Here is a 110,121-nt window from a genome sequence, read left to right on the forward strand (position 1 = left end):
GTGGTCCTTCAGCTCTCCGGCGACGGGTTCACCGCCATCGGCATGATGAACCGGATGAACGGCTCCACCGAGGAGATCCTCGAAGTCTCCGGCCAGGACAGCAAGCGCCAGGTCCTCAACCTCGCCGAGATCGTGGACCACAAGGGCCAGCCGACCGTGCGCCGGCGCGGTGACTGGGTGCCGGTCGCCCGGCAGCGCGGCATCGAACAGGCCGTCCTGTCGTTCCTCGACGCCGTACGCGCAGGGAAGACGCTCAGCGCGCGGGACGCGCTGGAGACTCATGAGCTGTGCGAGCTGGTGGTGCGGCAGGCCCTGGTCCAGGGCGCCTGAGGGACCGCACGCCCTCGGCGGCGCAGAGCGCGGCGAGTACGGCCAGGGCGGCGTACACCGGCCAGTCGCCGAGCCGGACGTACGCGGTCGTGCCGGAGGAGAGCGGAACCGTGTACACGGCCGAGGCGCTGCGGTCGGTGCCGAGCGGGGCGCCGACCCGGGCGCCGTCCGGCCCGTACACCGCGCTCACGCCCGTGAGCGTGGCGTGGACCATGGGCCGGCCGGACTCCGCCGCCCGCAGCGCCGCCAGCGAGGCGTGCTGCGCCGGCGCCCAGCTGTCCTGGAAGGTGGAGGTCGCCGACTGGGCGATCAGGAGGTGGGCGCCGTCACGGGTGAGCCTTCGGCTCATGTCGGGGAAGGCGGACTCGAAGCAGACCAACGGCCCCAGCCGCAGGCCGGCTTCGCCGGGAAGCCGCATCACCACCGGGCCGGAACCGCGCCTGCGGTCCTCGCCCGCCGCCTTGCCCACCGACGTCACCCAGCCGAGCAGCGAACGGGCCGGGACGTACTCACCGAACGGCACCAGACGCATTTTGTCGTAGCGGTCGCCGGTCGGGCCGTCCGAGTCGACGAGCACACTGCTCTTGAAGATCCCCGGTCGGTCCGCCCGCCGCGCGTCCACATTGACCAGCACCGGCGCCTCGACGGTCCGGGACAGCGCGGCCAGCCGGGCCGCCAGGTCGGGCCGCCCGGTCAGGTCCGCGCCCACGCTGCTCTCGCCCCAGACGACGAGATCCACATCCTGACCGGCGAGCCCACGGGTGAGTTCCTCGCCGCGGGTGAAGCGCCGTTCGGCGCCACCGGGACCCTCGATCACTCCGGGCTGCACGACGGCGACCCGCACTTCGCCCGTCTCCCGTGGGGGCTGCGCCCACATCCAGACGGAACCAGTGGCGAGGACGCACAGGGTCAGACCTGTGGCGGCGGTGACCCGAACGGCCGCGACCGCCACCATCAGGGTCACCGCCGTGTTGACCGCCACCACCAGCAGGCTCACCAGCCATACACCGCCGACCGATACGAGCCGCAGAGCCGGGGACACCTGCCACTGGCTGGCCCCCAGGAGTCCCCAGGGGCCGCCCAACCCCTCCCAGGACCGCATGAGTTCGACCATCAGCCAGCCGGAGGGGACGACGACGAGCGCGGCCGCCGCGCGAGCGGGGGAGGGTAGGCCGCCGGTCATGGAACGCACCAGCCAGCCCCACGGCGCCCACAGCAGCCCGAGCAGGGCGGCCAGGACCAACAGGAACACATGAAGGCTCGGCAGCAGCCAGTGGTGGACGGCCACCATGAACCCGAGGCCGCCGAGCCAGCCCTCGAGGGCCGCCCGCCGACCGGTCGGAGCCGCACGGACGAGCAGCAACCAGGGGACGAGGGCGATGTACGCGAACCACCAGAGGCCCGGCGCGGGGAAGGCCAGAGCGGGCAGGGCCCCGGCCGGGACCGCGAGCAGGGCCCGCCACCGGGGTGACGTGGGCGGCCGGCTCGCCGCCTCCTGCCGTCGGCCGACCGGTATCCGCATACCCCGCCTCCTCGGTCCGCCTCTGGGAACGTGCCGCCTCCAGTGTGCGCGCGTGGGGCGGAGGGGGACAGAGGGCACTCCGGTGACGGAGCGCGGCGCGGGGCGCGCGCTCGCCTTGCGAGTGGGGCGGCTGGCGTGCGGCGAGACTCACGCGCGGCTGCCGCCATCCGGCGGGAGGCCGGGCACGCGCGCTCGCCGTGAGGCGGGGCCGGTCCCAGGGGGCGCGCTGGTCGTGTGTCCGGGGCGGCGCCGTGCTGTGAGGCTCACCGGGGGTGGGGGGTCCCGCCATCCGGCGGGGGCCGGCCGGGGGTGCGGGCGCTGCGCCGTGCGACGGGGCCCCTCCCAGGGGGCGCGCGGATCTCAGCCGCGCGGGTCTCAGCTGGGGCGCGCGCGACCGCGTGGCGGGGCGCGGCCGGGGCTCAGCCGGTGGTGAGGGCTTCCGCCATGCGGCGCCACTTCTCGTGAACGGTCACCGTACGCAGCCGCCACCCCGCGTCGGTGCGCAGCAGCGCGAAGGTGTAGCGGCCGCCGGAGAGGAAGTCGTCGCCCGACGCGAGCCGCATCGGGTTCACGTAGTCGGCCAGCACCTCGGCGCTGTCGCCCGGGTAGCCGCCCATGTCCTGGATCCGCACCCGCCGGTTCACAATGAGGTGCTGGCGCACGGGGAAGAGCCGCATCGTCTCCGCCAGCCAGTCGGCGACGTCGCCGGCTCCGCCCTCGATCCCGCCGGAACCGCGGTAGTCGGCCCGGCCGTCGCGGGTGAACAGGGCGCGGTAGGCGCCCCAGTCGGCGTCGTCCACGGCCACCGCGTAACCGGTGATCACCTCGTCGATGGACAGCCGGTCCATCACGGTCGCGAGATCCACGCGCTGTGTCATCGGTTCAGTGTCGGGCAGGGAACGTCAGCGGCCAAGGGCCCTGCACGGCTCACGCGCGGGGACGGCACCCGTTCTAGGCGGCCTCCCAGCGATGCGGCCTGCCGCCGCGCCACTCCACCAGGTGCGGGTCGTCCAGCACCATGTCCGCGTCCTCGAGGCCGGCGCGCCGCAGGAACTCGACGAGGTCCTTGTCGTTGTGCGCGAGCCCCACGATCTGTCCCCGCACGGTGACACGCCGCCCGCCGTCGGCGGACGGGCGGTGGACGACGATCGGTGGTTGCCACGCCATGGCTCCAGGGTGCCCCGGACCCGGGAAGAGCGCAGTCCGGCTTCGCCCTTGTTCTCTCGGGCGGGCACGCACTCCGTTCACACGGGGTGTGAACGGAGTGCGTAGATATATGCGACGCACACCCTCGCGGCGGAGTGCCGGGAGCGAGACGCTCATCAGGTCCGTTCAGGCGGAAGTCGCTGAATGAGAGGTCGCCGGAAACACCCCCGAGTCCGGCGGCCCGCCCTGGTCCGGCGTGCAGCCCACCCATCCGCCTGCGCAGATGAGAGCCCGTCCGTCCGACCGCCGTGCTCCGCCGGCGGCGGCGGGGGGACGGGCTCCGCCCGTCGCCCGGGCGTCCCTAGGGGGCGCCGACCGGCACGGTCCCGGATTCGCCCGCGTGGGGGCTCAGCACGTCCGCACCGACCAGGACGAAGAGCACGACGCCCAGCAGGACCCGGTAGACGACGAACGGCATGAAGCTCTTGGTCGTGATGAACTTCATGAACCAGGCGATGACGGCATAACCCACGCCGAACGCGATGATCGTGGCGAAAACCGTGGGGCCCCAGGAGACATGCCCCTCGCCCGCGTCCTTCAGCTCGAACACACCCGAGGCGAGGACGGCCGGGATGGCCAGCAGGAAGGAGTAGCGGGCCGCCGCCTCACGCGTGTAGCCCATCAGCAGACCGCCGCTGATCGTGGCGCCCGACCGGGACACGCCCGGGATGAGGGCCATGGCCTGGCACACGCCGAATATCAGGCCGTCCCTGACACCGAGTTCCTTGAGCGTCTTGCGCTCCCGGATCGCCCGGTGCCGTCCGCCCACCTCGTCGCGCGCCGCCAGCCGGTCGGCCACGCCCAGGACGATGCCCATGACGATCAGGGTCGTGGCGATGAGTCGCAGATCACGGAACGGACCCTCGATCTGGTCCTTGAACGTGACGCCCAGGACGCCGATCGGGATCGAGCCGACGATGACAAGCCAGCCCATCTGCGCGTCGTGTTCCGCACGCAGTTCCTTGCGGGTCAGTGACCGGAACCAGGCCGAGACGATGCGCGCGATGTCCTTGCGGAAGTAGATCAGTACAGCCGCTTCGGTGCCGATCTGGGTGATCGCGGTGAAGGCCGCGCCCGGGTCGTGCCACCCCGCGAAGGCCGCGGTCAGCCGCAGATGCGCGCTGGACGAGATGGGCAGGAACTCCGTCAGCCCCTGGACGAGTCCGAGGATGAATGATTCGAACCAACTCATGGGGCTAGGGCCGTCCCGGATGTACTTGTGTGCGGTCAGCGGTCGGAAAACGGCGGTCGTCGAACGGCCGCCGGTCGCTGCGCAGCGTACTCCCCCTGGGTGAATGGACGGTGGCCCGGCCGGGGTCGGCGGACCCCTCAGTCCTCCTCGGGCCCCGTGGTCGTCCACCCGGGCGCCCGCACATGGGCGCTGATGCTGGGCGCGTCCGCCCGCTCGCCGCACGCCTCGCAGACGACCCGCGGCGCCAGGGTGGCTCCGCACCCGTGCTCGAGGACCATGGGCGGCTCCGTGCCCAGATGGCGGTCCCCCCAGGCCATGAGCGTCAGCAGGACCGGCTGCAGCTCCTCGCCCGCGTCCGTCGCGCGGTACTCGTACCGCTTGGGGCGGTCGCTGTACTGGACCTTCTCCAGGATTCCGGCCTCCACCAGACGCCGCAGCCGGGCGGTCAGCACATCGCGCGGAGCGCCGGTGTTGCGGGCGATCCGGTCGAACCGGCGCACGCCGAGGGAGATCTCCCGCAGGACGAGCAGGGAGTACTTCTCGCCGACCAGAGCGAGGGCGTCGGCGATGTTGCAGGGGCGCGGAGCCTTGCGGGTGGCGGTCATGGCCCCAGCCTAAGGCAGATTCCTCAATGAGTTTGACTTCCAAACGAACTGCGCTATGTTACTGGCACGTATTGGTCCAGATTTCCAACTCACTCGGTGAACGAGGAGCCTCCGCCATGCGCGACGCCGTCATCGTCGAAGCCGTCCGTACTCCCATCGGAAAGGGGAAGCCGACCGGGGCACTGGCCCAGGTCCATCCCGTCGAACTGCTCTCCCACACCCTGAAGTCCTTGATCGAGCGGACCGGGATCGACCCGGCACTCGTCGACGACGTCATCGGCGGATGTGTCGACCAGGTCGGCGAGCAGGCCATGAACACCACCCGGTACGCCTGGCTCGGTGCGGGATTCCCCGAGTCCGTGCCCGCCACCACCGTCGACCGGCAGTGCGGCTCCTCCCAGCAGGCCGTGCACTTCGCGGCGCAGGGGGTGCTGTCCGGGGCGTACGACATCGTCGTCGCCTGCGGAGTCGAGTCGATGAGCCGGGTGCCGATGTGGTCCAACGTGCCGGCCGGCGCCGACCCCTTCGGCCCGGGCGTCGCCGAGCGCTACCCGGAGGGCCTGGTCCCCCAGGGGATCAGCGCCGAACTGATCGCCGCCAAGTGGTCCATCGGGCGCGACGCCATGGACGCGTTCGCGGTCACCTCGCACCAGAGGGCCGCCCGTGCCTGGGAGAACGGGCTCTTCGACCAGGAGGTCGTTCCGTTCGGCGAAGTCCGCCGCGACGAGTCCGTACGCCCCGGGACCACCACCGAGATCCTCGCCGGTCTCAGGCCGGCCTTCCAGGACCCGGCGTTCGCCGAGCGCTACCCGCAGATCGACTGGTCGGTGACCCCCGGCAACAGCAGCCCCACCAACGACGGCGCCTCCGCCGTACTGATCATGGGGGCCGACACCGCCGAACGGCTCGGCCTGCGGCCCCTCGCCCGGCTGCACAGCTTCGCCGTCACCGGATCCGACCCGGTGCTCATGCTGACCGGGGTCATCCCGGCCACCGAGAGGGTGCTCCGGAGCGCCGGGCTCTCCCTCGAGGAGATCGACCTCTTCGAGATCAACGAAGCCTTCGCGAGCGTCGTCCTCGCCTGGCAGCAGGAGACCGGGGCCGACCTGGCCAAGGTCAACGTGCACGGGGGAGCGATCGCGCTCGGGCACCCGCTGGGGGCCAGCGGCACGCGACTGACCACGACGCTGGTCCACTCGCTGCGGGCGCGGGGCGGCCGCTATGGCCTCCAGGCGATGTGCGAGGCGGGGGGCCTGGCCAACGCGATGATCGTCGAAGCGCTCTGAGCCGACGGCGCTCGGGGGCGGCACTGGCTTGAGTCGACGGGGCTCCGGAGCGGCAGCGGTCCTGGTCGACGGTGTTTCCGGCCGGCAGCGCGAGCCGACGGTGTTGCGGGGCCGCGGCGGTCCGAGCCGAGGGCGCCTCGGGCGGCAGTGGTCCGAGGCGACGGTGTCGCGGGGAGACAGTGCCCCGAGATGACAGCGCTCCGAGCCGAAGGTCCCGAGTCGAAAGTCCCGAGTCGAAGCGCGGTGAGGAGACGGCCGGGGCAGGGCTCTGGGGGAGGCCGCGCGGGGGAGCGGCTCGCGTTCCCGCTTCACGTGTCGGCGCCTGGACCATCCGGGGGACGCGGGCGCGGGGTGCCGGGGACGGGCGGCCTGGGACAGGACCCGCGCGGCGTGGTCGGCGAGCAGCTGTCCGGCGTCGGTGAGCCGGACTCCCCGGCCGTTCTTGGCCAGCAGCTGCTGGCCGACCTCGCGCCGGGAAGCCGCTGGTGCTTCGCCTACCGGCGGGCGGACGCGCCCACGACCGTCGGGTGCTCGCGTGCCTCCGTCGTCTCTCCGGTCTCGGCGGCGGTCACCATGAGCGTGGCGGCCGGGTCGGCGGGCCGCAGGCGATGGCGCTTGAGCCAGGCGACGACCGCTCCGCCCGCCCCGGTCACCACGATGAACCCCATGGCGATGAGGAAGGCCGGCGAGGTCGGCGACGCGGCCTCGCTGCCCGCGATCACATAGGCCGCGGTGTTGGGGATCGATCCGAGCCCCGTCGCGGCGAGGAACGGCGCGTACCCCATACGGGAGACGGCGGCGCAGTAGTTGGCCGCGGCGAACGGCACTCCGGGGAAGAGTCGGATCGCCAGCATCGACCGGAAGCCGTGCCGGCTCAGCTGCCCGTCCGCCGCCGTCAGCCACTGCCCGCGCAGCAGCGGCCGCAGCGCGTCCTGCCCGAGCACCCGGCCCAGGGCGAACGCGATGCCCGCCCCCAGGACGGTACCGACGAGGGCCGCCACCAGCCCGGCCTGCGAACCGAAGAGCGCGCCCGCCGCGAGGTTGAGGATCGGGCGCGGTACGAAGGCCGCCGTGCAGAGCCCGTACGCGAGCGCGAACAGGGCCACCGCGCCCGGGCCGCCCGTCCTGGGCGGCCAGCCCGCAGCCAGCAGCCGCTGTGGCTCGTACAGCACCACCGCCGTCGCGGCGCAGGCGAGGATCACCACGAGCAGCGCCAACCGCGACCACGGAGACAGCGCGGCCCGGGTGCGGCGGAGGGCGAGACCGTCCTGCGGCCTGGTGACGGGGTCGGGCATCCGGGGAGACTAACCGACAAAGGTGCGTGATCGCCGTAATGTTCACCGCCTGAGCACGCCTGGCCCGTCAGTCCCTGCCCCGAGCCCAGGCGGGGCCCGTACGGGCTCGCGTCGGAGTGCGTCGCAGCCCCGTTTCCTCAACTCCCCTGAGTGGAAAACCATTCGACGGCGCCGCCCCGCTCGGCGATGATCGTCGACATGTTCCGGTACGCCTTCCTCGCAGCGCCGTCCGCAGTCGCGGACGCGCCGAAGGCTGCCGCGCTCCAGGCGTTCCGGGCGTTCCCTGCGCTCTCCGCGTTCCACGCGCACGACGTGCTCACCGCGCTCGAGGCGCTCACCCTGCCCGGCGCGCTCGACGCGCTCGATGCTCCCGTCGACGTCGCCACCGCGGCGGCGACGTTCGACGGCGCCCGAAGCTGACCCTTCCCGGACAATCCGGCGGACCCCGCAGGGGGAGGGTCGGAAGGGCTCCGGGGTCCCCAACTCAGCTTCGAGCTCAAGGAATGAGCCATGCCCAAGACGGCATACGTGCGCACCAAGCCGCACCTCAACATCGGCACCATGGGTCATGTCGACCACGGCAAGACCACCCTCACCGCCGCGATCACCAAGGTCCTCAGCGAGCGCGGGACCGGCACGTTCGTCCCCTTCGACCGGATCGACCGGGCGCCGGAGGAGGCCCAGCGCGGGATCACCATCAACATCGCGCACGTCGAGTACGAGACCGACACCCGGCACTACGCGCATGTCGACATGCCCGGGCACGCCGACTACGTCAAGAACATGGTCACCGGCGCCGCGCAGCTCGACGGGGCGATCCTCGTCGTCTCCGCGCTGGACGGGATCATGCCGCAGACGGCGGAGCACGTCCTGCTCGCCCGGCAGGTCGGCGTCGACCACATCGTCGTCGCCCTCAACAAGGCCGACGCCGGCGACGACGAGCTCACCGACCTGGTGGAGCTGGAGGTCCGCGAGCTGCTGACCGCGCACGGCTATGGCGGCGACTCCGTCCCCGTCGTCCGGGTCTCGGGGCTCAAGGCGCTGGAGGGCGACCCGCGTTGGACCGCCGCGATCGAGGCGCTCCTCGACGCCGTGGACACCTATGTGCCCATGCCCGTGCGGTACGTGGACGCGCCGTTCCTGATGCCCGTCGAGAACGTCCTGACGATCACCGGGCGCGGGACCGTCGTCACCGGCGCCGTCGAGCGCGGCACGGTACGTCTCGGCGACCGCGTCGAGATCCTCGGCGCGGCCACCGAGACGGTCGTGACCGGGCTGGAGACCTTCGGCAAGCCGATGGAGTCCGCCGAGGCGGGGGACAACGTCGCACTGCTCCTGCGCGGTGTGCCACGTGACGCCGTGCGCCGCGGCCATGTGGTGGCGGCGCCGGGCAGTGTCGTACCCAGCCGGCGCTTCACCGCGCAGGTGTACGTCCTGTCCGGACGGGAGGGAGGCCGTACGACACCGGTGGCGACCGGCTACCGGCCGCAGTTCTACATCAGGACCGCGGACGTCGTCGGTGACGTCGACCTCGGCGAGGCCGCCGTGGCCCGCCCCGGAGACACGGTCGCCATGACCGTCGAGCTGGGGCGTGACATCCCGCTCGAGCCCGGACTCGGCTTCGCGATCCGCGAGGGCGGTCGCACGGTCGGCGCCGGAACGGTCACCGGGCTGGTCTGACGCCGGCCCGGCCCCGTGCCCGCCTGAGCCCGTCTCCGAAGGGAACCCCCCGATGGAGGCGGGCACTTGGCGGTTCGGCACACTGCTCATATGACGGACACCATCGCACTGGTGCTGGGAGCGGGTGGACTCACCGGCAACGCCTGGGAGGTCGGCGTCCTGCATGGACTGGCCGAGGCGGGAACGGACCTGTCCGCCGCCGACGTGGTGATCGGCTCGTCGGCCGGGGCGGTCGTCGGCGCGCAGCTCACCTCCGGCAAGGTGGGCACCGCCGAGCTGTACGAGCGCCAGTTCGCGCCGTACCAGGGCCCGGCCGCCCGCCGGCTCGGCGTCGGGACCCTTCTGCGCTACGCGACGGCCGTGCTCTCCTCCCGTACCCCCGAGGCGTACGGACAGAAGCTCGGGCGGCTGGCGCTCGGCGCGCGGACGGGTGTCGACGAGGCCGAGCGGCGCGACATGATCGCCGCGCTGCTGCCCTCCCGCGAGTGGCCCGACAGCGCCGCCCTGCGCGTCACCGCCGTCGATGCCCGCACCGGCGAACTGACGGCGTACGACAAGGCCGCCGGGGTGCCGCTCGTGGACGCCGTCACCGCCAGCTGCGCGATTCCCGGTGTGTGGCCCGCCGCCACTGTCGACGGGCGGAAGCGGATCGACGGCGGCGTGCACTCCACGGCCAACGCGCACCTCGCGGCCGGCTATGACCGGGTCGTCGTCATCGCGCCCAACGCGTCCGGAAACAAGGTCATCCTCTCCCCACGCGACCAGGCCGCCCGGCTGGTGGCCTCCGGTGCCCGGGTGGAGGTCATCACCCCCGACGCCGCCGCGAAGCGGGCGTTCGGCCGCAACTCCCTCGACCCGTCCCGCCGAGCGCCGGCCGCACACGCCGGCTTCACCCAGGCCGCGGCGCACGCCGCCGCGGTCGCCGCGCTCCGGGCCGCCTGAGGGCGGGACGGGCTCAACGCGGCCCGCCCCGGCCGAACCCCCGAGCACCCCGGCTTGGTCCGGTCCCCGGCGCCGGGCCGCCCAAGCTCCCGATCCCCCCGTCCCCGAGCCCGGGCTCCGGCCCGCCTGAGCGCCGGCGGACACGGGGCGCGGTGCCCGGCATCGCCCCGCCCGAGCGCCGACATGGCCGCCCCCCCCGGGCCGGCCCGGCCCGGGTCCCGCCCACCCCGTACGGGCGAGCCCTTGCGGCGGCGCACAATAGGACCGTGAACGAGCAGATACCCGTCATCCGGGACGTCGACTGGGGCACCGCCAAGCTCATGCCGGACGTGGACCGGGAGCGGGCCTGGCTTCTCACCGTCGACGGTGCTCCCCAGTCCTATGTCGACCTCGACGACCCGACGCACCTCGAGTTCGAGTACGCCCAGAGGCTCGCGCACGTCGTCGACTGCGCCGCCGACCAGGGCGAGCCGCTCGACGTACTGCACCTCGGTGGTGGGGCGCTCACCCTGCCCCGCTATGTCGCGGCCACCCGGCCGCGCTCCCGCCAGGACGTCGTCGACGCCGACCGGGGACTGCTCGCCCTGGTCGCCGAACACCTGCCGCTCCCGGCAGACGTCCATGTCACCGTGCACTGCGCGGACGCCCGCGCCTGGCTGGACACCGCGCCCGCGCGTTCCGCGGACATACTGATCGCCGATGTGTTCGGCGGATCCCGGGTGCCCGCGCATCTGACCTCGGTGGAGTACGCGCGCGCCGCCGAGCGGGTCCTGCGCCCGGAGGGCGTCTACGCCGCCAACCTCGCGGACGGCGCGCCCTTCGACTTCCTCCGCTCCCAACTGGCCACCTTCGGCGCGGTCTTCCCCGAGCTGGCGCTGATCGCGGAACCCGCCGTGCTCCGCGGCCGGCGCTTCGGCAACGCCGTCCTCCTCGCTTCGCACAGCGCGATCGACACCGGGCTCCTGGCCCGCCGAACCGCGTCCGACGCCTTCCCCGCCCGGGTCGAGTACGGCGCGTCGCTCGCCCGTCTCATCGGAACCGCGAGCGCGGTACGGGACGAGGACGCGGTGCCCTCACCCGAGCCGCCCCACGGCTCCTTCAGCATCGGCTGAGTCCGCCGGCGAGCCCGCCGCCGCGAACTCCTTCGAACGGCTCCGGTGCGTCAGATTCCGTACGTCGGGGACCAGCAGCACGAGCGCGGTCACGAGCACGATCAGCCCGGCACAGCCCCACAGCGCCTCGCGCCGCCCGAAGAGGCTCTCCGCCGGCCCGGCCAGGGCGGTGGAGAGCGGCAGCATCGCCGTCGACCCGAACCAGTCGTAGGCAGAGACCCGGGACAGCTTCTCCTCGGGGATCTCCTGGTGCAGCGCGATCATCCAGGCCACGCCGAACACCTCGATCGAGACGCCGCTCACGAACATCGCCACCGACAGACCCACCACGTCCAGGGGCACGGCCAGCGCGGCCGAGGGCAGGGCCAGCGGAAAGACGCACAGGGTGCCGACGAGCAGGATGCGGCGCGGCTTCCAGCGCATCATGAGCAGGGCGCCGCAGAGCGTGCCCACGCCGAACGCGGCCAGCGCCAGACCCCAGGGTCGCGCGCCGCCCAAGTGGTCCTTGGCGACGAGAGGCCCGTACACCGAGTCGGCCGCGCCGACCACGGCCACGACGACCGAGAACTGCGCCACGATCGACCACAACCAGGGGCGGCCGACGAACTCCCGCCAGCCGTCGCGCAGATCCGAGAGGAGGCCACCGCCGGCCTGGCGCGCGGCGATGTGGCTGACGTCGAGGAAGGCGCGCAGCGCGCCCGCGACGGCGAAGGCGGCCGCGTCGATGGCCAGCACCCAGCCGGGACCGACCACAGCGATCAGCGCGCCGCCGAGCGCGGCGCCGCCGATGCCCGCGCCGTGCATCGACATCCGGAAGAGGGCGAAGGCCCTGCCTGCCTGTTCCCCGCCGACGCTGCTCATCAGCATGCCCTCGGCCGCCGGGCCGAAGAAGGCCTGGCCGGTGCCGCAGAGCGCGGTGAGCAGCATCATCTGCCACAGCTGTGGATCGCCGGCGAGCACGAGGGCGGCGAAGGCGGCCTGGGAGACGCAGTTGAGGGCGTTGGCGGCGACCATCACCCGGTGACGGGGTATCCGGTCCGCCAGGGCGCCGCCTATCAGCAGGAAGAGAACCAGCGGCAGCGTGCGCGCGGCTGCCACCATGCCGACGTCCCCCCCGTCCCCGCCGGACTCCAGAACCGCGAACGCCGCCGCGATGAGGGCGCCGTGGGTGCCCAGATTGGTGACGAACGCGGCGGCGGTCAGAAGGGTGTAGTTGCGGTTCGCCCACTCCGGGCGAAGGCGGCGGGGGGCGGCGGCGGGTGAAGTCACCAAGGGACTATCCCTGCCGCCGCCGCAGAAGCCAAACCGTTTCCGCGGGACCGGTTCCACCCGGTCCCGCGCGTCCTACGGGGTCGAGGCCGGAGCGAGCCGGACCGTCGACAGGATCTGGCGGATCACCGTGTCCGAGAGCTCGTCCTTGACTCCCTTGTTGGCGAAGAGGATCCAGGACGAGAAGTCACCCTTGGCGTTCTTGAAGCTGAACGCGATGGACTTGCCGTCGGTGTCGCACCGGTCCTTCTTGGCCAGACCGGTGGCCGTGGCCGTGGCCACATGGCCGGTGAGCCCGGACTTGCTGGTGTACGCCTCGGCGGGGCTGATCTTGATCAGCTGCTTCAGCTTCTTCTCGGGTTCGTCCTGGGCGTACGCGGCGAAGACCCAGGCACCCGCTTCGTTGCGCGCGTTCTCCGCGGTGTCGGTGGCGCCCTGAGCGCCCCGGGTGCCCGTGTCGGCGAGGCTGCTGTCCTCCTTGCGGCCGTCCATGTCGCTGTCGACGCTGCACCACTTGGACTTGTAGGTGGCCGGCGCCGACATCATGATGTACGCCGATCCGTCGTTCTTCTTCTTGTCGTCGAACCCGGAGGCCACGCCGGTACCGGCCACCTCCCAGGTCGCCGGAACGTCGAACTGGGTGCCGTACTTGGGGTTGTAGACGACCTTCCAGCCCGGGATCGTCGGCTTGGCCTCGGTGTCGCCGCGCGGGTTGTCGATCGTCGACGGAGAAGGACTCGCGGACTTCGACGCGCTCGCGGACGGCTTGGCGTCGTCACCGCCCGCCTGCGTGCTCTTGCCGTCGTCCTTCAGCACCAGGAAGCCGGTGACTCCTGCGGCCACGACCACGGCGGTCGCCGCCGCGATGGCCACGATCGTCGTCTTCTTCTTGTCCTGGTTCGGGCCGCCGGGCTGCGGGGGGCCCGGCATGCCGTACTGCGGCACCGTCGGATGCTGGTACGCGCCGGGCTGCTGCCCCGGAGCGGGGTACGGCGGCGGCGTGCCGGGCTGACCCGGTGCGGCGTACGGCGGCGGTGTGCCGGGCTGCTGGTAGCCGGGCTGCTGATACGGATTCGGCTGCTGATACCCCGGCTGCTGGTACGGGTTCTGGTCCTGCGGGTTCTGCTCGCCCCCGGGCGGCTGCTGTCCTGGCCACATGGCCAGTAACCATAGAGGTGCGGCGTGATCGTTGCCACGCCCGGTCCCCCCGTTGCGCTGGCGGAGGGATGGCCAAGCCCTCCTACTCACGGGTAACATCGCCGCCATGAGCGCAGACCAGATGTCCGTCGGCGAGATGCTCGCCGCCACCGTCCCGATGGCCAGGACCCTCAACCTGGAGTTCCTGGAGACGACCGCCGAGCGCGCCGTGGTGCGCATGCCGGACCAGGCCGACTACCACAACCACGTCGGCGGCCCGCACGCCGGAGCGATGTTCACCCTGGCCGAGTCGGCCAGTGGCGCGATCGTCCTCGCCGCCTTCGGTGCGCAGCTCGGCCGCGCCGTGCCGCTCGCCGTGAAGGCCGAGATCGGCTACAAGAAGCTCGCCATGGGTGTCGTCACGGCGACCGCCACGCTGGGGCGCCCGGTCGCCGACGTGGTCGCGGAGCTCGACGCGGGGGAGCGCCCCGAGTTCCCCGTGGCCATCGCCATCACCCGTGAGGACGGCGCGGTGACGGGCGAGATGACCGTCGTCTGGACGCTGCGCCCGAACGCCTGACGCCTCGGGGCGTACCGGCCCCCGTCCCTCCCCCCCCGGGAGGAGGGACGGGGGCGGCGCCGTTTCCGGGGCCGTGGTCCGTTCCCCGTCACCAGGTAGGCTTCATCGGCACGCGCGATACCGCGGCGCCCATGGGTCCGACACGGGGAGGAACTGCCTTGCACGTCCAGGAGTGGCTCGAGACCGTGCCCGCGGTCAGCATCTACATCCTGGTTGCGGTGGTGATCGGGCTGGAGAGCCTCGGGATCCCGCTGCCGGGCGAGATCGTCCTCGTCAGCTCGGCCCTGCTCGCCTCACAGCACGGAGACATCAATCCGTACGTGCTGGGCGCGTGCGCGACGGCCGGCGCCATCATCGGCGACTCGATCGGCTACGCCATCGGCCGCAAGGGGGGCCGGCCCCTGCTGGCGTGGCTCGGGGGCAAGTTCCCCAAGCACTTCAGTGAGGCGAACATCGCCATGGCGGAGCGGTCGTTCGAGAAGTGGGGCATGTGGGCCGTCTTCTTCGGCCGGTTCGTGGCGCTGCTGCGGATCTTCGCCGGGCCCCTCGCGGGCGTTCTGCGGATGCCGTACTGGAAGTTCCTCATCGCCAATGTCTTCGGCGGCATCCTCTGGGCGGGCGGCACGACGGCCGTCATTTACTCCGTGGGCGTCGTCGCGGAGGCCTGGCTGAAGCGTTTCTCCTGGCTCGGGCTCGTGGTCGCCGTGCTCATTGGTCTCACCTCCATGCTGATCCTGAAGAACCGCGCCAAGAAGGCCGCCGCGCGGCAGGAAGCCGCCGCGGCGGCCGAGCCGGCGCCCGTCCCGGCCGCCGACTGACCGCACGCGGCGCGCGCGACCTCCCGAACCGCCTCAGTCCTGGTGCGCGGCCCTGTGGTCGCGGACCAGCCCGAGGTACATCGCGGCGTTGAGCTTGATCCCCTCGCGTTCCTCGTCGGTCAGCTCCCGCCGCACCTTGGCCGGGACGCCGGCGACCAGCGAGCCGGGCGGTACGACCATCCCCTGCGGGACGAGCGCCTGCGCGGCGACCAGCGAACCGGCGCCGATCCGGGCCCCGTTGAGGACCGTGGCGCCCATGCCGATCAGGCAGTCGTCCTCCACCGTGCAGCCGTGCAGGACGGCGTTGTGGCCGACCGAGACGCGCTCACCGACGGTCACCGGGAAGCCGGGGTCGACATGGACGGTGCAGTTGTCCTGGATGTTGGAGTCGGCGCCGAGGACGATCGGGCCGCAGTCGGCGCGCAGCACCGTGTGGTACCAGACGCTCGCACCCGCGGCCATGGTGACCTCGCCGACGACGACGGAGGTCGGCGCGGTGAACGCCTCCGGGTCGATCTTCGGCTCCTTGCCGCCCACGCCGCTGACCAACGCCCGCTCTGCCATCGCTCTGCTCCCTCGGCTCTTCATCTCGTCCGTACGACTGTCGCTGTCCGGTCGCGCCGTACGAACGGTAAGCGACGGGCCGAAACGCCCGGACGTGGGGTGGGGTGAACATCACAGCACGCGGCGCCGATCATCAGCGGCCCCGGCGACTACCGTGTGCGGGTGCCCAAGAACAGGAACGCGTTCTCATCTCTCACCGCCTGGCGGCGCCGGGCTCTCGCCCGTGCCGTGCAGGGCGGCTGGCGATGGGTGCAGGACATGGGCGCCGTCACCGCCGAGCACCCGGGCAAGCTGCGCTTCCGCCGCCTGGGAGCGGGCACGAGGCTGGCGTTCCCACAGGGCACCGTCTTCGGGGAGGCCTGGATCGAGCTCGGCGACCACTGCATCATCGCCGAGCAGGTGACGCTGACGGCGGGGATGATGCCGGACCTCGACCTCGGGCCTGATCCGATCCTGACGCTGGGTCATGGAGTCGTGCTCGGCCGGGGCAGTCATGTCATCGCCGACAGCAAGGTGTCCATCGGCTCGGACACGTACTGCGGGCCGTATGTGTACATCACGTCGACCAACCACAGTTACGACGACCCGCACGAGCCCATCGGTCGCCAGTGGCCGCGCGCGGAGCCGGTGGAGATCGGCCCCGGCTGCTGGCTCGGCACCGGAGCGGTGATCCTTCCCGGAGCCCGGCTGGGCCGCAATGTCGTGGTCGCCGCGGGCGCGGTCGTACGGGGAGAAGTGCCCGACCACTGTGTGGTGGCCGGGGCGCCCGCCCGGGTGGTCCGCAGCTGGGACCCGGAGAAGGGCTGGCAGCCGCCGCTGCGCACCCCGGCCCCGGTGCCGATACCGGACGGTGTCACGCCCGAGCAGCTGGTCGCGCTGGCGGAGCTGGAGTCCCTGGAGTCGATGGAGTCCCAGGAGAGCTGATCAGCCGGTGGCCAGCAGGACGGTCCCCACCAGCGCCAGACCGGCGCCGGCCGCCTGCACGCCCTTCAGTCGCTCCTTGAGCACTCCGCGCGCGGCGAGGGCCGTGACCACCGGATAGAGGTTCGCGAGGACGGCGGCGACCGTGACCGGCCCGTGCTGGGCGGCGACGGAGTACGTGCCGTTCGCGGCGACGTCCGCGAGGCCGACGAAGGCAAGCGCCGGCAGCGCCGACCACATGACCCGAGGGCCGCCCTCGGGCAGTGCCTCGGCGCCGCGCCGCACGGAGACGAACAGCGCGCCACCGCCCACCACGACATTGGTGACGCGCTGGACGAACAGGGCCAGGAAGAGCCCGGTGAGGGTGGTCGAGGCCTCGGAGATCAGCGCCATCACCGAGCCGAAGCCGAAGGCCGCGACGAGCGTCAGCAGCACCGCCCTGCGCCGCACCGGCGCGCCGCGCAGCTCGGGGCCGCCCGCGAGCACCACACCGGCGACGGCCACCCCGATGCCGGCGACCTGGAGCAGCCCGGGCCGGTCACCGATCAGCAGACCGACCGAGACCGGTACGGCCACGCCGATCGAGCCGAGCGGGGAGACCACACCCATCGGGCCGAGCGCCAGCGCCTTGTAGAAGCACAGCATGGCGACCGGGCCGACCGCGCCGGCCGCCACCGCGTACCAGAGCCGCGGCCCGGCCTCGGCCCAGCCGCCGGTGGCGATCACGATGGCACCGAGCACGGCCACGGCGATCAGCTGCGAGGCGACGACGACCGTCAGGGCGGGGATCCGCCGGCTGAGCAGCCCGCCGCCGAAGTCGGCCAGGCCCCACATCAGGCTGGTAACCAGGGCGAACAGTGCTGTCATGGGTGGCCTCGCAGTACAGTGCGGTGAACGGTGGGGTGCACCACACCGTAGTTCAGTTTATTGAACCCTGTCATTTAAAATATTGGACGGAATGTGTCGGACCTGGACCAGCTCACCCAGTCGCTCGCCCGCAATCTGAAGCGATGGCGCCATGAGCGCGGCTTCACCCTGGACGCGCTCGCCGCCAGGGCCGGAGTGAGCCGAGGCATGATCATCCAGATCGAGCAGGCCCGCACCAACCCGAGCGTCGGCACCACCGTGAAGCTCGCCGACGCCCTCGGCGTCTCCATCACGACCCTTCTCGACTACGAACAGGGTCCTCAGGTCCGTCTCGTCCCCGCCGAACAGGCCGTGAGGATGTGGTCGACGCCCGCCGGCAGCCACACCACCCTGCTCGCCGGCACCGAGGCCCGAGGCCCCCTCGAACTCTGGTCCTGGACCCTGATGCCGGGCGAGGGTAGCGCCTCCGACCCCCACCCGGACGGCACGACGGAACTCCTGAACGTCACGTCGGGAGTGCTGAGCCTCGTCGTCGAGGGGGAGACGTACACCGTCCCGACCGGGACGTCCGTGGTCTTCGAGTCCAATGTGCCGCATGCCTACCGCAACGACGGCACGGAGACGGTCGAGATGACGATGGCGGTGTCCATCCCGCCCGTACGCTGAGACGGCAACCCGCCCCCGGCGCACCGCTGTTGGCGGGCAAGGCCTTCGCCGGTCTGCCCGGCGCGGTGGTCCTCGGCGGGCTCGGCGTGGGCTGACTCCCGGCTCCCGGCCGGTGTGATCAGGATCCTGATCCGGTGCGCTCAGGGACGTCGCTCTCCGGCCTGGCCGCCGGCCCCCGGACCGCGGCGACAACGGGTGAATGACGCAAGGCCATCGCCATCCGGACCAGATCCCGCGGCCCCTCCGACGGCTCGAATCCCGGAGGAGACGGATCGGCCGCGCTCATGAGCCTGCCCTCCGGATCGGCGGCCCGGGCACGTACCGCCACCGTCACCATCGCCGCGTCCGCCTCCGCCTGCGCACGGACCGGGTCCGAACCGGCCGCCAGGGCCGCCTCGAAGGCGTCCTGCCGGACCCGGGAGCTGAAGTACGGATACAGCGTCAGCAGGCCGTCGTGGATGTCGGACTCCCGCTGGGTGACCCGCAGTTCACCGGAGGACCACCAGAAGAGGCGTACCCCCCGCGCGTGGTGGGGGCAGGCCGGTGCCAACTCCTGCCACAGCGGCTCGAGCCGGCGGTAGGTGAGCCGCGCGGACCACGCGTCCGCGACCCGCTGGCAGGCCAGCGGCAGACAGAAGCCGACGGCGCTGATCTGGGCACCCGCGGACGCCAGCACCGGCGCGGCGTACGTACTGAGTCCGTCCCAGTCGTGACCGGCCCAGCGGGCGAACACGGCCGAGAACTTGGCCGTCAGATAGGCGATGTTGAAGAGATAGCCGACGACGATGATCACCAGGCCGGTGCGCAGCCAACCGCCGACCCGCCGCGACCACCGCCAGCACAGGATGGTCATCCCGAAGCCGGCGAACGTGAGCGCCACGAGATAGAGCACGATCATCTCGCGGATGTACGGCGTGCGGGCGTAGTACGTGTCCAGGTCCCGCAGCCGTTCCACGGGCGCGTCCCCGAGGAGGAACAGCACCCACAGCACGAGGATCACGACGCTGTAACCGGCGATCCAGCGGCGGGAGACGCGTCGTGTCACCTCCGGCGGGCCGCCGCGCCAGTTGACGATCAGCACCAGGCAGGAGGCGCTGAAGGCGCTCAGCAGCGCGTAGACGAGCGGGGCCGACACATTGGTGATGCCGGTGAGCCTGTTGACCTCCGCGATCGTCGGGGGCGCGGCGAAGAAGAAGACCATCCCGGCCAGCGCGAGCAGCGCGCAGACGGACCGCAGCAGCGGATCACGCCAGGCGCGCGTCAGCGCGGGCAGCTTGAAGGCGAGCGCGATACCCATCACGGCGGCCGGTATGTAGTAGTCCGAACCGTCCATCGCTCAGCCCCGGGGCCCTCTGTACCCCAAGGAGGCCTCGATCCGGCCGGCCAGACCGTCCTGGCGCGCCGGGCCGCGCAGTGTCGAACCGGTCAGCCAGGCACGGCACTTGCTCGCCAGCATCAGCCCGAAGCTCTCCGCGTCATTCTCCTCGTCCTGATCGAAGCGGGTGCGCGCCGCGACCTGCCGTACGGCCACCGAGACGTCGGCGTCGTGCGACAGCAGCCTGGACGCGACCGCCGCGCCCTCCACATGGTGGCTGCAGTGTCCGGCATTCATGTGCCACAACTCATGGCCCAGAATGACCAGTTGGTGGTCGGGAGCCGTGCGCTCCTCGATCACCACGAGATCCTGATCGGCCATGTCCAGCCAGAGCCCACTGGCCGTCGCCGGCGGGAAGGCGGCCATCCGGTACTGGACCGGGCGGCCCCGGCGCCTGCTCATGCCGTCGCACAACGCCCCGTACAGATCGCCCGGCGCGGCCGGCGCCGCAAGAGTGAGTCCCGCGACGAGTTCGTCGCGCAGCCGCCGCATTTCCTTGCCCCTGCTCACTGCTCTCCCCAGGCTCACGACTCGGGCCGTTTGACGCTCTCCAGAAGCATGTCCAGCCACTCCGTCACCTTGTCCCGGTGCTGGTCGGTGGGCAGTTGCGCGGCCCGCCAGGCGATACCGCGCACGCCGTGGTCCTGCAACAGCCGCTCCAGCCGGTCCGCGTCGCGCTCGGCGGCCGGGGGCGCCGCGCGGTCGGAGTCGGCGAGCCGCTGGAGAAGCTCCTGTTCGGTGCGTTGCAGGGCGCCGGCCAGCGCCTCGGGATCCTCGGCGGTCAGGAAACCGGCGTGGACCGTGAAGAACCTCTGGATCGCGTCGCAGTGCTCCATCGTCGGGCGCCGGTCGCCGTTGATGAGCGCGCCCGCCTGCTGGCGGGACATGCCCGCTCCGTCCGCGATCTCCTGCTGGGTGTAGCGGCGGCCGTTGGGCTTGAGCCGGGTGCGGCGCAGAAGGTCGAAACGTTGCAGAAAGCGGGTCTGCAAATCCGGCTCGCCCGCCGACTGGCCGGCGAGGAGCGCCTTGACGACATCAGCGGGCACGCCCGACGCCTCGGAGAGGCGGGTGATGTCGAAGACCTCCGCCGTGGGCAGGGAAAGTTTGCCGGCGAGTTCGGTGACGCGACTGACGGTCGCCGCGAGACGGTCCGTCGCCGTCGACACCGGGAAGCTGTCCGTCACCACTAGCTCTCCTTGTGTCCTGCGCAGCGGGCTTCACGGAGGCTAACGCGACTCTGCCGCAACCGGCCAGACCTTGCCACAGCTGTGGCATTTTCCGCCGTTCATTGAGAGATGAACGGCTGGAAATGCCACGATAGTTGACGTCGTTGTGTCGGCCGTAGCACCATCGCGACGCGGCGTGAGCGTGGTTGCGAGCCCTGGTTCCGATCGTGGCCCGGCCGCCGAAGCGCCTGTGAGTGAGGGCGAGAAGGGTGACGACTGCATGATGCGAGACGCGGTGGCGGGACGCCCGGCCCGTGCCCGGCCGGCCCATCTGGCACTGGCCGCCGACCCCGACGCGGGGGAGTGGCACGACAGCCGACCGAGAGACGCGGAGTACCTGCGGGACTACGCCGCCCTGATGAGCTCCGTCGCCCATCCGTCCGTCCTCTTCGACCACCGCTGGGACGTCGTCCTCACCAACCCGGCCTACGACACCCTCTTCACGGACATCAGTTCGCACCCGACGGCGATGCCGCACGACAACATTTTTCGGTTCGTCCTCTTCCACCCCGACGCCGACACCGTGCTCGCCGAGCGGGAGACCAGCTGGTGCCTGCCGCTGATGGCCCGTCTTGCCTCCAGGCTCGAGACGCACGGGCAGGACCGGGGCCTGCAGGCCATTCGCCGCGACATCGCCGACGACCCGATCATGGACGCGGCCTACCGGCTCGGCCTGCCGCACTGGATCCGGGCGGTCGGCCCCGAGGGCGTGTCCTTCGACGGCTCCGTACGGCCGCTGCAGCACCGGGACCCCGGGTGGGGGCCGACCTGGTGCAGACTCCTCGACGAGACGTCCCGGAGTCTGCGGGACATGGGGTACACGCGGATCACCTTCGTCCCGCGTCCCCCCGGCGCCGACGCCACGGGCGACGCCGGTCCCCGGCACGAGTCGCGGCCCCGCGGCGCCGCGGTCACCCCGCTTCGGGTCGTTCCGGGCCGGTAGGGCCCAGGCGTGCCCGCGGCGGGAGCGGGGGCCGAACCCGGCCCGGCGCCGCCCCCCGCGGCTCCGAGCCCGGTGCCCAGACGCCAGGCTGGACGCCGGACCCGGTGGCGTGAGCTGGTGGCGCGTTGCGGACCCGGCGGGCTCCACGCCCGTCCCCGGCGGCTCCACGCGCCTGACGGGCTCTCAGCCGAGCTGCGGAATCTCGATCGCCGGGCAGACGTCCATGACCATGTCGAGGCCGGCCGCGCGGGTCCTCTCGTACGCCTCGTCGTCGATCACGCCGAGCTGGAACCAGACCGCCTTGGCGCCGACGGCCACCGCCTCGTCGGCCACCGCGCCCGCCAGGTCGCTGTTGACGAACACATCGACGACGTCCACGGGGAAGGGGATCTCGTCGAGCGAGGCGTACCCCCGCTCGCCGTGCACCGTCTCGGCCTTCGGGTGGACCGGCACGATCCGCTTCCCGAAGCGCTGCAGCACGGCCGCGACTCCGTACGCCGCCCGTCGCTGGTTGGACGACAGTCCCACGACGGCCCAGGTCTCCCCTGACTCCGTGAGGATCCTGCGGACGGTGTCCCTCTCCGCGATCCGTGTCTCGCCGCTCACGCTCTGCCTCCCGCTGCTCGCCCGTGTCTCCGACCTCACCAACGTGCGGTGGCCCTGTGGGATTCCCGGCGAGGCCGCGCCTCTCGCCGCCGACGTAGGGTGGCGGGATGCAGGAGCAGTACCGGACGATCGCCCGCGAGGGCGTGCACGAGACCGAGATCAACCGGTCGCGCTTCATCTGCTCGCTCGCGCCCGTGGCGAGCGAGCAGGAGGCGCAGGACTTCGTCGCACGCGTCCGCAAGGAGCACCCGACCGCGTCCCACAACTGCTTCGCGTATGTCGTCGGCGCCGACGCCTCCGTGCAGAAGGCGAGCGACGACGGCGAACCCGGCGGCACCGCCGGCGTACCCATGCTCCAGATGCTGATGCGACGAGAAGTCCGTTATGTCGCAGCTGTCGTGACCCGTTACTACGGCGGCGTGAAGCTCGGAGCAGGGGGACTGATCAGGGCGTACGGCGGCGTCGTCGGCGAGGCCCTCGACGCGCTCGGCACCCTCACACGGCGCCGCTTCCGGCTCGCCACGGTCACGGTCGACCACCAGCGGGCCGGCAAGCTGGAGAACGATCTCCGGGCGACCGGACGCTCCGTGCGTGAGGTGCGTTACGCCGAGGCCGTGACGATCGAGATCGGACTGCCCGACGCCGACGTGGACGTCTTCCGGGCCTGGCTGGCCGATGTCACCGCCGGCACCGCCGGGTTCGAGCTCGGCGGCGAGGCGTACGGCGACGGCTGAGGCGGCCGTCGCGACGGGGGGCCGCAGCGGCGGGATCACCGAAGCCGCACGGGATGTCCGACCCCACCGTTACCCTCAGGGATCATGAGATTCCTGCATACGTCGGACTGGCACCTGGGGCGGTCGTTCCACCGGGTGAGCCTGCTCGACGCCCAGAGCGCGTTCCTCGACCACCTGGTGGCGACGGTCCGCGACCGCGAGGTCGACGCGGTGCTGGTGGCAGGCGATGTCTATGACCGGGCGGTGCCTCCGCTCACCGCCGTGGAGCTGTTCGACACGGCCCTGCACCGACTGGCCGACGTCGGCGTCCCGACCGTCATGATCTCCGGCAACCACGACTCCGCGCGCCGCCTCGGCGTCGGCGCCGGACTGATCGGCCGGGCGGGGATCCACCTGCGGACCGACCCGGCCGGTGTCGGCACCCCGGTCGTCCTCTCCGACGGCCACGGCGACGTGGCCTGCTACGGCCTGCCGTATCTCGAACCCTCCCTCGTACGGGACGAGTTGGGTGCCGCCAAGGCCGGACACGAAGCGGTCCTCGGGGCCGCCATGGACCGGGTCCGCGCCGACCTCGCCGACCGGCCCCCCGGCACGCGTTCCGTCGTCCTCGCCCACGCCTTCGTCGCCGGCGGAGAACCGAGCGACAGCGAGCGCGACATCACCGTCGGCGGCGTCGCGGCCGTCCCCGCGGGCGTCTTCGACGGCGTCGATTACGTGGCCCTCGGCCACCTCCACGGCAGCCAGACCGTCACCGAGCGCGTCCGCTACTCCGGCTCGCCCCTCGCCTACTCCTTCTCCGAGACCACCCACCGCAAGACCATGTGGCTCATCGACCTGGACGCCTCGGGCAGGATCGCCGCCGAGCGTGTCGACTGCCCCGTCCCACGCCCCCTCGCCCGGATCAGCGGCCGCCTCGACGACCTGCTCGCCGACCCCGCGCTCGCGCGCCACGAGGAGTCCTGGATCGAGGCGACCCTCACCGACCCGGTGCGCCCCGCCGAACCCATGGCCCGGCTCACCGAACGCTTCCCCCACACCCTGAACCTCCTCTTCGCCCCCGAACGCACCGACGACGACCCCCTCGCCTCCTACGCGCAGCGCCTGAGGGACCGCAGCGACCGGCAGATCGCCGAGGACTTCGTCGCCCATGTGCGCGGGGGCGCGGGACCCGACAGCGCCGAGCGGGCCGTCCTGTACGGCGCCCTGGACGACGTGCGCGTCGACGCGGCCGAGCGGGAGGTGGCCAGGTGAGACTGCACCGGCTCACCCTGACGGGCTTCGGACCCTTCGGCGGCACCCAGAAGATCGACTTCGACCAGCTGGCATCGGCCGGGCTCTTCCTGCTCCACGGACCCACCGGCGCCGGCAAGACCTCCGTGCTCGACGCCGTTTGCTACGCCCTGTACGGGGCGGTGCCCGGCGCGCGGCAGAGCCCGGGGGCGTCCCTGCGCAGCGACCACGCGCCGGTCGGTACCCCCACCGAGGTCGTCCTCGAACTGACCGTGGGCGAGCGGCGCCTGGAGGTCACTCGCAGCCCCGCTCAGCAGCGCCCGAAGAAGAAGGGCACCGGCTTCACCACCGAGAAGGCACAGAGCCGGCTGCGCGAGTACGACACGGAGAAAGCGGCCTGGCAGGGCCTGAGCCGCTCCCACCAGGAGATCGGCGAGGAGATCACCCAGCTCATCGGGATGAGCCGGGAGCAGTTCTGCCAGGTCGTCCTCCTGCCGCAGGGGGATTTCGCGCGGTTCCTGCGCGCCGACGCCGAGGCGCGGGGCAAGCTCCTCGGGCGGCTCTTCGACACCCGGCGCTTCGCTGCCGTCGAGGAGCGCCTCGCCGATCTCCGGCGCGCGGCGGAGCAGCAGGTCCGGGAGGGGGACGAGCGGCTGCTCGCCCTCGCGCACCGCATGGCCCAGGCGGCCGGGCCGCTGTTCGGCGGCGCCGTCGAACAGCGTCCCGGCGAGCCCGGGCTCGCCGGGTCCGTACTCCAGTGGGCGGCCGTCGCCCGCACGGACGCCCGCGAGGCCCTGGACATCGCCGATTCGGCGCTCACCGCGGCGGAGGGCCGGCAGGGCGCGGCCCGTCGTCGGCTGGACGACGAACGAGAGCTCGCCGGCCTTCAGCAGCGGCACGCCGAGGCCCGCCACCGGCGCGGCGAGCTGGACGCCCGAAAGGCCGAGCGCGACGCCTGGCAGGCCCGCCTCGACCGGTCCCTCAAGGCCGAACGGGTCGTGCCCGCGCTCGATCTGCGTGACGAGGCCGAGCGCGAGCACCGGGAGGCGAGCGAGGCCCACGCCAGGGCCCGGGCCTGCCTGCCGCCCGACCTCGCCGACGCGGGAGTGGAGCGGCTCGCCGCGCTGGAACGCCGGCACCGGCAGGACCTCGGCGGCCTCGAAGCCGCCCGCCGCGCGGAACAGCGCAGCGAGCGCATCACCGAGGAGCGGGCCGACCTGGAGCGCCAGGCCCGCGCCGACGAGGACCTCCTCCAGGACGCGGCCGGGTGGCTGGCGGACTGGGAGACCACCCGCGGTGGCCTCCAGCAGCGCGTCCTCGAAGCCCAGGAGGCGGCCACCCGCGCCGAACACCTCGCCGGCCGCCTCGAACCCGCCCGCCGTCGGCTCACGGCGGCCCGCCGCCGGGACGCCCTCGCCGCGGACGTCGCCACGGCCGAGTCCCGCCTGGCCGACGCCCGCGAACAGGCCAACGCCGCGCACGAGACGTGGCTCGACCTCAAGTCCCGCCGCCTGCGGGGCATCGCCGCCGAACTGGCGGCGGGCCTCGTCGACGGCACCGCCTGCGCGGTCTGCGGATCCCCGGACCACCCGGCACCCGCCCGCACGGAGGCCGGCCACGTGGACCGCGCGGCGGAGGAGGCGGCGTACGAGACCCACACCCGCGCGGCGACGGCGAAGGCCACGGTGGAACGCGAACTCGCGGTGGTGAGGGAGGCGTTGACGACGGCGCGGGCGGAGGTGACGCACGCGGCCCGACCGGACGCCGCGGACGCGACGGCCGGAGGGCGCCCCGGCGCCGAGGCGGTCGCGCGGGAGGCGGGCTCACCGGAGTCCGGGGCGCCGACGGCGGGCGACCCCGACGGGGCTGCGGTCGCGGGCGTGCGGGGCGGCGACGCGGTCGCGCTCGCCGACGCCTCGCGCGGTGAGGCGGACGGCGGTGGGAGGCGCGTACCGGCTCCTCGTCCGGCGGAGGCCGGCGGCGCCGTCGCGAACGCCGAGCCCACCGTCGACGAGCTCGCCGCCGAGGTCGCGCGACTGGAGGAGGCGTATGCCGAGGCGCACGCCATGGCCGCCGGGACGCATGGCGCGCGGGAGGCGCTCGCGCGGGCGGAGCGGGAGTACGAGCGGCGGGTGGCGGCGCAGCGGGAGGCGGAGCGGCGCGTCGCCGCTCGGACCTCGCAGCGGGAGGCCCTCGACCGCGAACAGGCTTCTCTCCGGGAAGAGTTGACGCGAGCCAGAGGACAGGCGAGCAGCGTTGCGGAGCATGCCGCCCTGCTGGAGCGCCGGATCGCGATCCTGGCCGGCGCCGCCGAAGCCGTACGGTCCGTGGAGGTCACCGCCCAGCGCCTCAAGGAGGCGGACGACCGGCTCGCCGACGCGGCCTTCAAAGCCGGTTTCGACACCCCGCGGGCCGCGGCGGACGCCGTCCTCGACGACGCCGTTCGGCGCGATCTCCAGCACCGGCTGGACGCGTGGCAGGCGGAGGCCGCGGCGGTCGCCGACCGGCTCGCCGAACCGGGCACGCGGGCCGCCGCCGAGCGTCCCCCTGCCGACCCCGACGCCGCCCAGGCGGTCCTGGCCTCGGCCGAACGGGCCCTGAGGGACGCCGACTCGGTGCTCGGCTCGGCGCGTGAGCGGTGTGCCGAACTGGCCCGGCTGTCCCGGCAGGCCGAGGCGGAAGCGCGCCGTCTCGGGCCGCTGCGGGCGGAGTACGAGCGGGTGGCCCGGCTGGCGGGCCTCACGGCGGGCACCTCCGCCGAGAACGAACGCAGGATGCGTCTCGAGTCGTACGTCCTCGCGGCCCGCCTCGAACAGGTCGCGGCCGCCGCCACCGCCCGCCTCCAGCGCATGTCCTCGGGCCGCTACACGCTCGTCCACTCCGACGCCCGCGCCGGGGGCAGACGCGCCGGGCTGGGGCTGCACGTGGTGGACGCCTGGACGGGCGTCGAGCGGGACACGGCGACCCTGTCGGGCGGCGAGACGTTCTTCGCCTCGCTCGCGCTGGCGCTGGGCCTCGCCGATGTGGTCACCGACGAGGCGGGCGGGGTCCGGCTGGACACCCTCTTCATCGACGAGGGCTTCGGCAGCCTGGACGACCAGACGCTGGACGAGGTGCTCGACGTGCTCGACTCCCTGCGAGAACGCGACCGCAGCGTCGGCATCGTCAGCCACGTCCCCGACCTGCGACGACGTATCCCCGCGCAGCTGGAGGTGGTCAAGGAGCGGCACGGTTCGTCCGTGCGGCTGCGCACGTCGGCGATCAGCGGCTGATCGACCGGCGCGGCAGCGGGGACGAGTACACGACGCTCGTCGTCACCGAACCCAGCGCCCCGATCTTCCCCGAGATCTCCTCCAGATGACTCATGGAGCGGGCGGCGACCTTGATCACGAAGCAGTCGTCGCCCGTCACATGGTGCGCCTCCAGGATCTCGTGCGTGGTCTCGAGGAGGTCGTGGAACGGCTTGTAGTTGCCGTTCGGATACCGCAGGCGTACGAAGGCCAGGATCGGCAGGCCCAGCCGCTCGTGCTCCACGACGGCGGTGTACCCGGAGATCACCCCGGTCTCCTCCAGCCGCCGCACCCGCTCGGTGACGGCGCTCGCGGACATGGAGACCGTCCGGGCGAGTTCGGCGAAGCTGGCGCGGCCCTGTTCCTGCAGGGCCTCGAGAATGCGCCAGTCGGTGGCGTCCGGTGTATATCCGCTCATGCGTGACAGATAACAGGCGAATCGCCGGTCGATCAAGGGATGTCCCGGGGATCGGACCCGCCGTGGAGGCAGGTCGGGGTCAGCGCACCACGACCGGCACCGGCCGCACGAACGCCGTGTCCGCGGCGCTCACCTCGCTCACGGCGCGCGCCGCCCGCAGCACCACATCGAGCGCCGCGTCGTCGTCACACGCGTAATGTCCGCTCGCCCAGGCGGCGTTGGCCTCGACGACCGCCCACGCGCCGTCCACCCGGCCGACGTCGACCACGACGGCCGACGGCAGCCGCGCCGGGCCGGTGAGCGTCCGCAGACGCCCCGCGAAGTCCAGTACCTCTGCGCGCCGGGGATCACTGCCGAGCGGGGCCACGTCCAGCGCTCCGCTCACCGCGTAACGACTGCCGGTGACGACCTCTCCGTCCAGGAGGAACAGCCGGTACTCCTCCGTGAACGTCACGATGTCGCTCACCAGCACCGGCGCGTCGTCGTCGACCGCGTCGGGGCCCGGCAGGCCGCTGCCGTCCGGGTACACCCTCGCCGGGAAGCTCTTGTCGTTGGGCGGCTTCACGAACGCCGGCCGGCGCAGCGCCCGCGCCTCGGCGAGCGTGGTGAACTCGACGCGGCGGCACGTCAGTTCGCAGGGGAGGGACGCCAGCCAGGACTCGGGCGCCTCCAGCAGTCCGAGCCCGAGGTCACCGGCGACCGCGTCGGCGAACAGCGGCCCGGCGTACAGGGCGGCCCCCGGCGCGCCCTTCGACTCCTCGGGGACACGCCAGTCGCGCAGCGTCCGCACCGGCATCGAACGGCGGACGGCGGCGGCCGCGAGGGCCTGGCCGGTCGCGGTGGTCCTGGGGGAGAGGAAGAGAGTGCGCATGACAGGCAGCGTGCCGTGCCCGGAAGCCCCTGACCACCGGTTTTCCCGTGACCCGGCACCATGGACGGCGCGGCGCCACCCCGGCCCGGCCGTCAACCGGCCGTGATCCGGCGCCATGTGCGGCGCGGGGGTCGGCCGCCGCCCGGCCGTGACCCGGCACCATGTGCGGCGCTGCCCGCCCGGCGTGACCTGGCACCTTGTCCGGCGCTGCCCGGCCATCACCCGGCACTTGTCCGCGCGGCGCCGCTCCCCGGGTACGGCCGTCAGCCGTCCTGCTGTGCCCGGACCAGCATGTGGCCCGCCTCCGTCCGGTAGTACAGCACCGACCGCCCGGCCCGCCGGCGCCGCACCAGACGGGCATTGAGGAGGATCTTCAGATGGCGGCCCACGGACCCCAGGCCCTGCCCGGTCAGCGCCACCAGCTGCGTGGTGCTCTTCGGGGTGTCGAGAAGGACGAGCACACCCGCCCGCGCCGGTCCCAGGAGGGCCCGCAGCCCCTCGGGCGGGGAACCCGCCGAAGACCCCCCGGTCAGCGCGCCCGAGCACGGGTACACCACCGCGTACCTCCGCGACGCCTCCCATGACACCCAGCCGAGATCCGGCGTCACCGGAACGAACAGCAGTCGCGCACCGGTGAGTTCGCGGGGTGGATAGTCCTGCGCACTGACCTGGAGCCTGCTCCCGCCGAGCCAGCGGACCTTCCCGGGACGCATGTCCTCGAGGGCCGCGGCCCAGCCGCCCTGGCTCAACCGGCCCATCCGGGCAACGACATCGGCCTCCATGATGCCCCGGCGGCGGGTCCAGGAGGGCAGTACCGTCTGCGTCCAGACCCACTCCAGGAGGTCCGCCGCACGCTCCGCCAGATCGGACCGGTCCAGCAGCGAGGGCAGGGGCCCGCCCAGCGACACCGCCAGGTCCGCGCGTGCCGTCTCCGCGGGCGTCCGGCGCACCCGGGCCAGCTCCTCGTCGAAGGGCCGCTCGCCCTCGCCGAACGGCGTCGGTGTGAGGAAGTCCGCGTTCCACGCACGGCAGAGCCCGATCCGTACGAGCAGCGCGGCGACGGGATCGGCGGCCAGCCGGTGCCGGTACGTGGGCAGATGGGCGTCGAGCCACGCCCGCTCTCCCGGGTGCGCGGCCGTACCCCGCTCCAGGGTCTTCAGCGCCGCGGCGGCCTCGGCGAGCGGCGAGACGACGAACCGGCTGCCCGCGAGGGTGTCGGCGTTGATCAGCCACAAGCTCATGGTTTCGCCTCCCCGCGAAACAGTAACGCCCCGGCCGGGGGTGCCCCGAGCGTGGAGCGATGCGCACCTATCAAGAGCTTTTCCATACGCGGGAGTTCACACCCTTCTTCGTGACCTCGTCCCTGCAGGTGGCGGCCCAGACGGTGAGCGGTCTGGCGCTCGGCACGCTGATCTTCGCCGAGACCGGCTCGCCGTTGCTGTCCGCCCTGGCCCTCTTCGGCCCCGCCCTCGCCCAGCTGGTCGGCGCGAGCACCCTGCTCTCGGCGGCCGACCGCCTGCCGCCGCGCGCGGCCCTGACCGGCACGGCGGTCCTGTTCGGCCTCGGCACCGCCGCCCAGGCCGTCCCCGGGCTCCCTCTTCCCGCCGTCTTCGCCCTGTTGCTGGTCCTCGGCACGGCGGGTTCGCTGGGCGGGGGAGTGCGCTACGGGCTGCTCGGTGAGATCGTCACCCGCGACGCCTACCTGCTCGGCCGCTCGCTGCTCAACATGTCCGCCGGCGCCTTCCAGATCGGCGGGTTCGCCGCCGGAGGCGTACTCGTGGCCACGCTGTCCCCGCGCGGCACCCTCCTCACCGGCGCCGCGCTCCACCTCGCCGCGGCCGCCGTCGCCCGGTCGGGCCTGTCCAGACGCCCGCCGAGGGCCGGGGGCCTGCCGTCCGTCGCCGAGACCTGGCGAAACAACGCACGGCTCTGGTCCGCCACGCCCCGCCGGTACGTCTACCTCGCCCTCTGGCTGCCCAACGGCCTGATCGTCGGCTGCGAGTCACTCTTCATCCCCTACGCGCCCCGGTACTCCGGCCTGCTCTTCGCCTTCGGCGCGCTCGGCATGCTGGCCGGGGACGTCCTGGCCGGCCGGCTGCTCCCGAAACGATGGCGCCGCCGCCTGGGCACCCCCCTGCATCTGCTCCTGGCCGCCCCGTACCTGACCCTCGCGTTCAGGCCCTCGCCGCCCGTGGCAGTCGCCGTGGTCACGCTCGCCTCGGTCGGGTTCGGCGCGACCCTTCTGCTCCAGGAGCGTCTGATGGCCCTGACTCCCGACGAGTTGAGCGGCCAGGCGCTCGGCCTGCACAGCTCGGGGATGCTCGCGACGCAGGGTGTGAGCGCGGCCGTCGCGGGCGCCGTCGCCCAGCTCACCTCGCCCCCGGCGGCGATGGCCGTCATGGCGACCGCTTCCCTGGCGGTCACCCTGGCACTCGTGCCGGTGCTGAGGACGGGCCCCGCCAGGGAAGGTGCCGCCAGGGAGCCGATGGGCTCACCGGCCCCGCGGGCGCGGTGAGCCGCCGGTCAGGTCATCGACCCGGAGGGCGGCTTCCGGCCCCGAGCAGCGCGGTGAACAGCGCGGCCGCGTCGCTCCCCGCCGGAAGGCCGCTCACCTGACCGTCCCCCACCTCGACGACCCGCCACCGCCCGTCCTGACGCAGGGCCAGGTCCGTGGTCACGAAGCGGCAGCCGAGGCGGCGGACCGCCGGGCGGACCGGGTCGAGCGGCGGGTCGGGACGGCGGTCCGGGGTGTCCGGATGGGCGGTGGTCAGCACCGGTTCGCCGTCCACCCACCACACGCGCGCCTCGCCACCGGCGACGAACGGCTCGTACTCCCGGAGCACCAGGCCACCGGCGAGGGAGTCCTCCTGGAGTTCGAGGAAACGCCGCGCGACCGCGCGGAACCGCTCCTGATCCGCCGTGCGCGGGACGTAACAGGCCTCGTCCCACTCGTGCTTACGGGACTTGACGTAGTCCTTGACGATCGCCGCCCGCGCCGCCAGCCCCTCGGCCAGCGCCGTGAGCGCGGAGTCCTCCACCGGTGCTCCGGCGCGCAATGGCAGCCACACACTGCGGGGCGTCAACGGCTCGAACACCCCGTACCAGCCCGGCAGTTCGTGAGCCCGGCCATATGGCTCCGCCTCGGTGAGCAGGCCGCTGCCGCGTGCCGCGAGGGCCCGCTCGAACTCCCCGTACCGCGCGGCGGGAATCATCCAGCCCCGGTACCAGTACGGCCCCGACCCCCTCGGGACCCGGGCCAGCGCCGTCGCCATGTCCCCGCCGACCAGCGCGTCATGGTCCACCAGCGCGACCGGGGCGCCCGCGGCGCGGACGGCCGCGACCTCCTCCGCGAAGAGGGGGTCGGGCCGTCCGCCGCGCAACGGGTCGGCGCAGAACAGCACCCCGCACGTCACAGCCGCGACAGCTCGTCCACGAGGTCGTCCAGGCCCAGCGGGCCCTGCGAGAGGGCCGCCATGTGCCAGGCCTTCGCGTCGAAGGAGTCGCCGTGCGCCGCGCGCGCCTTCTCCCGGCCCAACAGCCAGGCACGCTCGCCCAGCTTGTAGCCGATCGCCTGCGCCGGCATCGACAGATAGCGGGTCATCTCGCTCTCCACGAAGGCCGGCGGCCGGCTGCTGTGCCGCTGGAAGAACTCCTGCGCCAGCTCCGGTGTCCAGCGCTCGCCCGGATGGAACGGCGAGTCCGCCGGGATCTCCAGCCCCAGATGCATACCGATGTCCACGATCACCCGGCACGCGCGCATCATCTGGCCGTCGAGGTAGCCCAGCCTGCGCTCGGCGTCCGGCAGGAAACCCAGCTCGTCCATGAGCCGCTCCGCGTACAGCGCCCAGCCCTCCGCGTTGGCCGAGACACCGCCGATGGTCGCCTGGTAGCGGGACAGCTGGTCGGCGACGTGCACCCACTGCGCGATCTGGAGGTGATGACCGGGCACACCCTCGTGGTACCAGGTCGACACCAGGTCGTACACCGGGAAGCGGGTCTCGCCGTCGACCGGCAGCCAGGTGCGCCCCGGCCGCGAGAAGTCCTCGGACGGGCCGGTGTAGTACGGGGCGGCGGCCCCGCCGGGAGGGGCGATACGGGACTCCACCACCCGTACCCGCTCGGCGAGTTCGAAGTGGGTGCCGTCCAGTGCCTCGATGGCCTCGTCCATGATGCTCTGCAGCCAGACGCGGACCTCCTCGACGCCCTCGATGTGCGTGCCGTGGACATCGAGGTGCGCGAGGGCCTCCCACGGCCCCGAGCCCGGCAGGATCTTCTCGGCCTCGGTCCTCATCTCGGCCAGGAGGCGGTGGTACTCGGCCCAGCCGTACGCGTACGCCTCGTCGAGTTCCAGGTCGGTGCCGTTGAAGTAGCGCGACCAGCGCTTGTAGCGCTCGCGGCCCACGGTGTCCGGCGCGTCCTTGACGGCCGGGGCGTACACCTCACGCATCCAGTCCCGCAGGGCGGTGACCGCCGCCGTCGCGCCGCGCGCCGCGGTGTCCAGTTCCGCGCGCAGCGACGCCGGGCCGGCCGCCGCGAACTCCTCGAACCAGCCCGGAGCCGTCCCGTCGGAGCCCGCCCACTCGGTGAGCTGCTCGATGAAGGTGGCCGTGGCCCGCGGGCCACCGCGCATCCCGCGCTCCAGGCCCAGGTCGAGCGAGACGCGATAGCCCTCCAGCGCGGCGGGAACCGCGCGCAGCCGCTCGGCGACCGCCGCCCAGTCCTCGTCCGTCTCCGTCGGCATCACCGTGAACACGATCCGGACACTGTGCGCGGGAGACCGCATATTGCTGACCCCGCACAGGCCCTCGTCGGCCTCGTGGATCGCCAGCTCCGCCGTGAGCCGCTCACGCAGCAGCCGACCGCAGCGCCGCTCGGCGTCGCTGTCGGCTCCGGGCTGCCGCTCGGCCTCGTCGAGCCGGGCGAGCGTACGGCGGGCGAGCTCGGCCAGGGCTTCCTGGCCGGCCGGGGTGAAGTCGGGAAGCAGGCCGGCGCTCTTTTGCACTCCCAGGTACGTACCGGTGATCGGGTCGAGCTCGATGAGTGCGTCGACATAGGCGTCGGCGACCTGGCGGGGGAGGAGCAGCGGGCTGCTGGAAAGCTCTGACATGGGGCTCATCCTCGTACGTCGGGCGCCTCCGCGTCATCCTCATGGAGCTCTCATTCGATCTCAGTCGGCTGACATATGAGCGCCCGACGTGGGTGGGAGAAGCGGGCCGCAGTCCCACTGCTGGAAGATCAGACGGGTCTCCACGCGGGCCACCTCGCGCTGCGAGGTGAACTCGTCCAGGACGAGTCGTTGCAGGTCGGCCGGGTCCGCCACGGCCACGTGCACCAGATAGTCGTCCGGGCCGGTGAGATGGAACAGCGCCCGGGACTCCGGGAGGGCGCGGACGCGTTCGACGAACGGACCGATCAGTTCGCGCCGGTGCGGACGCACCTGCACCAGGAGCAGCGCTTCGAGGCCCCGGCCGAGTTTGGCCGGATCCAGTCGTAGCTGGTGTCCGAGGATCACGCCCGTGCGCCGCAGCCGGGCCACCCGGTCCAGGCACGTGGAGGCGGCCACCCCGACCTCCGCGGCCAGCTCCCGGTAGGTGCTCCGGGCGTCGTTCTGCAGAAGGCGAAGAATGTGCAGATCGACCGCGTCCAGTACGACAGAATCAGCCATCCGGCGAACGTAGCACGGGGTTCCACCACTACCTTCCGGTATCCGTTCAGAGTGCCGCCATGGACACGGACATGGAGTACGGCGCCCCGACCACCCCCAGGGCTCTGGCCACCGAGGCAGTGCACGCCGGACGCGAGGACCTCGCGGCGCTCGGCCTGCACGCCGCGCCGCTCGACCTCTCGACGACCTACCCGTCGTACGACACCCGCGGCGAGGCCGCGCGGATCGACGGCTTCGCCGCCACCGGCGCCAGGCTGGAGGGGCCGCCCGTCTACGCGCGCCTCGACAACCCCACCACCGCGCGCTTCGAGGACGCCCTCGCCCGGCTGGAGGGCACGGAGAGCGCCGTGGCCTTCGCCAGCGGCATGGCGGCACTCACCGCTGTTCTCCTGGCCCGGGCGAGCCTCGGACTGCGGCACGTGGTCGCGGTCCGGCCCCTCTACGGATGCAGTGACCATCTCCTGAACGCCGGCCTGCTCGGCACCGAGGTGACCTGGACCGACGCCGCCGGGATCGCGGAGGCGATCCGCCCGGACACCGGACTGGTCATGGTCGAGACCCCCGCCAACCCGACCCTGGCCGAGGTCGACATCCGGGCGATCGCCCACTCCTGCGGCTCGGTCCCGCTGCTCGTCGACAACACCTTCGCCACGCCCGTGCTCCAGCGGCCCGTGGAGGAGGGGGCCCGGATCGTGCTGCACAGCGCCACCAAGTACCTGGGCGGGCACGGCGACGTGCTCGGCGGGGTCGTGGCCTGCGACGAGGAATTCGCCCGGACGCTCCGCCTGGTCCGCTTCGCCACCGGGGGCGTCCTCCACCCGATGGCCGGCTATCTGCTGCTGCGGGGGCTCTCCACCCTGCCGGTGCGGGTCCGGGCGGCGTCCACCACCGCCGCGGAACTGGTCCGCAGGCTGGCCGCCGACCCGCGCGTCGCCCGTGTCCACTACCCGAGGATCGGCGGCGCGATGGTCTCCTTCGAGGTGTACGGGGATCCGCACGCGGTCATCGCCGGCGTGCGGCTCATCACGCCCGCGGTCAGCCTCGGCAGCGTGGACACCCTCATCCAGCACCCCGCCTCCATCAGCCACCGCATCGTGGCCGAGGGAGACCGGCGCTCGTCGGGCGTCAGCGACCGGTTGCTGCGTATGTCGGTCGGGCTCGAGGACGTCGAGGACCTGTGGCGCGATCTGACCGCGGCGCTCAGCGCCTCGCCCGCCGGCCGGGATGTCCGGGCCGGTCGGTCGCACGCTGGGGAGCGTCCTGTTCGCGTGGTGCGTACTGATCACGCTGTGGGGTCGGATGAGGGGTTCGCGACGGAGTCGAGTCCAGTCGGGCGGTGATCACCAGGGTGCCCTCCTCGATCTGGTAGTCGAGGGGGAGCGACAGGCCGCGCATCGCCGCGACCATGCCGGTGTTGGACGCCTGGGTCACGGCGTAGACGCTCTCGCAGCGGGCCTCGACGGCCAGCGCCACCAGGCGGCCCAGCAGCTCCGAGCCGATCCCGCGCCGCTGCCAGTCGTCCTCGACGAGCAGCGCGACCTCGGTCTCGTCCCCGTCCCAGAGGAGATGGCCGAGGGCGACGAGCCTGCCGGAAGCGGTCTGGACGGCGAGGGTGCGGCCGAAGCGCGGGCTCAGCAGGTGGCTCAGATAGCGGTCGGCGTCGGCCACCGGGCCGTGGTAGCGCAGGCCGAGGGTCCGGTCGGAGCAGCGGTCGTGCATGGCGCGGGCGGCGGCCAGGTCGGACTGGTCGGCGCGGCGCACCGTGATCTCGTTGCCCTCGGGCAGCGTGAGCACGTCCTGACTGCGGGGGATGCGCGGGCCCAGGCGGGCGTCGAGTTCGACGAGCGCCCGGGCCCGCGCGAACTCGGTCGGCGTGAACGGCAGATAGGGCCGCTCGACCGTGATGGCCCCGCCGTTCGGGTCGCGCAGCCGCATGACCGTCTCCTCCAGTACGCCCTCGACCGGGGCGGTCTCTCCGGTGGGCCGTCCGGTGAGCGAGAGTGCGGGGAGCGAGTGGATGGTGCAGCGGCCCAGCAACTGCCGTAGAGCCAGAGGCAGTTCGGCCGCGTCCAGCGCCGTGCGGGTGGCGAGTCCCAGCAGCCGGGTCGGGGTGTCCACCAGATCGTGGGCATCGGCACGCTCGATCCACGTGGAGCTGCCGCCGGCCGCCGAGATCTCCCGGGTGAGATGAGTGGCCTGCAGGGCGGCGGGTGCGCGCAGCAGGAACTCGTCGACCGTGCCGTCCCCCAGCGGATGCGTCTGGAGGGTGAGGATGTCGACGCGGTGCCCGGCCATGGCGACGCACAGCGCGGCCAGGGTGCCGGGCTCGTCCCGCACGGTGGTCCGCATCCGCCACAGCACGGTCTCTTCCTGTGGCTTCTCTCCGTTGCCGAGGGAGGGTGCCGGCAGCGGGACCGTACCGCCGCCGCCGGTATGACCGGCCCCGGCGGCGGCCGGGGGCGCGTGGCTGTGGCGGCGTGCCCACCAGGTGTGGAACGCGGCCGTGGCGATCAGGGCGATGGCCGAGATCGCCAGCAGATAGGGGCCCTTCGGGCCGTGGGCGATGGTGTTGGCGATCGCGTCGGCGACCGCCACGGCGGTGAAGAGCGCGGCCAGTTCGACGAGGTCCCGCCGCCAGTGGTGGTGGCGGCGAGCGCGCTTCGCGGACGTCAGATCAGTCATGGATTCACTGTGACCCAGCGGTGTTGCGTGATCACGAACGCTTTGTGACTGACGGGTTAAGTGTCCTTCTAGAGGACTAATGACTGATTTCAGTCGGTTGTGTCGTGGAGTGATCGGCCTGCTGTCGCAATGCGGCCAGAAGCCGCTTCGCCTGGACGACCAGCTGTGACGACCCCCGCCGACCCGCCGCCTCGGTGAGACCGGGAACCGCGGCGCTCGCTCCGCACCGCTCGACGCAGTCGGCGGCGATGGCGAGTATCTCCCCCAGACCGCGCGGCAGGGTGTCCCCGCACAACAGCCCGGACAGCGCCGCCCCAAGGACGGACCACACCGTGGCGTACGCCCCGGTCGCGGCGGCCGTCCGGGCCGCATCGGCCAGCCGATTGGGCTTCACCATGCCGTCAGCGACCAGCTCGGCGAGGTCGCGGCCGAGACGGCCCGCGTCCAACTGCCCGCGCGCGGCCAGCACCAGCAGCGCGTCGACGGCGACGAGCCGGGCCTCGGAGTTCCGGGCCCCCAGTCCGTGGGCCAGAGCCCGGTGGAGTGCGGGCCCGGCCTCGCCGCCCGCCTCCGCGAGAGCGGAGAGCCACCAGGTGCCGTCCGACGTGTCGTACTCGGCGTGCTGCCGGACGCCGGGCAGCAGCCAGGAGGCCAGGATGTCCCGATCGTGGGGCAGCACCGCCGGCCAGTACTGCTGGTCGCCGACCCAGTGGTAGCAGGCATGCCCGGCCGTGTCGGGCTCCCTGCCCAGCCACCGCAGGGCCGGCGGGAACTCCCGCCGGACCGCACGCCTCTCCCGCGCCCGGGCCAGCAGACGCCGCATGGTCGGGGCCCCGCTTCGGCCGTGTGTCGGGTCGGCAGCGTCCGCCCGCTCCGGGTCCGGAGCGTCCGCCCGGTCCGGGTCCGCAGCGCCCGGGACCTGCTGCCCGGCACCCGCGCCGGCCGTGCCGGCACCCGCACCCGCACCCGCGCCCGCGCCCGCCGTGCCGGCACCGGTGCCTGCCGTGCTCGCGCCCGCCGCGCCGCCGTCCGCCGGCGCCGGCGTGCTCCGCAGCGCCGGAAGCAGCGGCTCCGCCGCGCTCAGCCATGCCGCGAGACGCTCGCCCTCCACGGTTCCGAGCTCCGCGGCGATCGGTGCCACCGCCGGGTTCCGCTCCACCCTCAGCAGCGCCTGCCCGAAGTCCGCGGGCCCCGGTGTGACTCCGAGCCGCTGGTACGCCCGCAGGCGCTCGACGAGTTCCTCCGGGTCCAGGGCGCCCGTGTGCCACGTGGGGGTGGCGAGCAGGAAGGGCAGCGGCTGGGTCCGCACGTAGTAGGCGGCCTCCCAGAGACGGGCGTTGACGGCGAGGGCGAGCCCCGCGTGGGCGCAGCTGTGGGGAGGACTCAGACGTGTGCGGGCATGGTGAAGCGTCGTGACCGAGACCTCTCCCAGCACGGCGGCTGCCACGACCTCCAGCCCTCCCGGATCACGGGAGAAGCGCTCGTCGGGGCTCCAGTGCGCCGAGTGGCCGAGCCACCAGCGGTCGGAGAGGGCGCCGCGCAGCGCATCGGCCAGCGCCTCCACGTCCTGATACGCGTGCCGGACGAGTCCGTCCAGGGTCCTCTCGAACGCGCTCACATCGGCGGACCGCAGCACCACCACCAGCTGTTCCACGAGCTCCGCCACCGACGCGGCGGCGGGCTCCACGCGCCGGAGCTCCGGAGCCGGCGGCACATGCTCCTCGTAGGGAACCGACTCCCCGAGGGGGACGAGCGCCTCACCGAACACCTCGACGGCGCCGGCCCGGTGAGCCGGGCTCAACAGTGCCGTCGCGTCGGCCAGTTCGCCGCGCAGCACGCCGTCCACGGCGGACAGATGGCGGCCGACCAGCTTCAGCGCCCGCTCCTGCACGCTCGTGTCCTCGTGCCCGAACGCCTCCGCGAGCACCGGAAGCAGTTCTGCCGCGTCCGCCGGGTCCCTCCGCAGCGCCTTTCCGAGCAGCACCAGCTGCGCCCGCACCAGCTTCTTCTCCGTACGGAACAGCACCGGCCCGGACACCTCCGCCAGTGCCCGCGCCGGCAGGTCACCGGACTCGGAGAGCCGCGCGAGCGCGGCCTGGGCGTGGGCCGCCACTGTCGACGGGGCGTCGGAGGCCATGCCGATCCAGTCGGCGATCCGCTCCCGCTCCTCCTGCGGGGTGAGCGCCAGCCGTTGCAGCAGTGCCAGGAAGAACTTCAGATCACCGGCCCTTCCGCCACGGAGCAGCCGCGCCACGGTCCTGTCCACGAGCAGGGACCGCTCGACGAGCCCCTCTTCTGACAGGGTCACCAGTACCGAGGGCCACTGGTCGGGCGAGACGGTGTTCAGTGACCAGGCGAGCGGGCGGGGGAGCTCCGCCGTCTCGAAGAGACGGGGGACGAGGTCCGCGAGATGCGGGTCCTTCCGCAGCTCCCTGAGCAGTCCCGCCCTGCGGGTGTCCCCCGCCCAGCCGTGCACGAAGGCGTCCGTGGTCGGGACCGGGCAGCCCGCGATCCGTACCAGCTCACGGATGAACGGGTAGTCCTCCTGGCCCGTGGACGCCCGGGCCGCGAGCCGGTGGGCCACATCGCCCAGCCACTCGGGGTCCCGGCCGGAGAGGACCTCGACCAGAATCCCGGTCGGCAGGCGGTCCCACTGGCGCAGATCCCGGGCGCCCAGCCAGGCCGCGGCGGCCGCGGCGCCGGTGTGACACCCGGCTCCTGCGATGATCAGGCCCCGGCCCGCTTTGAGGCGCTCCTGCCAGCGGCCCCACTCCCAGCCCCGGAGCTCGGTCCGCAACTCCTTCAACCGGGCCAGGGCCGCCTTGCGTTCGGCGGGATCGAGGGGCGCGAGAAGCGCCGGAAGCGCCTGGTGACGGCCCTCCCGAACGGCGGTGAGCAGCTTCTCCACCGGGCCGGCGACCGTCATCGCGCACCTCCCGCGACGAGCGCGCCGCGCCGCACCATCCGTACCGCCAGCGCGTGTTTGCACGGACCGCGTCGGCCCTGGTAGTCCGCCCACCACTGGCATGTGCAGGAGAGGGCTCCGTTCGACTCCCGCACCTGGTACCTCCGTTCGCCCGAGGCGACGGTGGCGAGGCTGCCGTCGAGCGTCACGGCGTCCGAGGAGGCCAGCGCGCGGGCGGCCACCAGCCGGGGGTTGTGCCGCTCCGCGCGGTCGGCGTCGTACGGCAGCTCACGGTGGAAGTACGCCGCCTCCGCCACGTCGTACCCCACGCGGCCCGCCGTCCCCAGCCGGGTGAGCGCGGCGCGGACCCGGTCGACCGGCAGGCCGGCCCGCTCGCCCAGCTCGGCGAGGTCGATGCGCGGCTCCCAGGCCAGCAGTACGGACACCAGCTCCGCGTCCTGCGCGGCCTCTTCGGTGGCGAGAGCCTCAAGCACTCCGCCCTCGCCCGAGAAGCCCCGCGAGGCGTCCGGCGACAGCGTGAGCGTGAGCCGCATGCCCGGCAGCGTCACCTCCCAGGCGCTCGCGGTCGCCACACCGTCCGGCACCGGCCCGTACACCTTCAGCGCGGTCGCGTGCCGCAGCACCCGCTGCAGGGCGGCGAGCCGCTCGGGGCCCGGCAGACACACCGCTCCGGGGACCGGCCGTGTGGTCGGCCGCAACGTCCTCCCGGACGGCACGACCCACAACGGGCCCCGAGATCCGCCCGGGGTACGGGGCAGGGAGCGCAGGGAGCGGACCGCCTCGGACGCGGACAGTTCGGCCCGCAGGTCGAAGGCGGCGGAGGCGACCTGCGCCTCGGCGAACCCTCGGAGCCAGCGGTCGGGCAGGGGCACCTTCTTCTCCACCACTGCTCCGCCGGTCGTCGTGACGGCCAACTCGTCCGGACCGACGCGAAGATGCAGCGGATTGTCACCCGTCATCCGCGAGAGCGCCTCCCGCAGAGGGTTGTTCACGTCCACATTGGTCGTGCCGTGTCCCGTCTCCGCCCCGTCGAGCCCCTCCCGCAGGACGTCCAGGCGGGCGTAGACCCCGCCACAGCCCGAGAAGGACTCGAAGCGCAGCCGGTCGCCGTTGCCGGTCACGACCGGGTCGAGGGACGAGGGCCGCAGTCGCTGGTAGTAACGGGCGGCCGCTACGTCCGCGACCGCCAGCAACCCGCGTGCCGTCGTCTGCGGGGAGGTCAGAAAGCCCGCGAAGAAGCGCGGGTGGGCCTCGGCGCCGGTGGGTGTGAGCCCGCCCGATGTCTCGAGCCCCAACAGCCGTCCGGCCTGCGAGGATTCGAGCGCGGACATGCGGGAATAGGCGAGTGCCTGTACGGATCGCGTCATGGGAATGACGTTAGGGGGCACCACTGACAATCGCCGGACGGCTGTGGTCTCAGCTCCCGGCGATCGCCCGCAGCGCCGCCAGATGCCGGGCGTAGACGTCACGCCCTGTCGCCGTCAACGCCAGCCAGGTCCGCGGCCGGCGCCCCACCCGGCCCTTGTCCACCGAGACCAGACCCGCCTCCTCCAGCGCGGCGACCTGCTTGGAGAGCGCAGAGTCGGACACCTCCACCAGATCCCGTACGAACGCGAACTCCGCCCGGTCCAGCGGTGCGAGGGCCGCCACCACCGACAGGCGCACGGGCGAGGTCAGCAGCGGCTCCAGCGCGTGACGCGGGTGACTGCCCTGCTTCGCGTCCGTCATGCGCCCAGGCGCCCTTCGATCCAACCGGCCACCGCCAGCGGCAGCGTGCACACCAGCGCCGCCCCGACGGCGAAGGTGACGTTGTCGGGGAAGACGGTGGAGCCCAGGACGATCGTGAGCGCGTACAGCACCCCCCAGATGCCGATGGTGAGGCCGTGCCGCAGGCCGAAGGCGCGCCGCACCGCCCGCCTGCGCGTCACGTAGAGACTCAGCCCGGACACGACGACGACGTACGCGATCAACGCGAGGGGCATGGCCACCGTGCCGTGCAGCAGCAGCACCGTGGGCACCAGGCCCAGCTGTGCGACGGCGAAGATCATCAGATAGCGGCTGTACCAGCCGCTGTCCCGCCGCGCGGCCTTCTCCATGCGCAGGCTTCGCCCCAACGCCTCCACGGCGTCGACGTGTTCGGTCATCACTGATCCCCCGGTCTCTTGGCGGCAACTACTTTCCACTATGGCAAGTAATTGCCGCCGAGGCAACAGGAGGTGACGAAGGGGCCTTCCAGGAGGGTTTTCTGGAAGGGACTTCCTGGAGTGGGATCGAGAAGTGGGATCGAGGCGTGCGATCGAGGCGTGGGATCAGGGACGGGGTGTCACTGGCCGACGCGCCCCGGCTGGAGCACCTTGCTGAACAGGACGGTTCCTCCCTCCGCCCGCAACCGCACGGTCAACTCCCCGCTCCCGCCGTCGATGTCGACCTCACCGAAGTACTGCGGCGTCTCCATCGGTGAAAGATTCGCCCGCTCCGGCGCCCGTACGAACACCCGCTCCGGCCCGAACGTGGAGTCCAGCGCGTTGGCCGGGAACCCACCTGCCGCCAGCGGACCGGAGACGAACTCCCAGAACGGCGCGAAGTCCTTGAACGCGGCCCGTTCCGGGGCGTAATGCTGAGCCGAGGTGTAGTGCACGTCCGCCGTCAGCCACAGCGTCCCGGTGACACGGCGGTGCTTGACGAACCGCAGCAGCTCCGCGATCTGCAGCTCCCGGCCGAGCGGCGCACCGGGGTAGCCCTGCGCCACGGCCTCGAAGTCGGTCGAGCCGTCCGGGACCACCAGACCCAGCGGCATGTCGGAGGCGATCACCTTCCACACCGCTCGCGAGCGTGCCAGCTCGCCCTTCAGCCAGGCCAGCTGCTCCGCACCCAGGATGCCGGTGGTGTCGTCGGCCTGACGGCCCGGCGAGTTGGCGTCGCGGTGGGAGCGCATGTCGAGGACGAACACATCGAGCAGCGGACCGTACCGCACCACCCGGTGCATCCGGCCCTCCTCACCGCGCGCGCGGAGCGTGGAGACGGGGAAGTACTCGCCGAACGCGCGCAGGGAACGCGCCGCCAGGACGTCCACGTCCTTCTCGGTGTAGCGCGGGTCGTCGAGGATCTGCCCCGGGTACCAGTTGTTGCGCACCTCGTGGTCGTCCCACTGCACGATCGTCGGCACCTGGGCGTTGAACGCGCGGACGTTGTGGTCCAGCAGGTTGTAGCGGAAGTTGCCCCGGTACTCGTCGAGGGTCTCCGCGACCTTCGACTTCTCCTCGGTGGTGATGTTGCGCCAGACCCTGCCGTCGGGCAGCGCCACGCTCGGCTGGATCACCCCGTCGGCGTAGATCGTGTCCCCGCTGCACAGGAAGAAGTCCGGGTCGAGCCGGCGCATCTCCTCGTACGCGCGGAACCCGCCGATGTCGGGGTTGATGCCCCAGCCCTGCCCGGCGATGTCGCCCGACCAGAGGAAGCGCACGCCCGCCCGACGCCGCGCGGGAGCGGTACGGAACGTTCCGGCCACCGGCTCACCGGTGCGCCGCGGGTCGTCCGGGTCGGCGAGCGTCACGCGGTAGTGGATCTGCTCACCGGGCGGCAGCCCGCGCAGCGCCGTCGTCCCCGTGAAGTCGCTGTCCGCGCCGAGCAGCGGGCCGTGCCACCGGCGGGCGCCCCGGAAGGACTCGCTCGCCGCGGTCTCCACGACCATCCGCGCCGGCCGGTCGGACCGCACCCACACCAGCCCGGACGACGAGGTCACATCACCCGTCTGCACACCCCACGCGGCACGCGGCCGTCCCGACAGGGCGAGAGCGGGCGCCGCCCCGCCAAGGGCGGCGGCTCCCCCGAGGGAGAGCCCCGCCGAGGCGGCCAGGGAGCCGCGCAGGACGCTGCGGCGGGCGGGCGACGGGCTCGGCGGGCTGTACGACATCGGTGCGCCTCCAGGGGGAATCGGGTCACGCTGCCGGGACGTGTGGTTCGGGCGGCTGTGCCATGCCTAACGGCCGGTGACGGCGCGCACACCAACCCCACATGAACAACGGGCCCCGGCCCCGCAGGAACACGCCGGGTACGCCTCCGACGCGCGATCGACGTCGCAGGACGGAGGACCAGCGACCGATCGACCCGCCCGGCGCCGCGGGATACGGTCGGTTCGGTCCAACACACCGACCAGGGGGAACTCGTGCCCATAGGCGGCCAGTCGCACATCCGTATCGCCCGCCCCTCACGAGACCTGGGGGCGGCCGAGCGCTTCTGGAAGGACGGCCTCGGCCTGAACGTCGTCTACCGCGACGAGGGCACCGCCGAACCCGGCGACCACGCCCTGCTCATGCTCGGCTGGCCCGACGCCGGCTGGCACCTCGAACTCGTCGACGCCGCGCCCGTCGTGCCGCGCCCCACCGAGGAGGACCTTCTCGTCGTCTATCTCGAGGAAGAGGTCCCGGACGAGCTCGTGGCCCGGCTCGAGGAGCACGGCGGCAAGCGCGTGACGTCCCCCAATCCGTACTGGAACGAATGGGGCGTCACCGTCGAGGACCCCGACGGCTACCGGCTCGTCCTCTCCGTACGCGGCTGGTCCAACACCGGCTGACCGCCGGCGCGTGGGGCGTCCGCGCGCTCACGGTGACCGCGCAGTGCGCCCGCCAGCAGGCGCACGCCCCGTGCGATGTCCGACGGCGTCAGGTGCGCGTAGCCCAGTACGAGCCTCAGGTGCCCGTCCGCGAAGGTCCGCGTCCCGTAGTCCTCCAGTGGTCGCACGGCCACCCCGGCCGCGGCCGCCCGCCGCACCAGGAGTGACGCCGGGCCGCCGTCGACCGGCACGCACGCGATGATGTGCAGCCCGGCGGCGATCCCGCTGACCTCCGTGCCGGGCAGGTGCTCCTCCAGCGCCGCCACCAGCGCGTCCCGGCGCTCTCGATAGGCGCGCTGACACCGCCGCAGCTGACGGTCGTAGCCGCCCCGGGTGACGAAGTCGCACAGAACCGCCTGATCGAGGGCCGGATTCCCCAGGTCCATGGTCCGCTTGCGCTCCACGACCTCCTCGACCATTTCCTCCGGGGCGAGCAGCCAGCCGAGCCGCAGCCCCGGCGCCAGGGACTTGCTCACCGAACCGGTGTACGCGACCCGTTCCGGATCGAGGCCCTGCAGCGCGCCGACCGGAGCCCGGTCGTAGCGGAAGTCCCCGTCGTAGTCGTCCTCCACGACGAAGCCGTCCACCGAGCGTGCCCACTCCAGGAGTTCGGCGCGCCGCCGGGCCGAGTACCCGATCCCGGACGGGAACTGGTGCGAGGGGGTGGTCACGACAGCCCGTACGCCGGCCTCGGCCAGTGGCCCCGGAAGCATCCCGTCGGCGTCCACCGGCAGCCACACCGTCTCCACACCGGTCGAGGCGAACAGCCTGCCGTGCTCCGGGCTTCCGGGGTCCTCCACCCCCACCGCCCGGATCCCGCGCGCGTGCAGCACGAATCCGAGCAGGGTCATCGCCTGGGCCACGCCCGAACACACCACCAGCCGCCCGGGATCCGCCACCACCCCGCGGCGCCTTGCCAGCAACCCGGCCAGCGCCTCGCGCAGCTCCGCCAGCCCGCGGGGATCCGGATAGCCCAGTGCCCGGTGCGGCAGCCGGGACAGGACGGCCTTGTGCGCGGCGGCCCAGGCCGCGCGTGGGAAGAGCGAGAGGTCGGGGGTCCCCGGAACGAAGTCCACCAGCGGGCGCGAAGCGGGCGGAGCCGGGTCGGACGTCCCTTCGGCAGCCGCCCGCACCGCGTCGCCCACCCAGGTGCCCGCGCCGCGACCGCTGCGCAAATATCCCTCGGCGACGAGCTGTTCGTACGTCTCGGTGATCAGTCCGCGCGACACCCCGAGGTCCGCCGCCAGCTCCCTGCTGGCCGGCAGGCGGGTCCCCGCCACCAGAAGGCCCGAGCGCACCGCCTCACGCAGCGCCGACTGGAGCGCCCGGCCACGCCGTCGGGCCGGAGCGCCGGCCGCCGGCAGCAGCAGCTCCCACGCGGGGCTTCCGCCGCCCTCGCCCGCCGGTGGATTGGTCCCCGATGACGTCATGGAAGTGGACCTTAAACGGGACCGGAGCGCTGCCTAGCGTCGGCCCCATGAACGCGAACCTTCTGCGGGGAACCCTTCTCGTGACCCTCGCCTACGCCCTCGTCGGCGCCTCCTTCACCGCCAACAGCCTTCTCGGCGACTACCCCTACGCGGGCGGCCAGGCGCTGCGCTACGGAGCCGCCTTTCTGCTCCTGCTTCCCTTCCTCGGCCGGGGCGGCCTCGCCCCGCTGCGCGATCTGAGCCGCCGTCAATGGGGGCGTCTGGCCGTCGTCGCCGGCATCGGGATGGTCGGCTTCAATCTGTCCGTCCTCGCGGCCGAGCGGAGCGCCGAGCCTGCGGTGCCGGGAGTGTTCGTCGGCTGCGCGCCCGTGGTCGTGGCCGTCCTCGTGCCGCTGATGAGCAGGCGCAAGCCGGTCCTCCCGGTGCTCTGCGGGGCCCTGTTCGTCGCCGCGGGCGCGTTCACGGTGCAGGGTTGGGGCCGTACCGACCTGTCCGGCATGGTGTGGTCGCTGGGCGCGCTCATCGGTGAGGTGGGCTTCACCGTGCTCGCCGTGCCGGTCCTGCGGCCCCTGGGGCCGCGCCTGCTCACGGCGGCGGTCTGCGGTGTCGGAGCCGTCGAGTCCGCGCTCCTCGGGTTCGTGCTCGACGGGACGGCGTTCCTGCGGATCCCGGCCATGTCCGAAGCGCTGGCGCTCGGTTGGCAGGCGGCGGTCGTCACCGTTGTCGGCTTCGTTCTGTACTACACGGGCATGCGCCGGATCGGTGTGGAGCGGGCGGTGCTGCTGTCGGGACTGATCCCGGTGGCAGCGGCGATGACGGCGCCGCTGGCCGGCACGGGCACCTACGGCGTGGCCCAGGCGACGGGCAGCGCGCTGGTGGGCGCCGGAGCGGCGCTCGGCTCCGGCGCCTTCGGCAGGCGTCCCCGGGGAAAGTCAGCGGCTGCCGTCGAGGATCACCCGCGCGACAAGGGCCGGATCGTCGTTCATCGGCACGTGACCGCACCCGGGCAGCCGGACCAGCCGGGCACCGGGGACGGTGTGCTTGGCGCGTATCCCCTGGCGGCGCAGCAGCAGTCGGTCGCGGGTTCCCCAGGCGACGGTGACCGGAAGACCGGGCACGTCGTCGGTGAACCGCACGCTCCCGCCGGCGGCGAGCGTCTCGTGGAAGCCGGTGGCGCCGCGCAGCGCGAGGGTCTCGGCGACGGCGGCCTCGGGTGAGCGGCGGCCGGGACGGGCGTAGATGGTGCTGGTCAGCGCCGTACGGCCGGCGGTGGTCCGGGACAGCCGCTCGATCAGCGGCAGCGGCATCGCGAGGGCCGCGGCCCGCATCGCCCGCAGCGTCCCGAAGGCGTACCGCCGCTCGCCCTCCGACCAGAAACCGGCCGGGGACAGCGCCGTCACCGACCGGACGAGCTTCTCCTTGCCCAACTCCAGGGCGAGCAGCCCGCCGAGGGAGTTCCCCGCGACGTGCGGCCGCTCGATGCCCAGCGCCTCGCAGAGCCCGGCGAGTACGGGCACCACCGTCCCGAGGTCGTAGGCGAAGCCGTCGGGCAGGGCCGGTGAGGCGCCGAAGCCGGGCAGGTCGATCGCGACGACGTCCCGCTCGGCCGCGAGGATCGGCAGGACCGGTTCCCAGGCCTGCCAGTGGTGGCCGATCCCGTGCAGCAGCAGCAACGGCTCGCCCGCGCCCCTGCGTTCGTACGTCACGGAGACCTTGCGCGGTCCCCGGGGGGACGCGGTGGTGAACGAGACCTCTGCCGGCATACGACTGCTCCCTGTCTTAGACGCCCTGTCAGCAACAATTACCGTTCAGTAGGAACGAGTTCAAGAGGGCGGCAACAACGGGTCGGGAACGCTTGCGGACGGGCTCGCGGCGTGAGGCCGGCCGGGACCTCTCCCGGGCCTTCCCCGCCGCGCGGCTGTGGCCCGCACCGCACCCGGCGCGCCTGGACACCGCCCCGCGCGTGGGATGGGATGGGAGCGTGACCGCCGACTCCGCCAGCGATGTCTTCCAGCAGCACCGCCCCGTCCTCACCGGCGTGGCCTACCGCATGCTCGGCCGCGCCGCCGACGCGGAGGACGTCGTCCAGGAGGCATGGCTGCGATGGTCGGCCGAGCGGCGGGAGGACGTACGCGAGCCGCGCGCCTATCTCGTACGGATCACCACCCGGCTGGCCATCGACCGGCTGCGCCAGGTCCAGTCGCGCCGCGAATCCTACGTCGGGCCGTGGCTGCCCGAACCGATCGTGACCGACTTCGGCCCGTCCGTCCCCGACACGGCGGAACGCGCCGTGCTCGCCGACTCCGTGTCCCTCGCCGTCCTGGTCGTCCTCGAATCCCTCTCGCCGCTGGAGCGTGCCGTGTTCGTGCTCCGCGAGGCCTTCGGCTTCCCGTACGGCGAGATCGCCACCGTCCTCGACCGCTCCGAGGCCGCCGTGCGCCAGCTCGCCGGACGGGCCCGGCGCCATGTCGACGAGGGCAGGCCCCGATACGACGTGGACCCGGCCGAGTGCCGCGACCTCACCGAGCGCTTCCTCGCCGCCGCGGGCGGGGGCGACCTCGGCGATCTGCTGGAACTGCTCGCGCCCGACGCGCGGCTCGTCGGCGACAGCGGTGGCAAGTCCAAGGCTCCGCTGCGGATCATCGAGACCGCGGACAAGGTCGGTCGATTCCTCCTCGGAGTCGCCGGCGCCGTCGCCGACTTCGAGGTCCGGCTCGTCGAGCTCAATGGCGCCCCGGCGGTGCTCGTCCTGCGGGACGGCACCCCGGACACCGTCCTGCAGCTGGAGGTCCGAGACGGTCGCATTCAATGCGTCTATATCGTGCGGAATCCGGACAAGCTCCACGCCGTCGCGCCGTAGGAGCGCCACCCTGCCAGGAAGCGCCCCGCGTTCCGTCACCGGACGCGGGGCGCTGTGCCGCGCGCGCCTCACCGCAGCGCGAACGTCCTGTGAACGATCACGACCGAAGGGCCGCCGTGCCGGCCGCCGGACAGATGATTGGTCTTGACCAAGGGGGAGGACCGTCTTATGGTCGGCAGAGTTAGTGCAGGAACCTTTAATAAACAAGGGCGCGGAAAGCCGCCGGGGACACGGCGATTGCGGAGGATCAGGGTGGGGACCACGCAGCTGGAATCGGTGCCGGAGCCGAAGTACTGGCATCTCAAGACCGTGATCAGTGAGGCGCTCGACTCGGACTTCGCGGTGGGCGAGATCCTGCCCAACGAGCGTGAACTCGCCGCTCGTTTCGGGGTCGCCCGCGCCACGCTCCGGCAGGCGCTGGAGCAGCTCGAACTGGAAGGCCGGCTGCAGCGCCGGCGCGGCGTCGGCACCACCGTCGCCCCGCCCCGCATGGGCGTCGACGTCTCCACCACCCAGCACCAGTGGCCGGGGGTCGCCGAGGAGACCTGGCAGTCCGTCGACTGCGCCGACGCCACGCCGCCCGCCGCCGTCGCCCGGCTCCTCGACACCGACCTCGACGAGACCGTCCACGTCGTGCGTCGTCTGCGCGTCTCGCACGGGCAGCCCGTCGCCGCCGAGCTGCTGTACGTACCGGCGGGCTCGGTTCCCCAGCTCCCCTCCGTCGTCGGCCCCTCAGGACCCGCCCGCGCCCGCGGCGTCCTGCGCGAACTGCAGCGCCTCGCCCTCGACGGCCAGGACCGCGCGGTCGAGCTCGGCTCGGCCCGCGCGGACGACGCCAAGGAGTTGGAGCGCCTGCCCGGCGCGCCGGTCCTCGTCGTGACGACCCGGTACCTCTCCGAAGGCCGTACGGCAGCCGTGTCGGTGGCGACCTACCGGGCCGACACCTGCCGCCTCACCTTCGGCGACTCGGGCGACCTGGTCATGGCGTCCTGAACCACCCGCGTCCGCGCGCGTCCACGGCCCGTCGCCGGCAGCTCCCCGAGCTGCTCAGCGGCGGGCCGTCACCGTTCCCTCGACCGCGAAGAGCTGCTCCTCCACATGGTCCAGCGCCAGGCGCAGCGCGCCGGTCCCGACCGCGGCCTCGCCCAGCAGCGACAGCGCCACCCGCGGGGGCCGCAGACAGAAGCGGGCCAGCTCGTCGCGCAGCGGCTGGAGTACGCCGTCGAGTCCCGCGGCCCAGCCGCCGATGACCACCAGCTCGGGGTCGAGCGCCAGCACCAGGGCCGCCACGTCGTGAACCAACCGCTGGATGAACCGGTCCACCGCCGCCCCGGCCCGGGCGTCGCCCTGCCGCGCCAGCGCGAAGACCGCCGCCACGGCCTGTTCGTCGAGCGGGTGCAGAGGCTCGTCCGTCGTCGACAGCAACGTCTCCGGCGTCACCCCCCGCCCCAGCAGGTGCAGCGCGCCGATCTCGCCCGCCGCGCCGCCGTAGCCGCGGTGCAGCCGGCCTCCGATCAGCGAACCGGCGCCAGGACTGAGACCCGCGAGGACGAAGACGATGTCGTCGGAGTCGGTGGCGGCACCCTTCCAGTGCTCCGCCACCGCCGCCGCGTTGGCGTCGTTCTCCACCAGGACCGGGCAGCGGAAGGAGCGGCGCAGCCGCTCGCCGAGCGCGAGACCGGTCCAGCCGGGCAGGGCGGTCCCGAGCTTGATGGTTCCGTCCGCCTCGACGATGCCCGGTGTGCCGACGCCGACGGCCCGGAGGTTGCTGCGGGCCACTCCGGCGCGGCGCAGGACGTCGGCGACGACCGTGCGGACCCGCTCCAGCCGCTCGTCCGCCGACGCCGTCTCCGACACCTCACGGGAGCCCGCGCCGATGATCCGTCCGTCGAGCCCGGAGAGCAGCGCGGCGACCCGGTGCGGCCCGATCTCGATGCCCAGCAGATGCCCCGCCTCGGTTCGGAACCGGAACCTCCTGGCCGGCCTGCCCTGCCGCCTGGTCTCACCCTCCTCGGGCGCCGACTCGACGACGAGGCCGCCCTCCATGAGCCCCTCGATCACCCCCTCGACCGTCGGCCGCGACAGGCCGGTGATCCGGGTCAGATCGGTGAGCGTGGGGGAGTCGGCGGCCCGCAGCGCATGAAGTACCACCGCGGAATTGATCCGCCGCAACAGCGACGGGTCTCCGCCGGTCAGCCGGCCCACGGTGTGTCCTCCCAGCTCGAGCGCGTGTCTGGCCGGATGGTACTCAATGACCGGGAGCGCGGCGAGTGCCGCCCGTGCCCCGTGGGGCGTCGGGTCGGCGCCACGAATCCGGACTCGTACGCGGCGATGACCGCCTGGGTGCGGTCCCCGGCCCCCAACTTCCCCGGAATGGCGCTGACATGGGACTTCACGGTCTCGGTGCCGACGATCAACTCGGCCGCGATCTCCGCGTTGGACAGACCCCTGGCCATCGATCGGAGCACCGCCTCCTCCCGGTCGGTGAGCGAGGCCCGCTCCATCACCGCGCGGGCCGCCGTGTTGCCGTACTCGGCCGCGAGCGCGCGCACGGCCGCCAGGAACAGCAGCGACTCGCCCTCGGCGACCAGCCGCACCGCGTGCACGATCTCGGCGGGCCGGGCCCGCTTCAGCAGAAACCGTCCGCGCCGGCGCGCGGCGCCCCGTACACACAGGCGTCGTTCTCGCAGGTCGTCACCACGAGGATCTTCGGCGGCTCGGGCACCGACCGCGGCACCACCCGGGTCGCCTCGTCAGCATCCCGAGGGGGCGATCGGTCCCTGGACGGGCCTCGGCGTGACAGCGCTCCGGGCGGCGGCAGCGCTGATCGCCGGAGGGTGCGCTCTGCGCCCCAGGGACGCGTGAGCGGGCGGCAGTTGTCAGTGGCGGCCGCTTTACTGGAGCCATGACCACCGCACGCCATGTGGCGACGATCGACCTGCTGCGCTCCCGGGCCTTCCCCGCGGAGCACGGCCGATCGGAGCTGGGGGACAGCGGCCCCGGCTACCACATCGCCGAGCTCGCCACGAGCGACGACTTCTGGGAGGACGACGGCACCCGCCGGTTAGAGGTCTGCGACCAGTACGAGGCCGACCGTGACGCGCTCGCGCTCCTGCTCGCGGAGCGCTGGGGGCCGCCGCAGGTGTTCAGCCTATGGTCCGTGCTGGAGCGGAGCACGGAGGGCGAGGAGATACCCGAGCCCTGGGGTGTCCTGAGCGCCCACGTGCCGGACCTGCACCTGTGGCGGGTCGACGGGCTCTGGCTGGCGCTGGGGGTCTCCCAGTGGGACAAGGAGCTGCCGTTCCAGCTGCTGGCCACCGTCACGACGGTCGACCCGCCCTGAGGCCTGTCCGCAAAGTCCGAGCTACCGGGCGGCTCTGTGGTCCGGACCCTCCTCAGAGCCCGTCGGGCCCGGCAGCCTCGCGGAGCCTCGCGTACTCCTCGGCCATCGTCGCCGCTGTCCAATGGGCGTTGAGACCGCTGGGGTTGGGCAGGGCCCAGATCCGCGTGGCGCCGATCGTCCGCTCCTGGGGGCCGACCACCGCCCTGCGGTCGCCGAACGCGGTGCGGTACGCCGTGACGCCCACCACCGCCAGCCAGCGCGGCCGCAGCAGCTCGACCTTGGCGGTCAGCACCCGGCCGCCCTCCCGGAACTCCTCGTCGCTCAGTTCGTCGGCGCGAGCCGTCGCCCGCGCCACCACATTGGTGATGCCGAGGCCGTACGTGAGCAGCTCCCGTTCCTCGGACGGCTTCAGCTGCCGAGGAGTGAAGCCGGACAGGTGCAGGACCGGCCAGAAGCGGTTGCCGGGACGGGCGAAGTGGTGGCCCGTCGCGGCCGACATCAGACCGGGGTTGATGCCGCAGAAGAGAACGGACAGGCCGTCCGCGACCACGTCGGGGACGACGCGGTCGCGGGCGGCCTGGAGTTCCTCGGGAGTGAACCGGGTCATGCGCGGATCAGAGGATCGACCCGGGCGCGTAGCCGGCGGCCTCCGGGTGCTGCTTGGCGATCTCCTCGATCCGGGAGACCACGGCGGCGACCTGGTCGGCGGCGGCGCCGGTGAAGGACAGCTTGTCCGCCATGAGAGCGTCGAGCTGCGCCCGGTCCAGCGGGATCCGCTCGTCGGCGGCCAGCTTGTCCAGCAGCTCGTTGCGCTCGGCGCCCTGCTCGCGCATGGCCAGCGCGGAGGCGACGGCGTTCTCCTTGATGGCCTCGTGCGCGACCTCGCGGCCCACGCCCGCGCGCACCGCGCCCATCAGCACCTTGGTCGTGGCGAGGAAGGGGAGGTAGCGGTCCAGCTCACGCGCGACGACCGCGGGGAAGGCGCCGAACTCGTCGAGGACCGTCAGGAAGGTCTCCACGAGACCGTCGAAGGCGAAGAACGCGTCGGGCAGGGCGACCCGGCGGACGACCGAGCAGGAGACGTCGCCCTCGTTCCACTGGTCGCCGGCCAGCTCGCCCGTCATCGAGGCGTAGCCGCGCAGGATCACCATCAGGCCGTTGACACGCTCGCAGGAGCGGGTGTTCATCTTGTGCGGCATCGCGGACGAACCCACCTGGCCGGGCTTGAAGCCCTCGGTCACCAGCTCGTGGCCCGCCATCAGACGGATCGTCTTCGCCACCGACGAGGGCGCCGCCGCGAGCTGCACCAGCGCGGTGACCACGTCGTAGTCGAGCGAGCGGGGGTAGACCTGGCCGACCGAGGTGAAGGCGTGCGCGAAGCCGAGGTGACCGGCGATCCGCTGCTCCAGCTCCGCCAGCTTGGAGGCGTCGCCGCCGAGCAGGTCCAGCATGTCCTGCGCGGTGCCGACCGGGCCCTTGATCCCGCGCAGCGGGTAGCGGCCGAGCAGGTCCTCGAGGCGGCCGTAGGCCACGAGCAGCTCGTCGGCGGCCGTCGCGAAGCGCTTGCCGAGGGTCGTGGCCTGGGCGGCGACATTGTGCGAGCGGCCGGCCATGACCAGCTCCGCGTACTCGGCGGAGAGCTTGCCGAGCCGGGCGAGGACGGCGACCGTGCGGTCCCGCATCAGCTCCAGCGAGAGCCGGATCTGGAGCTGCTCGACGTTCTCGGTGAGATCACGCGAGGTCATGCCCTTGTGGACGTGCTCGTGGCCGGCGAGGGCGTTGAACTCCTCGATGCGCGCCTTCACGTCATGGCGCGTGACCTTCTCGCGCTCGGCGATCGACGCGAGGTCGACCTGGTCGAGAACGCGCTCGTAGTCGGCGAGGGCGGCGTCCGGAACCTCGATCCCGAGGTCCTTCTGGGCACGCAGCACGGCGAGCCACAGCTGACGCTCCAGCTTCACCTTCTGCTCGGGGGACCAGAGGACGGCGAGCTCCGCGGAGGCGTAGCGGCCGGCCAGGACATTGGGGATGCGGGGCTTCGCAGTCACAGCAGTCACGTGACCAGATTCTACTGGCGGTTTCTGCAGGCCAGCGCCACGGTCCGGTTTGTTGCTTGCTACGAGAGCGGGCCGCCCTCCGCGAGGGGAGGACCCGCGCGCGTCAGGAGCGCGGACGCTCGGACGGTCGCGTCGAGGGAGGCTCGTAGGGCAGCAGGTCCGGGCGCTTCGCCGGGAGCCCGTCGCCGGACGACCGGCCCGTCAGCCGGCGGCCGATCCACGGCCCCAAGTGCTGTCGGGCGAACCGTACATCGCCCACGCGCCGGGTCATCCACCCGGGCCGTATCCCCGGGGGCAGCTCGGCCCGCCAGTCGTCCTCCGGGTCGAGGCCGAGTGCCTGCCAGACCGCCTCGGCCACCCGTCGGTGCCCCTCGGCCGTCAGATGCAGCCGGTCCACGTCCCACAGCCGCTGGTCCCCGAGCACCCGCGCGCCGTACAGATCCACCACGACCGCGTCATGCCGCTCGGCCAGCTCGTCGACGAAGGAGAAGAGCTCCTCCATGCGCGGGCGGAAGCGCTCCATCACCGGGCCGTCGCGCCCGGGACTGCGCATCAGCACCAGCCGCTCGCACGACGGGGCCAAACGCTCCACAGCCTCTTCCAGCAGCCCGCGCACGCGTCCCATGTCGCAGTTGGGCCGCAGGGTGTCGTTGAGTCCGCCGACCAGCGTGACCACGTCGGCCCGCATGGCGGCGGCGACGTCCACCTGCTCGGCGACGATCTGGCCGATGAGCTTTCCGCGCACGGCGAGGTTCGCGTACCGGAAGTCCGCCGTGCGCGCGGCGAGCCGGGCGGCCAGCAGATCGGCCCAACCGCGGTAGGTGCCATCGGGCAGCAGATCCGACATTCCCTCGGTGAAGCTGTCGCCCACGGCGACCAGACTGGTGTAGGTGGCATTCATCGTCATGGCGGGCCGATCATACCGTGCGGTATGGAGAAGTCGGCTGCCGATGGCGACCTGTTGCCGGAAGGCTGTCGCGGCGCCGGATTCCGCAGTATGTCCAGTACATGTTCACCGTGGATTTCTGGAAGGCCACCGCCGAACGCGCGGTCCGCACCTTCGCCCAGTCACTCGCCGCCGTCCTGATGGCCGGAGCGACCAACCTCTTCGACGTCGAATGGCGGGCCGCGCTCGCCACCGCCGGACTCGCGAGCCTGCTCGCCGTGCTCACCGCGATTGGAGCCGGCGGACTGGGACGGCGCGGCCCGGGCCTCACCGAGACCACGGACCGCGCCGTCACACCCGCGCCGCCGCCCTCCCAGGCGCCCGCACAGGCGCCCGGCGCGTAGACCCGCGCCCCGGGGCAGCCACAACCGCCGGGCAGTCAGGCCGGCGCCCGCATACGCGCCCCGGTGGACGGCCGCGGATCAGGCCGGAGGCTGCCCCACCAGTTCACGGAGCACGTCCTCCATCGTCACCAGGCCGACGAGCTTCTCGTCGCCCTCCTCGTCCACCACCGCCGCCAAGTGCGTACGGCTGCGGCGCATCGCCGTCAGTACGTCGTCCAGGAGCGTGGAGGCGCGGACCCGGGCGATCGGGCGCAGGGACGACACCGGGAACGGCAGATCGCGCGGAAGGACGTCCAGGGCGTCCTTCACATGGAGATAGCCGAGGATCCGGCGGTCGGAATCCACGACCGGGAAGCGGGAGAAGCCCGACTCCGCGGCCAGCCGCTCCAGCTCCTCCGGCGTGGTCCCGACGCGGGCGTACACCACCCGCTCCACCGGCATGACCACGTCCCGCACCGGGCGGCGGCCCAGCTCCAGGGCGTCGTGCAGACGCTCGGCGGCGCGGTCGTCCAGCAGGCCGGCGTGACCCGCGTCCGTGACCATCCGGGCCAGTTCGTCGTCCGAGAACGTCGCCGACACCTCGTTCTTCGTCTCCACCCTGAGCAGTTTGAGCAGCAGGTTGGCGAAGGCGTTGATCGCGAAGATCACCGGACGCAGCGCGCGGGCGAGAGTCACCAGCGGCGGGCCGAGCAGCAGCGCCGACCGGGTCGGCTCCGCCAGCGCGATGTTCTTCGGGACCATCTCGCCCAGCAGCATGTGCAGATATGTCGCCACGGCGAGCGCGATCACGAACGAGATCGGATGGACCAGGCCGTGCGGCACACCGACCACGTCGAACAGCGGCTCCAGCAGATGGGCGATCGCCGGCTCGGCGACGATGCCCAGCACCAGGGTGCACAGCGTGATGCCGAGCTGCGCCGCGGCGAGCATCGCCGAGACGTGCTCCAGGCCCCAGATGACGCTGCGTGCCCGTCGGTTCCCGGCCTCCGCCTCCGGCTCGATCTGGCTGCGGCGCACGGAGATCAGGGCGAATTCGGCGCCCACGAAGAAGGCGTTGACGACCAGCGTCAGAAAGCCGATCAGCAGCTGGATCGCGGTCATCGGCGTGCCTCCTCGGCTCCGTCGTTACGGGAGAGCGGCGCGTGCATCAGCACCCTGGCCGCCCGTCGCCCGGAGGCGTCCACGACATCGAGTCGCCAGCCGGCCCTCTCGATGCTGTCCCCGACGGCCGGGATCCGGCCCAGCTCGTGGGCGATCAGACCGGCGAGCGTCTCGTACGGGCCGTCCGGCACGCGCATCCCGATCGTCTCCAGCTGATCGGTCCTCGCCGCGCCGTCCGCCGACCAGAGCTCTCGCCCGTCCGCGTCCTCACCGGCGCGCGCGAGGTCGGGGGTCTCGTGCGGATCGTGCTCGTCACGCACCTCGCCGACGACCTCCTCGACGATGTCCTCCAGCGTCACGACACCGGCCGTGCCGCCGTACTCGTCGATGACGACGGCCATGGTCCTCTTCCCGGACAGCCGGTCCAGGAGCCGGTCCACGGTGAGCGTCTCGGGGACGAGCAGCGGCTCGCGCAGCATCTCCGAGACCCGCTTCCAGGGCCGGTCGGCCGCCGGTATGGCCAGGACGTCCTTGATGTGGGCGATGCCGACGACGGAGTCGAGGCTGCCCCGGTAGACGGGGAAGCGGGACAGGCCCGTCGCGCGGGTCGCGTTCGCGACGTCCTCGGCCGTGGCCTGCACCTCGAGCGCGGTGACCTGGACGCGGGGCGTCATCACGTTCTCCGCGGTCAGCTCGGCCAGATTCAGGGTCCGTACGAACAGTTCGGCGGTGTCCGCCTCCAGCGCGCCCGCCTTGGCGGAGTGGCGGGCCAGCGCGACCAGTTCCTGCGGACTGCGCGCGGACGCCAGCTCCTCGGCCGGCTCCAGGCCGAGCCGGCGCACGATCCGGTTGGCGGTGTTGTTGAGGTGGCTGATCAGCGGCTTGAACGTGGCCGTGAACACCCGCTGCGGGGCCGCCACGACCTTGGCGACGGCCAGCGGGGACGAGATGGCCCAGTTCTTCGGGACCAGCTCGCCGACGACCATCAGTACGACGGTGGACAGGGCCGTACCGATGACCAGGGCCACCGACGAAGCGGCCGAGGAGGACAGGCCGAGAGCCTTCACCGGACCGCGGATCAGCTTGACGATCGACGACTCGGAGAGCATGCCGACGACCAGATTGGTGACGGTGATGCCGAGCTGGGCGCCGGAGAGCTGGAAGGTGAGGGACCGGACGGCCTTGAGGGCGCTCGGCGCCCCCCGCTCGCCCCGCTCGACGGCCCGTTCCAGCTGGCCGCGCTCGACGGTCGTGAGCGAGAACTCCGCCGCGACGAAGGCACCACACGCCAGCGAGAGCAACAGCGCCACGGTGAGCAGGAGCACTTCGGTCATCGGTTCACCTCCGTCCCATGATCGGACAGGGGAAGGAGGAGTGCGCGATGTCGGCTACTGGGAGGCTCGCCCATGGGCGGACGCTCACACCTTTCGATCGAGGGAGGAAGAACGGGAAAAGGTCATGGTAAAGGACGGGCAAAGTGAAGTGGGGGTCAGCCCCCGTGGTCCCAGGGGTGAGCCGGCGGCCCGCCGCCCGCCCCTCCGGGTCGGTCAGCGGATTCACCCGACGCTCCCCCTGCGGTTCTGGCGTGTACCCGGCGGTCCGCCAGGCATGCTCGGAGTAGGTCGCGCCGCGGGATTGCCGCGGCTAGCGGTTCCGCGCTAGCTTGAGGGGGTGGCCAAGACCCAGCTGAATGTACGCGTGGACGAGACCACCGCCGAGGCCGCCCGCCGGCGGGCGCAGCAGCGCGGAGTCAGCGTCAACCGCTATATCGAGGAGCTCGTCCAGCAGGACGCGGGCGAGGTGGGCCGCACCTTCGTGGAGGCCGCGGCCGATTTCATGAAGCAGTACGAATCGGTGTTCGCCGAGGAATTCGGCACCGAGCCGCACGGCGGAGGGCCAGGGGACCGGGGCCCAGGCGCCGGCCGGGGCAAGCGGTGACGGTGACTCCCACCGGATGAACCTCTCGATCGACCTCGCCTGGCTGCTCATGGTCGCCGAGCATCAGACACCCGGAGACCCCCAGGTCACCGACTGGGGCGCGCTCGTCGCCGCCGTGTCCCGGCACGACGCCGAGATCTTCGGCGTCCCCGTCTACGGCGACCCGCACGCCCGCGCCGCCGCCCTGCTGCAACTGCTCCTCCATGTGCCGGCGCTCGAACACTCCAACGCGATGTTCGCCTCCGCCGTGGCCTACGGCTATCTCGTCGCCTGCGGGCTCAAGGTCATCACCACGCCCGAGCAGGTGCGGGACCTCGCGCGGCTGGTCAAGGACGGTACGTCGGACGTCCGGGCCATCGCCGACGAACTGCGGCAGTGGAGCCACTGACTCCCAGCCGCTGCCCCTTCGCACCGGAAGGCCGACCGGCCGGGGAGCGTTCGCCGACCGCGACCTCGACCGCGACCTCGACCGCGACCTCGACCGCGACCGCGACCGCGACCTCGACCGCCGATCGACGGCTAGCGGCTCTCGCCACCGGCCGGGCGCTCGCCGTCGAACGGGCGGCGCGCCACGCCCAGCACACACGAGGACGTCGGCATCCGCGGTCCCCGCTCCGGAATCCGCAGGCGCCGGTACGCCACGATCTCGAACCCCGCCGCCTCCATCGCCGCGAGCGGGTCCCGCGCCGTGTGACAGCCCCCGAACAACAGTGGCCACACCGTGCGGTCCAGCGTCCGCTGAGCCGTCGCCATCGCACGCGCCGGCGCCACCCCGTGCTCGAAGAAGCGCAGCTCACCGCCCGGCTTGAGGACCCGCCTGATCTCGGCGAGCGACCTCGACAGGTCCCGTACGGAACACAGCACCAGGGAGGCCACGGCCGCGTCGAACGCCTCGCTCTTCACCGGCATCGCCTCCGCCGCGCCCGGGACCACATCCACCGGAACACCGGCGCGCAGCGCGGACTCGACGGCCAACTGGCGCAGACGCCGCTCCGGTTCGAGGGCGACGACCTCGGAGACGGCCCCCGGATAGTGGGCGAAGTTCAGACCGTTCCCCGCGCCGATCTCGATGACCCGGCCCGACAGGCCGGTGAGCAGCTCGTCGCGGACGGCGGCCACGCCGCCCTTGGTGTCCGCCGCCACGCTGACGCGCGCGTAGAAGCGGGCGAAGAGCGGGTGATGGACGGCGTCACGAGGGACTTCGCTACGGCGCATGAGCATCGCGGCCTCCTCCGACAAGGGCCGTACAGGGATGTACGGAGCCGACGGCTACCCCCATTGTCCCCCGGTCGCGACGCGATCAGGCGCCCACGAAGCAGAACTCGTTCCCCTCGGGGTCCCGCAGTACCTGGAAACGGCCGTGGTCGTCGGTGACGACGCCCTCGACGCGGACGGCGCCGAATCGCTCCGCCTCCTGCGCCGCGACGTCGACGTCCCCCGACTCCAGGTCCAGATGGAGCCGGTTCTTGGCCGTCTTGCCCTCCGGTACGCGCTGGAACGCGATCCGCACGAAACCGGGCGGTTCGACATACGACCAGTCCGCGCTCCGGTCCACCGGAGCGCCGCCCAGCAGGGCGGCCCAGAACCGCACCAGCGCCGCCGGGTCCGCGCAGTCGAAGACGATCTCGCTGACATGTGCTCGCATGATCACCAGCCTACGGAAGCCCTGAACTCCTCCGCGCGCCACACGCCGCCCAGCTCCGGTCCCAGCCAACCGGCCGCCGCCGCCCGGAAGTCGGCCGGCGGGAGCGCACCGGCCCCCGCCGGTACGGCACCGAGAAGCGGCGCGCCCGCGGCCTCCGGCAGGTCCTCGAGGTTGCAGAGGGCCGCCAGGTCCGGCGCGTCCGGCCAGCTTCCGACCACGACGCCCAACTGGTCGATGCCCCGGTTCCGTAGCGCCTCGCCGGTCAGCGTCGTCGTGTTGAGCGTGCCGAGCCCGGCGGGCACCACGACCAGCACCGGCGCCCCGAGCAGCCTGGCCGCGTCGGCGAGTGTGCCGCCGTCCTCGTCGAAGCGCACCAGCAGCCCTCCCGCACCCTCCACGAGCACCAGGTCGTGCTCGGCAGCGAGCTTCTCGGCGGCGTCCGCGACCTGCCGGGGGCCGACGGGCGCCATGGAGGCCCGCCGCGCGGCGGTGGCGGGCGCCAACGGCTCCGGGAAGCGCGCCAGTTCGAGGGCGGTCACGGCCCCGGAGAGCCGGACGACCTCGTCCGCGTCACCGCGCTCGCCAGGCGCCAGGCCGGTCTGCGCGGGCTTCAGCACGGCCACCGAGCGGCCCTGGGCCGCCGCCGCGGCGGCGACCGCGGCGGTGACGATCGTCTTCCCGATCTCGGTGCCCGTGCCACTGACGACGATGACGGTCATGCTCTCGCTGTCCTTCCTGTACCTGTACGTGAAGCGGTGCCCGTTCCCCGCGGGCGCGCCGCGGACACCGTGTTCTTGAGCCGGCGCGCCCGGGGGTGCGGCTCAGCCCGCGGCCGCGGCCGCGCACACCGCCGCGCAGATCCGTTCGAGGTCCTCGTCACCCGTCACGTACGGCGGCATCGTGTAGATCAGGTCGCGGAACGGCCGCACCCACACGCCCGCGCGCACCGCCGCCTCCGTCGCCGCGGCCATGTCCACCGGGTGGTCCAGCTGGATGACCCCGATGGCGCCGAGCACCCGGACGTCCAGGACGCCCGGCAGCTCGCGGGCCGGCGCCAGGCCGTCGAGCAGCGCCGCCTCGATCCGCTTGACCTCCCCCGCCCAGTCCTGGGACAGCAGCAGGTCGATCGAGGCGCAGGCCACGGCGGACGCCAGCGGGTTTCCCATGAACGTCGGCCCGTGGGCCAGCACCGGCACCTCGCCGCGCGAGATGCCGTCGGCCACCCGCTCGGTGCACAGCGTCGCCGCCATCGACAGGTACCCACCGGTCAGCGCCTTGCCCAGACACATCACATCGGGGGACACCGACGCCTGCCCGGCCGCGAAGAGGCTGCCGGTGCGGCCGAAGCCGGTGGCGATCTCGTCGAAGACCAGCAGGACGTCGTGCGCGTCGCATGCTTCGCGCAGCACCCGGAGGTACTCGGGGGAGTGGAACCGCATCCCGCCGGCGCCCTGCACCACCGGCTCCACGATCACGGCGGCCAGCTCGTCCGCGTGCCGTCCGATCGTGGAGCGCAGCAGCTCCGCATAGGACTCCTCGTACGCGGCCGGTGGCGCGTCCACGAAGATCTGCCGGGGCAGGGCGCCCGACCACAGCTCGTGCATCCCGCCCTCGGGGTCGCACACCGACATCGGCTGCCAGGTGTCGCCGTGGTAGCCGCCGCGCCAGGTCAGCAGCCGCTGCTTGGCGGGGCGGCCCACCGAGCGCCAGTGCTGCAGGCACATCTTCACGGCCACCTCGACGGCGACCGAGCCGGAGTCGCTGAGGAAGACGTGCCGCAGCGGCTCCGGGGTGATCTCCACCAGCCGGGTGGCCAGGCGCACGGCGGGCTCATGGGTGAGCCCGCCGAACATCACATGGCTCATCCGGCCGAGCTGGCTCCGCACGGCCTCGTTGAGCACCGGGTGGTTGTAGCCGTGCACGGCGGACCACCAGGACGACATGCCGTCGATCAACTCGGTCCGGCCGTGGGCGGGTTCGGCCAGCCGGAGCCGGACCCCCGACGCGGACTCCACGACCAGCGGATCCGTACGGCCCGGCATGGGCCCGTACGGATGCCAGACATGGGCCCGGTCGAGGGCGATCAGCTCGGCCGGGTCGAGACCCGGTTCGGCACTAGGCATTGGGCGCGATGTCCGTGCCGGCACCTCGGCGGCGTACCGCGACCAGATCCGTCCGCGCGGACGGCACCTCGGCAGCGGCCTCTTCGGGGGAACCGCACACCGACCCGGAACCACAGCCGCCACCGGAGCCGCAGCCCTCCGCCGCCTCGGCGTCCGACACGGCCCTGCGGTGCTCGGGCAGCGTCGTGGTGTCAGCCCCCTCCACCTCGAAGCCGGCGTCCGCGATCATGTCCAGGTCGGCCTGGCCGGCCTGGCCCTCGCTGGTGAGGTAGTCGCCCAGGAAGATCGAGTTCGCCAGGTTCAGCGCGAGCGGCTGCATCGAGCGCAGATGCACCTCACGGCCACCGGCGATCCGCACCTCCACGTCGGGGCAGACGAACCGGACCATCGCGAGGATGCGCAGGCAGCGCTGCGGGGTGAGGTTCCACTCCTTGGCGAGCGGCGTGCCCTCGAAGGGGATCAGGAAGTTGACCGGCACCGAGTCGGCGTCGAGCTCGCGCAGCGCGTAGACGACGTCGACCAGGTCCTCGTCGGTCTCGCCCATGCCCGCGATCAGCCCGGAGCAGGCGGACAGGCCCGCGGCGTGCGCCTTCTGCACCGTGTCGACACGGTCCGCGTACGTGTGGGTCTTGGTGATGTCCCCGTACGTCGCCTCGGAGGTGTTGAGGTTGTGGTTGTAGGCGTCGGCGCCCGCGTCCCGCAGTCGCTCCGCCTGGCCGTCGGAGAGCAGACCGAGGCAGGCGCACACCTCGACGCCCTCGTTCTGCTCCTTGATCGCCTCGATGGTCTGGCCGACCCGGTCGACGTCCCGGTCCGTCGGGCCGCGGCCGCTGGCGACCAGGCAGACCCGCTTGGCGCCCCCGGCCACCCCCGCGGCGGCCGCCTTCGACGCCTCGTCCGGCTTCAGCCAGGTGTACTTGAGGATCTCCGCCTTGGACCCGAGCCGCTGCGAACAGTACGAGCAGTCCTCGGGACACAGGCCGGACTTCAGATTGACCAGGTAATTGAGCTTCACCCGCCGCCCGAACCACTGGCGGCGGACCTTTCCGGCCGCGGCCACCACATCGAGCAGATCGTCGTCGGAGGTCGCCAGCACGGCGAGCGCTTCTTCACGGGTCGGCAGCTCGCGCCGCAGCCCCTTCTCCACCAGCGTGTTCAGCAGGTCCATGAGAGCCGATCCTCGCCTACGGCACGCCCCCGGGCCAAGGAGGAACTGAACAACAGACCGCGTTTCAGGTGTGTGTATGGCCACACTCTGACCTCGGCCCGAGCCGGTTAGGGTCTGTGCGCTGCCTACAAAAGGGATCCGCGATATGCACCGGGCTCCATTCGACTGGACCGACGCCGAGGCGCGCCGCCGCGCGGAGGCCGGGCTCGTCCGTACGCTCCGCCCCCGCGCCGCCGAATCGGAACTGCTGGATCTCGCGAGCAACGACTACCTCGGCCTGACCCGCCACCCCGCGATCACCGGGGCGGCCGCCGAGGCCGCGCGCCGCTGGGGCGCCGGAGCCACCGGCTCCCGCCTGGTCACCGGAACCACCCGGCTGCACGCCGAGCTGGAGAGCGAGCTCGCCGAGTTCTGCGGGTTCGAGGCGGCTCTGGTGTTCTCGTCGGGGTACGCGGCCAACCTCGCCGCCCTGACCGCGCTCAGCGGGCGCGACTCACTGATCGTCTCCGACGCCGGTAACCACGCGTCCATCGTCGACGGATGCCGGCTCTCGCGCGCCGAGACCGCGGTGGTGCCGCACGCCGACCCCGACGCCGTGCGCAAGACCCTTGACGCCCACCGGGGCCGCCGGGCCCTCTTCGTCAGCGACTCGGTGTTCTCGGTGGACGGCGACCGGGCGCCGCTGGCCGCCCACGCCGCCGCCTGCCGCGACCATGGCGCCGCGCTCGTCGTGGACGACGCGCACGGGCTCGGGGTCCTGGGCGAGGGCGGGCGGGGCGCGCTGCACGCCGCCGGTCTCGCCGGTGACGAGGATGTCGTCGCGACCCTCACCCTCTCGAAGTCCCTGGGCAGCCAGGGCGGGGCCGTACTCGGCCCGGCGCGGGTCATCGAGCATCTGGTGAACGCGGCACGGACCTTCATCTTCGACACCGGACTCGCTCCGGCCGCGGCCGGAGCCGCGCTGGCGAGCCTGCGGCTGCTGCGCGCTGAGCCGGGCCTCGCCGACCGCGCGCGGGCGGTCGCCACGACCCTGCACGGTCTCCTCACGGACGCGGGACTGACCGCCGTCCGCCCGGACGCTGCCGTGGTCTCGGTGCGCGCCCCCTCTCCGGAGGCGGCGCTGCGGTGGGCCGCGGACTGCCGCGAGGAAGGTCTGGGCGTCGGATGCTTCCGTCCTCCGTCGGTGCCGGACGGCATCTCCCGGCTGCGGCTGACCGCACGCGCCGATCTGACGGACGCTCAGATCGACGCGGCGGTCGCCACGATCGTGCGTACGGCTCCGTCAGCCCAGTGAGCGGGTGAACGAGGACCAGGCCACCGCCGAGAAGCGCAGCGGTGGCCTGGCGGTGTTCTTGGAGTCCCGTACGGCGAGTCGGCCGTCGTCGAGCCGGGCGGTCTCGACGCAGTTGTTCATGCCCACGCTGCGGCTGCTGCGCCGCCACCGTAAGCCTTCGGGCAGGGGGTGCTCCTGCTGTGCGAGGTAAGCAGACATTGGGGGGTGCCTCCCTACGCGCCGTCACTGATCCCGGCGATGAGTGCCAACGAATCGTCGGTCGAAAGGGCGTGCTCCTGCATGGCGCGGAACGCGGCGCTGTACGCGTCGAGGTCCTCATTCCGCTCCAGATAGAGGCTACTCGTCAAGTGGTCGAGAACGACCACATCCAGATCAGAAATGTTCGGAAAGGAGAAAATAACGAAAGGGCCGGTGAGTCCCGCATAGCCGCCGACCGTGAACGGCATGATCTGCAAACGGACATGAGGCAGCACGGCCCACTCCATCAACTGCCGCAACTGCGCCCGCATCACCCCAGGTCCACCCACCTGTCGCCGCAGCACCGCCTCGTCGAGCACCGCGCTGAACTCCAGCGGCGGATCGGCCCGCAGCACCTCCTGGCGCGTCAGCCGTACCTCCACCAGTGAATCGACCGTCGTCGCCGTGCTGTTGTCCAGCGCCGACCGCGTCACCGCCCGTGCGTACTCCGGCGTCTGCAACAGCCCCGGCACCACCGAGGTCTCCAGCGTCCGTACCGTCCGCGCCTGGGACTCCAGACTGATGAAGTCGCGGTACTGGGGCGGGATCACACCGCGGTACGCGTGCCACCATCCCGTACCGCCGCTGTCCGCCGCCCCCGCCAGCGCCTCCAACAGCGCCCGCAGACGCGGCTCGACGATCCCATAGGCGTCGAGCAGCCGCGTCACGTCGACGGCCCGCACCCCACTGGTCCCCGTCTCGATCCGGCTCACCTTCGACTGGTGCCAGCCGACCAGACGGGCGGCCTCGCGACTGGTGAGCCCCGCGTCCAGACGGAGGCGGCGCAGCTCCTCGCCGAGCTTGCGCCGGCGCACCGCGGGACCGTGCCGCATGCCACGCATCGGCCCACTCCCTTCCGCTCGGTTCCTTTAGCGCCCGACGCGTCAGTGTGCCGCCCGAATGCGGTCTCGCGTCGCAGAGTTCACCGCTTCGGGCGACAGATATATGCATATCTTGGTGGATCGACACCCAGGGCAGCACCATCAGTGGCACTCTGGCGCGAAGCGCAATCCGAGGCCGTCGTCGCAGACCATCCGCCACGTGGCGGAGTCGGGCCCCGGTGGGAAAGGGACAGCGTCGCCATGGCAGACCACCAGGAAGCAACCGTCACTCTGCCGAGCGATCCCGCCTCGGTCTCCGCCGCCCGGAGATACGTGGCGGACGTCATCTCCGCATGGGGGCTGGCCGAGGGGACGGAGGCGGCCGACACCGTCCGGCTGATCGTCTCCGAGCTCGCGACCAACGCCGTGCAGCACACCTTCGGTCAGTCGCCCACGTTCACCATCGACGTGCGCCTCGAGCGCGACGAGCAGTTGCACATCGGCGTCACCGACAGCCACCCGCGATGGCCGCGGCGGCTTCCCGCGGCCGTGCAGCAGGACAACGGGCGCGGGATGGTGATCATCCGCTGGCTGACCTCCGAGTGTGGGGGGCGGATCTCCGTGGTCCCCACCGAGGAGGGCGGCAAGACCGTCTGGATCGCCCTCCCGTGGACCGTCCCCGCCCAGGAACCGACGGCGCCGATCGGCGGCTAGTACTCCAGCCATAGATCGTGATCTCGATGGTGAGGGGCGTCGAGGTGGCAGGTGTCCAGCGTGGATCATCTCGCCCGAGATCGCCCATGCCGTCGCGGGCGTCGGCTCATTCTCCGTCTACCCGAGTTCACCGCGACGGAGGGCGTCCCTTATCTCGCTGAGCTTCGCGGTTGTTGCCGGGGTCCGCTCCTGTGCTCGTTCAGCGAGTCGGAGGGCATCGTCGATCTCGCTGAGCTTATTGGAGGACAGGACGGCCGCCCGCTCTATCAGGTCGTCCCGGGACACGGTGGTCAGCCACGTGCACGGGGTGAAGCCTGGACGCGGGAACGCGAGCCGCAGCACGCCTTCGAGCGGCAGCCCTTCACCGGCGCCGACCGTCACTTCGATGCCCAGACCGCTGATGTCGAGGCCCGCCGGAGCGACGACCTGCATCACCTGGAACCCGGACGCGTCGTCTCCTGACAGCAGTACGACCAACCTCCGCTCGTCGAACTGGACCCACCAGACTTCGCCACGTTGCACAAGCCCTCCGATACACAGGACGGCAGGCAGACGCTGCGCGACCTCACGCGGTGTGGAGACGGGTGCGGCCACCGTTGATCATCGGTGTGCTTTGACCCTGTCCACCGACTTCGGAGGGGCCGTTGCTCAGAAGTTACTGGGCGGCAGCGGAAGAGGCAGCCCGGGCAGGCCGTCGATGCTCTGTGCGATGTGGTCCTTCTTGGCGAAGTACGCGCTCAGCGAGGCGTCGTCCTCGCGCGAGAAACGCTTGCCGTGCAGGTCGCGATCCTCGTCGTACGACATGAAGGGCACTCCGTATCCGCAGGAGTCACGGACGAGTTCGGCCGTCACCACGATGATCGCGCGCAGCCCGTGCAGGGCCGGGTCGATGCCCGGGAAGTGTGCGAGCAGTTCCTTGAAGCGCGGGTCGTCACGGAAGACGGGCTCGCCCCGGCCGTGCACCCGAACGATGTTGGGCGGCCCCTGGAAGGCGCACCACATCACCGTGATCCGGCCGTTCTCCCGCAGGTGCGCGATGGTCTCGGCAGTGCTGCCGGCGAAGTCGAGATAGGCGATCCGCTCCTCGTCGAGCACCGCGAAGGAGCCCTTGAGGCCCTTGGGGGAGAGGTTGACCGTGCCGTCGCCGACCAATGGGGCGGTCGCGGTGAAGAAGATCGGCTGCTGCTCTATGAAGGTGCGCAGCCGGCCGTCGATGCGTGCGTAAGTCTTTCCCATGCCTAAGGATTATGTAAGGAAACTCTTCGCCTGTCTAACGAATCGCCCGGCCCGGTCACCACCCTGGTGTATCCGTTCACCAACAGGGCGTGCTGGGCCCGGTGTTGGGCCCTGCCCTCGGGGGTGAGGCGGGGTCAGCGCACCCGGCCGTACCAGACGCTCGAGGTCCAGATCGGGTCCAGCTTCACCCATGACCCGGTCTTCGGTGAGTGCCAGATCTTTCCGTGACCGGCGTAGATGCCCACGTGGTAGACGCTCCGGCCGTAGTGGAAGAAGACCAGGTCACCCTTGCGCCGGTTCGAGGCGGGAATGTGCTGGGTCCGGTTGTACTGCTGCTGCGCGGTGCGGGGGAGCGCCTTGCCGACCCTCTTGTACGAGTAGAGCGTCAGCCCCGAGCAGTCGAAGCGCCACGGCCCCGCCGCGCCGTACTGGTACGGGGCCCCCTTCTTGGACACGGCGACGTGCAGCGCCTGAGCGGCGTGCGCGGACGCGGCCCGCGCTTCGGGCGCGGCGCCCGGGGCGAACAGCGTGCCGCCGACGGCGGCGAGCGTAAGGGCCGAGACTGCTCCGGCCCGGGACAACAGGAACGGGACATGAATCTGCGCAGTCATGCGCAACCCTTCGTCAGCCGCCTGTGAAGGATGACCTGTCGGGTTCGGACTGGCGAAGTTGCCCGGCCGCTGACGCGGCTTCACCCCGAGGAGCGGCCCCACTGCCGGCCGTCCCGTACTGCGCGGGTCCTCCACTCCTGCCGATCCACTCCTGTCGACCAGACATCCGGAGCGGCGGCAGGACTCGGCGTCCGCCCGGACCGCCCCGCCGCGGTGGCGGGGGCTTGTCGTCGTCACGGATCTTGACCCATGGATGTCCGATTTCCGAGTTGAAACGGCGATATGTGAGTCTCGTCACTACTGATCCATTCAGGTGGACGACGTCACTTGCCCGTAACCTCCCGTGGATTCGATGAGCGTCGTACCAGCGGCGAAGGCGAGCCGTTCGGCCAGATGTGTACTCGCGGTGCGCAACTCGCCCCGCACGCCGATCGGTCGCCCGGCTACGCCGAACGGACGAGGGATTACGGTCCCGTACGGCCCTCGACATACACACCGGGTCTGTCAACTGGCGGACGTCCTGGGTACGGTGACCCGCCCGGCGCGACGCTCCCCGTCCAGCACTCGCAGGGCGCGCGCCAGCGTGTCCGCGTGCACGTCGGTCTCACCGCGCGCGTGCATCACCACGAGCGCGTCGCGCAGCGCCGTCGCGCGCCCCACCAGCGCCTGAGCCGCCCGCAGTGCGCCGTAGGTGTGCTCGGTGCGGGCCGGATTGATGCGGCCGAGCAGATCGACCACCGCGAGATAGCTGTCGATGAACTCGCCCTCGGCGCGGGTCAGGGCGGGCAGTGGCGGCAGCTCGGGAACCATCGCCGCCTCACCCGGTCCCGGTGCCGCCGGCCACCCGGCGGCTCTCGATCACATGGTCCACCAGGCCGTACGCCTTGGCCTGCGCGGCGTCGAACACCGAGAGCCGGTCCAGGTCCGCGTCGATCCGCTCGCGGCTCTGCCCGGTGTGGCGCTCGAGCATCCCGGACATCCGCTCGCGCAGCCGTGCCAACTCCCGTGCCTGGATCTCGAGGTCGCTGGGCTGCCCCCGCAACGGCTCGTCCATCGCGGGCTGCTGAACGACCACCCGCGCCCCCGGCAGTGCGAGCCGCTTGCCGGGAGCCCCGGCGGCGAGCAGGAGGGCGGCGGTCGAGGCGGCCTGTCCGAGACAGGTCGTCTGCACGTCGCAGGTGATGACCTGCATGGTGTCGTAGATCGCGGTCATGGCGGTGATCGACCCGCCGGGCGAGTTGATGTACAGCGCGATGTCCCGGTCCGGGTCCGCGTACTCCAGATGCAGGAGCTGCGCGATCACATCATTGGCCGACGTCTCGTCGATGGGCGTACCGAGAAAGACGATCCGCTCCTGGAGGAGCTTGGAGTACGGGTCCAGCGTGCGGGTTCCCAGGCTCGTGCGTTCGGTGAACTCGGGGAGGACATGGCGCTGCTCCATGGCATACCTCTCTGTAAAAAATGTACAGGACGTACAGACCGTTAGAATGGGGAGCATGGCCTACGAGATTCCGGTGACGCAAGCCCGCGCTGAGCTCGCCGATCTGATCAACCGCGTCGTGTACGGCGGCGAGCGCGTCGTGGTGACCCGTCACGGCAAGCCCCTTGTCGCCCTTGTCTCCGCCGCTGACCTGGAGCGACTCGAAGGGGAGGCGGACCAGCCGCAGGACGACGTCATCAGTTCGGTGTCCACCGTCCGCGACGTGGCATCCGCTCCGGGCGAACAGGGACGGTTCGGCATCGCCGCGAGGCACCGGGGCGCCGGCCCGGTCTGATCGCGCCGAGTGGCTGATATCCACGGGTTCGCAAAGAGCCAGTTAACGCGCCGGAAAAACTTCCGCCCTAACGTGCAATGTCTGTCCTGAGACGCATCGCCGCAGTTCAACGAAGTGTTGAAGATCGATATGGTCCGGCTGCGTCCAGGTGAGCGCCTGGGGAACAAGTGTGAGGTGGAAGCGTGCAACTGACCCCGCATGAGCAGGAGCGCCTGCTCATCCATGTGGCGGCCGACGTGGCGGAGAAGCGCAGGGCGCGCGGGGTGAAGCTCAATCACCCCGAGGCCGTCGCCCTGATCACCTCGCACGTACTGGAGGGAGCCAGGGACGGTCGTACGGTCGCCGAGCTCATGGCGACCGGGCGCAAGGTCCTCACCCGCGACGAGGTCATGCCGGGAATCCCCGAGATGATCCACGACGTCCAGGTCGAGGCGACCTTCCCCGACGGCACCAAGCTCGTCACCGTCCACGACCCGATCGTCTGACGGGGGAACGCCGATGATCCCCGGGGAGATCCTTCACGCGGACGGGCCCGTGCCGCTCAACGAAGGCCGCGACGTCACCCGCCTCACCGTCCTCAACGCCGCCGACCGGCCCGTGCAGGTCGGCTCCCACTACCACTTCGCCGAGGCCAATCCGGGCCTCACCTTCGACCGCGCGGCCGCCCACGGCCTGCGGCTGAACATCGCCGCGGGCACCGCCGTGCGCTTCGAGCCGGGCGTCCCCGTCGACATCGAACTCGTACCGATCGCCGGCCTGCGGACAGTGCCGGGCCTGCGCGGAGAGACCGGAGGCCCTCTCGATGGCTGAGTTGCATCGCGCCGTGTACGCGGACCTGTTCGGTCCCACGACCGGTGACCGGATCCGGCTCGCCGACACCGATCTGCTCGTCGAGATCGAGGAGGACCGCTCCGGTGGCCCCGGCCGCGCCGGGGACGAGGCGGTCTTCGGTGGCGGCAAGGTGATCCGCGAATCGATGGGCCAGGCGCGGACCACCCGGGCCGAAGGCGCACCCGACACCGTTGTCACCGGCGCCGTGATCATCGATCACTGGGGCGTGGTGAAGGCGGACGTCGGCATCCGCGACGGACGGGTCACCGCCATCGGCAAGGCCGGCAATCCCGACACCATGGACGGCGTCCATCCGGATCTCGTCATCGGCCCCGAGACCGAGATCATCGTCGGCAACGGCCGAATCCTCACCGCGGGCGGCATCGACACCCACATCCACTTCATCTCGCCGACCATCATCGACGAGGCGCTCGCCTCCGGGATCACCACCCTCGTCGGCGGCGGTACCGGACCCGCCGAAGGCACCAAGGCCACCACCATCACCCCGGGTTCCTGGCACCTCGCCCGGATGTTCGCGGCGCTGGAGGCGTCCCCCGTCAACATCGGACTGCTCGGCAAGGGCAACACGATGTCCCGCGACGCGATGTACGCCCAGCTGCGCGGTGGCGCGCTCGGGTTCAAGATCCACGAGGACTGGGGAGCGACCCCGGCCGTCATCGACGCCTGCCTGCGCGTCTGCGACGAGACGGGCGCGCAGCTCGCCATCCACACCGACACGCTGAACGAGGCGGGCTTCGTCGGCGACACCCTGGCCGCCATCGCCGGACGCACCATCCACGCGTACCACACCGAGGGCGCCGGAGGCGGGCACGCGCCCGACATCATCACCGTGGTCTCCGAGCCGCACGTGCTGCCGAGCTCCACCAACCCCACCCGCCCGCACACCGTCAACACCATCGAGGAACACCTCGACATGCTGATGGTCTGTCACCACCTCAACCCGTCGGTCCCCGAGGACCTCGCCTTCGCCGAGTCCCGGATCCGGCCGTCCACCATCGCGGCGGAGGACATCCTCCACGACCTCGGCGCGATCTCGATCATCTCCTCGGACTCTCAGGCGATGGGCCGGATCGGCGAGGTCGTCATGCGCACCTGGCAGACCGCGCACGTCATGAAGAAGCGCCGTGGCGCCCTGCCCGGCGACGGTCGCGCGGACAACCACCGGGCCCGTCGCTATGTCGCCAAGTACACGATCAATCCGGCGGTGGCGCAGGGCCTGGACCATGAGATCGGCTCGGTCGAGGCCGGGAAGCTCGCGGACCTGGTGCTCTGGGAGCCGGCGTTCTTCGGCGTCAAGCCGCTGCTCGTCCTCAAGGGCGGCCAGATCGCCTACGCGCAGATGGGCGACGCCAACGCGTCCATCCCCACTCCCCAGCCCGTGCTGCCCCGGCCGATGTTCGGCGCGCTCGGCAAGGCGCCCGCCGGGAACTCGTTCAACTTCGTCTCGCAGGCGGCGATCGAGGACGATCTTCCCGAGCGCCTCGGTCTGGACAAGAAGTTCGTGGCGATCAAGAACACCCGGCGCGTCACCAAGGCCGACATGCGGGAGAACGACGCCCTGCCACGCGTCGAGGTCGAGGCCGACACCTTCACGGTGACCATCGACGGCGAACGGGTCGAACCGGCTCCCGCCGCCGAACTTCCCATGGCCCAGCGGTACTTCCTCTTCTGACCATGACCGCCATCGATACGGACACCTCAGCGCTCACCGCTCCCGGCACCGGCCCGGCCGCCGGCGGGAGCGCCCGGGCCGCCCTGCTCGTCCTCGCCGACGGGCGCTTCCCCGCCGGCGGCCACGCCCACTCGGGCGGCGCCGAAGCGGCCGTCAAGGCGGGCCGCATCAAGGACGCCAAGGACCTCGCGGCGTTCTGCCGGGGGCGGCTGCACACGACCGGGCTCACCTCGGCCGCCCTCGCCGCGGCCGCCGCGCTCGGCCACGACCCGGTGGAACTGGACGCCGCCGCCGACGCCCGCACACCCTCGCCCGCGCTGCGCCAGGTCGCCCGGCGACTCGGACGGCAGCTGATGCGTGCCGCCCGCGCGACCTGGCCGAGCCCCGAACTCGACGCGGTCGCGAGCCGGTTCCCGCGCGGCACCCACCAGCCGATCGTCCTCGGGCTCGCCGCCCGCGCCGCCTGGCTCGGCCCCGAGGACGCCGCGCACTGCGTCGCGTACGAGACCGTCGGCGGCCCCGCCACCGCCGCCGTCCGGCTGCTCAGCCTCGACCCCTTCGAAGCCACCGCCGTGCTCGCCCGGCTCGCCCCCGACATGGACCGGGTCGCCGAGCAGGCCGCTGCCGCGGCCCGCCGGGGCATCGACCACCTGCCGGCCGCCTCGGCGCCGCTCCTCGACATCACGGCGGAGCAGCACGCGGCCTGGCCGGTCCGCCTCTTCGCCTCCTAGCGACTCGTAGCACCACCAAGGAGCCCCCATGCACCTCGATCACACCCACGACGGCCCGGCCGCCATCAGCGCCGACGCCACCCGCCCCGACGGCACCCGGCGCGCGCTGCGCATCGGTCTCGGGGGTCCCGTCGGCTCCGGAAAGACCGCGACCGTCGCCGCGCTCTGCCGGACCCTGCGCGACCAGCTCTCCCTCGCGGTCGTCACCAACGACATCTACACCCGCGAGGACGCCGAGTTCCTGCTGCGCAACGCCGTGCTGCCGCCCGAGCGCATCCAGGCCGTCGAGACCGGTGCCTGCCCGCACACCGCCATCCGCGACGACATCTCCGCCAACCTCGAAGCCGTCGAGGACCTCGAGGAGGCGGTCGGCCCGCTCGACCTGATCCTCGTCGAGTCCGGCGGCGACAACCTGACCGCGACCTTCTCCAAGGGACTCGTCGACGCGCAGATCTTCGTCATCGACGTGGCCGGCGGCGACGACATCCCCCGCAAGGGCGGCCCCGGCGTCACCACCGCCGACCTCCTCGTCGTCAACAAGACCGACCTCGCCCCCCACGTGGGCTCGGACCTCGACCGCATGGCCCGTGACGCCAAGGAGCAGCGCGGCGACCTGCCTGTCGTCTTCACCTCCCTCACCGGCCCCGAGGGCGTAGGCCCCGTCGCCGCCTGGGTCCGCGCCCAGCTCGGCGCCTGGGCCGCATGAGCCTCTCGGCCACCGCCAGGATCGCCGCCGCCCGCGACGGATCCCTGCCGGTGCTGGAGAGCGACGGGCCGCTCGCCCTGCGCCGCACCCGTCACACCGGGGCGGGCGTCCGCTCACGGGTCACCGTCGTCGGCGCGATGAGCGCCCCCCTCGGTGGCGACCGGCTGACGCTCGAAGCCGAGGTGCGCGACGGCGCGCGCCTCGCCGTCGACTCGGCGGCGGCCACCGTCGCCCTGCCCGGCCGCACCCCCGAAGCCGCCCACTACGACGTCCGGTTGACCGTGGGCGAGGGCGCCGAGCTGCGCTGGCTGCCGGAACAGCTCATCTCCGCCCACGGCTCCGAGCTGAGGATGCGCACCACCGTCGACCTCGCCCCCACCGCCCGGCTGGTGCTGCGCGAGGAGCAGATCCTGGGCCGGTACGGCGAGGAGCCCGGCGCTCTCACCACCCGTCTCACCGTCCGCCGGGGCGGACGCCTCCTGCTCGACCAGGAACTGTCGTACGGACAGCGGGCACCCAACGGCTGGGACGGCGGCGCCGTGCTCGGGGGCCACCGGGCCGTCGGCCAACTCCTCCTGGTGGACCCGGCCTACGAGCACCGGCCGGCCGAACCGAAGCTGCTCGGCGACACCGCCGTCCTCACCCCGCTCGCCGGTCCGGCCGTCCTGGTGACGGCCGTGGCGCCCGACGCGCGGCTGCTCCGCCGGGAGTTGGACCGGGCCCTGGACGAGCTCGGCGGCTGAACGCCGAAGGCGTCTCCGCTCAACGGAGCGTGCCGACCGGTTATCGGTTCGGTAAAGAAACACCTGCACGCTCTGTTCCCGGGAGCCCTGCAGACGAAAGGATCCCCCTCGACTCGACACGACAGCAGGGGGAACCTACGTGAGACGTACAGCAGTGCTCGGCTCGGCCGGAGTTCTGGCCGGTGCCCTCGTGGCCGGCGCGATCGCGGCGCCGGCGGCGGGCGCGGACACCGGGGAACGGAGCTGGTCCGAGGCGCGCGGCGTCCAGGTCGCGGCGGAGCGCGCGGCCAAGAATGGTATCGACTGGGCGGATTGTCCCGCGGACTGGGGCTTCGCCAAGCCCATTCAGTGCGGCTGGGTGAACGTCCCGCTCGATTACGCACGTCCGAACGGCAAGCAGATCAAGATAGCCGTCGACCGGATCGGCAACACCGGTACCCAGGCCGAGCGCCAGGGTGCCCTGATCTACAACCCCGGCGGCCCCGGCGGCTCGGGCATGCGCTTCCCCACCCGCGTCACCAACAAGAGCGCCCTGTGGGTCAACACGGCCAAGGCGTACGACTTCGTGGGCTTCGACCCGCGCGGCGTCGGCCACTCGACCCCCATCTCCTGCGTCGACCCCCAGGAGTTCGTGAAGGCCCCGAAGGCCGACCCGGTCCCCGACAGCGAGGCCGACAAGCTCGCCCAGCGCAAGCTCGCCGCGGAGTACGCGGACGGCTGCGCCGAGCGCAGCGGCTGGATGCTGCCGCACATGACCACGCCGAACACCGCGCGCGACCTGGACGTCATCCGCGCCGCCCTCGGTGAGAAGAAGCTCAACTTCCTGGGCGTCTCCTACGGCACCTACCTCGGCGCGGTCTACGCGACGCTCTTCCCGCGCCATGTGCGCCGGATGATCGTCGACAGCGTGGTCAACCCCTCGCGGGAGAAGATCTGGTACCAGGCCAACCTCGACCAGGACGTCGCCTTCCAGACGCGCTGGAACGACTGGAAGACCTGGGTCGCCCAGAACGACGCGACCTTCCACATCGGGGACACCCCCGAGAAGGTCGAGGAGCAGTGGCTGAAGCTGCGCGCCACCGCCAAGAAGGACCCCATCGGCGGGGTGGTCGGCCCGGCCGAGCTCATCGGCTTCTTCCAGGGCGCGCCGTACTACGACTCCTCCTGGGTGCCCGTCGCCCAGACCTGGAGCAAGTACCTCGCCGGTGACACCCAGGCCCTCGTGGACGCGGCGGGCCCGGATCTGTCCGACACCGCGGGCAACATCCGCGCGGAGAACGGCAACGCCGTCTACACGGCCGTCGAGTGCGCGGACGCCAAGTGGCCGACCAGCTGGAAGAAGTGGGACCGGGACAACACCCGCCTCCACGAGGACCACCCGTTCATGACGTGGGCGAACGCCTGGATGAACCTTCCTTGCGCCACCTGGTCGTCCAAGCAGCACACGCCCATCGAGGTGAAGTCGGGCAAGGGCCTGCCGCCGGTGCTCATCGTGCAGTCCACCCGTGACGCCGCGACCCCGTTCGACGGCGCGGTCGAGCTGCACAAGCGCCTCAAGGGCTCGCGACTCATCGTCGAGAAGGACGCCGGTTCGCACGGTGTGACCGGCCTGGTCAACCCGTGCGTCAACCAGCGTGTGGACGGCTACCTGCTCAGCGGCGCGGTGGACACGGCCGACGTGACCTGCGCACCGCACGCCACTCCCAAGCCGTAGGGCTCGGGGTACAGAGGGAGGGGCGGCCGGCACACCGGCCGCCCCTTCCGCCGTCAGCGCCGCCGCCCGGGGAACTTCCTCGGCTCCTTGCCGTCGCCGGACTCGGCGGCCTTCACCTTCGCCGCGTACTCGTCGACGTACTCCTGCCCGGACAGCGCCAGGATCTCGTACATGATCTCGTCGGTCACCGCGCGGACGACCGCCTTCTCGCCCTCCATCCCCGCGAACCGGGAGAAGTCCAGCGGTTCCCCGAAGCGGATCGTGACCCGCTTGACCTTCGGCAGGACCCTTCCGGGCGGCTGGATCTCGAACGTCCCCACCATCGCGCAGGGAACGACCGGCACCCCGGCGGTGAGCGCCATCACCGCGACGCCCACCTTGCCCTTGTAGAGCCGCCCGTCGTGCGAGCGCGTGCCCTCCGGGTAGATGCCGAGGAGTTCCCCCTTGGCCAGCACCCCGAGGCCCTCGCGGATCGCCGCCTGACCGGCCTCCTTGCCGGACCGGTCCACCGGGATCTGCCCGGCGCTGCGGAAGAAGGCGGCCGTCAGCCGGCCCTTGACGCCGGGTCCGGTGAAGTACTCCTGCTTGGCGAGAAAGGTGATGCGCCGCTTGAGCACCACCGGCATCAGGAAGTGGTCCGAGAAGGACAGATGGTTGCCCGCGACGATCGCCGCGCCCTCCTCGGGGATGTGCTCAAGGCCTTCGATCCTCGGCCGGAACAGCAGCCGCAGCAGGGGACCCAGGATCACGTACTTGAGCAGCTGGTAGAACACGCGAGGTCTCCCTGCACTCGGCCGGATCGGTCAGGCAGTGTACGGGCGGGGTTATCCGCCCATCACACTCCCTTGCACCTGCCTGTTCCCTCAGGAGGCCCTGCCCAGCCCTCGCACGAGCAGCGAAGCGGTCGCGGCGACGGCGGCGTTGTCGGCCTTCGCGTCGGCGGCCCTCCCGTTGGTGAAGATCGCCAGGATCACCGGAGCGCCGCCCGGCGGCCGGGCGACGGCGATGTCGTTGGCCGCGCCGTACGAGTCGCTGGTGCCGGTCTTGTCGCCGACCGTCCAGTCCTTCGGCAGACCGGCCCGGATCCGCGCGTCACCGGTGACGGTGGCCCGCATCCAGGCGTTCAGCCGGTCCCGGTCGGCCGGGACGAGCGCGGTCCCCACCGCGAGCTTGCGGAGGTCGCCGCCCGCGGCGGCCGGCGTGGTCGTGTCGCGGGTCTCGCCCGGCTTCCAGATGTTCAGGTCCGTCTCCCAGCGGTCGAGCCTGGAGACGGGGTCACCGAGGGACCGGTAGTAGCGGGTCAGCCCCTCCGGGCCGCCCAACTGCCTCAGGACCAGATTGCCGGCCGTGTTGTCGCTCCGGGTGATGGTCGCGTGGCACAGCTCCGCCGCGGTCATCCCCTCGGCGCCGTGCCCCTGGGTCAGGGGAGAATTGGCCACCTCCTCCCGGGCGCTCCAGTGGAGCGTCCGCTCCAGCAGTCCCGGGTCGGAGACGCGCGCCTTGTGCAGAAGGGCGGCGCACGCCATCGCCTTGAAGGTGGAGAGCGAGGGGAACGACTCGCCGGCCCGGTAGGAGACGGTGCGTCCGGTGCCCGTGTCGATGGCGTACGCGCCGATGCGCAGCCGGTGGGTCTCCTCCAGACGCCGTAAGTCCGGCTGCACCGAGGACGCCGGCGAGGGGCTCGGGGGCAGGGACGACGTGGCCGACGGGGATTGTGTGCCACAAGCGGTGCCGGTGAGCAGGACCGAGGCCGCCAGCACGGCGGTGAGAAGGCGCTTCTTGATGACCATGGGCTCAGCACATCACCACCGGAGCGCCCCTGTCCAAGAGCCCTCTGGGCCGGAAAAGCGAGGGCGATATGGCTATCGCCACAGGTCAGAGCCGATGCTCGCTGCTGTTGGTGGCCGCTACGCCGATGGTCAGCAGCGCGAGTACCACCAGGCCGAACCAGAGCCAGCCATTGCTGCCGAGCGCCACCGTGTACGCGGTCGTCATCACCAGGACACCGACGGTGAGCACTCCCATGGTCCTTGTGGAACTGGACATCACTGCCCTCCTCCCGGCCGGGCCGCGCGGCCGTCGAGGTCATGGTGACCCCTGAGGAGGCCCGGGCGCCACTGTCCGGGCGTACCCACTGCTCAGCGGGGGCTCAGCGACCCCGCGTCTGCAGCGAGGCGAGGTAGGCGTTGTACGCCTCCAGCTCCTTGTCGCCATCCCGGTCCGCCGCCCGGTCGGCGCGCTTGGCGATCCGCTGCTCGGAGCGGTACCACTGGTAGACCAGGGCGACCAGGACCAGGACCGAGGGGATCTCACTGAACGCCCAGGCGATGCCGCCCGCCGCGTTCTGGTCGGAGAGCGCGTCTATGCCGAGTGACGCCGGAGGGTTCTCGTACGCCTTGATCATCGGCTCGGACGCCATCATGAGCGCGATCCCGAAGAAGGCGTGGAAGGGCATCCCGGCGAACAGCTCCAGCATCCGCATCACGTAACCGGGGCGGTGCGGCCCCGGGTCCACGCCCATGATCGGCCAGAAGAAGACCAGGCCCACGGCGAGGAAGTGCACCATCATCGTGATGTGACCGACCTTCGACCCCATCAGGTAGTCGAAGAGCGGGGTGAAGTAGAAGCCGTACAGGCTCGCGATGAACAGCGGGATCGTGAACGCCGGATGCGTGATGACCCGCATGTAGCGGCTGTGCAGCAGCGCCAGCAGCCACTCGCGGGGGCCCTTGCTGCCCCGGGCCGCGACCGGAAGCGCCCGCAGCGCCAGCGTCACCGGCGCGCCGAGGAGCAGCAGGATCGGCGAGAGCATCGAGACGATCATGTGCTGCACCATGTGCACGCTGAACATGACCATGCCGTAGTCGTTCAGCTTGGTGCACATCACCAGCGCGACGCTCAGCACGCCGATCGTGAAGAAGACGATCCTCCCGGCCGGCCACGCGTCGCCGCGCCGGCGCAGCCGGACGACCCCCCACCCGTACAGGGCCAGCCCCACCAGACACCCGATGAGGAAGAACGGGTCCGCCGAGAACTCCAGTCCCCGCCCCAGCGTGAACGGCGGCAGATCCATGGTCATGCCGTGCCCGCTGTGATCCATCTGTCTACTCCTGGAGCGTCCCGATTCGCGCTTGTTGTCCGCACCAGACTAGAACCGCCCCCGGCCGCGACTGCGACCGGGGGCGGTTCCTCACGTGCTCAACGGATCAGAGGACGCACTCGGCCTCGGCGTAACGCTCGGCCGGAACGGTCTTCAGCGTCTCCACGGCCTCGGCGAGCGGGACCATCGTGATGTCCGTACCGCGCAGCGCGGTCATCATGCCGAACTCTCCGCGGTGCGCCGCCTCCACCGCGTGCCAGCCGAAGCGGGTCGCGAGGACACGGTCGTACGCGGTCGGCGTCCCGCCGCGCTGGACATGGCCGAGGATGACCGCGCGGGCCTCCTTGCCGAGCCGCTGCTCCAGCTCACCGGCGAGCTGCTGGGCCACGCCCGCGAAGCGCTCGTGACCGTAGATGTCCTTCACGCCCTCGTCGAAGGGCATCGAGCCCTCGCGCGGCTTGGCTCCCTCCGCGACCACGACGATCGCGAACTTCTTGCCCGCCTCGAACCGCTCGCCGACCCGCGCGGTCAGCTCGTCGATGTCGAAGGGACGCTCCGGCACGACGATGGCGTGTGCACCGGCGGCCATGCCCGAGTGCAGCGCGATCCAGCCCGTGTGCCGGCCCATGACCTCGACGATCAGCACCCGCTGGTGGGACTCGGCGGTGGTCTTCAGCCGGTCCAGGGCCTCCGTGGCGACACCGACGGCCGTGTCGAAACCGAAGGTGACATCGGTCGAGGCGATGTCGTTGTCGATGGTCTTCGGCACACCGACGATCGGCAGGCCCGCCTCGGAGAGCAGATTGGCGGCCTTGAGGGTGCCCTCCCCGCCGATCGGGATGATCGCGTCGAGCCCCAGCTCGGCGACGTGGCCCTTGGCCCGCTCGACGCCGTCACGCAGATGCGCAGGCTGGACGCGGGAGGAACCGAGGATCGTGCCGCCGCGGGCGAGAATGCCGCCCACCGCGTCGAGGTCGAGCTTGCGGTAGTCGCACTCCAGGAGGCCCTTCCAGCCGTCGTGGAAGCCGATGACCTCGTCCCCGTGGTCGACGACGGCGCGGTGCACGACGGAACGGATGACGGCGTTCAGACCGGGGCAGTCGCCGCCGGAGGTGAGCACACCAATGCGCATAGCCCGAAATACCTTTGCAACGTGGGCCGACTCCCGGACCACGTCGTCCGGTTGGATCCCCGCCACCCTACCGGCGCAAGATGGCGGGGCCGAACCGAATGTCCGACTGCTGGACGACCTTCGTAGGAACGAACAGGCCGCCCGGCGTGCGGTGCGTCAGGCGGGCTGCGTCGCGGCCGCGATCCGCTCGCCGCGCAGCGCCTCGTACCACCGGTCGTCGGTCGGCGGCAGCGCGTTCACATCGAGGGCCAGCTTCAGCAGCATGTCCGCGATCTGTGGATTGCGGGCCATGACCGGGCCGTGCATGTACGTACCGAAGACGGTGTCGTTGTACGCGCCCTCGGTGCCGTCTCCCGTGCCGTTGCCCTTGCCGAACAGGGTCCGGGCGAACGGACGGGCGGTCGGGCCGAGGTGGGTGATGCCCTGGTGGTTCTCGAAACCGGTGAGCTGCGGCAGGCCGAGGCGCGGGTCGATGTCCGCCAGTACGTCGCCGACGCACCGCTCCCCCTCACCGCGGGTGGAGACCACATCGATCAGACCGAGGCCGGGCTCGCGCTCGCCGAGGTCGTTGATGAACTCGTGCCCGAGGATCTGGTAGCCGGCGCAGACCGAGAAGATGATCGCGCCGTTCTCCGCCGCGCGGGTCAGTCCGCCGTCGCGGCGCAGCCGCTCGGCCGCCAGCCGCTGCGGCCGGTCCTCGCCGCCGCCGATCAGATAGATGTCACCGGACGTCGGCACCGGCTGGTCGCTGCGGACGTCGACGCGCTGGACGTCCAGGCGGCGCTGCCGGGCCCGGCGCTCGACGACGAGGGCGTTGCCCTGGTCTCCGTACGTGCTGAGCAGGTCGGGGTAGACCCAGACCAGGCGCAGGCTGCTCTCACTCATGCTGCAAGTCCTCTTCGGGTCAGTTGCCGACGCGGCGGCGGACGTCCTGGAAGGCGGTGTAGTTGGCGATCAGCTCGATCCGCCCGGGAGGGGCGCTGCGCACCGCCTCGTCGACCGAGTCGACGACCTGGAAGTCCAGGCCCGCGACCTCCAGGCGCACGGCCAGGTCCAGCTTGCGGTCGCCGATCACGAAGATCGGGTGTCCGGCCAGCCGGGTGTAGTCGACGTCCCACAGCCAGGAGGTGTCCGTGCCGTCGGCGCCGCGCGCGTTGACCGAGAGGATCACCGGCGTCGGCGGCGGGTCGATCAGCGAGAACGTCTCGAGCCAGCCCGCGGGGTTCTTCGCGAGCAGGAGACGGAGCTCACGGCCCTGGAACTGCACGACGTCATAGCGGCCGGCGACCGCCTGCACCTGGTACATGCGCTCGAGCGCGACCTGCGGGGGTACCCCGAAGACCGCGGCGACGGCGGCGGACGTGGCGGCGTTGGCCTTGTTGGCACGGCCGGGCAGCTGGAGCTGGATCGGCCAGGCCGAACCGTGCGGGTCCAGGACGTGGTCGCCGCTCAGCACCCAGCTGGGGGAGGGGCGGCGGAAGCCGCACTCGCCGCAGAACCAGTCGTCGCCCGGGCGCTGCATCACACCGCCGCAGGAGGGGCACGACCAGGCGTCGTCCTTCCACTCCTGGCCGGCGGCCACCCACACGACGTTCGCGGACGAGGAAGCGGCCCAGACGATCAGTGGGTCGTCGGCGTTGGCGATGACCACGGCCTTCGTACCCGACAGACCCTCCCGCCACTTCTCGGCGAGCATCCGCGTCTCGGCGGCGCGGTCGAGCTGGTCGCGGGAGAGGTTGAGCAGCGCGATCGCCTTCGGCGTCACGTCGCGCGCGACTCCGGCGAGGTACTTCTCGTCCACCTCGATCACGCCGAACTTGGCGTCCGAGCCGCCGGCGAGCGCCGAGGTGATGCCCGCGGGCATGTTGGCGCCGAGCGCGTTGGACACGACCGGGCCGCTGGCCCGGAGCGCCTCGGCGATCAGCCGGGTGGTGGTGGTCTTGCCGTTGGTCGCCGACACCAGGACGACGTCCAGGTGATTGGCCAGCCGCCCCAGCAGGTCGGGGTCGAGCTTGAGCGCGACCCGGCCGCCGATCACTGATCCGCTGCCGCGTCCCGCGGCGCGCGACACCGCCGCTGCGGCCTTGCCCGCCGTCACGGCCAGCTTGGCGCGCGGCGACAGCGGCCCTGAATTGCCAGGGAGTCCTGCCATCGTCCTCGTTCCTCCTTGCGTCGGTCCGGGCTCAGCCTATCGAGATCCGGCCAGGGGCCCGAACCGCGGCACCACCCGGAAAGCTCCTGGTCACGGCGGAACGTACGCTTGACGCCATGCGAAACCGTCCGATCCCCGGCAGTTCCGGCGCCGTTCGAGCGATGAGACTGCTCGGCGACCCGGCGCTGCACGCCCCCTGTGAGACCGTCACCGACTTCGGTCCGTCCCTGGCCACGCTCGTCGAGGACATGTTCGCGACGATGTACGCGGCCAACGGAGTGGGCCTCGCGGCCAATCAGGTGGGCGTGGACCGGCGGGTCTTCGTCTACGACTGTCCCGACGACGAGGACGTGCGGCACCTCGGGCACATCGTCAATCCGCGTCTGGTGGAGGCGGACGGAGGGATGTACAGGGGCGCCGAGGGCTGTCTGTCGCTCCCGGGCATAGAGGCGGGCACACCCCGCTTCGACCGGGCCGTTGTGGAAGGCGTCACATCGGACGGCTCCCCGGTCCGGGTCGAGGGGACGGGTTTCTTCGCCCGCTGTCTGCAGCACGAGTGCGACCACCTGGAGGGAACCGTCTACACGGACCGCCTCACGGGCTGGCGCCGCTGGAAGGCGCTGCGGGCGGCTCGCAAGGCACCGTGGGGGCGGCGCGCGCAGGGTTGAAGCGGGGGTGGTGCCACGGGAGAAGCGGGGGCGGTGCGCGCGGGGGAAGCGGGGCCGGGCCGCGCCCGGTCATGAGTCCCCGTGCCTGCCGGCCGGAACCCCGGCCCGGTAAGGGAGCTCCTGCGTGCCGACTGGAATTCGGCCGGTATGGGAGCTACTGCGTGCCGACTGACAACCCTGGCGGGCATGAGAGCTCCTGCGTGCCGGCTAGAACCCCGGCCCGTCCGTGCGGTCGCCCGCCTCGGCCAGGCGGCCCCAGAGCAGGTCGGCGAGTCCACGCACCAACTCGCCGCGCGAGCAGGGGCGTTCGCCGAGCCACCAGTCGCCCGCCGCGTGCATCATGCCGACGATCCCGTGGCCCCAGACCCGGGCCAGCGCCTCGCTGCCCGGCCCGAGGTCGACGCGCTCGGCGATGACCACGCCCAGCTCCTCGCCCATCCGGCGCAGCAGCGGCGCCGAGTGGCGGCCGACGTCGAAGCCCTGCTCGGCCTGGTGCGACTCCTCCGCGGGGTGCATCAGGAAGCGGTACACCTGCGGCCGTGCCTCGATCGCGGCGAGATACGTCTCGAGCGTCGCCTCGACGCGCGCGCGGCGTTCCGCGGGGGCGTCGAGCGCGGCGCGCAGGGCGGAGAGCAGCGCGTCGGTGTGGCGCTGGGCGAGGGCGCGGTAGAGGCCGCCCTTGTCGCCGAAGTGCCGGTAGAGGATCGGCTTGGTGATGCCGGCCTCCGCCGCGATGGCGTTCATGGAGGCCTTGGGGCCGTCGCGGAGCACCACGCGGTCGGCCGCCTCGAGCAGTTCCCGGCGCCGCTCATGGGCCGATTTCTGCTGGTCGGTCCGGTGTGTGGTCTCCATAGCGTGTCTCCCCGCCCGTGCGATTCCGTAAGGCCCGGGCAACGTAACACCCCTCGCCTCGCCGGTGCGGAGGGGCGGGTGGCGGTTGACAGCGGCTACTTGCCGGTAACAGACTTCGGTTACCGCAAGTAACGCACGTGCTGGAGGGGAACATGGCCGAGTTCACGCTCGATCTCAACGACGACCAGAAGCAGGTCCGTGACTGGCTGCACGGCTTCGCCAAGGACGTCATGCGCCCGGCCGCGTCCGAGTGGGACGAGCGTGAGGAGACCCCCTGGCCGATCATCCAGGAGGCCGCCAAGGTCGGCATCTACTCCCTCGACTTCTACGCCCAGCAGTTCTTCGACCCGACCGGTCTCGGCATACCGATGGCGATGGAGGAGCTCTTCTGGGGAGACGCGGGCATCGGCCTGTCCATCGTCGGTACGGGCCTCGCGGCCGTGGGCGTCCTCGCCAACGGCACCGAGGAACAGATCGGCACCTGGATCCCTCAGATGTACGGCGACGTCGACGACGTCAAGGTCGCCGCCTTCTGCTCCTCCGAGCCGGACGCCGGCTCCGACGTGGCCTCGATGCGCACCCGCGCCGTCTACGACGAGGCCAAGGACGAATGGATCCTCAACGGCACCAAGACCTGGGCGACCAACGGCGGTATCGCCAATGTCCATGTCGTCGTCGCGATCGTCGACCCCGAGCTCGGCTCCAAGGGCCACGCCTCCTTCATCGTGCCGCCGAACACCCCCGGCCTCTCTCAGGGGCAGAAGTTCAAGAAGCACGGCATCCGTGCCTCGCACACCGCCGAGGTCGTCCTCGAGGACGTCCGCGTTCCCGGCTCCTGCCTGCTCGGCGGCAAGGAGAAGCTCGACGAGCGCCTCGCCAGGGCCCGCGAGAAGGCGAAGAAGGACGGCGAGCGGGTCAAGAACGCCGCCATGGCCACCTTCGAGGCCTCCCGCCCGGCCGTCGGCGCCATGGCCGTCGGCACCGCCCGCGCCGCGTACGAGGTCGCCCTCGACTACGCCAGGACCCGTGTCCAGTTCGGCCGCCCGATCATCGACAACCAGGGCATCGCCTTCCAGCTCGCCGACATGCGCACCCGGATCGACGCGGCCCGACTGCTGGTCTGGCGCGCCTCCTGGATGGCCACCACCGGCAAGCCGTTCACCTCCGCCGAGGGCTCGATGTCCAAGCTGTACGCGAGCGAGGTCGCCAAGTCGGTGACGGCGCAGGCGGTCCAGATCCTCGGCGGCAACGGCTTCACCCGGGAGTACCCGGTGGAGCGGATGCACCGCGACGCCGCGATCTACACCATCTTCGAAGGCACCAGCGAGATCCAGCGCCTGGTGATCGCCCGCACCCTGTCGGGGATGCCGATCCGCTGACCCGCTTCACCGAACCGGTGCTCATGGGCCTCGCCCTGCCGGCGATCCGCGGCCGCGTCAAGCGGTGACGGGGGAGGCGAGGCCCATGCCGCACTACTTCACCGAGCCCGCCATCACCCCCTGGACGAAGTGCCGCTGGAAGGCGAAGAAGACCACCACGGGCACGATCAGGGAAAGGAAGGCGCCGGGCGCCAGTACGTCGATGTTGCTGCCGAACTGCCGTACCTGCGACTGCAGTTCCACTGTCAGGGGCTGCGACGAGCTGTCGGCGAAGAGCAGCGCCACGAGCATGTCGTTCCAGACCCAGAGGAACTGGAAGATCGCCAGGCTGGCGATGGCCGGACGGCCCACCGGAAGTACCAGCCGGGTGAAGATCCGCCACTCCCCGCCGCCGTCCATCCGGGCAGCCTCCAGCATCTCGCGCGGGATGTCGGCGAAGTAGTTGCGCAGCAGGAACACCGCGAACGGCAGACCGTACGCGACATGGAAGAGCACCACACCGGGAATCGTGCCGAACAGCCCCAGCTGACCGAAGAGCTTCGCGACCGGCAGCAGACCCACCTGCACGGGCACCACCAGCAGCGCCACCACCAACAGGAAGATCCAGTCGCGGCCGGGGAACTCCAGCCAGGCGAAGGCGTACCCGGCGAGCGCCGCGATCACCACGACGAGCACGGTCGTCGGCACCGAGATCAGCACGGTGTTCCAGAACGCCCGGGTGATGCCCGCGTTGCCGAGCAGCGCCGTGTAGTTGTCGAGCGACAGCTGCCCCGGGTCGGCCAGGGCGGTCCACCAGCCGCTCGCCGCGCTGTCCCGCGCCGACCGCAGCGAGGACAGCAGCAGACCGGCGACGGGCGTGACCCAGACCAGGCCGACGACCGCGAGGAAGGCCTGCACGAGGCCGTTGCCCAGCCAGCGGCGCAGGGCGCCGCCCGGCGTCCTGGCGAGGGGAGTGGTGGTGGTCATGACTGACTCCTGCGGAAGCGGCGGACGTTGAAGACCATGGCCGGGATCACCAGCAGCAGGAGCAGCACGCCGAGCGCGCTGCCGAGCCCCTGGTTGTTGCCGCCGCCGAAGGACACCAGCCACATCTGGGTGGCCAGCACGGTGGCGTCCTCCTGCACCGGCCCCGGCGCGATGATGTAGATGAGGTCGAAGACCTTCATCACATTGATCACCAGCGTCACGAAGACGACGGTCAGCACGGGGGCCAGCAGCGGGACGGTGATCCGGCGGAACACCTGCCACTCGCTGGCGCCGTCCATCCGGGCCGCCTCCAGGCAGTCGCGCGGCAGCGACGACAGCCCGGCGCCGATGAGCACCATGGCGAAGCCGGTCCAGATCCACAGATAGGCGCCGATGATCGCCGGAGTGACCAGGGCGGGACCGAGCCAGGAGACCCCCTCGTACGGCGGGGCGAAGTTCGCCGCGGGCAGCCGCACGGTGTACGCGCCGGCCTTCAGGTCCGTGAAGCGGAACGACCCGTCGGGCGCCGTGGTGGCCGTGGCCACCGTCCTGCCCTCCCGTACCGCCTCGACGGACATGCCCGGCAGCCCGCGCTCGGCCGGGTCGACCACCCCCGGCCTGCCGCCGCCCCCGGCCGTGAAGTCGAGGTAGACGACACCGGCCAGCTCGCGCGCCACCGCCCGGCCGGCGCGCGCCGGCTCGGCCTCCGCGGGCAGTTCGGCGGGCGGGACACCGACGAATCCGAGGACGACGCTCCCGGAGCCCGGCGCACGGGTGTCCGCCGTGCCGTAGGACCCGTCCGGCGCCCTGACCACTCCCTGCCCGTCCCGGGCCCGGGCCTTCGGGTACGACGAGGACCCCTCGAACACGTCGTGCACCCCGACCACGGCCGCGTTGAGGACTCCCTTGTCCGGGTCGTCCTCGTACGCGAGGCGGAAGATGATGCCCGCCGCCAGGAACGACACCGCCATCGGCATGAACAGCAGCAGTTTGAACGCCGTGGCCCAGCGGACCTTCTCCACCAGCACGGCCAGGATCAGGCCCAGCCCGGTCAGCAGCGTCGGGGCGACGACCACCCAGATCGCGCTGTTGCGGACGGCGGTGAGCGTCGCCGGGTCGCGGAACATCGCCGCGTAGTTCCCGCCGCCGACGAAGTGGTCACCGGAGGCGTCGAAGAAGCTCCGGCCGACCGAGAACAGCACCGGGTAGACGACCAGCGCCCCGAGCAGGAGCAGCGCCGGCAGGACGAACGCCACGGCGATGATCCGCCGGCGGCGCCGGGCCCGCGCCCGGGGGCTCAGGGCCCCCGGCGCGACGGACCCGGCTCCCGCACGGGGCGGGGGAGGAGCGGTGAGAGTGGTCATGACGGCCGCCTCAGCCCTTGTACGCCTTGGCCGCCGCGCCCTCGAGCGCGGCCGCCGCGGCCTTGGGGTCCGACGGGTCGCGCAGGAAGTCCTGCAGCAGCTTCCACTCGCCCGTGCCCTTGGTGCCGCCGAACGCCGCCGGCGCCTGGTCGGACATGTCGAAGCGGACCGAATCCCCGGCCGCGATCAGCGACTTGGCCGTCTCGCGCAGGGTGTCGTCACCGTACGCGGCGGGGTCCAGCTTCTTGTTCGGCGACAGGAAGCCGCCCGCCTTCGCCCACACGGCGGCGGCCTCCGGCGTGGCCAGGAACTCCAGGAACGCCGTCGCCGCCTTCTGGTTCTTGCCGTCCTTGAGCACGACGGCGGCGTCTCCGCCACTGACCACCGGCGCCTTGCCGCCCGCCACCGCCGGGAAGGGGAAGAAGGAGGCGTCCTCGCCGATCTTCTTGCCGAACTGGTCCTTGGCTATCCCCGCGACGAAGTCGCCCTCGTACACCATCGCCGCCTCGGGCTTCGGGCCGAAGACCTTCTCGACGGAGCCGGGGAAGTCGGTGCCGAGCGCGCCCTTCTGGCCGCCGGCGATCAGCTTCTTGTCGGCGAAGAGCGTGCCGAGCGTGGTCAGGGCCTTCACCACGGTCGGGTCGGTCCACGGGATCTCGTGCTTGGCGAGCTTGTCGTACTTCTCCGGCCCCGCCTGGGAGAGGTAGATGTTCTCGAACCAGTCGGTGAGCGTCCAGCCGTCCTCGCCCGCGACCGAGAAGGCCGGCAGACCCGAGTCCGCGACGGCCTGCCCCGAGGCGAGCATCTGCTCGTACGTCGTGGGCGGCTTGACACCCGCCTGCTCCAGGGCGCTCGGGCTGTACCAGACGGTCGACTTGTGGGCCGCCTTGAAGTACAGGCCGTACAGCGCGCCGTCGACGGAGCCGTAACTCTTCCAGACGGGCGCGTAGTTGGCGTCGACGGACGCCTCGGTCGTCTTGGAGAGCGGCTTGAGCCACTTCTGCTTCGCGAACTGCTGGAGCACGCCGACCTGCGGGACCATCACCACGTCGGGGGCGTTGCCGCCCTCGATCTTGCTGCCGACGACCGTGGAGACATTGTCGCCGGTGGAGACGAACTGGGTCTTCGCGCCGGTCTTCTCGGTGAAGGCGTCCAGCACCTTCTGGAAGTTCTTCTGCTCGGCCCCCGACCAGACGCCCGCCACATTGAGGGTCTGGCCGCTGAGTTCCTTGTTTCCGGCGCCCGAGCCTCCCGCGCTCACCGGGCCGCCGCCGCACGCCGTGGCGCCGAGCGCCAGGGAAAGCACCGAGCAGCAGGCCATTGCCGTCCGTCGTCGCATCGTCATCGCAGTTCCTCCAGGGTGGTGGTGTCGTCACTGATCCACCAGGCGGCGGTGGATCCGGGGAGTACGCCGGCCGGGCACGGCCCGCTGGACAGCAGCGGGGCGCCGGAGACCGGGGTGGGCACGGGGGCGCCGGTGAAGTTCACGGCACAGACGAGTCCTTCGCCGCGCACGAAGGCCAGCACGCCGGGCGGTGCGTCCAGCCAGCGGAGGGTGCCCTCGCCGAGCTGTGGCAGGCCCCGGCGCAGCTGGAGACCCTCGCGGTAGAGGTGCCAGAACGACCGGGTGTCGGCCTGGGCCCGGTCGGTGGCGTGTTCGGCGAACCAGCCGGGCTGCGGAAGCCATGGCTTGGCGCTGTCGGCGCCGGTGCTGAAGCCGAACGGCGAGGCGTGGCCCGACCAGGGCAGCGGCACCCGGCAGCCGTCCCGGATCCGGGCCCGGCTGCCGGTGCGCCGGAAGATCGGGTCGGTGAGCACCTCGTCGGGAAGGTCGTCGACCTCCGGCAGACCCAGCTCCTCGCCCTGGTAGATGTACGCGGCGCCGGGCAGCGCCAGCATCAGCAGCGCGGCGGCCCGTGCCCGGGAGGGCCCGAGTCCGCTGCCCTCGGTGCCGGACTCGCCGTACCGGGTCACCGTGCGCACCTGGTCGTGGTTGTTGAGCACCCAGGTGACGGTGGAGCCGGTACCCGCGATGTCCCGCATCGCCTCGTCGATGACCTTGTGGAACGTGCCGGCGTCCCAGGGCGCGCCCAGCAGGTCGAAGAAGAACGCCTGGTGCAGCTCGTCCGGCCGGACGTACTGGGCGTGTTCGCGTGCGGTCGGCACGGAGACCTCGCCGACCAGCAGCCGCTCACGGCCGTCGTGGGCCGTGTACTCCTCGCACACCGCCCGCCAGTGCCGCCATACGTCGTGCACCTCGGGCTGGTTCCAGGCGAGCGGGTTGACCGAGTCGCGGGTGCGGGCGTCGGCCTCGGGGTCGGGGGAGTCCGGCAGTTGGGGGTGCTTGTAGAGCCCGGCGGCCACGTCGATCCGGAAGCCGTCGACGCCCCTGTCCAGCCAGAAGCGCAGTACGTGGTCGAAGTGCGCGCCGACCTCGGGGTTGCGCCAGTTCAGATCGGGCTGCTCGGGCGTGAACATGTGCAGGTACCACTGCCCGGGCGTCCCGTCGCGCTCGGTCACCCGGCTCCACGCGGGCCCGCCGAACATCGCGTGCCAGTTGTTGGGCGGGAGTTCGCCGTGTACGCCGCGCCCCTCGGCGAAGTGGAAGCGCGCCCGGGCCTCGCTGCCGGGGCCGGCGGCCAGCGCCTCGCGGAACCAGACGTGCTCGCTGGAGCAGTGGTTGGGGACGATGTCCAGCAGCACCTTGACACCGAGCCGGTGGGCGTCGGCGACCAGTCGGCCGAACTCGTCGAGGTCCCCGAAGACCGGGTCCACGTCGCAGTAGTCCGCCACGTCGTAGCCGTGGTCGTGCTGCGGTGACGGATAGAAGGGGCTCAGCCAGATGCCGTCCACGCCCAGCTTCTTGAGGTACGGCAGACCGGCGCGAACGCCGGCCAGATCGCCGATCCCGTCCCCGGTGCTGTCCAGGAAGCTGCGGACGTACACCTGGTAGATCACCGCGTCGCGCCACCAGTGGTGGTCGGTGCGCTGCGAGAGGCCGTCGCCGGCCGGGGCTGTGAACATCACCCGTTGACCTTGTTTCTTCGTGAAGGGGTGCACGCCATTCAGAGCGAATAGCGGTTATGCATGCATGTTAAGTAGGCATGACGAGAAGGTGTCAACGAAGCTGCCGAAAACAGCGAAAGTTGGTGGCTTATGCCCCGATTTGCCCCTGTGGGGAGGGCTGGCGCCACTACTTAACAGGTAGGTAAGGTCAGCGGCGGCGGGCGATCGCCGCGAGCTCGTCGGCCAGTCGGCGCACCGCGGCCTCCGGCGTCTGGTGCTGTGCCAGCGCGTCATGCGCCACGGCCTGCACGGCCAGCGAGACCTGCTCGTAGTGGGGGCTCTTGGGGCGCGGCGCCGCCGAGAGCACGCTCGCCCGCAGCGCGGGGAGATACGGGAACCGCCGGACCATCTCCGGGTCCTGGTACAGCGCGGCCCGCACGGGCGGCAGGGCGCCCTCGGTCAGTACCCTGCGCTGGACCTGCTCACCGGTGAGGTAGGCGATCAGGTCGCGCGCCGAGTCCGGGTGACGCGCATGGGCGCCGACCGCCAGATTGGCGCCGCCCAGCACGCTCGTACCCGGTCCGTCCGGTCCGGGCAGCGGTACCGCGCCGAACCGTCCCGCCACCTTGGAGTCCTTGCCGGACGCACCGGCGTAGGCGTACGGCCAGTTGCGCAGGAAGAGCAGCCGGCCGTCCTGGAACGCCTCGCGGGACTCCTCCTCCTTGAACGTCAGGGCCTCCCGCGGGATCCAGCCGTCCCGCACGCCACGGGCCAGGAAGCCGATCCCCGAGCGGGCCCCGGCCGAGTCGACGGTGACCCGCTCGCCCTCGTCGCCGAGGATGGTGCCCCCCGCCGAGTAGACGGCCTCCGCGGCGTTCACGGTGAGCCCTTCGTACGGCAGGAACTGGCCCGCGTAGCCCCCGAGCCCGTACTTCGGGGCGATCGTCCTCGCCTGCCGCTCCAGCTCGGCCCAGGTCCGCGGTGGCTGTTCGCCCTCGCGCCCGAGAATGTCCTTGCGGTAGAAGAGCATTCCGGCATTCGTCACATAGGGGACGGCGTACAGCTTTCCGTCGTACGTCGCTGTGTCCTCCACGCGCGGCAGGAAGCTCTTCAGCGCGAAACGCCCGCGCTCCAGCGGGGCGATCCATCCCGCCGCGGCGAACTCCGAGGTCCAGGCGACATCGATGTTGAGGACGTCGAAGCGCCCTTCGCCCGACCGCAGGTCGGTGATCATCTGGGAGCGGGTCTCGTCGGCGGAGTCCGGCAGCTCGACGAGCGTGACCTTCTCGGCGGGGTGACGGCGGTTCCAGTCCGCCAGTACCGGGGCGAGATAGCCGGTCAGATCGCCCGCCGTGGCGAGCGTCATGGGCCCCCGGCCGCCGTCCCGAGCCGGGCCCGCCGGCCCGCCGGACGCCACGAAACCGGTGAGAACGACCATGACGACAAGGAGCCCCCTACCGGCGGCACGCATCCACCGCATAGGTTCCTCCTTGAACACCGGCGCCGTACACCTTCGTCCGGCGACACGGCATGTATACCCGTTAGGCATGGGCGATACTAGAGCCCACATCACATCGGGAGCCTGCGGAGGAGGACAGCACGCGTGCGCCTTCCCCTCCTCGCCCTCCTGGCCCGGGGGCCCGCCCACGGCTACGAGCTCAAGCAGGACCTTGAGCAACTGCTCGGGGCCGCGTACCCTCCCACCAACGTCGGCCAGATCTATGTCACGCTCGGTCGGCTGGAGAAGTCGGGACTCATCGAGGGCGAGGAGATCGCCCAGGAGAGCCGGCCCAACAAGAAGATCTACCGCCTCACCGACGCCGGGCACGAGGCGCTGCGAGCCTGGTTCGAGGAGACGGCGGACGAACCGAGGGTCCGGGACGAGTTCTTCATGAAGCTCGCCCTCGCCCCGCGCACCGGGATCGCCGACCAGATCGCCCTCATCAACAAACAGCGACGCGAGTACCTCACCACCATGCGCAACCTGTCCAAGCTCGCCGCGACCGAAGACCGGGACAACCGCATCGCCCACCTGCTCATCGAGGGGGCCATGCTGCATCTTCAGGCCGATCTCGACTGGCTGGAGCGCTGCCAGGAGGAACTGGAGGAGCTGCGGTGACCGACGACACCGGCTCCCTGCCGCTGCTGCGGGCCGAGGGCCTCGTCAAGACCCACCACGGCGAGGGCGCCCCCGCCCACGCCGTTCGCGGAGTGGATCTCGCCGTGCGGCACGGTGAGTTCGTGGCCGTCACCGGGCCCTCCGGCGCCGGAAAATCCACGCTGCTGCACCTGCTCGGCGGGCTCCAGCGGCCCGACAGCGGCACCCTGTGGCTCGACGGCGAGTGCACCGACGGCTACAGCGAGGCCCGGTGGGCGGTGGAGCGGCGGCGCCGGATCGGCATCGTCTTCCAGTTCTTCAACCTCGTCTCCAATCTGACCGTCGCCGACAACGTCGAACTGCCCGCACTGCTGGCCGGCGTCTCCGCGAAGCAGGCCCGCGCCGAACGCGAGGAGCTGCTGACCGAACTCGGCCTGGACGGCAAGGCGCGCAGCATGCCCGGCGAGCTGTCCGGCGGCGAACAGCAGCGCGTCGCCCTCGCCCGGGCCCTGGTCAACCACCCCCGGCTGCTGCTCGCCGACGAACCGGCGGGCAGCCTCGACAGCAAGGGCACCCGCGAGGTCATGCGGCTCCTGTCCCGCTTCCACCAGCGCGGCCAGACCATCGTGCTCGTCACCCACGACGCCCGCCTGGCCAGCGCCGCGGACCGGGTCATCAGCTTCTTCGACGGCCGGATAGCAGACGACGCCGAGCTCGGCGGCACCCCCTCGCGCGGCACCGGGCTCTCCGGCGTCCTCGAGCTGAAGGACTGACCGTGCGGGCGATGCTGCGCTGGGCGCACGCCGATCTGCGCACGCACCGCGGCGAGGCGTTGTTCCTCGTCTGCGCCACCGCGGGGATCGTCGCCTCGCTGCTGCTCGCGACGGCGCTCTTCGGGTACGCCACCAACCCCTGGCAGCGGGTCTTCACCCAGTCCCGCGGGGCGCACGTGTGGATCCACACCGGATCCGCCGCCGATGCCGGCCGGCTCGCCACCCTCGGTGGGGTCGAAGCCGTCGCCGGCCCGTACCGCACGGCCTCCGCCACCGTGGAATCGCGCGGCGCCCGCGCCGGTGTCGAACTGCGGGCCGCCGCCCCCGAGCCGCCCTCGACCGGCCGACCGCTCCTCACCTCCGGCCGCTGGCTGGACCCCGGCGTCCCGGACGGCGTCGTCCTCGAGTCCAGCCTCGCCCGCGCCCTGTGGGCCGAACCCGGCGACCGTCTGACGCTCACCGGCGGCGCCCGCACCCTCACCGTCCTCGGCGTCGCCGACAGCGCCGAGCCGCGCTACCGGGCGGGCGAGCACGCGGGCACCGTCTGGACGCTCCCGGCGGCCCTGCCCCGTGAGCCCTCCGGACAGGTCGTCGGGCTGCTCCTCACCGACCCGGACGACACCGACTACGCGGTACAGCGCGCGGTCACCGCGCTCGGCGCCGGAGCCGTCACCGACGTCAGCAGCTGGCAGCAGGCCCGCGCCGAGGCACAGGGCGACACCCGGCTGCTGGGCCAGGTCCTCGGCCTGTTCGGTCTGGGCGCGCTGATCGCCGCCGCACTGGCCGTGTTCGGCGCCATCAGCACCCGGGTGCGCGGACATCTTCGCGACATCTCCGTGCTGAAGGCCATCGGCTTCACCCCCGGCCAGGTGGTCCGGGCCTTCCTGGTCCAGCACCTGGCGTTCGCCGTGCTCGGGGCGGCCGTCGCCACCCTCCTGGCCGAGCTCCTCGGCAGCCGTCTCCCGGGCAGGCTCGGCGACGCGATCGGCGTCTGGCAGGGGCTGCCCGGCCACACCGCGGCGCTGCTCGCGGTGCCGGCCGCCGCCGTCCTGTTCATCGGCGCCACCACCTGCCTCGCCGCCTGGCGGGCCGGACGCGTCCCGCCCGTGCCGGTGCTGCCGCCGGCCGCGAGCCCCGGCGGGGGGCTGTCCCGCCCGCTCAGGAAGGCGCTCGGGCTGCGCGTGCCGCCCGCGCTGGTCCTCGGCTGGCACCGGGCCTTCGGGCGGGGCCGCCGGGCTCCCGCGACCATCGTCCGCCTCGCGCTGCCCCTGCTGCTGATCACCGTGGCCCTCGGCGCCTGGACCACCATCGAGCGCTTCGACAGCCGCCCCGGAGAACTCGGGCTCGCCGCCGCCCTCACCGCCCGGCCGGACGCCACCGTGGGCGAACGCGAGGCACGCGCCCTTCTCGAGAGCGACCCACGGGTCGTGGCCGCCCACCCCGGCCTGGAGGTGGCCGCGCTCGTCCCCGGCCAGACCGGCACGATCGCCCTGCGCGGCCTCGGCACACGCGAGCAGCCCTATCCGTACTCGATCGCCGAGGGCCGCCCGGCCCACGGCCCGGACGAGGCGGTCGCAGGACAGGGCCTGCTCGACCTGCTCGGCGTCCGCGTCGGCGACTGGGTCCGCGTCACGGTCGGCGGCCATCCCCAGGTCCTGCACCTGGTCGGCCGCAGCATCGAACCGGAGAACGCCGGCCGGGTCATCTCCACCTCGCTGGACACCCTCCGCGAGAACGACCCCGCGCTGCGCCCCACGCTCTACCAGCTCCGGCTCGACCCCGGAGCAGACCCGCGCGCCGTACGCGCCGAGCTCGCCGACGCCTCACGGGGCCGGCTGGACGTCCATGAGGTCACGAGCCCCGCCGACCGGCTCTCCACGCTGCGCGGCGTCGTCGCCGGACTGATAGCCGTCCTCGCCCTCATCGGCCTGACCGAACTGTCCACCACCATCGGCGGCACCGTCCGCGACGGCGAGCGCGATCTGCTGGCCCTGAAGGCCATCGGCCTGTCCCCGCGCCAGATCACCGCCGTCACCGTGACGGCCATCGGGTGCACGACCCTGGCGGCCGCGGCGGCGGGCACCGCGCTGGGCGTCCCCCTCGCCGGCTGGCTGATCGACCGCGAGGGCAGCTCCAGCGGCATCGGCGCGGGCATCGCCCACGCCCCGCCGCCGCTCCAGCTGCTCGCGCTGGGAGCGGCGGCCGTCCTCGGCGCGGTCGCCCTGACGGTCCTCCCCGCAGTCCGCGCCGCCCACCGCCGCCTCGCGGACACGCTGAGCGCGGCGGCCTGAGCCGCTGTGGGGGCCGTACCGCCGGCGCGGGCCTGGGGTCCGCCTGCCGCGCCGGCTGACGGATCAGGCGGAGAGGTACGCCTCGATCGCCGCGAGCACCTCGGGGGAGTCGGGCTCGGTACGGGGGCGGAAGCGCGTGACCTCACCCTGCGGAGAGATCAGGAACTTCTCGAAGTTCCACTGGACGTCCCCGGCCTCGCCGTCCGCGTCCGCGACCTTCGTCAGCTCCTGGTAGAGCGGGTGCCGCTCGTCCCCGTTCACATCCGTCTTCTCGAGCAGCGGGAAGGTCACCCCGTACGTCGCCGAGCAGAACGTCTGGATCTCGTCCGCGCTCCCCGGCTCCTGCCCCGCGAACTGATTGCACGGCACGCCCAGCACGGTGAAGCCGCGCTCGGCGTACTGCTGCTGCAGTCGCTCAAGTCCCGCGTACTGCGGGGTCAGACCGCACTTCGACGCCACATTGACCAGCAGAACGGCCCGGTCCTTGTAGTCCGCGAGGCTCGTCGCCTCGCCCGTCAGGGTGCGCAGGGGAATGTCGTACAGGCCGGTAACGCTCATGGGGGAACTCCTCGTCATCGTGGGCAGCCCCGGACCACCGGTCCGGGGCGTGCAATGAACCGATAAAAGCATGTTCCGCGCGCTCTGTGTCCCTGCTCAGGCGCCGAGCTTGCGGAAGAGCCCTTCCTGCACCACCGAGACGAGCAGCTGTCCGTCCCGGTCGTAGATCCGACCGCGCGCCAGCCCCCGCCCGCCGGTGGCGATCGGCGACTCCTGGTCGTACAGGAACCACTCGTCCGCCCGGAACGGCCGGTGGAACCACATCGCGTGGTCCAGGGACGCCATGTCGAAGCCGCGCGGCCCCCACAGCGGCTCGACCGGGATACGGACGGCGTCGAGCAGGGTCATGTCGGAGGCGTACGTCAGCGCACACGTGTGCACCAGCGGGTCGTCGCCCAGCGGCCCCACCGCGCGCATCCACACCGCGCTGCGCGGATCCGCCTCCTTCAGCTCCTCCTGGGTCCAGCGCAGCCGGTCCACATAGCGCAGATCGAAGGGCTGGCGGCGGGCCATCCGCTCCAGCGCCTCGGGCAGTGCCCCCAAGTGCTCACGGATCTCGTCCGTGACCGTCGGCAGCGTCTCCGGGTCCGGGAAGTCCAGACGCGGCGGCAGCTGGTGCTCGAAGCCCGCCTCCTCCGGCCGGTGGAAGGACGCGGTGAGGTTGAAGATCGTGCGGCCCTGCTGGATCGCGGTCACCCGGCGGGTGGTGAACGAGCGCCCGTCGCGGACCCGCTCCACCTGGTACACGATCGGCACGCCCGGGATGCCCGGCCGCAGGAAGTACGCGTGCAGCGAGTGCACCGGCCGGTCGCCCTCGGTGGTGCGGCCGGCCGCGACCAGGGCCTGGCCGGCGACCTGGCCGCCGAAGACCCGCTGCAGGGACTCCTGAGGGCTGCGGCCGCGGAAGATGTTGACCTCGATCTGCTCCAGGTCGAGCAGGTCGACGAGTCGCTCGGCGGGGTTGGTCACACGTACTCCTTCTCCTTACAGCTGGCCGACGGACGTGACACGGACGACGGCGCGGCCCTCCTCGTCGGAGGCCGCGAGATCCACCTCCGCGCTGATGCCCCAGTCATGGTCGCCGTTGGGGTCGGCGAAGGTCTGCCGAACGCGCCACAGGCCGTGCGGAGCGTCCTCCTCGATCGAGAGCAGCTTCGGGCCGCGCGCGTCGGGTCCGGTGCCCAGGTCGTCGTACTCGTCCCAGTACGCGTCCATCGCCTCGCCCCACGCGTCCGCGTCCCACCCGGACTCGGCGTCCAGCTCGCCCAGCTGGTTCACCTGGTCGAGAGCGGCCAGCTCCACCCTGCGGAACATCGCGTTGCGCACGAGCACCCGGAAGGCACGGGAGTTGGCGGTGACCGGCTTGACCTCGTCGGCCTTCTCCTGGGCCTCCTCGGCCGTCTCCACTTCCGGGTTGGCGAGCTGCTCCCACTCGTCGAGCAGGCTGGAGTCCACCTGCCGGACCATCTCGCCGAGCCAGGCGGTCAGGTCCTCCAGGTCCTCCGACTTCAGGTCGTCGGGGATGGTGTGCTCCAGCGCCTTGTACGCGCCCGCCAGATACCGCAGCACGATGCCCTCGGTGCGGGCCAGCTCGTACCAGGACGTGAACTCGGTGAAGGTCAGCGCCCGTTCGTACATGTCACGGATGATCGACTTCGGGGAGACCGGGTGGTCGCCGACCCACGGGTGGCTCTTGCGGTACACGTTGTACGCGTGCCACAGCAGCTCCTCCAGCGGCTTCGGGTACGACACCTCCTGGAGCCGCTCCATCCGCTCCTCGTACTCGACACCGTCCGCCTTCATCTTCCCCACGGCCTCGCCCCGCGCCTTGTTCTGCTGGGCGGCGAGGATCTGGCGCGGGTCGTCGAGCGTCGACTCGATCACCGAGACCATGTCGAGGGCGTACGAGGGGGATTCGGGGTCCAGCAGGTCGAACGCGGCCAGCGCGAACGTCGACAGCGGCTGGTTGAGCGCGAAGTCCTGCTGGAGGTCGACGGTGAGCCGGATCGTGCGCCCCTCGGCGTCGGGCGTCTCCAGCTGCTCCACCACTCCGCCCGCGAGCAGCGAGCGGTAGATGGCGATGGCCCGGCGGATGTGCCGCAGCTGCTGCTTGCGCGGCTCGTGGTTGTCCTCCAGCAGCTTGCGCATCGCCTCGAACGCGTTGCCCGGCCGGGCGATCACCGAGAGCAGCATGATGTTGGTGACCTTGAACCGGGAGGTGAGCGGTTCCGGCTCGGAGGCGATCAGCCGCTCGAAGGTGTCCCCGCTCCAGGCGACGAAGCCCTCGGGCGCCTTCTTGCGGACCACCTTGCGCCGCTTCTTGGGATCGTCACCGGCCTTGGCGAGGGCCTTCTCGTTCTCGATGACGTGCTCGGGCGCCTGGGCGACGACGAATCCGGCCGTGTCGAAGCCGGCCCGGCCGGCGCGGCCCGCGATCTGGTGGAACTCCCGCGCGCGCAGCGTACGGACGCGGTTGCCGTCGTACTTGGTGAGCGCGGTGAACAGCACCGTACGGATGGGGACGTTGACGCCGACACCCAGCGTGTCCGTCCCGCAGATGACCTTCAGCAGCCCCGCCTGGGCCAGCTTCTCCACCAGGCGGCGGTACTTGGGCAGCATGCCGGCGTGATGCACACCGATGCCGTGTCGCACATAGCGCGAGAGGTTCTGGCCGAACTTGGTGGTGAAGCGGAAGTTGCCGATCAGCTCGGCGATCTGGTCCTTCTCCTCGCGCGAGCACATGTTGATGCTCATCAGCGACTGCGCGCGCTCGACGGCCTGAGCCTGCGTGAAGTGGACGATGTAGACCGGGGCCTGCTTCGTCTCGAGCAGCTCGGTCAGCGTCTCGGTGATGGGCGTGAGCCGGTACTCGTACGACAGCGGCACCGGCCGGGTCGCCGAGCGCACGACCGAGGTCGGGCGGCCCGTGCGGCGGGTCAGGTCCTTCTCGAACATGGAGACGTCGCCGAGCGTCGCCGACATCAGCACGAACTGCGCCTGCGGCAGCTCCAGGATCGGGATCTGCCAGGCCCAGCCGCGGTCCGGCTCCGCGTAGAAGTGGAACTCGTCCATCACGACCTGGCCGATGTCGGCGTGCTTGCCGTCCCGCAGCGCGATGGAGGCCAGCACCTCGGCCGTGCAGCAGATGACGGGCGCGTCGGCGTTCACGGACGCGTCGCCGGTCAGCATGCCGACGTTCTCCGTACCGAAGAGCTTGCACAGGTCGAAGAACTTCTCCGACACCAGCGCCTTGATCGGCGCCGTGTAGAAGGTCACCTGGTCCTTGGCGAGCGCCGCGAAGTGCGCGCCCGCCGCGACCAGGCTCTTTCCGGAGCCGGTGGGCGTGGAAAGGATCACGTTCGCCCCGGAGACCACCTCGATCAGCGCCTCCTCCTGGGCGGGGTAGAGCGTGATGCCCCGGTCCTCGGCCCATGAGGAGAAAGCCTCGAAGAGGGCATCGGGGTCGGCATCCGGCGGCAGCTGATCGATAAGGGTCACACCCCCATCTTGCCTGGGTTCCGTCCGGATGAGGGAACCGGCCATCACCTACGAAGATCACGGCCGATACGCTGTCCCGTCGGCCGGTCGTCAACTGGGCGCCGGCACCTGAGGAATGGGGCGGGAACGCACATGATGGGACCGGCGCACTCGCTGTCCGGGGCGGCGGCCTGGCTGGGCGTGGGGGCGGCCGCGGCCGCCGCCGACCACCCGATGCCGTGGCCGGTACTCGTCGTCGGAGCGCTCATCTGCGCCGGGGCGGCCCTCGCCCCCGACCTCGACCACAAGTCCGCGACGATCTCCCGCGCCTTCGGCCCCCTCTCGCGGGGCCTGTGCGAGATCGTCGACAAGCTCTCGTACGCCGTCTACAAGGCGACCCGCAGCACCGCCGACCCGCGCAGATCGGGCGGGCACCGCACGCTCACCCACACCTGGCTGTGGGCCGTGCTGATCGGGGCGGGAGCCTCGGTCGCGGCGATCACCGGCGGCCGGTGGGCGGTCCTCGCCATCCTTTTCATCCACCTGGTCCTGGCGGTCGAGGGCCTGCTGTGGCGGGCCGCCCGGATGTCCAGCGACGTCCTCGTCTGGCTCCTCGGCGCCACCAGCGCCTGGATTCTCGCGGGCGTCCTCGACAAGCCCGGCAACGGCGCGGACTGGCTCTTCACCGCGCCCGGCCAGGAGTACCTCTGGCTGGGCTTGCCGATCGTGCTCGGCGCGCTCGTCCACGACATCGGCGACGCGCTGACCGTCTCCGGCTGCCCGATCCTGTGGCCGATCCCGGTCGGGCGCAAGCGCTGGTACCCGGTGGGACCGCCGAAGGGCCTGCGCTTCCGTGCGGGGAGCTGGGTCGAGCTGAAGGTTTTGATGCCGGCCTTCATGCTGCTGGGCGGGATCGGCGGCGCCTCGGCGCTGGGCTTCCTTTCGTAGACCGCTCACCCGGTCGCACCCTTCGGCGCCCTCTGGTGCGCTCACGCCGCGCCGGACATCATGTGCGGGCGGCGGACCGACCGATCCGCCGCCAACTGCCTTGATCCATGGGGGGATTGGCATGCACAGACGCAAGAGGAGACTGAGCGTGACCGCGGCGGGAACCGTCCTCGCCGCGCTGGCCGTCGCCACACCGGCCCACGCGGCGGCCGGGGGAGCCGCCGCCGGGGGAGCGGCGGGCCGGCCGGGCACCTGCACACCGTCGATCACCGTGCTCGCCTCACTGCCGGGCCCGGGCGGCGACCCCGCCCCCTGGGCCCACGACAGCCAGGTCAACGGCATCGGCCCGCGGGGCCTGTCCGTGGGCGTCTCCCACGGACAGCCGGTCTACTGGCTGGGCACCCGGGTGCGCCGTGTGCCGCTGCCCGCCGGATTCACCGCGGGCACGGTCGAGGCGGTCAACCGGTACGGACTCATGGCAGGCACCCTGACCGGTCCCGGCCGCGGTCCCGCCGCCTTCAGCTACCGCCCCGGCGCCCGGGCGGTGACCCTGCTCCCCGGTGGCGGCCACGCCAAGGACATCAACGACCGCGGCCACATCGTCGGCTACCGCCAGAACTGGCCGGAGCCCTCCACGGGCCTCGAGTGGTCCGGTCGCCGGCTCCTGCGCACCCTGCCGCTGCCCGCCCACCTCCAGGTCGGGGAGGTCTCCGGCATCAACAACGCCGGACAGATCGTCGGCCAGGGGTACGGCGTGCAGGGCGGCGAGGGCTATGACGTGGCCCTGCTCTGGTCCGCCGCGCCCGGCGCCCTCCCGGCCGAGTTGCCGCCCATTTATCCCGGTGACACCTACAGCAGGTACGAGCCCCGGGAGGTCGACGAACGCGGACGGATCGTCGGCACCTACTCCTTCTCGCGCACCATGGAGAGCAACGGCGTGCGCTGGGCGCCTCCGTACGCGGAGATGACCGACGCCGGGAACCTCCCCGAGCGCACCCAGGGCACCCTGGAGGACTCCAGCCCCACCAGCGGCGTGAGCGTCGGAACCGCGTCCGACTCGTCGATCACCGGCCCGTGGCCGCCGGAGACCGCCCCACCGACGCAGGCGCAGTACTGGCCGGGCAGCGGGCCGATGCTCGCGCTGCCCCGCCTGTCGCCGGCCGGCCACGCGGCCGCGTACACGGTCACCGACGGGGACCGCGTCGGCGGTTCGGCCGGGGACGCACGGGGCGCACACGCCGTCATCTGGAACTGCGCCTCGCGTCAGGCGTACCGGCCCTCCGCCACCCCGTAGGACCGAACGCAGGTGGGGCGGGTCGTCGGGCCCGCCCCACCCCCTTACGCGCTCACCCGTGCCAGGATCGCCACAGCGCCGCGTAGGGCCCGTCGGCCGCCACCAGTTCGTCATGGCTGCCCAGCTCGCTGATCCGGCCCTCCTCGACGACCGCGATCACATCCGCGTCATGCGCGGTGTGCAGCCGGTGGGCGATCGCCACGACAGTCCGGCCCTCGAGGACCCGGGCGAGCGAACGCTCCAGGTGCCGGGCCGCCCGGGGATCGAGCAGCGAGGTCGTCTCGTCGAGCACCAGCGTGTGCGGATCGGCCAGCACCAGCCGGGCCAGCGCGATCTGCTGTGCCTGCGCCGGTGTCAGAGCCGACCCGCCGGAGCCGACCTCGGTGTCCAGTCCCCGGTCCAGCGCCCTGACCCAGGCATCCGCGTCGACCGCGCCCAGCGCCGCCCACAGTTCGGCGTCCCCGGCGTCCGTCCGGGCGAGGAGCAGGTTGTCCCGCAGCGAGCCAACGAAGACATGGTGTTCCTGGTTGACCAGGGCCACGTGCTCGCGCACGCGTTCCGCGGGCATCCTCGACAGCTCGGCCGCGCCGAGCGTCACACTGCCGGTGCGCGGGGCGTAGATCCCCGCGAGCAGCCGGCCGAGCGTCGACTTGCCCGCGCCGGACGGGCCGACGAGGGCGACGCGCGTCCCCGGCGGCACGTCCATCGCGACCTCGTGGAGGACGTCGACGCCCTCGCGGTACCCGAAGCGCACTGCCTCCGCACGCACCTGCCGCCCCTCGGGCCGCACCGCCGCGTCCCCCGCGTCCGGTTCGATCTCCCGGACACCGACGAGACGGGCCAGCGACACCTGCGCCACCTGGAGCTCGTCGTACCAGCGGAGGATGATCCCCACGGGGTCGACCAGCATCTGGGCGAGCAGCGCGCCGGTCGTCAGCTGGCCGACGTCGAGCCAGCCGCGCAGGACGAAGACACCGCCGATCATCAGGACGGACGCCAGAACCAGGGTGTGGGTGACGTTGATGACCGGGAAGAGGACGGACCGCAGGTAGAGGGTGTACCGCTCCCACGCGGTCCATTCCTTGATCCGCCGGTCCGACAGGGCGATCCGGCGGGCGCCCAGGCGGTGCGCCTCGACCGTGCGGCCCGCGTCGACCGTCTCGGCGAGGGCGGCGGCGACCGCCGCATAGCCGGCGGCCTCCGAGCGGTACGCCGATCCGGCGCGTCTGAAGTACCAGCGGCAGCCGGTGATCAGCAGCGGCGCCGCGATCAGCACCGCCAGGGCGAGCGGCGGGGCGGTGACGGTGAGCCCGCCGATGAGCAGCCCGGCCCACACCACACCGATGGCCAGCTGCGGTACGGCTTCCCGCATCGCGTTCGCCAGCCGGTCGATGTCGGTGGTGATGCGCGACAGCAGGTCACCCGTGCCGGCCCGCTCCAGCACACCCGGCGGCAGACCCACCGAGCGGACCAGGAAGTCCTCGCGCAGGTCGGCGAGCATCTCCTCACCGAGCATCGCGCCGCGCAGCCGCACCAGCCGTACGAACACGGTCTGGACGGTCAGCGCGAGGGCGAACAGGCCGAGGGCGTGCCCCAGTTGGAGCTCACGCGCGCCGTCGGCCAGCCGCTCCACGAGCGAGCCGAGGAGGTACGGTCCGGTCATCGAGGAGATCACCGCGACCGCGTTGACGGCGACGAGCAGCGCGAAGGCCTTCCGGTGCCGCCGCAGCAGCTCGCCCACGTATGTCCGTACGGTCGCGGCCGTGCCGACGGGCAGGGTCGTCGCGGACTGCGGGGCCCCCGGGTCGTACTCCGGTGGCGCCATGCCGATCATGCCGACTCCTCTTCCAGCTCGTCGTCCAGCTTGTCGTGCAGTTCTTCGTCCAGCTCGTCGAGTCCTGACGCCGCGCCCGACGCCGCGAGTTCCTCGTCCGTCTCGCGCGTCACCACGGCGCGGTAGCGCGGCTCGGTCCGCAGCAGCTCGCGGTGGCTGCCCACCGCCACGGCCTGGCCGTCGTGCACCAGCACGACCCGGTCCGCGACATCGAGCAGCAGCGGCGACGAGGCGAGCACCACGGTCGTACGTCCCTCACGCAGCCGGGCCACGCCCGCCGCGACCCGCGACTCGGTGTGCGAGTCGACGGCGGACGTCGGCTCGTCGAGCACCAGCACCTGGGGGTCGGTGACGAGCGAACGGGCCAGCGCGAGCCGCTGCCGCTGGCCGCCCGACAGCGACCGGCCGCGCTCGGTGATGCGGGTCCGCATCGGATCGCCGTCCGCGCCCACGGAGGCCTGCGCCAGCGCGTCCAGGACGTCGCCGCACTGGGCCGCCGCGAGCGCGTCCTGCGCGCGGACCCCGCCGGAGGCGGGCACGTCCAGCAGCTCGCGCAGCGTGCCGGAGAGCAGGACCGGGTCCTTGTCCTGGACGAGGACGGCGGCGCGGGCGTCCTCCAGCGCCAGTTCGTCGAGCGGCACCCCGCCCAGCAGCACCGAGGCGTGCGGCTCGTCCGGCTCCGCCGGGTGGCCGCCGAGCCGGTCGGCCAGGCGTCCGGCCGCGTCCGGGTCGCCGCAGACCACGGCGGTGAACAGCCCGGCGGGAGCGAGGACTCCGGTGGCCGGGTCGTACAGGTCGCCGCGCGCCGGCGGATGTTCACCGGAGGTCGTGGTCGTACGGGCCAGCGACAGCACCCGCGCCGCCCGCTTGGCGGAGGGGCGGGAGAAGGAGAACGCCATGGCGATCTCCTCGAAGTGACGCAGCGGCTGGTGGGTCAGCGCCACCGTGCCGTACACGGTGACCAGTTCACCGACCGTGATCCGCCCGTCGAGGGCGAGCCGCGTCCCGTACGCGAGCACACCGATGAGCAGGAGACCCGGCAGCAGCACCTGGACCGCGGCGATCAGCGCCCACATCCGCGCGCTGCGGACGGCGGCCCGGCGTACTTCCTGGGAGGCCTCGCGGTAGCGGCCGAGGAAGAGGTCCTCGCCGCCGATGCCGCGCAGCACCCGCAGCCCCGCGACGGTGTCCGAGGCCAGTTCGGTGGCCCGGCCCGCCTTCTCGCGCTGGATGTCGGCGCGCCGGGTGGCGCGCGGCAGCAGCGGCAGCACGGCGAAAGCGATCACCGGGACACCCACGCCGACCACCACACCCAGCGCCGGCTGGTAGATCACCAGGCCGACGCAGACGGCGACCAGGGTGAGGGCGGCCGCGGCGAACCGGGACAGCGCCTCCACGAACCAGCCGATCTTCTCCACGTCACCGGTGGACACGGCGACGATCTCGCCCGCCGCGACCCTGCGTGTCAGCACCGAGCCGAGCTCGGCCGTCTTGCGCGCCAGCAGCTGCTGGACGCGGGCCGCCGCCGTGATCCAGTTGGTGACGGCGGTGCGGTGCATCATGGTGTCGCCCAGTGCGATGGCCGCTCCCAGCAGGGCGATCAGGCCGCCCGCGAGCGCGAGCCGCCCGCCGTCGCGGTCGACGACGGCCTGCACGGCGAAACCGACGCCGAGCGGCAGGCCGGCGATGGCGAGTTGCAGCAGCAGTCCCCACAGCAGGGACTTGACCTGTCCGCCGAGCTGCGTGCGGCCGAGCCAGAGCAGAAGACGCGTACCCGAGCGGACGTCGGGCGCGCCTGGATCGGCGTACGGAAGATCGCGAATCTGCATGACGTCCCAGGGTCGTTCGCAGGCTTTCGCAGACAGGCGAAGGCTCTTCGGCGGGTGGAGGAATCCGTGCAAGGTTCGCCGTTCGGACCCGGGGTCGGCAATCGATTTTTCCGCACGGGGGCACATAACGCGCCAAGATCGAACAACGTACCCTGGCGCGAACATCCCTTCGCGCGCTTCACTCCGGACCCATGAGACGACAGAGGATCACGAGCGCGCTCAGCGGTCTCGCGGTCGCCGCGCTGACCGCGGGAACCCTGTTCGGCGCGGGCCCGGCGGTCGCGGCCGAAACGCCCCCCGCCGAGTTCGGAAGCGACTGGCACGACCCGCTCACCGCCGCCCCACCGGTCGCGAAACCGGACACCCGCTCCTGCGAAGTGACCCTTGCGGAGGCCCAGTTCCGCGACTTCACGCCGTACCGGGGGAGCTACACACCCCCCAAGGAATGCGGCGACCGGTGGAGCACGGTGGTGCTCCGGCTCGACGGAAGCGTGAAGGGCCGTCAGTACGACCGGCTCGGCCACCTTTCCCTCGGCGGTGTGGAAATCCTGCGCACCTCGACCCCGCAGCCCTCGCCCGACGGCATCACCTGGTCGGTCGAGAAGGACGTCACCCGCTACAGCGACGTACTGAGCCGGCCGCAGCCGGTCGAGATGCTCATCGGCAACGTCGTCAACGACGTCTATACGGGTGTCTTCGACGTCAAGGTGACGCTGACGTTCTACGCCTCCCGGGGACGGCCGCCGGCCGCGCGGGACGAGGCCGCCCCGATACCCGACAAGGTCCTTCCGCTCGACGCGGCGACGCTGACGACCCCGCGCAACACCGAGCGCGTCCTCGCCGAGGTGTACGCCACGGGCTCCGGCGGCGGCTGCGAGGAGTACTGGTACATGACGACGCCCGACGCGGCGCCCTACTCCTGCAAGGCGTCCGGCGGCCCGTACCGTGAGGTGCGGATCGCGGTGGACGGGAAGCTCGCCGGAATCGCCGCCCCCTTCCCCACCGTTTGGACCGGCGGCTGGTCCAACCCCTTCCTCTGGTACGTCACACCCGGCCCCCGGGCCTTCGACGTCCAGCCGGTCGTCTATGACCTGACGCCCTTCGCCGCACTGTTCAACGACGGGCGCGCCCACCGCGTGGAGGTGTCGGTCGCAGGGGTCCCCGAGGGGCAGAGCGGCTGGAGCACCCCCACCAACCTGCTTCTCTGGCAGGACCACGGCCGCGCCGTCGTCACCGGCGCCCTGACCCGACACGAACAGAGCCGTCCCGTCAACTCCTCGGTGTACACCGCTGGTTCGCCCCACCGCCTGGACACCGAGGGCGGACACCGGCTCACGGTGGCCGGATATCTCGACACCTCGCACGGCAGGGTCGCCACCACCGTCACCCGCTCCCTCGCCCACACCTCCGCGCACCGCTGGACGGACGGCGAGAACCAGGACGCGCTCACGGCGACGTGGACCGATGACGAGAGCGTGACCAGCGGCCGGACGACGACCCGCACCCGTCGCGCGTACACCATGGACGGCGAGACGACCCTGGGCGCCGGTGACCGCCTGCGCACGGTCCTGTCGCTCGGGGACCGCGCCGACACCGTCGTCGTGAGCGGCGGCAGGCGCCTGTCGGTCACCCACCTCGACCACGGGTACTCGGGGGACGCCACCTACACCGCGAACGTCCCGCGCGACCAGCGCCACGCCGTCGGTACCACCACCGACCACTACCGGCTGCGGGGCACTGGCGGCTGCTACGACCGGACCGTACGGACGGCCCAGGGGACGCTCGTCGAGGACCGCCTCCGCTGCTGAGGCGTACGGGTGTCGGCCGGCGCGCGGCCCCTGTCAGCCGCGCGTCGCCCGCTCCAGTTCCAGCAGCGCCGAGTAGTAGCGGCGGCCCGTCGCCCGGTCCATCCCGATCTCGCACATGCGATTCGCCGAGAGATGGACGTCGAAGGGGCGGGAGGTCACCTCGGCCGCCTCGCGGGCCGTCGCGGACGCGGTCAGTTCCTTGTGGAGCATGCCCCGGTCACCCGCGAAGGCGCAGCAGCCGGCGTCGTCCGGGACCACGACCTCCTCGGCGCAGGCCGCGGCGATCGCCGTCAGCCGGTCCTCGTCGCCGAGGTGCCGCATCGAGCACGTCGGGTGGACGACCGCTGAGCCGACCCTCCTGACCACGGTGAGGTGCGGGAGCAGCTCGTCCGCGGCCCACACGAGGGAGTCCACGACGGTGAGTTCGGCGTGCAGCTCCCGGTTGTCGTCGGTGAGGTACGGCACCACTTCGCGCGCGATGCCCAGCGTGCACGAGGAGGCGTCGACGACCAGCGGGAGCCGCCCGCCGGCCGTCCACCCCCAGGCGGCCTCGACGATCCGGTTGGCCATCACCGCGTTGCCCGCGTCGTAGCCCTTGGAGTTCCAGATGGTCGCGCAGCAGGTGCCCGGGACGTCGTCCGGGATCCAGACCGGCTTCCCGGCCCGCGCCGAGAGCGCCACCACGGCCTCGGGGAGCGAGCGGCCGCCCGTCTCCACGGTCCCGCCGAAGATCCGGTTCACACACGACGGGTAGTAGACGGCGACCGCGTCGGGCCTGCTCGTACGCGGCAGCTCGCGGGCGGCCGCGCCGGGGATCTCCGGCAGCCACTCCGGTACGAGGTCGGGGCGGACCGCCATCCGGGCGAGGCCCGTCACCGACCGGACGAACCGCTCGCCGAGCACGTCCGCCGCCGCCACCGCCAGCCGCGCGGAGACCTCCACCGCCCCGAAGCTCCGCGCGCCGAGCGCGGCGATCCGCCGCCCGCCGCGGGTATGCCGCTTGGCGCGGAAGTCCTTCATGAGCGCACCCGTGTCGATCCCCACCGGACAGGCGAGCTTGCACGTCGAGTCACCGGCGCAGGTGTCAACGGCGTCGTAGCCGTAGGCCGCCAGCAGCCCCGCCTCGACGGGGGAGCCGTCCACCTGGCGCATCATCTCCCGCCGCAGGGCGATCCGCTGACGCGGAGTGGTGGTCAGGTCCCCGCTGGGACACGTCGGTTCGCAGAAACCGCACTCGATGCACGCGTCGACCAGCGGCTCGACGCGGGGCATGGTCTTCAGTCCCCGCACATGCGCGTGCGGGTCGCGGTCGAGGACCACCCGCGGCGCGAGGACCCCGTCGGGGTCGATGAGCTGCTTGACCCGCCACATCAGCGCCGTCGCCTTCGGCCCCCACTCCAGCTCCAGGAACGGCGCGAGATTGCGGCCCGTCGCGTGTTCCGCCTTGAGCGAGCCGTCGAACCGCTCCACGGTCAGCCGGCAGAAGTCGTCCATGAAGGCGGCGTAGCGCGCGACATCGGCGGGGTCGGCCGCGTCGAAGGCGAGCAGGAAGTGCAGATTGCCGTGGGCGGCGTGGCCCGCCACGGCCGCGTCGAACCCGTGCCGCTCCTGCAGGGCGACCAGCGCCTCGCAGGCCTCCGCGAGGCGGCCCGGCGGCACGGCGAAATCCTCGGTGATCAGGGTCGTACCGGCAGGGCGGGAGCCGCCGACGGCCGTCACGAAGGCCTTGCGGGCCTTCCAGTAGCCGCCGACGGTCCGCGCGTCGCGGGTGAAGGCGTTGGTGACAGACGCGGCCGGCGCGACCGTGTCGAGCCGGGCGAGGACCTCGGCTGCTGCCGCCTCGAAGCCCTCCAGGGCGGCCGTGTCGCGCGCCCGGAACTCGACCAGGAGCGCCGTGGTCCCCCGGGGCAGCTCCGCCCAGTCGGCCGGAACCCCGGGCACGCTGACCGAGGCCCGCAGGG

Annotated in this window: 105 protein-coding genes, 3 pseudogenes and 1 riboswitch (2 of these 109 only partly in view); of the genes and pseudogenes, 42 read left to right on the top strand and 66 right to left on the bottom strand. The window is 72.1% G+C overall.

What is annotated here, in order from left to right:
• Positions 1-330: the 3' end of a Gfo/Idh/MocA family protein gene (locus ACZ7J0_RS08545; protein ID WP_470885266.1), read on the top strand. It extends 576 nt beyond the left edge of the window; 330 of the gene's 906 nt are visible here — the last part of the coding sequence; its start codon lies off the left edge, out of view; the stop codon is at positions 328-330.
• On the opposite strand, the gene lnt is transcribed toward ACZ7J0_RS08545, so the two are convergent.
• The 5 genes from lnt to ACZ7J0_RS08570 all read right to left on the bottom strand — a co-directional run bounded on the left by lnt (position 254) and on the right by ACZ7J0_RS08570 (position 4,855).
• On the bottom strand, positions 254-1,852 hold the full coding sequence (gene lnt / locus ACZ7J0_RS08550; RefSeq protein ID WP_470885268.1) for an apolipoprotein N-acyltransferase: 1,599 nt from the start codon (positions 1,850-1,852) through the stop codon (positions 254-256). The two genes, ACZ7J0_RS08545 and lnt, sit on opposite strands and share 77 nt — an antisense overlap.
• A 419-nt stretch (positions 1,853-2,271) precedes the next feature.
• Positions 2,272-2,730 (bottom strand): nuclear transport factor 2 family protein, encoded by a 459-nt coding sequence (locus ACZ7J0_RS08555; RefSeq protein WP_470885269.1) that lies wholly within the window; start codon positions 2,728-2,730, stop codon positions 2,272-2,274.
• 73 nt (positions 2,731-2,803) lie between these two features.
• Positions 2,804-3,019 carry a hypothetical protein gene (locus tag ACZ7J0_RS08560; RefSeq protein WP_470885271.1) on the bottom strand — a complete coding sequence of 72 codons (216 nt, stop codon included), beginning with the start codon at positions 3,017-3,019 and terminating at the stop codon, positions 2,804-2,806.
• Between the two features lie 340 nt (positions 3,020-3,359).
• Positions 3,360-4,250, bottom strand: a complete 891-nt coding sequence (locus ACZ7J0_RS08565) for an undecaprenyl-diphosphate phosphatase (protein ID WP_470885273.1) — start codon at positions 4,248-4,250, stop codon at positions 3,360-3,362.
• A gap of 137 nt (positions 4,251-4,387) precedes the next feature.
• Positions 4,388-4,855 (bottom strand): winged helix-turn-helix transcriptional regulator, encoded by a 468-nt coding sequence (locus tag ACZ7J0_RS08570; protein ID WP_470885275.1) that lies wholly within the window; start codon positions 4,853-4,855, stop codon positions 4,388-4,390.
• 116 nt (positions 4,856-4,971) lie between these two features.
• Between ACZ7J0_RS08570 and ACZ7J0_RS08575 the strand changes: the two genes are divergently transcribed.
• The gene (locus ACZ7J0_RS08575) at positions 4,972-6,141 is read left to right on the top strand and encodes a thiolase family protein (RefSeq protein WP_470885277.1); all 1,170 of its coding nucleotides are present in this window, start codon (positions 4,972-4,974) and stop codon (positions 6,139-6,141) included.
• 494 nt (positions 6,142-6,635) lie between these two features.
• Here ACZ7J0_RS08575 and ACZ7J0_RS08580 read toward each other — a convergent pair whose 3' ends face one another.
• Complete coding sequence (locus tag ACZ7J0_RS08580; RefSeq protein WP_470885279.1) at positions 6,636-7,436, bottom strand: TVP38/TMEM64 family protein; 801 nt, start codon at positions 7,434-7,436, stop codon at positions 6,636-6,638.
• A gap of 150 nt (positions 7,437-7,586) precedes the next feature.
• On the opposite strand from ACZ7J0_RS08580, the gene ACZ7J0_RS08585 reads away from it, so the two are divergent.
• The 4 genes from ACZ7J0_RS08585 to ACZ7J0_RS08600 all read left to right on the top strand — a co-directional run bounded on the left by ACZ7J0_RS08585 (position 7,587) and on the right by ACZ7J0_RS08600 (position 11,170).
• Complete coding sequence (locus ACZ7J0_RS08585) at positions 7,587-7,856, top strand: hypothetical protein (RefSeq protein ID WP_470885281.1); 270 nt, start codon at positions 7,587-7,589, stop codon at positions 7,854-7,856.
• Between the two features lie 90 nt (positions 7,857-7,946).
• Positions 7,947-9,116, top strand: a complete 1,170-nt coding sequence (gene tuf, locus ACZ7J0_RS08590) for an elongation factor Tu (protein WP_470885283.1) — start codon at positions 7,947-7,949, stop codon at positions 9,114-9,116.
• A 90-nt stretch (positions 9,117-9,206) separates the two neighbouring features.
• Complete coding sequence (locus tag ACZ7J0_RS08595; RefSeq protein WP_470885285.1) at positions 9,207-10,058, top strand: patatin-like phospholipase family protein; 852 nt, start codon at positions 9,207-9,209, stop codon at positions 10,056-10,058.
• Positions 10,059-10,324: 266 nt separating this feature from the next.
• The gene (locus ACZ7J0_RS08600; protein WP_470885287.1) at positions 10,325-11,170 is read left to right on the top strand and encodes a spermidine synthase; all 846 of its coding nucleotides are present in this window, start codon (positions 10,325-10,327) and stop codon (positions 11,168-11,170) included.
• Here ACZ7J0_RS08600 and ACZ7J0_RS08605 read toward each other — a convergent pair.
• Positions 11,132-12,439 (bottom strand): MFS transporter, encoded by a 1,308-nt coding sequence (locus ACZ7J0_RS08605; protein WP_470885288.1) that lies wholly within the window; start codon positions 12,437-12,439, stop codon positions 11,132-11,134. The genes ACZ7J0_RS08600 and ACZ7J0_RS08605 overlap by 39 nt on opposite strands.
• Before the next feature lie 75 nt (positions 12,440-12,514).
• The gene (locus ACZ7J0_RS08610) at positions 12,515-13,597 is read right to left on the bottom strand and encodes a DUF8017 domain-containing protein (protein ID WP_470885290.1); all 1,083 of its coding nucleotides are present in this window, start codon (positions 13,595-13,597) and stop codon (positions 12,515-12,517) included.
• Between the two features lie 121 nt (positions 13,598-13,718).
• Here ACZ7J0_RS08610 and ACZ7J0_RS08615 point away from each other — a divergent pair, with 121 nt between their 5' ends.
• Both ACZ7J0_RS08615 and ACZ7J0_RS08620 read left to right on the top strand, forming a co-directional pair.
• Complete coding sequence (locus ACZ7J0_RS08615) at positions 13,719-14,156, top strand: DUF4442 domain-containing protein (protein WP_469120199.1); 438 nt, start codon at positions 13,719-13,721, stop codon at positions 14,154-14,156.
• Between the two features lie 158 nt (positions 14,157-14,314).
• The gene (locus tag ACZ7J0_RS08620; RefSeq protein WP_470885292.1) at positions 14,315-14,974 is read left to right on the top strand and encodes a DedA family protein; all 660 of its coding nucleotides are present in this window, start codon (positions 14,315-14,317) and stop codon (positions 14,972-14,974) included.
• 33 nt (positions 14,975-15,007) lie between these two features.
• On the opposite strand, the gene ACZ7J0_RS08625 is transcribed toward ACZ7J0_RS08620, so the two are convergent.
• On the bottom strand, positions 15,008-15,538 hold the full coding sequence (locus ACZ7J0_RS08625; protein WP_469119652.1) for a gamma carbonic anhydrase family protein: 531 nt from the start codon (positions 15,536-15,538) through the stop codon (positions 15,008-15,010).
• Between the two features lie 162 nt (positions 15,539-15,700).
• On the opposite strand from ACZ7J0_RS08625, the gene ACZ7J0_RS08630 reads away from it, so the two are divergent.
• Positions 15,701-16,462: an acyltransferase gene (locus ACZ7J0_RS08630; protein ID WP_470885295.1), complete on the top strand. Its 762-nt coding sequence runs from the start codon at positions 15,701-15,703 to the stop codon at positions 16,460-16,462.
• Here ACZ7J0_RS08630 and ACZ7J0_RS08635 read toward each other — a convergent pair whose 3' ends face one another.
• Positions 16,463-17,326 (bottom strand): EamA family transporter, encoded by an 864-nt coding sequence (locus ACZ7J0_RS08635; protein ID WP_470885297.1) that lies wholly within the window; start codon positions 17,324-17,326, stop codon positions 16,463-16,465.
• Positions 17,327-17,419: 93 nt separating this feature from the next.
• Here ACZ7J0_RS08635 and ACZ7J0_RS08640 point away from each other — a divergent pair, with 93 nt between their 5' ends.
• The gene (locus tag ACZ7J0_RS08640) at positions 17,420-17,992 is read left to right on the top strand and encodes a helix-turn-helix domain-containing protein (RefSeq protein WP_470885299.1); all 573 of its coding nucleotides are present in this window, start codon (positions 17,420-17,422) and stop codon (positions 17,990-17,992) included.
• A gap of 118 nt (positions 17,993-18,110) precedes the next feature.
• Here the strand turns inward: ACZ7J0_RS08640 and ACZ7J0_RS08645 are convergent, their stop codons facing one another.
• From ACZ7J0_RS08645 to ACZ7J0_RS08655, 3 genes are read right to left on the bottom strand one after another with little or no spacing between them, the layout of a single operon-like run.
• Positions 18,111-19,325, bottom strand: a complete 1,215-nt coding sequence (locus ACZ7J0_RS08645) for an MAB_1171c family putative transporter (RefSeq protein ID WP_470885301.1) — start codon at positions 19,323-19,325, stop codon at positions 18,111-18,113.
• A gap of 3 nt (positions 19,326-19,328) precedes the next feature.
• The gene (locus ACZ7J0_RS08650) at positions 19,329-19,859 is read right to left on the bottom strand and encodes a toxin-antitoxin system, toxin component (RefSeq protein WP_470886024.1); all 531 of its coding nucleotides are present in this window, start codon (positions 19,857-19,859) and stop codon (positions 19,329-19,331) included.
• Between the two features lie 32 nt (positions 19,860-19,891).
• The gene (locus tag ACZ7J0_RS08655) at positions 19,892-20,554 is read right to left on the bottom strand and encodes a helix-turn-helix transcriptional regulator (RefSeq protein WP_470885302.1); all 663 of its coding nucleotides are present in this window, start codon (positions 20,552-20,554) and stop codon (positions 19,892-19,894) included.
• 262 nt (positions 20,555-20,816) lie between these two features.
• Between ACZ7J0_RS08655 and ACZ7J0_RS08660 the strand changes: the two genes are divergently transcribed.
• A complete protein-coding gene (locus tag ACZ7J0_RS08660) occupies positions 20,817-21,536 on the top strand; it encodes an MmyB family transcriptional regulator (RefSeq protein ID WP_470886026.1) in 720 nt (239 codons plus the stop codon).
• Positions 21,537-21,719: 183 nt separating this feature from the next.
• On the opposite strand, the gene ACZ7J0_RS08665 is transcribed toward ACZ7J0_RS08660, so the two are convergent.
• A complete protein-coding gene (locus tag ACZ7J0_RS08665; protein WP_470885304.1) occupies positions 21,720-22,142 on the bottom strand; it encodes a CoA-binding protein in 423 nt (140 codons plus the stop codon).
• A gap of 107 nt (positions 22,143-22,249) precedes the next feature.
• Between ACZ7J0_RS08665 and ACZ7J0_RS08670 the strand changes: the two genes are divergently transcribed.
• From ACZ7J0_RS08670 to ACZ7J0_RS08680, 3 genes are all read left to right on the top strand, one after another.
• Positions 22,250-22,876: a YigZ family protein gene (locus ACZ7J0_RS08670; RefSeq protein ID WP_470885306.1), complete on the top strand. Its 627-nt coding sequence runs from the start codon at positions 22,250-22,252 to the stop codon at positions 22,874-22,876.
• An 84-nt stretch (positions 22,877-22,960) separates the two neighbouring features.
• Complete coding sequence (locus tag ACZ7J0_RS08675; RefSeq protein WP_470885308.1) at positions 22,961-24,127, top strand: exonuclease SbcCD subunit D; 1,167 nt, start codon at positions 22,961-22,963, stop codon at positions 24,125-24,127.
• Positions 24,124-27,378: an AAA family ATPase gene (locus tag ACZ7J0_RS08680; protein ID WP_470885310.1), complete on the top strand. Its 3,255-nt coding sequence runs from the start codon at positions 24,124-24,126 to the stop codon at positions 27,376-27,378. Before ACZ7J0_RS08675 ends, ACZ7J0_RS08680 begins: the two co-directional genes overlap by 4 nt.
• Here the strand turns inward: ACZ7J0_RS08680 and ACZ7J0_RS08685 are convergent.
• The 3 genes from ACZ7J0_RS08685 to ACZ7J0_RS08695 form a co-directional block, all read right to left on the bottom strand.
• Positions 27,368-27,814: an Lrp/AsnC family transcriptional regulator gene (locus tag ACZ7J0_RS08685; protein WP_468707524.1), complete on the bottom strand. Its 447-nt coding sequence runs from the start codon at positions 27,812-27,814 to the stop codon at positions 27,368-27,370. The genes ACZ7J0_RS08680 and ACZ7J0_RS08685 overlap by 11 nt on opposite strands.
• A 79-nt stretch (positions 27,815-27,893) precedes the next feature.
• On the bottom strand, positions 27,894-28,685 hold the full coding sequence (locus tag ACZ7J0_RS08690; protein ID WP_470885312.1) for an ATP-grasp domain-containing protein: 792 nt from the start codon (positions 28,683-28,685) through the stop codon (positions 27,894-27,896).
• 263 nt (positions 28,686-28,948) lie between these two features.
• Entirely contained in the window at positions 28,949-29,926 is a 978-nt protein-coding gene (locus tag ACZ7J0_RS08695) for a transcriptional regulator (RefSeq protein ID WP_470885314.1), read from the bottom strand.
• A 59-nt stretch (positions 29,927-29,985) separates the two neighbouring features.
• Between ACZ7J0_RS08695 and ACZ7J0_RS08700 the strand changes: the two genes are divergently transcribed.
• The gene (locus ACZ7J0_RS08700; RefSeq protein WP_470885316.1) at positions 29,986-31,200 is read left to right on the top strand and encodes an MFS transporter; all 1,215 of its coding nucleotides are present in this window, start codon (positions 29,986-29,988) and stop codon (positions 31,198-31,200) included.
• Positions 31,201-31,213: 13 nt separating this feature from the next.
• On the opposite strand, the gene ACZ7J0_RS08705 is transcribed toward ACZ7J0_RS08700, so the two are convergent.
• The 3 genes from ACZ7J0_RS08705 to ACZ7J0_RS08715 are packed head-to-tail and all read right to left on the bottom strand — an operon-like array spanning position 31,214 to position 34,350.
• On the bottom strand, positions 31,214-32,098 hold the full coding sequence (locus tag ACZ7J0_RS08705; RefSeq protein ID WP_470885318.1) for an ATP-grasp domain-containing protein: 885 nt from the start codon (positions 32,096-32,098) through the stop codon (positions 31,214-31,216).
• A complete protein-coding gene (locus ACZ7J0_RS08710) occupies positions 32,095-33,792 on the bottom strand; it encodes a DUF885 domain-containing protein (protein WP_470885320.1) in 1,698 nt (565 codons plus the stop codon). Before ACZ7J0_RS08710 ends, ACZ7J0_RS08705 begins: the two co-directional genes overlap by 4 nt.
• 60 nt (positions 33,793-33,852) lie before the next feature.
• The gene (locus tag ACZ7J0_RS08715; protein WP_470885322.1) at positions 33,853-34,350 is read right to left on the bottom strand and encodes an Lrp/AsnC family transcriptional regulator; all 498 of its coding nucleotides are present in this window, start codon (positions 34,348-34,350) and stop codon (positions 33,853-33,855) included.
• A gap of 59 nt (positions 34,351-34,409) precedes the next feature.
• On the opposite strand from ACZ7J0_RS08715, the pseudogene ACZ7J0_RS08720 reads away from it, so the two are divergent.
• Positions 34,410-35,612 (top strand): annotated as a pseudogene (locus ACZ7J0_RS08720) (trans-sulfuration enzyme family protein); the annotation flags it as partial.
• Here the strand turns inward: ACZ7J0_RS08720 and ACZ7J0_RS08725 are convergent.
• The 6 genes from ACZ7J0_RS08725 to ACZ7J0_RS08750 all read right to left on the bottom strand — a co-directional run bounded on the left by ACZ7J0_RS08725 (position 35,551) and on the right by ACZ7J0_RS08750 (position 43,871).
• Entirely contained in the window at positions 35,551-37,023 is a 1,473-nt protein-coding gene (locus ACZ7J0_RS08725; RefSeq protein WP_470886028.1) for a GNAT family N-acetyltransferase, read from the bottom strand. The pseudogene ACZ7J0_RS08720 and the gene ACZ7J0_RS08725 overlap by 62 nt on opposite strands.
• A gap of 85 nt (positions 37,024-37,108) precedes the next feature.
• Positions 37,109-39,958 carry a DUF7824 domain-containing protein gene (locus tag ACZ7J0_RS08730; RefSeq protein ID WP_470885324.1) on the bottom strand — a complete coding sequence of 950 codons (2,850 nt, stop codon included), beginning with the start codon at positions 39,956-39,958 and terminating at the stop codon, positions 37,109-37,111.
• Entirely contained in the window at positions 39,955-41,325 is a 1,371-nt protein-coding gene (locus tag ACZ7J0_RS08735; protein WP_470885326.1) for an SWIM zinc finger family protein, read from the bottom strand. The genes ACZ7J0_RS08730 and ACZ7J0_RS08735 overlap by 4 nt, the downstream gene beginning before the upstream one ends.
• A gap of 49 nt (positions 41,326-41,374) precedes the next feature.
• Positions 41,375-41,686 (bottom strand): winged helix-turn-helix domain-containing protein, encoded by a 312-nt coding sequence (locus ACZ7J0_RS08740; RefSeq protein WP_470885328.1) that lies wholly within the window; start codon positions 41,684-41,686, stop codon positions 41,375-41,377.
• Positions 41,683-42,102 carry a hypothetical protein gene (locus ACZ7J0_RS08745; RefSeq protein WP_470885330.1) on the bottom strand — a complete coding sequence of 140 codons (420 nt, stop codon included), beginning with the start codon at positions 42,100-42,102 and terminating at the stop codon, positions 41,683-41,685. Before ACZ7J0_RS08745 ends, ACZ7J0_RS08740 begins: the two co-directional genes overlap by 4 nt.
• A gap of 179 nt (positions 42,103-42,281) precedes the next feature.
• The gene (locus ACZ7J0_RS08750) at positions 42,282-43,871 is read right to left on the bottom strand and encodes an alkaline phosphatase D family protein (protein ID WP_470885332.1); all 1,590 of its coding nucleotides are present in this window, start codon (positions 43,869-43,871) and stop codon (positions 42,282-42,284) included.
• Positions 43,872-44,123: 252 nt separating this feature from the next.
• On the opposite strand from ACZ7J0_RS08750, the gene ACZ7J0_RS08755 reads away from it, so the two are divergent.
• The gene (locus ACZ7J0_RS08755; RefSeq protein ID WP_470885334.1) at positions 44,124-44,531 is read left to right on the top strand and encodes a VOC family protein; all 408 of its coding nucleotides are present in this window, start codon (positions 44,124-44,126) and stop codon (positions 44,529-44,531) included.
• Here ACZ7J0_RS08755 and pdxR read toward each other — a convergent pair.
• Positions 44,486-46,000, bottom strand: a complete 1,515-nt coding sequence (gene pdxR / locus ACZ7J0_RS08760) for a MocR-like pyridoxine biosynthesis transcription factor PdxR (RefSeq protein WP_470885336.1) — start codon at positions 45,998-46,000, stop codon at positions 44,486-44,488. The genes ACZ7J0_RS08755 and pdxR overlap by 46 nt on opposite strands.
• 47 nt (positions 46,001-46,047) lie before the next feature.
• Between pdxR and ACZ7J0_RS08765 the strand changes: the two are divergent.
• Positions 46,048-46,452: pseudogene (locus tag ACZ7J0_RS08765) on the top strand (EamA family transporter); the annotation flags it as partial.
• A 480-nt stretch (positions 46,453-46,932) separates the two neighbouring features.
• Here ACZ7J0_RS08765 and ACZ7J0_RS08770 read toward each other — a convergent pair.
• Positions 46,933-47,763, bottom strand: a complete 831-nt coding sequence (locus ACZ7J0_RS08770; RefSeq protein ID WP_470885338.1) for an alpha/beta fold hydrolase — start codon at positions 47,761-47,763, stop codon at positions 46,933-46,935.
• 218 nt (positions 47,764-47,981) lie between these two features.
• Here ACZ7J0_RS08770 and ACZ7J0_RS08775 point away from each other — a divergent pair, with 218 nt between their 5' ends.
• Positions 47,982-48,860 (top strand): RNA polymerase sigma-70 factor, encoded by an 879-nt coding sequence (locus ACZ7J0_RS08775; protein ID WP_470885340.1) that lies wholly within the window; start codon positions 47,982-47,984, stop codon positions 48,858-48,860.
• 252 nt (positions 48,861-49,112) lie between these two features.
• Positions 49,113-49,853 (top strand): GntR family transcriptional regulator, encoded by a 741-nt coding sequence (locus ACZ7J0_RS08780; protein ID WP_470885342.1) that lies wholly within the window; start codon positions 49,113-49,115, stop codon positions 49,851-49,853.
• Between the two features lie 54 nt (positions 49,854-49,907).
• On the opposite strand, the gene ACZ7J0_RS08785 is transcribed toward ACZ7J0_RS08780, so the two are convergent.
• Positions 49,908-51,065: an ROK family transcriptional regulator gene (locus ACZ7J0_RS08785; protein ID WP_470885344.1), complete on the bottom strand. Its 1,158-nt coding sequence runs from the start codon at positions 51,063-51,065 to the stop codon at positions 49,908-49,910.
• 95 nt (positions 51,066-51,160) lie between these two features.
• A pseudogene (locus ACZ7J0_RS08790) lies at positions 51,161-51,621 on the bottom strand (response regulator transcription factor); the annotation flags it as partial.
• Between the two features lie 144 nt (positions 51,622-51,765).
• Between ACZ7J0_RS08790 and ACZ7J0_RS08795 the strand changes: the two are divergent.
• A complete protein-coding gene (locus tag ACZ7J0_RS08795; RefSeq protein ID WP_470885346.1) occupies positions 51,766-52,203 on the top strand; it encodes a hypothetical protein in 438 nt (145 codons plus the stop codon).
• Between the two features lie 52 nt (positions 52,204-52,255).
• On the opposite strand, the gene mug is transcribed toward ACZ7J0_RS08795, so the two are convergent.
• The 3 genes from mug to ACZ7J0_RS08810 all read right to left on the bottom strand — a co-directional run bounded on the left by mug (position 52,256) and on the right by ACZ7J0_RS08810 (position 55,167).
• A complete protein-coding gene (gene mug, locus ACZ7J0_RS08800; RefSeq protein WP_470885347.1) occupies positions 52,256-52,810 on the bottom strand; it encodes a G/U mismatch-specific DNA glycosylase in 555 nt (184 codons plus the stop codon).
• Positions 52,811-52,817: 7 nt separating this feature from the next.
• Positions 52,818-54,260: an adenylosuccinate lyase gene (gene purB, locus ACZ7J0_RS08805; protein ID WP_470885349.1), complete on the bottom strand. Its 1,443-nt coding sequence runs from the start codon at positions 54,258-54,260 to the stop codon at positions 52,818-52,820.
• Positions 54,261-54,363: 103 nt separating this feature from the next.
• Positions 54,364-55,167 carry an SGNH/GDSL hydrolase family protein gene (locus tag ACZ7J0_RS08810; protein ID WP_470885351.1) on the bottom strand — a complete coding sequence of 268 codons (804 nt, stop codon included), beginning with the start codon at positions 55,165-55,167 and terminating at the stop codon, positions 54,364-54,366.
• A 101-nt stretch (positions 55,168-55,268) separates the two neighbouring features.
• On the opposite strand from ACZ7J0_RS08810, the gene ACZ7J0_RS08815 reads away from it, so the two are divergent.
• On the top strand, positions 55,269-55,550 hold the full coding sequence (locus ACZ7J0_RS08815; RefSeq protein WP_470885353.1) for a holin: 282 nt from the start codon (positions 55,269-55,271) through the stop codon (positions 55,548-55,550).
• A 78-nt stretch (positions 55,551-55,628) separates the two neighbouring features.
• Here ACZ7J0_RS08815 and ACZ7J0_RS08820 read toward each other — a convergent pair whose 3' ends face one another.
• A complete protein-coding gene (locus ACZ7J0_RS08820) occupies positions 55,629-56,651 on the bottom strand; it encodes a hemolysin family protein (RefSeq protein WP_470885355.1) in 1,023 nt (340 codons plus the stop codon).
• Positions 56,648-57,985, bottom strand: a complete 1,338-nt coding sequence (locus ACZ7J0_RS08825) for a hemolysin family protein (RefSeq protein ID WP_470885357.1) — start codon at positions 57,983-57,985, stop codon at positions 56,648-56,650. Before ACZ7J0_RS08825 ends, ACZ7J0_RS08820 begins: the two co-directional genes overlap by 4 nt.
• A 337-nt stretch (positions 57,986-58,322) precedes the next feature.
• Between ACZ7J0_RS08825 and ACZ7J0_RS08830 the strand changes: the two genes are divergently transcribed.
• The gene (locus ACZ7J0_RS08830; RefSeq protein ID WP_470885359.1) at positions 58,323-58,589 is read left to right on the top strand and encodes a toxin-antitoxin system HicB family antitoxin; all 267 of its coding nucleotides are present in this window, start codon (positions 58,323-58,325) and stop codon (positions 58,587-58,589) included.
• Positions 58,590-58,605: 16 nt separating this feature from the next.
• Complete coding sequence (locus tag ACZ7J0_RS08835) at positions 58,606-58,977, top strand: fic family toxin-antitoxin system, toxin component (protein ID WP_470885360.1); 372 nt, start codon at positions 58,606-58,608, stop codon at positions 58,975-58,977.
• A gap of 131 nt (positions 58,978-59,108) precedes the next feature.
• On the opposite strand, the gene ACZ7J0_RS08840 is transcribed toward ACZ7J0_RS08835, so the two are convergent.
• From ACZ7J0_RS08840 to bioB, 5 genes are all read right to left on the bottom strand, one after another.
• The gene (locus ACZ7J0_RS08840) at positions 59,109-59,810 is read right to left on the bottom strand and encodes a class I SAM-dependent methyltransferase (RefSeq protein WP_470885362.1); all 702 of its coding nucleotides are present in this window, start codon (positions 59,808-59,810) and stop codon (positions 59,109-59,111) included.
• A gap of 79 nt (positions 59,811-59,889) precedes the next feature.
• A complete protein-coding gene (locus tag ACZ7J0_RS08845) occupies positions 59,890-60,234 on the bottom strand; it encodes a VOC family protein (RefSeq protein ID WP_470885364.1) in 345 nt (114 codons plus the stop codon).
• Positions 60,235-60,236: 2 nt separating this feature from the next.
• Entirely contained in the window at positions 60,237-60,953 is a 717-nt protein-coding gene (bioD, locus tag ACZ7J0_RS08850) for a dethiobiotin synthase (RefSeq protein ID WP_470885366.1), read from the bottom strand.
• A 102-nt stretch (positions 60,954-61,055) separates the two neighbouring features.
• Complete coding sequence (locus tag ACZ7J0_RS08855; RefSeq protein WP_470885368.1) at positions 61,056-62,357, bottom strand: adenosylmethionine--8-amino-7-oxononanoate transaminase; 1,302 nt, start codon at positions 62,355-62,357, stop codon at positions 61,056-61,058.
• On the bottom strand, positions 62,350-63,525 hold the full coding sequence (bioB, locus tag ACZ7J0_RS08860) for a biotin synthase BioB (protein ID WP_470885370.1): 1,176 nt from the start codon (positions 63,523-63,525) through the stop codon (positions 62,350-62,352). Before bioB ends, ACZ7J0_RS08855 begins: the two co-directional genes overlap by 8 nt.
• A gap of 145 nt (positions 63,526-63,670) precedes the next feature.
• Here bioB and ACZ7J0_RS08865 point away from each other — a divergent pair, with 145 nt between their 5' ends.
• Positions 63,671-64,819, top strand: coding sequence for an 8-amino-7-oxononanoate synthase (locus ACZ7J0_RS08865; protein WP_470885372.1), 1,149 nt, complete (start codon positions 63,671-63,673; stop codon positions 64,817-64,819).
• Here the strand turns inward: ACZ7J0_RS08865 and ACZ7J0_RS08870 are convergent.
• Positions 64,808-65,017: a DUF397 domain-containing protein gene (locus tag ACZ7J0_RS08870; protein ID WP_469119694.1), complete on the bottom strand. Its 210-nt coding sequence runs from the start codon at positions 65,015-65,017 to the stop codon at positions 64,808-64,810. The genes ACZ7J0_RS08865 and ACZ7J0_RS08870 overlap by 12 nt on opposite strands.
• A 14-nt stretch (positions 65,018-65,031) precedes the next feature.
• Positions 65,032-65,889, bottom strand: a complete 858-nt coding sequence (locus tag ACZ7J0_RS08875) for a helix-turn-helix domain-containing protein (RefSeq protein ID WP_470886030.1) — start codon at positions 65,887-65,889, stop codon at positions 65,032-65,034.
• Between the two features lie 249 nt (positions 65,890-66,138).
• Here ACZ7J0_RS08875 and ACZ7J0_RS08880 point away from each other — a divergent pair, with 249 nt between their 5' ends.
• Positions 66,139-66,591 (top strand): ATP-binding protein, encoded by a 453-nt coding sequence (locus tag ACZ7J0_RS08880; protein WP_470885375.1) that lies wholly within the window; start codon positions 66,139-66,141, stop codon positions 66,589-66,591.
• Positions 66,592-66,708: 117 nt separating this feature from the next.
• On the opposite strand, the gene ACZ7J0_RS08885 is transcribed toward ACZ7J0_RS08880, so the two are convergent.
• From ACZ7J0_RS08885 to ACZ7J0_RS08905, 5 genes are all read right to left on the bottom strand, one after another.
• Positions 66,709-67,113: a type II toxin-antitoxin system PemK/MazF family toxin gene (locus tag ACZ7J0_RS08885; protein ID WP_470885377.1), complete on the bottom strand. Its 405-nt coding sequence runs from the start codon at positions 67,111-67,113 to the stop codon at positions 66,709-66,711.
• Positions 67,114-67,239: 126 nt separating this feature from the next.
• Positions 67,240-67,827, bottom strand: coding sequence for a pyridoxamine 5'-phosphate oxidase family protein (locus ACZ7J0_RS08890; RefSeq protein WP_470885379.1), 588 nt, complete (start codon positions 67,825-67,827; stop codon positions 67,240-67,242).
• Positions 67,828-67,961: 134 nt separating this feature from the next.
• Positions 67,962-68,438, bottom strand: a complete 477-nt coding sequence (locus ACZ7J0_RS08895; RefSeq protein WP_470885381.1) for a C40 family peptidase — start codon at positions 68,436-68,438, stop codon at positions 67,962-67,964.
• Positions 68,439-68,441: 3 nt separating this feature from the next.
• Positions 68,442-68,573, bottom strand: a riboswitch (cyclic di-AMP (ydaO/yuaA leader).
• Between the two features lie 369 nt (positions 68,574-68,942).
• Positions 68,943-69,248, bottom strand: a complete 306-nt coding sequence (locus ACZ7J0_RS08900; protein ID WP_470885383.1) for a hypothetical protein — start codon at positions 69,246-69,248, stop codon at positions 68,943-68,945.
• 7 nt (positions 69,249-69,255) lie between these two features.
• The gene (locus tag ACZ7J0_RS08905) at positions 69,256-69,879 is read right to left on the bottom strand and encodes an ATP-dependent Clp protease proteolytic subunit (protein WP_470885385.1); all 624 of its coding nucleotides are present in this window, start codon (positions 69,877-69,879) and stop codon (positions 69,256-69,258) included.
• 55 nt (positions 69,880-69,934) lie between these two features.
• Between ACZ7J0_RS08905 and ACZ7J0_RS08910 the strand changes: the two genes are divergently transcribed.
• The 8 genes from ACZ7J0_RS08910 to ACZ7J0_RS08945 all read left to right on the top strand — a co-directional run bounded on the left by ACZ7J0_RS08910 (position 69,935) and on the right by ACZ7J0_RS08945 (position 76,631).
• The gene (locus ACZ7J0_RS08910; protein WP_470885387.1) at positions 69,935-70,213 is read left to right on the top strand and encodes a type II toxin-antitoxin system Phd/YefM family antitoxin; all 279 of its coding nucleotides are present in this window, start codon (positions 69,935-69,937) and stop codon (positions 70,211-70,213) included.
• 182 nt (positions 70,214-70,395) lie between these two features.
• Positions 70,396-70,698 (top strand): urease subunit gamma, encoded by a 303-nt coding sequence (locus ACZ7J0_RS08915; RefSeq protein ID WP_470885389.1) that lies wholly within the window; start codon positions 70,396-70,398, stop codon positions 70,696-70,698.
• 13 nt (positions 70,699-70,711) lie between these two features.
• Positions 70,712-71,023, top strand: coding sequence for an urease subunit beta (locus ACZ7J0_RS08920; protein ID WP_470885391.1), 312 nt, complete (start codon positions 70,712-70,714; stop codon positions 71,021-71,023).
• Positions 71,016-72,737, top strand: a complete 1,722-nt coding sequence (locus ACZ7J0_RS08925; protein WP_470885393.1) for an urease subunit alpha — start codon at positions 71,016-71,018, stop codon at positions 72,735-72,737. The genes ACZ7J0_RS08920 and ACZ7J0_RS08925 overlap by 8 nt, the downstream gene beginning before the upstream one ends.
• A 2-nt stretch (positions 72,738-72,739) precedes the next feature.
• Entirely contained in the window at positions 72,740-73,468 is a 729-nt protein-coding gene (locus ACZ7J0_RS08930; RefSeq protein WP_470885395.1) for an urease accessory protein UreF, read from the top strand.
• Positions 73,469-73,496: 28 nt separating this feature from the next.
• Positions 73,497-74,174 (top strand): urease accessory protein UreG, encoded by a 678-nt coding sequence (gene ureG / locus ACZ7J0_RS08935; RefSeq protein ID WP_470885396.1) that lies wholly within the window; start codon positions 73,497-73,499, stop codon positions 74,172-74,174.
• Complete coding sequence (locus ACZ7J0_RS08940; RefSeq protein WP_470885397.1) at positions 74,171-74,917, top strand: urease accessory protein UreD; 747 nt, start codon at positions 74,171-74,173, stop codon at positions 74,915-74,917. The genes ureG and ACZ7J0_RS08940 overlap by 4 nt, the downstream gene beginning before the upstream one ends.
• 139 nt (positions 74,918-75,056) lie before the next feature.
• On the top strand, positions 75,057-76,631 hold the full coding sequence (locus ACZ7J0_RS08945; protein WP_470885398.1) for an alpha/beta hydrolase: 1,575 nt from the start codon (positions 75,057-75,059) through the stop codon (positions 76,629-76,631).
• Positions 76,632-76,684: 53 nt separating this feature from the next.
• Here ACZ7J0_RS08945 and ACZ7J0_RS08950 read toward each other — a convergent pair whose 3' ends face one another.
• From ACZ7J0_RS08950 to ACZ7J0_RS08980, 7 genes are all read right to left on the bottom strand, one after another.
• Positions 76,685-77,404 carry a lysophospholipid acyltransferase family protein gene (locus ACZ7J0_RS08950; RefSeq protein WP_470885400.1) on the bottom strand — a complete coding sequence of 240 codons (720 nt, stop codon included), beginning with the start codon at positions 77,402-77,404 and terminating at the stop codon, positions 76,685-76,687.
• Between the two features lie 90 nt (positions 77,405-77,494).
• The gene (gene bla, locus ACZ7J0_RS08955; RefSeq protein ID WP_470885402.1) at positions 77,495-78,421 is read right to left on the bottom strand and encodes a class A beta-lactamase; all 927 of its coding nucleotides are present in this window, start codon (positions 78,419-78,421) and stop codon (positions 77,495-77,497) included.
• An 85-nt stretch (positions 78,422-78,506) separates the two neighbouring features.
• Positions 78,507-78,677 carry a hypothetical protein gene (locus tag ACZ7J0_RS08960; RefSeq protein ID WP_470885403.1) on the bottom strand — a complete coding sequence of 57 codons (171 nt, stop codon included), beginning with the start codon at positions 78,675-78,677 and terminating at the stop codon, positions 78,507-78,509.
• A gap of 103 nt (positions 78,678-78,780) precedes the next feature.
• Positions 78,781-79,731 carry a cytochrome c oxidase assembly protein gene (locus tag ACZ7J0_RS08965; protein ID WP_470885405.1) on the bottom strand — a complete coding sequence of 317 codons (951 nt, stop codon included), beginning with the start codon at positions 79,729-79,731 and terminating at the stop codon, positions 78,781-78,783.
• A gap of 106 nt (positions 79,732-79,837) precedes the next feature.
• Positions 79,838-80,863: a 6-phosphofructokinase gene (locus ACZ7J0_RS08970; protein ID WP_470885407.1), complete on the bottom strand. Its 1,026-nt coding sequence runs from the start codon at positions 80,861-80,863 to the stop codon at positions 79,838-79,840.
• A 156-nt stretch (positions 80,864-81,019) separates the two neighbouring features.
• Complete coding sequence (locus ACZ7J0_RS08975; RefSeq protein ID WP_468707575.1) at positions 81,020-81,748, bottom strand: type 1 glutamine amidotransferase; 729 nt, start codon at positions 81,746-81,748, stop codon at positions 81,020-81,022.
• A 19-nt stretch (positions 81,749-81,767) separates the two neighbouring features.
• On the bottom strand, positions 81,768-83,015 hold the full coding sequence (locus tag ACZ7J0_RS08980) for a MurT ligase domain-containing protein (protein ID WP_469119709.1): 1,248 nt from the start codon (positions 83,013-83,015) through the stop codon (positions 81,768-81,770).
• Between the two features lie 116 nt (positions 83,016-83,131).
• Between ACZ7J0_RS08980 and def the strand changes: the two genes are divergently transcribed.
• Positions 83,132-83,683, top strand: a complete 552-nt coding sequence (gene def, locus ACZ7J0_RS08985; RefSeq protein ID WP_470885410.1) for a peptide deformylase — start codon at positions 83,132-83,134, stop codon at positions 83,681-83,683.
• A 207-nt stretch (positions 83,684-83,890) separates the two neighbouring features.
• On the opposite strand, the gene ACZ7J0_RS08990 is transcribed toward def, so the two are convergent.
• Positions 83,891-84,535, bottom strand: coding sequence for a TetR/AcrR family transcriptional regulator (locus tag ACZ7J0_RS08990; RefSeq protein WP_468707578.1), 645 nt, complete (start codon positions 84,533-84,535; stop codon positions 83,891-83,893).
• Between the two features lie 152 nt (positions 84,536-84,687).
• Here ACZ7J0_RS08990 and ACZ7J0_RS08995 point away from each other — a divergent pair, with 152 nt between their 5' ends.
• On the top strand, positions 84,688-85,914 hold the full coding sequence (locus tag ACZ7J0_RS08995; protein ID WP_470885412.1) for an acyl-CoA dehydrogenase family protein: 1,227 nt from the start codon (positions 84,688-84,690) through the stop codon (positions 85,912-85,914).
• Between the two features lie 93 nt (positions 85,915-86,007).
• On the opposite strand, the gene ACZ7J0_RS09000 is transcribed toward ACZ7J0_RS08995, so the two are convergent.
• From ACZ7J0_RS09000 to ACZ7J0_RS09020, 5 genes are all read right to left on the bottom strand, one after another.
• Positions 86,008-86,880: a carbohydrate ABC transporter permease gene (locus ACZ7J0_RS09000; RefSeq protein ID WP_470885414.1), complete on the bottom strand. Its 873-nt coding sequence runs from the start codon at positions 86,878-86,880 to the stop codon at positions 86,008-86,010.
• Positions 86,877-88,244 (bottom strand): ABC transporter permease subunit, encoded by a 1,368-nt coding sequence (locus ACZ7J0_RS09005; RefSeq protein ID WP_470885416.1) that lies wholly within the window; start codon positions 88,242-88,244, stop codon positions 86,877-86,879. The genes ACZ7J0_RS09000 and ACZ7J0_RS09005 overlap by 4 nt, the downstream gene beginning before the upstream one ends.
• 10 nt (positions 88,245-88,254) lie before the next feature.
• Positions 88,255-89,589, bottom strand: a complete 1,335-nt coding sequence (locus ACZ7J0_RS09010; RefSeq protein WP_470885418.1) for an ABC transporter substrate-binding protein — start codon at positions 89,587-89,589, stop codon at positions 88,255-88,257.
• A complete protein-coding gene (locus ACZ7J0_RS09015) occupies positions 89,586-91,268 on the bottom strand; it encodes a glycoside hydrolase family 13 protein (protein WP_470885420.1) in 1,683 nt (560 codons plus the stop codon). The genes ACZ7J0_RS09010 and ACZ7J0_RS09015 overlap by 4 nt, the downstream gene beginning before the upstream one ends.
• A 190-nt stretch (positions 91,269-91,458) precedes the next feature.
• Positions 91,459-92,730 (bottom strand): ABC transporter substrate-binding protein, encoded by a 1,272-nt coding sequence (locus ACZ7J0_RS09020; protein ID WP_470885422.1) that lies wholly within the window; start codon positions 92,728-92,730, stop codon positions 91,459-91,461.
• A 123-nt stretch (positions 92,731-92,853) separates the two neighbouring features.
• Here ACZ7J0_RS09020 and ACZ7J0_RS09025 point away from each other — a divergent pair, with 123 nt between their 5' ends.
• Genes ACZ7J0_RS09025 through ACZ7J0_RS09035 form a run of 3 tightly spaced genes read left to right on the top strand, consistent with a single transcriptional unit; the run spans position 92,854 to position 96,412 of the window.
• On the top strand, positions 92,854-93,369 hold the full coding sequence (locus ACZ7J0_RS09025) for a PadR family transcriptional regulator (protein WP_469119719.1): 516 nt from the start codon (positions 92,854-92,856) through the stop codon (positions 93,367-93,369).
• Entirely contained in the window at positions 93,366-94,121 is a 756-nt protein-coding gene (locus ACZ7J0_RS09030; protein WP_470885424.1) for an ABC transporter ATP-binding protein, read from the top strand. Before ACZ7J0_RS09025 ends, ACZ7J0_RS09030 begins: the two co-directional genes overlap by 4 nt.
• A gap of 2 nt (positions 94,122-94,123) precedes the next feature.
• Positions 94,124-96,412 (top strand): ABC transporter permease, encoded by a 2,289-nt coding sequence (locus tag ACZ7J0_RS09035; protein ID WP_470885426.1) that lies wholly within the window; start codon positions 94,124-94,126, stop codon positions 96,410-96,412.
• Positions 96,413-96,475: 63 nt separating this feature from the next.
• Here the strand turns inward: ACZ7J0_RS09035 and ACZ7J0_RS09040 are convergent, their stop codons facing one another.
• The 3 genes from ACZ7J0_RS09040 to ACZ7J0_RS09050 form a co-directional block, all read right to left on the bottom strand.
• Complete coding sequence (locus tag ACZ7J0_RS09040) at positions 96,476-96,970, bottom strand: glutathione peroxidase (protein WP_470885428.1); 495 nt, start codon at positions 96,968-96,970, stop codon at positions 96,476-96,478.
• A 96-nt stretch (positions 96,971-97,066) separates the two neighbouring features.
• Positions 97,067-97,939, bottom strand: a complete 873-nt coding sequence (locus ACZ7J0_RS09045; protein WP_470885430.1) for an acyl-CoA thioesterase — start codon at positions 97,937-97,939, stop codon at positions 97,067-97,069.
• Between the two features lie 15 nt (positions 97,940-97,954).
• Positions 97,955-100,513, bottom strand: coding sequence for a DEAD/DEAH box helicase (locus ACZ7J0_RS09050; RefSeq protein WP_470885432.1), 2,559 nt, complete (start codon positions 100,511-100,513; stop codon positions 97,955-97,957).
• An 87-nt stretch (positions 100,514-100,600) separates the two neighbouring features.
• Between ACZ7J0_RS09050 and ACZ7J0_RS09055 the strand changes: the two genes are divergently transcribed.
• Together ACZ7J0_RS09055 and ACZ7J0_RS09060 are read left to right on the top strand one after the other, a co-directional pair.
• Positions 100,601-101,395, top strand: a complete 795-nt coding sequence (locus ACZ7J0_RS09055; RefSeq protein ID WP_470885434.1) for a metal-dependent hydrolase — start codon at positions 100,601-100,603, stop codon at positions 101,393-101,395.
• Positions 101,396-101,543: 148 nt separating this feature from the next.
• The gene (locus ACZ7J0_RS09060) at positions 101,544-102,689 is read left to right on the top strand and encodes a hypothetical protein (protein WP_470885436.1); all 1,146 of its coding nucleotides are present in this window, start codon (positions 101,544-101,546) and stop codon (positions 102,687-102,689) included.
• A 52-nt stretch (positions 102,690-102,741) separates the two neighbouring features.
• Here the strand turns inward: ACZ7J0_RS09060 and ACZ7J0_RS09065 are convergent, their stop codons facing one another.
• On the bottom strand, positions 102,742-104,523 hold the full coding sequence (locus ACZ7J0_RS09065) for an ABC transporter ATP-binding protein (RefSeq protein WP_470885438.1): 1,782 nt from the start codon (positions 104,521-104,523) through the stop codon (positions 102,742-102,744).
• Entirely contained in the window at positions 104,520-106,352 is a 1,833-nt protein-coding gene (locus ACZ7J0_RS09070; RefSeq protein WP_470885440.1) for an ABC transporter transmembrane domain-containing protein, read from the bottom strand. The genes ACZ7J0_RS09065 and ACZ7J0_RS09070 overlap by 4 nt, the downstream gene beginning before the upstream one ends.
• 191 nt (positions 106,353-106,543) lie before the next feature.
• Between ACZ7J0_RS09070 and ACZ7J0_RS09075 the strand changes: the two genes are divergently transcribed.
• A complete protein-coding gene (locus ACZ7J0_RS09075) occupies positions 106,544-108,160 on the top strand; it encodes a peptide-N4-asparagine amidase (protein ID WP_470885442.1) in 1,617 nt (538 codons plus the stop codon).
• Positions 108,161-108,193: 33 nt separating this feature from the next.
• Here ACZ7J0_RS09075 and ACZ7J0_RS09080 read toward each other — a convergent pair whose 3' ends face one another.
• A protein-coding gene (locus ACZ7J0_RS09080) for an FAD-binding and (Fe-S)-binding domain-containing protein (protein ID WP_470885444.1) crosses the window boundary here: on the bottom strand, positions 108,194-110,121 show its 3' portion. It continues 997 nt past the right edge of the window; the window shows 1,928 of its 2,925 coding nt (coding positions 998-2,925); the start codon falls outside the window, past its right edge; the stop codon is at positions 108,194-108,196.

The sequence above is a fragment of the Streptomyces sp. NPDC038280 genome (genome assembly GCF_055600045.1).

What these genes read in the sequence shown, in the direction of transcription:
- lnt (WP_470885268.1), bottom strand. Translation starts at nt 1,852, where the DNA reads ATGCGGATACCGGTCGGCCGACGGCAGGAGGCGGCGAGCCGGCCGCCC.
- ACZ7J0_RS08555 (WP_470885269.1), bottom strand. Translation starts at nt 2,730, where the DNA reads ATGACACAGCGCGTGGATCTCGCGACCGTGATGGACCGGCTGTCCATC.
- ACZ7J0_RS08560 (WP_470885271.1), bottom strand. Translation starts at nt 3,019, where the DNA reads ATGGCGTGGCAACCACCGATCGTCGTCCACCGCCCGTCCGCCGACGGC.
- ACZ7J0_RS08565 (WP_470885273.1), bottom strand. Translation starts at nt 4,250, where the DNA reads ATGAGTTGGTTCGAATCATTCATCCTCGGACTCGTCCAGGGGCTGACG.
- ACZ7J0_RS08570 (WP_470885275.1), bottom strand. Translation starts at nt 4,855, where the DNA reads ATGACCGCCACCCGCAAGGCTCCGCGCCCCTGCAACATCGCCGACGCC.
- ACZ7J0_RS08575 (WP_470885277.1), top strand. Translation starts at nt 4,972, where the DNA reads ATGCGCGACGCCGTCATCGTCGAAGCCGTCCGTACTCCCATCGGAAAG.
- ACZ7J0_RS08580 (WP_470885279.1), bottom strand. Translation starts at nt 7,436, where the DNA reads ATGCCCGACCCCGTCACCAGGCCGCAGGACGGTCTCGCCCTCCGCCGC.
- tuf (WP_470885283.1), top strand. Translation starts at nt 7,947, where the DNA reads ATGCCCAAGACGGCATACGTGCGCACCAAGCCGCACCTCAACATCGGC.
- ACZ7J0_RS08595 (WP_470885285.1), top strand. Translation starts at nt 9,207, where the DNA reads ATGACGGACACCATCGCACTGGTGCTGGGAGCGGGTGGACTCACCGGC.
- ACZ7J0_RS08610 (WP_470885290.1), bottom strand. Translation starts at nt 13,597, where the DNA reads ATGTGGCCAGGACAGCAGCCGCCCGGGGGCGAGCAGAACCCGCAGGAC.
- ACZ7J0_RS08615 (WP_469120199.1), top strand. Translation starts at nt 13,719, where the DNA reads ATGTCCGTCGGCGAGATGCTCGCCGCCACCGTCCCGATGGCCAGGACC.
- ACZ7J0_RS08625 (WP_469119652.1), bottom strand. Translation starts at nt 15,538, where the DNA reads ATGGCAGAGCGGGCGTTGGTCAGCGGCGTGGGCGGCAAGGAGCCGAAG.
- ACZ7J0_RS08635 (WP_470885297.1), bottom strand. Translation starts at nt 17,326, where the DNA reads ATGACAGCACTGTTCGCCCTGGTTACCAGCCTGATGTGGGGCCTGGCC.
- ACZ7J0_RS08645 (WP_470885301.1), bottom strand. Translation starts at nt 19,325, where the DNA reads ATGGACGGTTCGGACTACTACATACCGGCCGCCGTGATGGGTATCGCG.
- ACZ7J0_RS08650 (WP_470886024.1), bottom strand. Translation starts at nt 19,859, where the DNA reads ATGCGGCGGCTGCGCGACGAACTCGTCGCGGGACTCACTCTTGCGGCG.
- ACZ7J0_RS08660 (WP_470886026.1), top strand. Translation starts at nt 20,817, where the DNA reads ATGCGAGACGCGGTGGCGGGACGCCCGGCCCGTGCCCGGCCGGCCCAT.
- ACZ7J0_RS08670 (WP_470885306.1), top strand. Translation starts at nt 22,250, where the DNA reads ATGCAGGAGCAGTACCGGACGATCGCCCGCGAGGGCGTGCACGAGACC.
- ACZ7J0_RS08675 (WP_470885308.1), top strand. Translation starts at nt 22,961, where the DNA reads ATGAGATTCCTGCATACGTCGGACTGGCACCTGGGGCGGTCGTTCCAC.
- ACZ7J0_RS08685 (WP_468707524.1), bottom strand. Translation starts at nt 27,814, where the DNA reads ATGAGCGGATATACACCGGACGCCACCGACTGGCGCATTCTCGAGGCC.
- ACZ7J0_RS08690 (WP_470885312.1), bottom strand. Translation starts at nt 28,685, where the DNA reads ATGCGCACTCTCTTCCTCTCCCCCAGGACCACCGCGACCGGCCAGGCC.
- ACZ7J0_RS08695 (WP_470885314.1), bottom strand. Translation starts at nt 29,926, where the DNA reads ATGAGCTTGTGGCTGATCAACGCCGACACCCTCGCGGGCAGCCGGTTC.
- ACZ7J0_RS08700 (WP_470885316.1), top strand. Translation starts at nt 29,986, where the DNA reads ATGCGCACCTATCAAGAGCTTTTCCATACGCGGGAGTTCACACCCTTC.
- ACZ7J0_RS08710 (WP_470885320.1), bottom strand. Translation starts at nt 33,792, where the DNA reads ATGTCAGAGCTTTCCAGCAGCCCGCTGCTCCTCCCCCGCCAGGTCGCC.
- ACZ7J0_RS08715 (WP_470885322.1), bottom strand. Translation starts at nt 34,350, where the DNA reads ATGGCTGATTCTGTCGTACTGGACGCGGTCGATCTGCACATTCTTCGC.
- ACZ7J0_RS08730 (WP_470885324.1), bottom strand. Translation starts at nt 39,958, where the DNA reads ATGACGGTCGCCGGCCCGGTGGAGAAGCTGCTCACCGCCGTTCGGGAG.
- ACZ7J0_RS08735 (WP_470885326.1), bottom strand. Translation starts at nt 41,325, where the DNA reads ATGACGCGATCCGTACAGGCACTCGCCTATTCCCGCATGTCCGCGCTC.
- ACZ7J0_RS08740 (WP_470885328.1), bottom strand. Translation starts at nt 41,686, where the DNA reads ATGACGGACGCGAAGCAGGGCAGTCACCCGCGTCACGCGCTGGAGCCG.
- ACZ7J0_RS08745 (WP_470885330.1), bottom strand. Translation starts at nt 42,102, where the DNA reads ATGACCGAACACGTCGACGCCGTGGAGGCGTTGGGGCGAAGCCTGCGC.
- ACZ7J0_RS08750 (WP_470885332.1), bottom strand. Translation starts at nt 43,871, where the DNA reads ATGTCGTACAGCCCGCCGAGCCCGTCGCCCGCCCGCCGCAGCGTCCTG.
- pdxR (WP_470885336.1), bottom strand. Translation starts at nt 46,000, where the DNA reads ATGACGTCATCGGGGACCAATCCACCGGCGGGCGAGGGCGGCGGAAGC.
- ACZ7J0_RS08770 (WP_470885338.1), bottom strand. Translation starts at nt 47,763, where the DNA reads ATGCCGGCAGAGGTCTCGTTCACCACCGCGTCCCCCCGGGGACCGCGC.
- ACZ7J0_RS08795 (WP_470885346.1), top strand. Translation starts at nt 51,766, where the DNA reads ATGACCACCGCACGCCATGTGGCGACGATCGACCTGCTGCGCTCCCGG.
- mug (WP_470885347.1), bottom strand. Translation starts at nt 52,810, where the DNA reads ATGACCCGGTTCACTCCCGAGGAACTCCAGGCCGCCCGCGACCGCGTC.
- ACZ7J0_RS08810 (WP_470885351.1), bottom strand. Translation starts at nt 55,167, where the DNA reads ATGACGATGAATGCCACCTACACCAGTCTGGTCGCCGTGGGCGACAGC.
- ACZ7J0_RS08815 (WP_470885353.1), top strand. Translation starts at nt 55,269, where the DNA reads ATGTTCACCGTGGATTTCTGGAAGGCCACCGCCGAACGCGCGGTCCGC.
- ACZ7J0_RS08820 (WP_470885355.1), bottom strand. Translation starts at nt 56,651, where the DNA reads ATGACCGCGATCCAGCTGCTGATCGGCTTTCTGACGCTGGTCGTCAAC.
- ACZ7J0_RS08825 (WP_470885357.1), bottom strand. Translation starts at nt 57,985, where the DNA reads ATGACCGAAGTGCTCCTGCTCACCGTGGCGCTGTTGCTCTCGCTGGCG.
- ACZ7J0_RS08835 (WP_470885360.1), top strand. Translation starts at nt 58,606, where the DNA reads ATGAACCTCTCGATCGACCTCGCCTGGCTGCTCATGGTCGCCGAGCAT.
- ACZ7J0_RS08840 (WP_470885362.1), bottom strand. Translation starts at nt 59,810, where the DNA reads ATGCTCATGCGCCGTAGCGAAGTCCCTCGTGACGCCGTCCATCACCCG.
- ACZ7J0_RS08845 (WP_470885364.1), bottom strand. Translation starts at nt 60,234, where the DNA reads ATGCGAGCACATGTCAGCGAGATCGTCTTCGACTGCGCGGACCCGGCG.
- bioD (WP_470885366.1), bottom strand. Translation starts at nt 60,953, where the DNA reads ATGACCGTCATCGTCGTCAGTGGCACGGGCACCGAGATCGGGAAGACG.
- ACZ7J0_RS08855 (WP_470885368.1), bottom strand. Translation starts at nt 62,357, where the DNA reads ATGCCTAGTGCCGAACCGGGTCTCGACCCGGCCGAGCTGATCGCCCTC.
- bioB (WP_470885370.1), bottom strand. Translation starts at nt 63,525, where the DNA reads ATGGACCTGCTGAACACGCTGGTGGAGAAGGGGCTGCGGCGCGAGCTG.
- ACZ7J0_RS08865 (WP_470885372.1), top strand. Translation starts at nt 63,671, where the DNA reads ATGCACCGGGCTCCATTCGACTGGACCGACGCCGAGGCGCGCCGCCGC.
- ACZ7J0_RS08870 (WP_469119694.1), bottom strand. Translation starts at nt 65,017, where the DNA reads ATGTCTGCTTACCTCGCACAGCAGGAGCACCCCCTGCCCGAAGGCTTA.
- ACZ7J0_RS08875 (WP_470886030.1), bottom strand. Translation starts at nt 65,889, where the DNA reads ATGCGGCACGGTCCCGCGGTGCGCCGGCGCAAGCTCGGCGAGGAGCTG.
- ACZ7J0_RS08880 (WP_470885375.1), top strand. Translation starts at nt 66,139, where the DNA reads ATGGCAGACCACCAGGAAGCAACCGTCACTCTGCCGAGCGATCCCGCC.
- ACZ7J0_RS08890 (WP_470885379.1), bottom strand. Translation starts at nt 67,827, where the DNA reads ATGGGAAAGACTTACGCACGCATCGACGGCCGGCTGCGCACCTTCATA.
- ACZ7J0_RS08895 (WP_470885381.1), bottom strand. Translation starts at nt 68,438, where the DNA reads ATGACTGCGCAGATTCATGTCCCGTTCCTGTTGTCCCGGGCCGGAGCA.
- ACZ7J0_RS08900 (WP_470885383.1), bottom strand. Translation starts at nt 69,248, where the DNA reads ATGGTTCCCGAGCTGCCGCCACTGCCCGCCCTGACCCGCGCCGAGGGC.
- ACZ7J0_RS08905 (WP_470885385.1), bottom strand. Translation starts at nt 69,879, where the DNA reads ATGGAGCAGCGCCATGTCCTCCCCGAGTTCACCGAACGCACGAGCCTG.
- ACZ7J0_RS08910 (WP_470885387.1), top strand. Translation starts at nt 69,935, where the DNA reads ATGGCCTACGAGATTCCGGTGACGCAAGCCCGCGCTGAGCTCGCCGAT.
- ACZ7J0_RS08920 (WP_470885391.1), top strand. Translation starts at nt 70,712, where the DNA reads ATGATCCCCGGGGAGATCCTTCACGCGGACGGGCCCGTGCCGCTCAAC.
- ACZ7J0_RS08925 (WP_470885393.1), top strand. Translation starts at nt 71,016, where the DNA reads ATGGCTGAGTTGCATCGCGCCGTGTACGCGGACCTGTTCGGTCCCACG.
- ACZ7J0_RS08930 (WP_470885395.1), top strand. Translation starts at nt 72,740, where the DNA reads ATGACCGCCATCGATACGGACACCTCAGCGCTCACCGCTCCCGGCACC.
- ureG (WP_470885396.1), top strand. Translation starts at nt 73,497, where the DNA reads ATGCACCTCGATCACACCCACGACGGCCCGGCCGCCATCAGCGCCGAC.
- ACZ7J0_RS08940 (WP_470885397.1), top strand. Translation starts at nt 74,171, where the DNA reads ATGAGCCTCTCGGCCACCGCCAGGATCGCCGCCGCCCGCGACGGATCC.
- bla (WP_470885402.1), bottom strand. Translation starts at nt 78,421, where the DNA reads ATGGTCATCAAGAAGCGCCTTCTCACCGCCGTGCTGGCGGCCTCGGTC.
- ACZ7J0_RS08960 (WP_470885403.1), bottom strand. Translation starts at nt 78,677, where the DNA reads ATGTCCAGTTCCACAAGGACCATGGGAGTGCTCACCGTCGGTGTCCTG.
- ACZ7J0_RS08965 (WP_470885405.1), bottom strand. Translation starts at nt 79,731, where the DNA reads ATGGATCACAGCGGGCACGGCATGACCATGGATCTGCCGCCGTTCACG.
- ACZ7J0_RS08970 (WP_470885407.1), bottom strand. Translation starts at nt 80,863, where the DNA reads ATGCGCATTGGTGTGCTCACCTCCGGCGGCGACTGCCCCGGTCTGAAC.
- ACZ7J0_RS08975 (WP_468707575.1), bottom strand. Translation starts at nt 81,748, where the DNA reads ATGAGTGAGAGCAGCCTGCGCCTGGTCTGGGTCTACCCCGACCTGCTC.
- ACZ7J0_RS08980 (WP_469119709.1), bottom strand. Translation starts at nt 83,015, where the DNA reads ATGGCAGGACTCCCTGGCAATTCAGGGCCGCTGTCGCCGCGCGCCAAG.
- def (WP_470885410.1), top strand. Translation starts at nt 83,132, where the DNA reads ATGCGAAACCGTCCGATCCCCGGCAGTTCCGGCGCCGTTCGAGCGATG.
- ACZ7J0_RS08990 (WP_468707578.1), bottom strand. Translation starts at nt 84,535, where the DNA reads ATGGAGACCACACACCGGACCGACCAGCAGAAATCGGCCCATGAGCGG.
- ACZ7J0_RS08995 (WP_470885412.1), top strand. Translation starts at nt 84,688, where the DNA reads ATGGCCGAGTTCACGCTCGATCTCAACGACGACCAGAAGCAGGTCCGT.
- ACZ7J0_RS09000 (WP_470885414.1), bottom strand. Translation starts at nt 86,880, where the DNA reads ATGACCACCACCACTCCCCTCGCCAGGACGCCGGGCGGCGCCCTGCGC.
- ACZ7J0_RS09005 (WP_470885416.1), bottom strand. Translation starts at nt 88,244, where the DNA reads ATGACCACTCTCACCGCTCCTCCCCCGCCCCGTGCGGGAGCCGGGTCC.
- ACZ7J0_RS09010 (WP_470885418.1), bottom strand. Translation starts at nt 89,589, where the DNA reads ATGACGATGCGACGACGGACGGCAATGGCCTGCTGCTCGGTGCTTTCC.
- ACZ7J0_RS09015 (WP_470885420.1), bottom strand. Translation starts at nt 91,268, where the DNA reads ATGTTCACAGCCCCGGCCGGCGACGGCCTCTCGCAGCGCACCGACCAC.
- ACZ7J0_RS09020 (WP_470885422.1), bottom strand. Translation starts at nt 92,730, where the DNA reads ATGCGGTGGATGCGTGCCGCCGGTAGGGGGCTCCTTGTCGTCATGGTC.
- ACZ7J0_RS09040 (WP_470885428.1), bottom strand. Translation starts at nt 96,970, where the DNA reads ATGAGCGTTACCGGCCTGTACGACATTCCCCTGCGCACCCTGACGGGC.
- ACZ7J0_RS09050 (WP_470885432.1), bottom strand. Translation starts at nt 100,513, where the DNA reads ATGGCCGGTTCCCTCATCCGGACGGAACCCAGGCAAGATGGGGGTGTG.
- ACZ7J0_RS09055 (WP_470885434.1), top strand. Translation starts at nt 100,601, where the DNA reads ATGATGGGACCGGCGCACTCGCTGTCCGGGGCGGCGGCCTGGCTGGGC.
- ACZ7J0_RS09065 (WP_470885438.1), bottom strand. Translation starts at nt 104,523, where the DNA reads ATGATCGGCATGGCGCCACCGGAGTACGACCCGGGGGCCCCGCAGTCC.
- ACZ7J0_RS09070 (WP_470885440.1), bottom strand. Translation starts at nt 106,352, where the DNA reads ATGCAGATTCGCGATCTTCCGTACGCCGATCCAGGCGCGCCCGACGTC.
- ACZ7J0_RS09075 (WP_470885442.1), top strand. Translation starts at nt 106,544, where the DNA reads ATGAGACGACAGAGGATCACGAGCGCGCTCAGCGGTCTCGCGGTCGCC.